The organism is bacterium, assembly GCA_022763185.1.
Classification (GTDB): domain Bacteria; phylum Bdellovibrionota_G; class JALEGL01; order JALEGL01; family JALEGL01; genus JALEGL01.
The window spans coordinates 230,686-346,028 of the sequence record JALEGL010000014.1; the positions used below are offsets into that span (position 1 = coordinate 230,686).

General features: G+C 35.7%; 105 protein-coding genes (2 of these 105 only partly in view). 51 read left to right on the plus strand and 54 right to left on the minus strand.

Going from position 1 to position 115,343, the window contains the following annotated elements; translation table 11 throughout:
• Both polX and nth read left to right on the plus strand, forming a co-directional pair.
• On the plus strand, positions 1–75 hold the 3' portion of the coding sequence (polX, locus tag MRY82_08950; protein ID MCI5073048.1) for a DNA polymerase/3'-5' exonuclease PolX. It extends 1,632 nt beyond the left edge of the window; the window shows 75 of its 1,707 coding nt (coding positions 1,633–1,707); the start codon falls outside the window, past its left edge; its stop codon occupies positions 73–75.
• Positions 65–694, plus strand: coding sequence for an endonuclease III (gene nth / locus MRY82_08955; protein ID MCI5073049.1), 630 nt, complete (start codon positions 65–67; stop codon positions 692–694). The genes polX and nth overlap by 11 nt, the downstream gene beginning before the upstream one ends.
• Positions 695–794: 100 nt before the next feature.
• Here nth and MRY82_08960 read toward each other — a convergent pair whose 3' ends face one another.
• Together MRY82_08960 and MRY82_08965 are read right to left on the minus strand one after the other, a co-directional pair.
• The gene (locus MRY82_08960) at positions 795–1,832 is read right to left on the minus strand and encodes a zinc-binding dehydrogenase (GenBank protein MCI5073050.1); all 1,038 of its coding nucleotides are present in this window, start codon (positions 1,830–1,832) and stop codon (positions 795–797) included.
• 48 nt (positions 1,833–1,880) lie between these two features.
• On the minus strand, positions 1,881–2,645 hold the full coding sequence (locus MRY82_08965; protein MCI5073051.1) for an SDR family oxidoreductase: 765 nt from the start codon (positions 2,643–2,645) through the stop codon (positions 1,881–1,883).
• A 94-nt stretch (positions 2,646–2,739) separates the two neighbouring features.
• Here MRY82_08965 and MRY82_08970 point away from each other — a divergent pair, with 94 nt between their 5' ends.
• Entirely contained in the window at positions 2,740–4,440 is a 1,701-nt protein-coding gene (locus MRY82_08970; protein ID MCI5073052.1) for a hypothetical protein, read from the plus strand.
• Between the two features lie 153 nt (positions 4,441–4,593).
• Here the strand turns inward: MRY82_08970 and MRY82_08975 are convergent, their stop codons facing one another.
• From MRY82_08975 to MRY82_08995, 5 genes are read right to left on the minus strand one after another with little or no spacing between them, the layout of a single operon-like run.
• Positions 4,594–5,658 carry a T9SS type A sorting domain-containing protein gene (locus tag MRY82_08975; GenBank protein ID MCI5073053.1) on the minus strand — a complete coding sequence of 355 codons (1,065 nt, stop codon included), beginning with the start codon at positions 5,656–5,658 and terminating at the stop codon, positions 4,594–4,596.
• 22 nt (positions 5,659–5,680) lie between these two features.
• Entirely contained in the window at positions 5,681–6,052 is a 372-nt protein-coding gene (locus MRY82_08980; protein ID MCI5073054.1) for a hypothetical protein, read from the minus strand.
• A gap of 49 nt (positions 6,053–6,101) precedes the next feature.
• Entirely contained in the window at positions 6,102–7,604 is a 1,503-nt protein-coding gene (locus tag MRY82_08985; protein ID MCI5073055.1) for a DNA photolyase family protein, read from the minus strand.
• Positions 7,604–8,473 carry a zinc metalloprotease HtpX gene (gene htpX, locus MRY82_08990; protein MCI5073056.1) on the minus strand — a complete coding sequence of 290 codons (870 nt, stop codon included), beginning with the start codon at positions 8,471–8,473 and terminating at the stop codon, positions 7,604–7,606. The genes MRY82_08985 and htpX overlap by 1 nt, the downstream gene beginning before the upstream one ends.
• Positions 8,474–8,511: 38 nt before the next feature.
• Entirely contained in the window at positions 8,512–9,546 is a 1,035-nt protein-coding gene (locus MRY82_08995; GenBank protein ID MCI5073057.1) for an MBL fold metallo-hydrolase, read from the minus strand.
• Positions 9,547–9,591: 45 nt separating this feature from the next.
• Between MRY82_08995 and MRY82_09000 the strand changes: the two genes are divergently transcribed.
• Genes MRY82_09000 through MRY82_09030 form a run of 7 tightly spaced genes read left to right on the plus strand, consistent with a single transcriptional unit; the run spans position 9,592 to position 16,246 of the window.
• The gene (locus MRY82_09000; protein ID MCI5073058.1) at positions 9,592–10,065 is read left to right on the plus strand and encodes a superoxide dismutase, Ni; all 474 of its coding nucleotides are present in this window, start codon (positions 9,592–9,594) and stop codon (positions 10,063–10,065) included.
• Entirely contained in the window at positions 10,046–10,900 is an 855-nt protein-coding gene (locus MRY82_09005) for a PIG-L family deacetylase (GenBank protein MCI5073059.1), read from the plus strand. The genes MRY82_09000 and MRY82_09005 overlap by 20 nt, the downstream gene beginning before the upstream one ends.
• On the plus strand, positions 10,897–11,640 hold the full coding sequence (locus MRY82_09010; protein MCI5073060.1) for a glucosamine-6-phosphate deaminase: 744 nt from the start codon (positions 10,897–10,899) through the stop codon (positions 11,638–11,640). The genes MRY82_09005 and MRY82_09010 overlap by 4 nt, the downstream gene beginning before the upstream one ends.
• 58 nt (positions 11,641–11,698) lie before the next feature.
• Positions 11,699–12,646 carry a GDP-mannose 4,6-dehydratase gene (locus tag MRY82_09015; GenBank protein MCI5073061.1) on the plus strand — a complete coding sequence of 316 codons (948 nt, stop codon included), beginning with the start codon at positions 11,699–11,701 and terminating at the stop codon, positions 12,644–12,646.
• A 58-nt stretch (positions 12,647–12,704) separates the two neighbouring features.
• Positions 12,705–14,000, plus strand: coding sequence for a UDP-glucose/GDP-mannose dehydrogenase family protein (locus MRY82_09020; GenBank protein ID MCI5073062.1), 1,296 nt, complete (start codon positions 12,705–12,707; stop codon positions 13,998–14,000).
• Between the two features lie 33 nt (positions 14,001–14,033).
• Positions 14,034–15,266, plus strand: a complete 1,233-nt coding sequence (locus MRY82_09025) for a glycosyltransferase family 4 protein (GenBank protein MCI5073063.1) — start codon at positions 14,034–14,036, stop codon at positions 15,264–15,266.
• Positions 15,263–16,246: an NAD(P)-dependent oxidoreductase gene (locus tag MRY82_09030; GenBank protein ID MCI5073064.1), complete on the plus strand. Its 984-nt coding sequence runs from the start codon at positions 15,263–15,265 to the stop codon at positions 16,244–16,246. Before MRY82_09025 ends, MRY82_09030 begins: the two co-directional genes overlap by 4 nt.
• A 45-nt stretch (positions 16,247–16,291) precedes the next feature.
• Here the strand turns inward: MRY82_09030 and MRY82_09035 are convergent, their stop codons facing one another.
• The 4 genes from MRY82_09035 to MRY82_09050 all read right to left on the minus strand — a co-directional run bounded on the left by MRY82_09035 (position 16,292) and on the right by MRY82_09050 (position 20,676).
• Positions 16,292–17,236 (minus strand): glycosyltransferase family 2 protein, encoded by a 945-nt coding sequence (locus MRY82_09035; protein MCI5073065.1) that lies wholly within the window; start codon positions 17,234–17,236, stop codon positions 16,292–16,294.
• Positions 17,237–17,448: 212 nt separating this feature from the next.
• Positions 17,449–18,186, minus strand: coding sequence for an ABC transporter ATP-binding protein (locus MRY82_09040; protein ID MCI5073066.1), 738 nt, complete (start codon positions 18,184–18,186; stop codon positions 17,449–17,451).
• On the minus strand, positions 18,167–18,925 hold the full coding sequence (locus MRY82_09045; GenBank protein MCI5073067.1) for an ABC transporter permease: 759 nt from the start codon (positions 18,923–18,925) through the stop codon (positions 18,167–18,169). The genes MRY82_09040 and MRY82_09045 overlap by 20 nt, the downstream gene beginning before the upstream one ends.
• Positions 18,926–18,987: 62 nt before the next feature.
• Positions 18,988–20,676, minus strand: coding sequence for a glycosyltransferase (locus MRY82_09050; GenBank protein MCI5073068.1), 1,689 nt, complete (start codon positions 20,674–20,676; stop codon positions 18,988–18,990).
• A gap of 603 nt (positions 20,677–21,279) precedes the next feature.
• Here MRY82_09050 and MRY82_09055 point away from each other — a divergent pair.
• Positions 21,280–22,344 (plus strand): hypothetical protein, encoded by a 1,065-nt coding sequence (locus tag MRY82_09055; GenBank protein MCI5073069.1) that lies wholly within the window; start codon positions 21,280–21,282, stop codon positions 22,342–22,344.
• 31 nt (positions 22,345–22,375) lie between these two features.
• Positions 22,376–23,668 (plus strand): nucleotide sugar dehydrogenase, encoded by a 1,293-nt coding sequence (locus MRY82_09060; GenBank protein MCI5073070.1) that lies wholly within the window; start codon positions 22,376–22,378, stop codon positions 23,666–23,668.
• 4 nt (positions 23,669–23,672) lie between these two features.
• Here the strand turns inward: MRY82_09060 and MRY82_09065 are convergent, their stop codons facing one another.
• The 4 genes from MRY82_09065 to MRY82_09080 are packed head-to-tail and all read right to left on the minus strand — an operon-like array spanning position 23,673 to position 27,376.
• On the minus strand, positions 23,673–24,614 hold the full coding sequence (locus MRY82_09065) for an SDR family oxidoreductase (GenBank protein ID MCI5073071.1): 942 nt from the start codon (positions 24,612–24,614) through the stop codon (positions 23,673–23,675).
• Between the two features lie 44 nt (positions 24,615–24,658).
• Positions 24,659–25,777 carry a DegT/DnrJ/EryC1/StrS family aminotransferase gene (locus MRY82_09070; protein ID MCI5073072.1) on the minus strand — a complete coding sequence of 373 codons (1,119 nt, stop codon included), beginning with the start codon at positions 25,775–25,777 and terminating at the stop codon, positions 24,659–24,661.
• A complete protein-coding gene (locus MRY82_09075; GenBank protein MCI5073073.1) occupies positions 25,767–26,366 on the minus strand; it encodes an acetyltransferase in 600 nt (199 codons plus the stop codon). The genes MRY82_09070 and MRY82_09075 overlap by 11 nt, the downstream gene beginning before the upstream one ends.
• Positions 26,367–26,374: 8 nt before the next feature.
• Entirely contained in the window at positions 26,375–27,376 is a 1,002-nt protein-coding gene (locus MRY82_09080) for a Gfo/Idh/MocA family oxidoreductase (GenBank protein ID MCI5073074.1), read from the minus strand.
• A gap of 71 nt (positions 27,377–27,447) precedes the next feature.
• Here MRY82_09080 and MRY82_09085 point away from each other — a divergent pair, with 71 nt between their 5' ends.
• From MRY82_09085 to galE, 4 genes are all read left to right on the plus strand, one after another.
• Positions 27,448–28,743 (plus strand): TolC family protein, encoded by a 1,296-nt coding sequence (locus MRY82_09085; GenBank protein ID MCI5073075.1) that lies wholly within the window; start codon positions 27,448–27,450, stop codon positions 28,741–28,743.
• The gene (locus MRY82_09090) at positions 28,724–29,650 is read left to right on the plus strand and encodes an HlyD family efflux transporter periplasmic adaptor subunit (GenBank protein MCI5073076.1); all 927 of its coding nucleotides are present in this window, start codon (positions 28,724–28,726) and stop codon (positions 29,648–29,650) included. The genes MRY82_09085 and MRY82_09090 overlap by 20 nt, the downstream gene beginning before the upstream one ends.
• A gap of 5 nt (positions 29,651–29,655) precedes the next feature.
• Positions 29,656–31,632 carry an ABC transporter permease gene (locus tag MRY82_09095; protein ID MCI5073077.1) on the plus strand — a complete coding sequence of 659 codons (1,977 nt, stop codon included), beginning with the start codon at positions 29,656–29,658 and terminating at the stop codon, positions 31,630–31,632.
• 95 nt (positions 31,633–31,727) lie between these two features.
• Entirely contained in the window at positions 31,728–32,696 is a 969-nt protein-coding gene (gene galE, locus MRY82_09100) for a UDP-glucose 4-epimerase GalE (protein ID MCI5073078.1), read from the plus strand.
• On the opposite strand, the gene MRY82_09105 is transcribed toward galE, so the two are convergent.
• Both MRY82_09105 and MRY82_09110 read right to left on the minus strand, forming a co-directional pair.
• Positions 32,682–33,893, minus strand: coding sequence for an undecaprenyl/decaprenyl-phosphate alpha-N-acetylglucosaminyl 1-phosphate transferase (locus MRY82_09105; protein ID MCI5073079.1), 1,212 nt, complete (start codon positions 33,891–33,893; stop codon positions 32,682–32,684). The two genes, galE and MRY82_09105, sit on opposite strands and share 15 nt — an antisense overlap.
• 9 nt (positions 33,894–33,902) lie before the next feature.
• On the minus strand, positions 33,903–34,916 hold the full coding sequence (locus tag MRY82_09110; GenBank protein MCI5073080.1) for an AI-2E family transporter: 1,014 nt from the start codon (positions 34,914–34,916) through the stop codon (positions 33,903–33,905).
• 176 nt (positions 34,917–35,092) lie between these two features.
• Between MRY82_09110 and MRY82_09115 the strand changes: the two genes are divergently transcribed.
• A complete protein-coding gene (locus tag MRY82_09115) occupies positions 35,093–35,989 on the plus strand; it encodes a LysR family transcriptional regulator (GenBank protein ID MCI5073081.1) in 897 nt (298 codons plus the stop codon).
• On the opposite strand, the gene MRY82_09120 is transcribed toward MRY82_09115, so the two are convergent.
• Entirely contained in the window at positions 35,986–36,879 is an 894-nt protein-coding gene (locus MRY82_09120) for a DMT family transporter (protein ID MCI5073082.1), read from the minus strand. The two genes, MRY82_09115 and MRY82_09120, sit on opposite strands and share 4 nt — an antisense overlap.
• Before the next feature lie 58 nt (positions 36,880–36,937).
• Between MRY82_09120 and MRY82_09125 the strand changes: the two genes are divergently transcribed.
• Positions 36,938–38,263, plus strand: coding sequence for an aminopeptidase P N-terminal domain-containing protein (locus tag MRY82_09125; GenBank protein ID MCI5073083.1), 1,326 nt, complete (start codon positions 36,938–36,940; stop codon positions 38,261–38,263).
• 19 nt (positions 38,264–38,282) lie between these two features.
• Positions 38,283–39,077, plus strand: a complete 795-nt coding sequence (locus MRY82_09130) for a class I SAM-dependent methyltransferase (protein MCI5073084.1) — start codon at positions 38,283–38,285, stop codon at positions 39,075–39,077.
• A gap of 65 nt (positions 39,078–39,142) precedes the next feature.
• Here the strand turns inward: MRY82_09130 and MRY82_09135 are convergent, their stop codons facing one another.
• The 9 genes from MRY82_09135 to MRY82_09175 all read right to left on the minus strand — a co-directional run bounded on the left by MRY82_09135 (position 39,143) and on the right by MRY82_09175 (position 47,196).
• Positions 39,143–39,571 (minus strand): hypothetical protein, encoded by a 429-nt coding sequence (locus MRY82_09135; GenBank protein MCI5073085.1) that lies wholly within the window; start codon positions 39,569–39,571, stop codon positions 39,143–39,145.
• A 76-nt stretch (positions 39,572–39,647) separates the two neighbouring features.
• Entirely contained in the window at positions 39,648–40,277 is a 630-nt protein-coding gene (locus MRY82_09140) for an iron-sulfur cluster assembly protein (protein MCI5073086.1), read from the minus strand.
• Positions 40,278–40,279: 2 nt separating this feature from the next.
• The gene (locus MRY82_09145) at positions 40,280–41,518 is read right to left on the minus strand and encodes a SufS family cysteine desulfurase (protein ID MCI5073087.1); all 1,239 of its coding nucleotides are present in this window, start codon (positions 41,516–41,518) and stop codon (positions 40,280–40,282) included.
• Between the two features lie 6 nt (positions 41,519–41,524).
• Positions 41,525–42,766: a Fe-S cluster assembly protein SufD gene (gene sufD, locus MRY82_09150; GenBank protein ID MCI5073088.1), complete on the minus strand. Its 1,242-nt coding sequence runs from the start codon at positions 42,764–42,766 to the stop codon at positions 41,525–41,527.
• 1 nt (position 42,767) lies between these two features.
• Positions 42,768–43,541: a Fe-S cluster assembly ATPase SufC gene (sufC, locus tag MRY82_09155; GenBank protein MCI5073089.1), complete on the minus strand. Its 774-nt coding sequence runs from the start codon at positions 43,539–43,541 to the stop codon at positions 42,768–42,770.
• Positions 43,542–43,564: 23 nt separating this feature from the next.
• Complete coding sequence (gene sufB, locus MRY82_09160; protein ID MCI5073090.1) at positions 43,565–45,028, minus strand: Fe-S cluster assembly protein SufB; 1,464 nt, start codon at positions 45,026–45,028, stop codon at positions 43,565–43,567.
• A 10-nt stretch (positions 45,029–45,038) separates the two neighbouring features.
• Positions 45,039–45,524, minus strand: a complete 486-nt coding sequence (locus MRY82_09165) for an SUF system Fe-S cluster assembly regulator (GenBank protein MCI5073091.1) — start codon at positions 45,522–45,524, stop codon at positions 45,039–45,041.
• Positions 45,525–45,627: 103 nt separating this feature from the next.
• Positions 45,628–46,806, minus strand: a complete 1,179-nt coding sequence (locus MRY82_09170; protein ID MCI5073092.1) for a serine/threonine protein kinase — start codon at positions 46,804–46,806, stop codon at positions 45,628–45,630.
• A gap of 69 nt (positions 46,807–46,875) precedes the next feature.
• On the minus strand, positions 46,876–47,196 hold the full coding sequence (locus MRY82_09175; GenBank protein MCI5073093.1) for a J domain-containing protein: 321 nt from the start codon (positions 47,194–47,196) through the stop codon (positions 46,876–46,878).
• 104 nt (positions 47,197–47,300) lie between these two features.
• On the opposite strand from MRY82_09175, the gene MRY82_09180 reads away from it, so the two are divergent.
• Complete coding sequence (locus MRY82_09180; protein MCI5073094.1) at positions 47,301–47,675, plus strand: DUF423 domain-containing protein; 375 nt, start codon at positions 47,301–47,303, stop codon at positions 47,673–47,675.
• Here the strand turns inward: MRY82_09180 and MRY82_09185 are convergent.
• A complete protein-coding gene (locus MRY82_09185; GenBank protein ID MCI5073095.1) occupies positions 47,672–48,184 on the minus strand; it encodes an acyltransferase in 513 nt (170 codons plus the stop codon). The genes MRY82_09180 and MRY82_09185 overlap by 4 nt on opposite strands.
• A 45-nt stretch (positions 48,185–48,229) precedes the next feature.
• Here MRY82_09185 and MRY82_09190 point away from each other — a divergent pair, with 45 nt between their 5' ends.
• From MRY82_09190 to MRY82_09215, 6 genes are all read left to right on the plus strand, one after another.
• The gene (locus MRY82_09190) at positions 48,230–48,934 is read left to right on the plus strand and encodes a glycosyltransferase family 2 protein (GenBank protein MCI5073096.1); all 705 of its coding nucleotides are present in this window, start codon (positions 48,230–48,232) and stop codon (positions 48,932–48,934) included.
• Positions 48,935–49,180: 246 nt separating this feature from the next.
• Positions 49,181–49,930: a hypothetical protein gene (locus MRY82_09195; protein MCI5073097.1), complete on the plus strand. Its 750-nt coding sequence runs from the start codon at positions 49,181–49,183 to the stop codon at positions 49,928–49,930.
• Positions 49,931–50,027: 97 nt separating this feature from the next.
• A complete protein-coding gene (locus tag MRY82_09200; GenBank protein MCI5073098.1) occupies positions 50,028–51,311 on the plus strand; it encodes a DEAD/DEAH box helicase in 1,284 nt (427 codons plus the stop codon).
• 86 nt (positions 51,312–51,397) lie between these two features.
• A complete protein-coding gene (locus MRY82_09205; GenBank protein ID MCI5073099.1) occupies positions 51,398–52,057 on the plus strand; it encodes a glycosyltransferase in 660 nt (219 codons plus the stop codon).
• A gap of 39 nt (positions 52,058–52,096) precedes the next feature.
• On the plus strand, positions 52,097–53,575 hold the full coding sequence (locus MRY82_09210) for a TolC family protein (protein MCI5073100.1): 1,479 nt from the start codon (positions 52,097–52,099) through the stop codon (positions 53,573–53,575).
• Positions 53,562–56,666 (plus strand): efflux RND transporter permease subunit, encoded by a 3,105-nt coding sequence (locus tag MRY82_09215; protein MCI5073101.1) that lies wholly within the window; start codon positions 53,562–53,564, stop codon positions 56,664–56,666. The genes MRY82_09210 and MRY82_09215 overlap by 14 nt, the downstream gene beginning before the upstream one ends.
• 87 nt (positions 56,667–56,753) lie before the next feature.
• Here the strand turns inward: MRY82_09215 and MRY82_09220 are convergent, their stop codons facing one another.
• Together MRY82_09220 and MRY82_09225 are read right to left on the minus strand one after the other, a co-directional pair.
• The gene (locus tag MRY82_09220; GenBank protein ID MCI5073102.1) at positions 56,754–58,421 is read right to left on the minus strand and encodes an NAD-dependent malic enzyme; all 1,668 of its coding nucleotides are present in this window, start codon (positions 58,419–58,421) and stop codon (positions 56,754–56,756) included.
• Positions 58,422–58,480: 59 nt separating this feature from the next.
• Positions 58,481–60,052, minus strand: coding sequence for an FMN-binding glutamate synthase family protein (locus MRY82_09225; GenBank protein MCI5073103.1), 1,572 nt, complete (start codon positions 60,050–60,052; stop codon positions 58,481–58,483).
• Between the two features lie 135 nt (positions 60,053–60,187).
• Between MRY82_09225 and MRY82_09230 the strand changes: the two genes are divergently transcribed.
• Together MRY82_09230 and MRY82_09235 are read left to right on the plus strand one after the other, a co-directional pair.
• Positions 60,188–62,086, plus strand: a complete 1,899-nt coding sequence (locus tag MRY82_09230) for an oligopeptide transporter, OPT family (GenBank protein MCI5073104.1) — start codon at positions 60,188–60,190, stop codon at positions 62,084–62,086.
• Positions 62,087–62,459: 373 nt separating this feature from the next.
• Positions 62,460–62,747, plus strand: coding sequence for a HipA N-terminal domain-containing protein (locus MRY82_09235; GenBank protein ID MCI5073105.1), 288 nt, complete (start codon positions 62,460–62,462; stop codon positions 62,745–62,747).
• A 101-nt stretch (positions 62,748–62,848) separates the two neighbouring features.
• On the opposite strand, the gene MRY82_09240 is transcribed toward MRY82_09235, so the two are convergent.
• The 3 genes from MRY82_09240 to MRY82_09250 are packed head-to-tail and all read right to left on the minus strand — an operon-like array spanning position 62,849 to position 67,743.
• The gene (locus MRY82_09240) at positions 62,849–65,053 is read right to left on the minus strand and encodes an amino acid permease (GenBank protein MCI5073106.1); all 2,205 of its coding nucleotides are present in this window, start codon (positions 65,051–65,053) and stop codon (positions 62,849–62,851) included.
• A 15-nt stretch (positions 65,054–65,068) separates the two neighbouring features.
• Positions 65,069–66,514 carry a hypothetical protein gene (locus MRY82_09245; GenBank protein MCI5073107.1) on the minus strand — a complete coding sequence of 482 codons (1,446 nt, stop codon included), beginning with the start codon at positions 66,512–66,514 and terminating at the stop codon, positions 65,069–65,071.
• A complete protein-coding gene (locus MRY82_09250) occupies positions 66,511–67,743 on the minus strand; it encodes an MFS transporter (protein ID MCI5073108.1) in 1,233 nt (410 codons plus the stop codon). Before MRY82_09250 ends, MRY82_09245 begins: the two co-directional genes overlap by 4 nt.
• Before the next feature lie 80 nt (positions 67,744–67,823).
• On the opposite strand from MRY82_09250, the gene MRY82_09255 reads away from it, so the two are divergent.
• The 3 genes from MRY82_09255 (at position 67,824) to MRY82_09265 (ending at position 71,354) form a co-directional block, all read left to right on the plus strand.
• Entirely contained in the window at positions 67,824–68,351 is a 528-nt protein-coding gene (locus MRY82_09255) for a hypothetical protein (protein MCI5073109.1), read from the plus strand.
• A gap of 33 nt (positions 68,352–68,384) precedes the next feature.
• Positions 68,385–69,923, plus strand: coding sequence for a sodium-dependent transporter (locus MRY82_09260; protein ID MCI5073110.1), 1,539 nt, complete (start codon positions 68,385–68,387; stop codon positions 69,921–69,923).
• Between the two features lie 141 nt (positions 69,924–70,064).
• Complete coding sequence (locus MRY82_09265) at positions 70,065–71,354, plus strand: NupC/NupG family nucleoside CNT transporter (protein MCI5073111.1); 1,290 nt, start codon at positions 70,065–70,067, stop codon at positions 71,352–71,354.
• Between the two features lie 186 nt (positions 71,355–71,540).
• Here the strand turns inward: MRY82_09265 and MRY82_09270 are convergent, their stop codons facing one another.
• Positions 71,541–72,368 carry a hypothetical protein gene (locus MRY82_09270; protein ID MCI5073112.1) on the minus strand — a complete coding sequence of 276 codons (828 nt, stop codon included), beginning with the start codon at positions 72,366–72,368 and terminating at the stop codon, positions 71,541–71,543.
• 118 nt (positions 72,369–72,486) lie between these two features.
• Between MRY82_09270 and MRY82_09275 the strand changes: the two genes are divergently transcribed.
• Entirely contained in the window at positions 72,487–73,362 is an 876-nt protein-coding gene (locus tag MRY82_09275; GenBank protein MCI5073113.1) for a purine-nucleoside phosphorylase, read from the plus strand.
• Positions 73,349–73,912 (plus strand): hypoxanthine phosphoribosyltransferase, encoded by a 564-nt coding sequence (gene hpt, locus MRY82_09280; GenBank protein MCI5073114.1) that lies wholly within the window; start codon positions 73,349–73,351, stop codon positions 73,910–73,912. The genes MRY82_09275 and hpt overlap by 14 nt, the downstream gene beginning before the upstream one ends.
• Before the next feature lie 92 nt (positions 73,913–74,004).
• Here hpt and rpsD read toward each other — a convergent pair whose 3' ends face one another.
• The 6 genes from rpsD to MRY82_09310 form a co-directional block, all read right to left on the minus strand.
• Entirely contained in the window at positions 74,005–74,625 is a 621-nt protein-coding gene (gene rpsD / locus MRY82_09285; GenBank protein MCI5073115.1) for a 30S ribosomal protein S4, read from the minus strand.
• Positions 74,626–74,754: 129 nt separating this feature from the next.
• Positions 74,755–75,384 carry a VTT domain-containing protein gene (locus MRY82_09290; GenBank protein ID MCI5073116.1) on the minus strand — a complete coding sequence of 210 codons (630 nt, stop codon included), beginning with the start codon at positions 75,382–75,384 and terminating at the stop codon, positions 74,755–74,757.
• Positions 75,381–76,961, minus strand: a complete 1,581-nt coding sequence (locus MRY82_09295) for a Na+/H+ antiporter NhaC family protein (GenBank protein MCI5073117.1) — start codon at positions 76,959–76,961, stop codon at positions 75,381–75,383. The genes MRY82_09290 and MRY82_09295 overlap by 4 nt, the downstream gene beginning before the upstream one ends.
• Positions 76,954–78,135, minus strand: coding sequence for an alanine racemase (gene alr, locus MRY82_09300; GenBank protein MCI5073118.1), 1,182 nt, complete (start codon positions 78,133–78,135; stop codon positions 76,954–76,956). Before alr ends, MRY82_09295 begins: the two co-directional genes overlap by 8 nt.
• Positions 78,136–78,143: 8 nt before the next feature.
• Positions 78,144–79,346 (minus strand): hypothetical protein, encoded by a 1,203-nt coding sequence (locus MRY82_09305; GenBank protein MCI5073119.1) that lies wholly within the window; start codon positions 79,344–79,346, stop codon positions 78,144–78,146.
• 34 nt (positions 79,347–79,380) lie between these two features.
• Entirely contained in the window at positions 79,381–80,373 is a 993-nt protein-coding gene (locus tag MRY82_09310; GenBank protein ID MCI5073120.1) for a hypothetical protein, read from the minus strand.
• Positions 80,374–80,582: 209 nt separating this feature from the next.
• Between MRY82_09310 and MRY82_09315 the strand changes: the two genes are divergently transcribed.
• Positions 80,583–81,680, plus strand: a complete 1,098-nt coding sequence (locus MRY82_09315; GenBank protein ID MCI5073121.1) for a GNAT family N-acetyltransferase — start codon at positions 80,583–80,585, stop codon at positions 81,678–81,680.
• On the opposite strand, the gene rlmD is transcribed toward MRY82_09315, so the two are convergent.
• Complete coding sequence (gene rlmD / locus MRY82_09320) at positions 81,681–82,994, minus strand: 23S rRNA (uracil(1939)-C(5))-methyltransferase RlmD (GenBank protein ID MCI5073122.1); 1,314 nt, start codon at positions 82,992–82,994, stop codon at positions 81,681–81,683. It abuts the gene before it with no gap.
• Between the two features lie 300 nt (positions 82,995–83,294).
• On the opposite strand from rlmD, the gene MRY82_09325 reads away from it, so the two are divergent.
• Both MRY82_09325 and MRY82_09330 read left to right on the plus strand, forming a co-directional pair.
• A complete protein-coding gene (locus MRY82_09325; protein ID MCI5073123.1) occupies positions 83,295–84,347 on the plus strand; it encodes a class I fructose-bisphosphate aldolase in 1,053 nt (350 codons plus the stop codon).
• A 146-nt stretch (positions 84,348–84,493) separates the two neighbouring features.
• A complete protein-coding gene (locus MRY82_09330) occupies positions 84,494–84,652 on the plus strand; it encodes a hypothetical protein (protein MCI5073124.1) in 159 nt (52 codons plus the stop codon).
• Positions 84,653–84,813: 161 nt separating this feature from the next.
• Here the strand turns inward: MRY82_09330 and MRY82_09335 are convergent, their stop codons facing one another.
• The gene (locus tag MRY82_09335) at positions 84,814–86,160 is read right to left on the minus strand and encodes a M20/M25/M40 family metallo-hydrolase (GenBank protein ID MCI5073125.1); all 1,347 of its coding nucleotides are present in this window, start codon (positions 86,158–86,160) and stop codon (positions 84,814–84,816) included.
• 52 nt (positions 86,161–86,212) lie between these two features.
• On the opposite strand from MRY82_09335, the gene MRY82_09340 reads away from it, so the two are divergent.
• On the plus strand, positions 86,213–86,845 hold the full coding sequence (locus MRY82_09340) for an HAD family hydrolase (GenBank protein ID MCI5073126.1): 633 nt from the start codon (positions 86,213–86,215) through the stop codon (positions 86,843–86,845).
• 9 nt (positions 86,846–86,854) lie between these two features.
• Here the strand turns inward: MRY82_09340 and MRY82_09345 are convergent, their stop codons facing one another.
• Positions 86,855–87,997: an acyl-CoA dehydrogenase family protein gene (locus tag MRY82_09345; protein ID MCI5073127.1), complete on the minus strand. Its 1,143-nt coding sequence runs from the start codon at positions 87,995–87,997 to the stop codon at positions 86,855–86,857.
• A gap of 159 nt (positions 87,998–88,156) precedes the next feature.
• Here MRY82_09345 and MRY82_09350 point away from each other — a divergent pair, with 159 nt between their 5' ends.
• The 8 genes from MRY82_09350 to MRY82_09385 all read left to right on the plus strand — a co-directional run bounded on the left by MRY82_09350 (position 88,157) and on the right by MRY82_09385 (position 99,364).
• Positions 88,157–88,879: an FKBP-type peptidyl-prolyl cis-trans isomerase gene (locus tag MRY82_09350; GenBank protein MCI5073128.1), complete on the plus strand. Its 723-nt coding sequence runs from the start codon at positions 88,157–88,159 to the stop codon at positions 88,877–88,879.
• Complete coding sequence (locus MRY82_09355) at positions 88,851–91,154, plus strand: penicillin-binding protein (protein MCI5073129.1); 2,304 nt, start codon at positions 88,851–88,853, stop codon at positions 91,152–91,154. Before MRY82_09350 ends, MRY82_09355 begins: the two co-directional genes overlap by 29 nt.
• A complete protein-coding gene (locus MRY82_09360; GenBank protein ID MCI5073130.1) occupies positions 91,147–91,659 on the plus strand; it encodes a tetratricopeptide repeat protein in 513 nt (170 codons plus the stop codon). The genes MRY82_09355 and MRY82_09360 overlap by 8 nt, the downstream gene beginning before the upstream one ends.
• Positions 91,660–91,707: 48 nt before the next feature.
• Positions 91,708–92,298, plus strand: coding sequence for a DEAD/DEAH box helicase (locus tag MRY82_09365; GenBank protein MCI5073131.1), 591 nt, complete (start codon positions 91,708–91,710; stop codon positions 92,296–92,298).
• Positions 92,299–92,304: 6 nt separating this feature from the next.
• Entirely contained in the window at positions 92,305–96,885 is a 4,581-nt protein-coding gene (locus MRY82_09370; protein MCI5073132.1) for a hypothetical protein, read from the plus strand.
• Positions 96,886–96,891: 6 nt separating this feature from the next.
• The gene (locus MRY82_09375; protein MCI5073133.1) at positions 96,892–97,476 is read left to right on the plus strand and encodes an RlmE family RNA methyltransferase; all 585 of its coding nucleotides are present in this window, start codon (positions 96,892–96,894) and stop codon (positions 97,474–97,476) included.
• 75 nt (positions 97,477–97,551) lie between these two features.
• Positions 97,552–98,922 carry a hypothetical protein gene (locus MRY82_09380; GenBank protein ID MCI5073134.1) on the plus strand — a complete coding sequence of 457 codons (1,371 nt, stop codon included), beginning with the start codon at positions 97,552–97,554 and terminating at the stop codon, positions 98,920–98,922.
• The gene (locus tag MRY82_09385; protein ID MCI5073135.1) at positions 98,906–99,364 is read left to right on the plus strand and encodes a hypothetical protein; all 459 of its coding nucleotides are present in this window, start codon (positions 98,906–98,908) and stop codon (positions 99,362–99,364) included. Before MRY82_09380 ends, MRY82_09385 begins: the two co-directional genes overlap by 17 nt.
• A 1-nt stretch (position 99,365) precedes the next feature.
• On the opposite strand, the gene MRY82_09390 is transcribed toward MRY82_09385, so the two are convergent.
• From MRY82_09390 to MRY82_09400, 3 genes are read right to left on the minus strand one after another with little or no spacing between them, the layout of a single operon-like run.
• Positions 99,366–100,541: an AgmX/PglI C-terminal domain-containing protein gene (locus MRY82_09390; GenBank protein ID MCI5073136.1), complete on the minus strand. Its 1,176-nt coding sequence runs from the start codon at positions 100,539–100,541 to the stop codon at positions 99,366–99,368.
• The gene (locus MRY82_09395; protein MCI5073137.1) at positions 100,538–100,888 is read right to left on the minus strand and encodes a hypothetical protein; all 351 of its coding nucleotides are present in this window, start codon (positions 100,886–100,888) and stop codon (positions 100,538–100,540) included. The genes MRY82_09390 and MRY82_09395 overlap by 4 nt, the downstream gene beginning before the upstream one ends.
• 5 nt (positions 100,889–100,893) lie before the next feature.
• Entirely contained in the window at positions 100,894–101,427 is a 534-nt protein-coding gene (locus MRY82_09400; protein MCI5073138.1) for a hypothetical protein, read from the minus strand.
• Between the two features lie 96 nt (positions 101,428–101,523).
• Between MRY82_09400 and MRY82_09405 the strand changes: the two genes are divergently transcribed.
• A complete protein-coding gene (locus MRY82_09405) occupies positions 101,524–102,573 on the plus strand; it encodes an RluA family pseudouridine synthase (protein MCI5073139.1) in 1,050 nt (349 codons plus the stop codon).
• Here the strand turns inward: MRY82_09405 and MRY82_09410 are convergent.
• The gene (locus tag MRY82_09410) at positions 102,500–104,551 is read right to left on the minus strand and encodes a transglycosylase SLT domain-containing protein (GenBank protein MCI5073140.1); all 2,052 of its coding nucleotides are present in this window, start codon (positions 104,549–104,551) and stop codon (positions 102,500–102,502) included. The genes MRY82_09405 and MRY82_09410 overlap by 74 nt on opposite strands.
• Positions 104,552–104,640: 89 nt before the next feature.
• On the opposite strand from MRY82_09410, the gene MRY82_09415 reads away from it, so the two are divergent.
• Positions 104,641–105,819, plus strand: a complete 1,179-nt coding sequence (locus tag MRY82_09415) for a glycine C-acetyltransferase (protein ID MCI5073141.1) — start codon at positions 104,641–104,643, stop codon at positions 105,817–105,819.
• A gap of 53 nt (positions 105,820–105,872) precedes the next feature.
• On the opposite strand, the gene MRY82_09420 is transcribed toward MRY82_09415, so the two are convergent.
• Positions 105,873–106,880: a hypothetical protein gene (locus MRY82_09420; protein ID MCI5073142.1), complete on the minus strand. Its 1,008-nt coding sequence runs from the start codon at positions 106,878–106,880 to the stop codon at positions 105,873–105,875.
• Between the two features lie 136 nt (positions 106,881–107,016).
• Here MRY82_09420 and MRY82_09425 point away from each other — a divergent pair, with 136 nt between their 5' ends.
• On the plus strand, positions 107,017–108,492 hold the full coding sequence (locus MRY82_09425; GenBank protein MCI5073143.1) for a leucyl aminopeptidase: 1,476 nt from the start codon (positions 107,017–107,019) through the stop codon (positions 108,490–108,492).
• A gap of 78 nt (positions 108,493–108,570) precedes the next feature.
• Here the strand turns inward: MRY82_09425 and MRY82_09430 are convergent, their stop codons facing one another.
• The 4 genes from MRY82_09430 to rsmI form a co-directional block, all read right to left on the minus strand.
• Positions 108,571–109,197 carry a hypothetical protein gene (locus tag MRY82_09430; GenBank protein ID MCI5073144.1) on the minus strand — a complete coding sequence of 209 codons (627 nt, stop codon included), beginning with the start codon at positions 109,195–109,197 and terminating at the stop codon, positions 108,571–108,573.
• A 231-nt stretch (positions 109,198–109,428) separates the two neighbouring features.
• Complete coding sequence (locus MRY82_09435) at positions 109,429–110,115, minus strand: CPBP family intramembrane metalloprotease (GenBank protein ID MCI5073145.1); 687 nt, start codon at positions 110,113–110,115, stop codon at positions 109,429–109,431.
• Positions 110,115–110,315, minus strand: a complete 201-nt coding sequence (locus tag MRY82_09440; protein ID MCI5073146.1) for a hypothetical protein — start codon at positions 110,313–110,315, stop codon at positions 110,115–110,117. The genes MRY82_09435 and MRY82_09440 overlap by 1 nt, the downstream gene beginning before the upstream one ends.
• 59 nt (positions 110,316–110,374) lie before the next feature.
• Complete coding sequence (gene rsmI, locus MRY82_09445) at positions 110,375–111,079, minus strand: 16S rRNA (cytidine(1402)-2'-O)-methyltransferase (GenBank protein ID MCI5073147.1); 705 nt, start codon at positions 111,077–111,079, stop codon at positions 110,375–110,377.
• Positions 111,080–111,111: 32 nt separating this feature from the next.
• Here rsmI and MRY82_09450 point away from each other — a divergent pair, with 32 nt between their 5' ends.
• A complete protein-coding gene (locus MRY82_09450; protein ID MCI5073148.1) occupies positions 111,112–111,588 on the plus strand; it encodes a hypothetical protein in 477 nt (158 codons plus the stop codon).
• Positions 111,589–111,756: 168 nt separating this feature from the next.
• Here the strand turns inward: MRY82_09450 and MRY82_09455 are convergent, their stop codons facing one another.
• Together MRY82_09455 and MRY82_09460 are read right to left on the minus strand one after the other, a co-directional pair.
• Positions 111,757–113,631: an Rne/Rng family ribonuclease gene (locus MRY82_09455; GenBank protein ID MCI5073149.1), complete on the minus strand. Its 1,875-nt coding sequence runs from the start codon at positions 113,629–113,631 to the stop codon at positions 111,757–111,759.
• 80 nt (positions 113,632–113,711) lie between these two features.
• Positions 113,712–113,990, minus strand: coding sequence for an acylphosphatase (locus MRY82_09460; GenBank protein MCI5073150.1), 279 nt, complete (start codon positions 113,988–113,990; stop codon positions 113,712–113,714).
• Between the two features lie 480 nt (positions 113,991–114,470).
• On the opposite strand from MRY82_09460, the gene MRY82_09465 reads away from it, so the two are divergent.
• Both MRY82_09465 and MRY82_09470 read left to right on the plus strand, forming a co-directional pair.
• Positions 114,471–115,025: an alpha/beta fold hydrolase gene (locus MRY82_09465; GenBank protein MCI5073151.1), complete on the plus strand. Its 555-nt coding sequence runs from the start codon at positions 114,471–114,473 to the stop codon at positions 115,023–115,025.
• A gap of 51 nt (positions 115,026–115,076) precedes the next feature.
• Positions 115,077–115,343, plus strand: partial view of a YbjQ family protein gene (locus MRY82_09470; protein ID MCI5073152.1) — the 5' portion only. The gene runs 48 nt beyond the window's last position; 267 of the gene's 315 nt are visible here — the first part of the coding sequence; it begins with the start codon at positions 115,077–115,079; its stop codon lies off the right edge, out of view.

Consider the following 115,343-nt stretch of genomic DNA (forward strand, 5'->3'; position numbering starts at 1 on the left):
GATGTAATCAACACTTTACCTGTTGAACAACTAAAATCCCTGCTTAATATGGGATCACTCAAACATGCGGGCTAAGCATAAAAAAATATTAGAGCAACTGGACAAGCTTTATCCAGATCCTAAGTGTGAACTTGATCATGAGGGGCCTTTTCAATTGTTGATTGCCACCATTCTTTCTGCTCAGTGTACCGATGTTAGAGTAAACAAAGTGACGCCTAAATTGTTTAAAGCCTATCCTGATGCTTTTGCTATGGCACAAGCGCCTATTGAAAGTATAGAAGACCTGATTAGAACAACTGGATTTTTTCGCAATAAAGCCAAGTCTATTTTAGAAACCTCTCAAATTTTAGTTGAACAATATCAAGGCAAGGTTCCTAAAACCATGCAAGAACTTATCAAACTAAAAGGAGTGGGTCGAAAAACAGCCAATGTCATTTTGGGTAATGCTTTTGGTATCAATGAAGGTGTGGTTGTTGACACGCATGTGGGACGACTAAGTCGACGCTTTGGCTTTACTCAAGAAAAAGATCCCGTAAAAGTTGAACAAGACTTAATGAAGTTGGTTCCACAAAAAGATTGGACCATTTTTTCACATTGGCTGATCTTACATGGACGACGCGTGTGCAAATCTCAAAGACCATTATGTAATGACTGTGAGTTAGCGCCGCTGTGTCCCAGCGCCAATATAGCCTAAAATTTTCAAAGGGTATCAAAAGGTACGGCCTACCTTTTGTGTGGCAGAGTATTTGCAAATCAAGGCTAGAAAATCAATTGTATGAATATACTTCAGATACTTATTGAGGGATGGCTAAAACTATCTTTCCAAAGCTTTGACGGTTTTCCATTTTATCTTGGGCTTTAGCAGCTTCCTTGAGAGGAAAAACTGAGTCAATGATAGGTTTGAGATGTCCATCAAGAAACAATTGATACACATCCTGCATTTCTTGCCAGGTGCCCATGGTAGATCCAAGAACTTGAACTTGCCTGTAAAAAATATGTCTCAAATCAGTTTTTGGATCAAAGCCGGCAGTTGCACCACAACTGATGATTTTTCCGCCATTGCGTGCAGACTTTAATAGGGGAACCCATTGCTCACCGCCAACGTGATCAATGATAACATCAACGCCTTGTTTGTTGGTCAAAGATCGAATTTCTTTATCAATGGCGACTTGTGTGTAGTCAATGCATGCATCAACATGAAGCAGGTCTTTGGCTTTTTGCCGTTTTTCTTCCGTACTGGCCGTTGTATACACCGTACATTCATGATGTTTAGCAATTTGAATGGCTGCACAGCTAACCCCTGAGCCGGCGCCCATCACAAGAACTTTTTGTTTGGGTTTGAGTTTGGCTTTACCCATTAACATACTCCAAGCAGTCAGGTAGGTCAGGGCAAATGCAGCGGCTGAGTGAAAGTCTGTATTTTGCGGTATGGGGAGGAGGTTTTGTTCAGGTACACAGGCGTACTGAGCGTAGGTTCCATTATTTTCTCTACCAAAAAGATGATACTGATGGCATAGGTTTTCTTGTTGGTTTTGGCAACGTTGGCAGTGACCACAGGGCATCCCGGGATTGATTAAGACACGATCGCCTTTATTGAATTTTGCTGAGTTTGAACCATTCTCTATGACAATCCCCGCTCCATCTGAACCTGGAATATGGGGGAGAGGGCTTTTCATGCCGGGCAAGCCACGTCTAAAATGCAAATCCAAGTGATTGAGTGAAGCTGCTTTGAGTTGAATTAAAACCTCGCCTTGCTTAGGGGAAGGCTTGTCAACGGATACATAATTTAAAACATCACTTTGACCGAGTTCATTGTATTGTATGGCGTACATGTTCATTTCATAAATGAAATTGTTTTAAAAATCATCTTATTAAAAAAGTTATTTGATTTCTCCACTCCGATCAAGCATATGCGCATTGGCTTGTTGACTGGGCATGATGATCATTTGATCAATGTTGACATGCTTTGGCCTGTTAAGAACAAAAGAAACGGCGTCGGCAATATCAATAGCTTGTAGCGGGCTGAGGTCTTTATAAGTTTCTTGTGCAACCTGTTGATCACCTTTATGTCTGACATAGCTAAACTCAGTATTGGCTAGGCCTGGATCAATGGAACACACTTTGATGTTGTCTTTGAGTAGTTCTTGTCTGAGTGATTGGCTCAGAGCTTTAACAGCAAATTTTGATGCGCAGTATCCGGCGCCTTTTGGGTAAGCTTCGTGTCCAGCAATAGAACCAATATTAATAATTTGTGAGAACTTTTTTTCTTTTAACAAGGGGATGAAGGCTTTACACATTCTAAAGATGCCAAGTACATTGGTATTGAGCATGGTTGTAATATCGTTTTCTTCTGAATCAACTAAATTGTCCTTGCCCAAAGCTAAGCCGGCATTATTTATTAGAGCATCAATCTGAAGATTAAGTTTAGTAACAAAACTTTTAAAGGTATTAACGCTTTGCGTATCTTGAACGTCCAAGGTGTGGATATGACAGCGGTCTTGGTCATCTAAAGTGCTTTGCAATTGCTTTAAATTTTCAATACGGCGAGCACCTAAAATTATAGTATGACCTTCATGGTAAAGTTTTTTTGCAGTTTCAAAGCCAAAGCCACTGGAGCTGCCAGTAATAATTACGTTTTTTTGCATATAAAATAAAAAACAGAAGCCTTGTAAAAAGGCAAGAATTCAAAGCAAGCTATATAAAAAACTGTATAATAATTCTTGAAAAAATAGTGATGCAGTGTATTACATTATAATGATGCGTAAGGGGTTCATTCAAAGTTTAGTTTATATTGGCTTAAGCATGCTTTTAAACGCTTGTGGTTTACAAGTGCAACAAGAGATTTTTAGTCAAAGTGTGGAAAGTAGCCAAAACGCTTTTAAAGTCCATGTTAATGGCCTTGGCTTGGGTGAAGCGGTCTACTTAAGATACAAACTCAATATAGAAGGCTTTGATGACAACCTGGTCTATGACTTTCCCTATGATGGGGAAGACTTTAGTCAAAGTGATTTTTCAATTGTTAGTTCTCCCTGCTTAAAACAATGTGATTTAAGCTACACTCCATCTTCTTTTGCAAATGTTTTACCTGAACTGTATATCGACTGTGAGCAAAAAAACTGGCAATCAATTCATGGTGATACACATGACTTTATCAGTGTTCCAAATAGCATTGCATTTAAACCTTCTTTAGATCTTAATGATAATGGAGAAATGGCGGTTTTATGGAGAGAAGCAACAGGCAGTTCATCAGCAGTATATGCGCACAATAAAAGTATACTTGGATGGCAAGATCTTAATCAACAGCATTTGATTAGCCCCCCAGACCTTCCTTCACAAGCAGTTAAGGTGGCTAATAATAATAATGGTAAGACTTTATCTGTATGGCAAGGTCTAAATAATGGAATTTATAGAATTTATTATAGTTGGTACTTAGCCAATCAAACCTGGCAAAACGTCAACGATACGCATATTCTTAGTCCAGCCAATAATCATGCATTTAATCCAACGCTAGCGATTAACGATCATGATGAAGCTCTGGTAGCCTGGACACAAACAAATTTAAATGGCATCAATCAGGTTTATTTTGCAGAGTATGTTAACGGACAATGGTTGCACCCTGCATCCATTGATGACAGTGATTACACACTGAGTACTCCAGATACCTATGCAACAGATGTTCAAGTTCAACTTAACAATGATGGTCATGCCATGGTTTCATGGCGCCAAATTAACCACTTGGGTGAGTGGCAAGTCTTTATTGCCCAAAGATTAAATGGCCAGTGGCTTAAACCCATCAATTCTGCAGATCATGTTAGTCCTGTTGGGTCACATGTGACTGGACAGCCAGCCATAGCCATGAATACTAATGGTGATGTTATTCTTGCCTGGAGTCAGATTAATTTTAGCAACAATGCAGATAGAATTTTTTATGCGTTTCGCAAAAATAATATTTGGCAATTTCCACTCAATATTAATGAATATATTGCAGGAGGAGAGGGGATTGTATCTGGCAAGCCCAGCGTAAGTATTAACGATATGGGTGAAATTTACATTGCATGGTCACAGATGCATGAAAACAGCTTTAACATTTATCTTGCTTATAAAGATGAGCTTGAAAATTGGACATATCCATTGTCACCTGTTGAATATATTGACCAGGCTACAGATATGGAGTCATCTTATCATGTTCAAGTAAAAGTTAATCAAGAAGGAAGAGCCCTACTGGCATGGAGCAGTTACTTTGGTGCCATTTCAAACGTATATGTGCAAGGTTTTTTTAAGAAACAACAACAGGGTTCATATACCCAATTGAGTTTTATAGAGAATTCATCAGCTGAAAACGTGCTGCTGGATTTTAATGACCAGTGCCAAGCTGTTGTCGCTTGGACGCAGAAAGATACAAACCTTGATCGACAAGTGCATATCAAAGAAATGTTTTAAATTGTTATCAGCTAATAAAAAGACTGTAGGAATATAAATTTAAGGAAATTTTACGCACATGAATAAAGCCTAAAAAAGACGGTTCAATCTTTTTTAGGCCAGGTATCGAGATGCAATGAAGCTTGTCTTACAACTCTGTTAATACAAGATTATCTATTGTTGTAAAACAACTTTAAAGTTTTTTGATTGATTGCCTTTTTGTAAAACTATAAAAAAGACTCCGTTGTTTTGTTGATAAGAACCAAGATTATACTCTTCTTTTATTTCATCAGATCCTTCTGCATGTAATAAACGTTTCCCTTCTTGCGTATAAATAGAAATAGAATCATAGGCTGAAGCATAATTTATTTTGATGAGGTCAGCAGTGGGGTTGGGGTATACAAAAAAACTATCTAAATAAATAGCATCAAATCCAATAGCAACAGTTTTTGAGTGAGAAAAAGTTTCCCCATCCACATCAACTTGTTTTAAACGGTATAAATTTGATCCCTGTGTAGGGAAAGGATCAATAAATGTATAGTTGATAGGCTGAGAACTGTTACCATTAGCAGCTTTAGAATCAATAAAGGCTATATCTTTGTAAGTTCTATCTACTGATGAAAACTTTTGCACGTAAAAACCGGAATTATTGATTTCTGTTATTGTTTCCCAACTGAGTAAAACATGCTGGTCATTGTTTGTCAGTTGTGCAGTAAACTCGCCTAATTCAATAGGGAGAGGGGTATTTGGAGCACCACAGCTGGCATTAAGGTTTTCTACCCATTCATTTGTTCCATTGTTGTTGGTGTATTGCAGGCTTAGCAAAGGATTTGTGCTTTCATTACCGGCATTGTATGACGCTACTTCACTGCTGTCAGTTTCTGAAATTTCACCATTGATAGACACCCAACAATCTTCACTATTAGAACACATTAAAATATCTACAAAAACAGGATCATTCAACCAAAAGCCATAATTTAAGTCGTTGGTTCCTTGAATACTAATAGACAGGGTATCATTGGCCGCAATGTTATAATTTGTTTGATCCGTGGTGCACGTTGGACAGACTTGACCTGTAGAGTTATAGGTAATCACTTTAAAATTCCATGCTTGGCTATCTAAGTTTAGTACCTCTAAGCAAACGCTGTTGCCTTGATGATTAATTTCTACAATTTTTAAATTTTGCGCCCATAGGATACCAGTGAACAATAGTGTAAAGGATAAAAATATTTTTTTCATGTTTGCATCATTATGAGATAAATCAAGCAAAGTCAATAAATGATAAAATCAATACAATAGATTTTAATGTCCATAAAAAAGTTCTGATCCAATTGCCCCTGACCAGTGAATGAATTATGTCACGATCAAAATGCTCAGCCAATCGTCCATGCAAGGGGATTTGAAATATTGCTGTTGATAACCAAATCCCAATGAGCATGACAAGATTCAATAAAAAAAAATGGTATTGAATAAAAAGCCACATTGCAGAAAAAACTTCAATCAGCATGATTGGACCTACAACAAAACTGGTTAACCACTGATGTTTTTTGGCATAGTGTGGAAAGCAGCTTGGTTCAATCAATGCAAAAAGAGGGTAGTGAACAACTTGGACAAACCAAATGAGACCTGTCATAAAAAGCGAACAAAAAAGTTGAATATAAAAAAGTTCTGTTAAGGTGAGGTTAAGCATTGGAAATCTCCTTGTAGAGTTTAAGGGCTTTTTCTCTTTGTGTTTTGTGGTCTACAATGGGTTTTATGTATTGCTCGGCAATTTTGTTTTCATTGTGTAATAGTTTTGCATCCAGCTGTTCAAGTTGTGGAAGATATTGCTTGATGTAGTGGCCATCAGCATCAAATTTTTTAGACTGAGACCAGGGATTAAAAATTCTGAAATAGGGTTGCGCATCACAGCCTGTAGATGCTGACCATTGCCAGCCACCATTGTTGGGGGCTAAGTCTCCATCCAATAATTTTTCCATAAAATATTGTTCTCCCCAGCGCCAATCAATCAACAAGTCTTTGCATAAAAAAGAAGCTACAATCATTCTACACCGGTTGTGCATCCAGCCAGTAGTATTGAGTTGTTTCATGGCAGCGTCAACAATAGGAAATCCGGTTTCTCCATTTTTCCAGGCTTCAAACCATTTTTCATTGTTATCCCAATTGAGTTGATTGTACTCTGGTTTAAATGCTTCTTTTTCTACACGAGGGTGATGGTACAAGATGTGATAATAGAATTCGCGCCAAATGAGCTCATTAAAAAAAGCATCTTTTTGGCTTTTATTTTTAGGGTCAAAAGCTTTGAGTTTTAGATAAGCAATGATTTGCGCAATATTAAGAGAACCGTTTTTTAAGAAAAAAGAAAATTGGGAGGTTCCGTCAATTGAAGGAATATCTCTGTGATCTTTATAGCGGTTAATTTTTTCTGCGAAGGTTTCTAAACAAGCATAAGCAGCTAAAGAACCTGCTTCGGGAATTTCAACGTTGATCTTTTTTTTGTTGGATTCATCATAATCACTCAAACTATCATTGAGTTTGAGTTTATTGTAAGTCAGGTCTTGCCAGCTTAAGCAGAATATTTTTTTGGCTTTATTGTTTTTTAATGCATCTAAATAATCAAAAGTCTTATCTTGATTTTTAATACGCTGTTGTATGCAATCATTATTAAATACATTGAGCCACTGTCTAGAAAACGGTGTAAAGACTTGATAGTACTCATCATCCGTCCCTTTTTTGGTCACTTCATGAGGTTCAATTAAAAGGTGATCATTGCATGAAAACTGTGAAATATCCCAGTCATCTAAAAGTTTTATAATTGATTGATCTCTCTCAATTGCAAAGGGTTCATAGTCTTTGTTCCAGGTAAATAAAGTGGGTAGATGAATGTTTCTATCTTTAAATTGACAAAATAATTTTTCAAAAGATGTGTGCGGGCCTTCATCTAAAAAAAGTAAATCACTGCCAGCCTGTTGTAGTTCGTCTTTTAATGCTTTTAAGCTTTCTATAAAAAACTGAAAGCGATTGACTGAAAAATCATCACGACTTAAAAATTTTTTATCAAAACAAAATAAACCAACAACACGGCCATCATTTTTTTTCCAGTTTTCTTGCAAGGCTGGATTGCCGGCTACTCTAAGGTCTCGTCTAAACCAGTGGATACCATAGTTTTGGGTTGTTTTAGACATTATCCATTCATCAAACTTGGATTTTGGGCCATGGCCTCAAGTCTTTTGATGCGCTCTTGGGTGACAGGGTGAGTTCTAAATAAGTTTTGTAAGCCTTTTAAATGACTTAGAGGATTTATAATAAACATATGAGCCGTTTCTGGGCTGGCATCCATAGGATAGTGTTGGGCACCCATTTCTAATTTTTGTAAAGCTCTGGCAAGATACAGTGGGTTACCACAAATTTTAGCCCCACCTTTATCGGCACCAAACTCTCTTGATCTAGAAATAGCCATTTGAATAAGCATGGCCGCAAGAGGAGCAAAAATCATGGCGGCAATGAAGGCTATTGGATTGGAATTGTCATCATCTCCACCTCTACCACCACCCAATAAAGCCCCCCATCTGGCGATGCTTGCTAAGATAGAAATTGCCCCAGCAAAGGTGGCTGCAACGGTTTGAATTAAGATGTCTCTGTTGGCAATGTGCGCCAATTCATGGCCAATGACACCGGACAGTTCATCATGGTCTAGTAAGTTTAAAATACCCGTTGTAACAGCAACTGCCGCATGGTCTGGGTTTCTTCCAGTTGCAAAAGCATTGGGAGTGGGGTTTTGAATGATATACACTTTAGGCATGGGGATGTTGGCATTCATGGTGAGACCGCGCACCATGCTGTATAATTCTGGCGCAGAGCTTTCATCCACCTCTTTGGCACGATACATTTTTAAAACCATTTTATCTGAAAACCAATAAGAAAAGAAATTGCTGCCAGCAGCAAAAACCAAGCCCAAGATCATTCCTTGCTGTCCACCCAATACTTTACCTAGGTAAGCAAAAACAATGACCAATAAAATCATTAAAAGAGTCGTTTTAAACGTATTTTGCATGCTGGAAATATAGCGCAAATGAGACGATTGTCTAGCTATTATAACTCCAGTTTATAACTCTCTCCAACAGCCAAAGTCATAAATGGAGACAGTGTTTTGTAGGCTAAACTCGCTTCAATTAAATCATCTTTAGGTTGATGTAGGGCCTCATCAGATAAAATGTACGTTCCCCAGTGAATTGCAACTGAGCGTTTTGACTTTAAATCAATATGAGCTTGCAAAGCTTGTTTAGGACTCATGTGATGCTGAGCCATCAGCCATTGCGGTTGATAAGCGCCTATGGGCAATGCGGCCATGTCCACAGACCCTAGTTTTTGCTGTATGGTTTTAAAGTGATTTGAGTAACCACTATCACCGGCAAAATAAAAATTAAAATTTTCTGATTGAATGAACCAAGAGCCCCATAGGCGCTCATTTTTATCTAACAAACCACGTTTGCACCAATGTTGAGCAGGCGTCAAATAAAAACTCAGCTGGTCATTGGCAATGTGTTCCCACCAATCGAGTTCGTAAACAGGGTTGGCAATTTCATGTTTTTTGAACAATGCTCTATAGGCCAAGGGGCTTAAAATTTGTAGATGAGGATTAAGGGCAGCAATTTTTTTGATGCTTTTTATATCCAGATGGTCATAGTGATCATGGGAGATGATAATGTAATCTATGCTGGGTAAACTTTCTATACGGATGGGTAGTGGAACCTGTCGCTTGGGACCTATAAATCTAAAGGGTGATACCCGCTGAGAAAAAACAGGATCAAATAAGATATTAAAGCCTTTGATTTGTAAAAGGATTGAGGAATGTCCCAACCAAGTGAGTTGTACTTCTGAGCTGTTGTTGAGTTTAAGTGTGTTGGTTGAGATGGTGTGAAACTCAGTTTGTTGCTGGCTTTTCGCTTTGTTTCTTGAGAACAGCCAAGTGAAAACTTTTTTTGTTGAAGGTGTTTTGTTTGCAGCGTCATCTATGTTTTTAAAACCATCAACAGTATGATGTTTTTTTTGCGAATCAAAGTAAGGATTGATAGAGTGGCAAGCATTAAGTAAAACGATGCATATTATAAAAAAATAACGAATCATGAGCGGGTATAGAAGCCGTTCATATCATTTCAAAAAGGGAATACAATGAAAAAAATATTAGTCACCATGTTTTTTGTTTTAGGTTTAATGAGTGCTTTTTCTGAACTTGAAGCACATTGCCAGGTGCCGTGTGGCATTTATGATGATCATGCACGCATTCATTTAATGCAAGAACATGTACAAACCATTCAAAAAGCAAGAAAAATGATTTTAGAGTTACAAGCTGAAAAAAATTCCAGCAAACGTAACTACAATCAAATTGTACGTTGGGTTATGACCAAAGAGAAACATGCAACAGACATTCAAAACATAGCCAATGAATATTTTTTGGTTCAAAGAATCAAACTGGATTGGCCAGAAAAAAAGCGTAACACATTTTTAAACCAATTGCATAAGATATTGGTTTATGCCATGAAGTGCAAACAGTCTTTAAACGAAGCCGACTACTCTAAGCTAAACCAGGCAGTTAATGCTTTTGAACAAAGTTATATTGGCAATAATGAAAAGCATAAAAAATAAAAATGTCACGCTTCAAGGTGAAACTTTAAGTTATGACCTCCCTCAAAGGGGAGAGAACATAAGCCATTTGGCAATTGGCGCGCATCCAGATGACGTTGAGATTTTTGCCTATAACGCAATAGAGGCTTGTTACCAAAGCAAGGAAAAAAACTTCGCCGCTATTATTTGCACCAATGGTTCTGGAGCGCCAAAGTATGGTGAATATAAAAATAAAAGTAAAGATGAAATCATTCAAATCAGGAAAATGGAGCAGCAAAAAGCAGCACAACTGGGTCAGTACAGTGGCTTGATTCATTTTAATCATGAAAGTGAGGTTGTAAAAAACAAAAGTGATATCCTGCTTAATGATTTAAAATTACTTTTAGATTATTTTAAGCCCAATTATATTTTTACCCATAATCCATTTGATGCGCATGCAACCCATCGCTATACACTTCTAGCATGTTTAAAAGCATTAAAAGCCATAGATCATCAAGCATGGTTAAAAGGGTTTTTTGCATGCGAAGTTTGGGGAAGTCTTGATTGGTTACCTTCGCAGTTCAAATATGTTCTGGGAGAAAACAATTCGGAAGAATTGCAAAAACAACTTTTGAACTGTTTTTACTCACAGAATGTGGGTAGTCAAAAGCGTTATGATCTGGGAACAGTGGGACGAAAACAAGGCAATGCCACTTTTTTTGAATCAGACCAAGGCAATCGCTATACGCATCAAAGCTATGCAATAGACCTTTTACCAGTATTGAATGATTCTCAACATAGCCTTGTTGAGTATTGTCAACAAATTGTTTTGGCCTTTCAGGCATCGGTAGATAAAAATTTAATTGACCTGCAATGAATATGTTAAAAAACGTAAAAACTTTTTCAACTGAAGACAAAGCAACACTTACGGCGGCGCAGGATATTTTGATGTGGCAAAGTCAGCATAAAAATAAATCAGTGAATATTGTTTTGGCAACGGGAAGAACACCTATTAAACTTTATCAACGGCTTGTACAGATGTATCAAACTCAACTTGAACTTGTGAGTAAAAGTTTTTTTTTAAATCTAGATGAGTATATCGGCTATGCTCCAACAAATACGTATTCATTTGCCAGTTTTTTAAACCATCATATTGTTGACCCCTTAGCTCTGAAAGAAGATCAGTATCATTTTTGGAATGGCATTCATCCTGATATGCAAGCTCAAATTTATGAAAAAGAACAGTTGATTCAGAGCAGAGGAGGGTTGGATTTAGTGATTTTGGGTTTAGGTAAAAATGGTCATATAGCATTCAATGAACCTGGGACAGCATTTGAGAGCTCTTGTCACATCGTAGAGTTAAGTCAGGATACTTTAGAATCAAATAAAGAACTCTTGGACCCAAACCTCCCGCAACCAACACAGGCCATAACAATGGGGATAGCAACTATTTTATCAGCTAAAAAAATTATTGTGCTTGCCTTTGGTTCTGAAAAAGCGCAAGCAGTCAAACAGATATTTTTTAATAAACCATCCAAACTCTGGCCGGCATCAGTTTTACAAACACATCATAACTGTCATTTTTATTTTGATGAAACCATAGCAAGAGAACTATAGGCGTTGTGAAAAAACTATCCTTGATGGATAACTATAAATAGGAAATACTTTTTTAATTATGAATAATAAAACTTGGCAAAAATGTTTGGTTACTGGCGGAGCTGGCTTTATAGGATCTCATTTGGTTGATGCTTTGCTCCAGCAAGAAAAAGATGTTTATGTTTTAGACAATTTGAGCACGGGCAAAAGAGAAAACATAAGTCAGATCAAAGACAATCGTTTTTATCAAGGCTGCATCAGCAATGAAAAATTGCTCAAAGACTTGTTACAAAAAGTAGATGTTGTTTTCCATTTGGCTGCATGTGTTTCAGTTCAAGAATCTGTCAGTAATCCTGTTAAAGTTAATGCTATGAATGCACAAGCAACCTTAAAGCTCTTTGAGCTTTGCAGAGAAGTTAATCCCGAGATTAAAATTGTTCAAGCCTCATCATCTGCAGTCTACGGGGATCATGATGCATCAAACTTGCATGAACAGTTAACATTCAATTGTAAGAGCATGTATGCATTGAGTAAAGCTCAACAAGAACAGTTTGCAGAGTTGTATTTAGACAGTTATGGAGTCAGGAGTGTGTCTTTGCGGTTTTTTAATGTTTTTGGTCCTAGGCAAAGCATAGATTCACAATATGCTGCCGTAATTCCTAATTTTTTTAAAGCTGCTATTGAAGGAAATCAGCCTGTAATTTATGGTGATGGCAGTCAAACTCGAGACTTTGTTTTTGTAAAAGATGTGGTTGCAGCCAATATTGCAGCAGCAAATGCTGAAGCAAATGGCGTTTTTAATGTGGGAGCGGGTCATGCTCTATCTATTTTGCAACTTTGGCAAGATATTGCGAGTTTCATAGAGGGGGCAAAAGAGCCGCTTTTCAAAGATTCACGGCAAGGGGATGTAAAACATTCTGTGGCCAATGTTGAAAAAGCTAAAAAACAGTTGTCATGGCAGGCACAGACTGATTTATACCAAAATTTGCAAGAGACTTTTGCTTGGTACCAGCAACATCTTGCATGATTTTCTTTAGCAAGTGATATTTCTGGATATTTATAGCAAGTCTGTTTATAAAGGCTCTATGAAAATAGCAGTCGTTGGTACAGGGTATGTTGGTTTGGTTACAGGAACATGTTTTGCTGAAACAGGCAATCATGTGACTTGCTTGGATTTGGATGAGTCAAAAATTGAACAGCTTAAACAGGCTAAAGTTCCATTTTTTGAACCTGGTCTGGAGACCTTGGTTGCAAAAAATAGTAAACAAGAAAAATTAATGTTTACAACCAATCCTGACCAAGCCTTTGCGGATGCACAAATAGCTTTGATATGTGTGGGAACGCCTTCAGCTGCAGATGGTTCAGCCAACTTAGAATATGTTTATGCGGCCGCTAGAGATATTGCAAAGCATGCACCACAAGACTTGATTCTAATTACCAAAAGCACTGTCCCTGTTGGAACCGGTGATGAAATAGAAAAAATAGTTAGAGAAGAGGGGCGAGAAGACATAGTAGTGGTGTCCAATCCTGAGTTTTTAAGGGAAGGTTCGGCTGTGCAAGATTGCATGTATCCGGATAGAGTGGTTATTGGAACAGAAGATAGTAAAGCAAAAGAAACTTTGACCAAGTTGTATGAGAGTTTTGTGAGGTCTGGAAACCCTATTCTGACCATGAAACGTCGCTCTGCTGAAATGGCCAAATACGGAGCCAACTCTTTATTGGCCTGTAGAATATCGTTTATCAATGAGATGTCGCGCATTTGTGAAAAAATTGGTGCAGATATTCAAGATGTGCGAGTGGCCATGGGAACGGATAATCGTATTGGAATGCAATATTTGTATCCCAGCATTGGCTTTGGCGGCTCTTGTTTTCCTAAAGATGTAAGAGCCTTGGAGTTTTTGGCCAAAGACAATGGCATGCAACCAGATCTTTTAACGGCAACATTGCAAGCCAATGAAAAACAAAAAGATAATTATGTGAATAAAATTGTTGGACATTTTTCTGGAGAAGAAAATATCAAAGGTAAGAAAATAGCCATATGGGGTGTAGCTTTTAAAGCAAAAACCGACGATATTAGAGAATCTCCATCTTTGCATGTCATGGATAAACTTATTGCTCTTGGAGCGGATGTCCATAGCTATGATCCAGAGGCCAATACCAATACCAAAGAAAACTATGGTTCGCAGGTTTCTGTGCATGAAGATATGTATTCTGCTGTAGAAGGAGCCGACGCGCTTTGTGTATTAACCGAGTGGAATGAGTTTAGGAGCCCGGACTTTTCAAGAATAGCATCAACGATGAAGTCATCCACACTGTTTGACGGTAGAAATTTGTATGATGCAAAGCAACTGAGTGGTTTTAAGTATTATCGTATTGGATAAAACTTAACGCCTTTTTTGCTTAAGGCTGCTAACATGAAAAAAAAAATATTTTTTATCAGTTCCTATTTTTATCCAGAAAGGGGAGCCGGTGCAGTCAGAGCTTTTGAGTTCGTTAAAGTATGGTGTAAAAAGTACAGCCTTGATGTGTTTACCAATGTTCCCAACTACCCCTTTGGAATTCCATACAAAGGTTACAGCTTAAAATTTCCTAAGACTACAGATAAACATAGTTTTGAGTTTACAGTTCATCGAGTTTTTACCATGCTTGCGGAAAACAGCGGTTTTGTTAAGCGTTCACTTAGCTATGTTCTTTTTTGCTTCTCAACTTTTTTTAATATTTTGTTGTTTAAAAAGAAGCCAGATGCAGTTGTGGCTACTTCTCCACAATTGCTCACAGCTCTTTCCGGGTTACTTGTAGCTAAGTTTTACAGACTTCCCTTTATCCTTGATATCAGAGATTTATGGCCGGAAGCCATTATTGAATCAGGTGTATCCATCAACAGAGTGATTTTAAAAGTCCTGCGTTTTTTAAGCCTAAGCGCTTATAACAATGCAGCAATCATTAGCGTCACCACCCACACGCAAAAGCAAAAAATAGTTACGTCTTACCAAATTGATTCTCAAAAAATTGAGGTCATGGCCAACGGATACAATGCGCAAATGTTTAAGCCAATTAATCCAAAAGATGAAAAAATTTTAGAGTTCAAATCAATGTTTGGAAAAAATGATCGAACTCTAGGCTATATTGGCAACTTAGCATTCTATTATGATTTTGATGTTTTTTTTGATCTGGCAAAAGATTTTCAAGATATAGATTTTATTATTATGGGTGAGGGGAAGCAAAAGCAAAGCCTTGAATTGAAAATTAAAAAAGCCAATTTGGTCAATCTCAAACTATTGAACTCAATTGACTATGAAGAGGTTCCTTATGCAATGAATGCTTTGGATATGGGCTTGGTTAAACATAAAAAAAATATGAATATCACGCAAAGTATGCGTCCAGTTAAGCTGTTTGAATACACAGCTTGTCAAACACCTTGCTTGTATTATGGCAGCGGTGAGGGAGAGAAATTAATGCAAGAGCTGGGTTTATCCGCATTGGCCTTGAGTTTAGATCAGCCCTATGAGCAATTAAAAACAAAGATAAAAGACCATGATTTTGAGAAAATATTCACTTGCAATGCTGAAGTTTTGATGTCTTATTCCAGAGAAGCCATTGCGCTAAGTTTTCAAAAAAATATAATTGATAAGGTGCTAGAGAAATGAAAAAAAATGTTTTGATGATTGGTGGCAGTGGTTTTATTGGCAAACATTTTTCTATGGAGTTAAAGGATTGTCATATTCATATTGCCGACCTTGAAAAACCTGACTCTGATCAAAAGCATAGTATATACAGCTTTTTGGATATCAGAGATAAAAATCAGGTTGAGAGTTTTTTTAAAAAGTATCAACGGTTTGATGATGTGATTCTTTTAGCTGCAGAACATAAAGACTTTGGCGTGGAGCCAGAAGCATATTATAAAACCAATGTTGAAGGCACTCAAAACGTTTTAAATGCTTTAAAGGATGAATCGATTAAAACGTTCACGTTTTTTTCTTCGGTTGCTGTATACGGCAATGCAGAACAAGCTAAGTCTGAAGATGATGAAAAACATCCTACCAATGATTATGGAAAGTCCAAGTGGCAGGCAGAGCAAGCCATTATAGATTGGAAAAAACAAAGTAAAATAAAGACGGTTATTGTCAGACCGGCAGTTGTCTATGGTGAAAAAAATGTTGCCAACATGTACAAGCTGATTCATCAAATCAAAAAAAATAAATTTTTTTATGTTGGAGAAATGAGTAATATCAAGTCGATTTGCTATGTGAAAAACTTGGTGTCGGCATGCATTTATGCATTAAGAGATCTAAACAATGATATGTTTATTTTTAATTATGCCGATGATAAACAATTGAGCTCTAGGGAAATATCTCGTACCATCGCTTTGAAGCTTAATAAAAATCCCATAACCTTGCCATATCCTTTAGTTTACCTCCTTGCCATTCCTTTTGATGTGTTAACATATTTTACGGGCAAAGATTTTGGTGTTTCAACACAAAGAGTAAAAAAACTATGTACTCAGACATATTTTAAAGCCCAAAAAATAAAAGAACAGGGTTTTAAAGCCTCTATTGATAATGAAAAAGCTATTGGTTTAATGGTGTCTTGGATTAACAAAACTTCTAACTCAAGCAATGGACATTAAAGTTTTAGTAAGAGTTCTTGCGTGAAATTCAAGCGTTTATTTATTTTAGAGAAGTTCTTTAGGAGCATCAAAGGCTCTTTTTTTAGGAAAGGCCTCAAGGTATAAGTTTTTTTCTGAAAATCTATGATATGTTTTATAGCTAATGTAATAACACTCTCTTAAAGTGTTTCTTGTGTAGCTTCCTTTTAAGTTGGTGTTCTTGAATATTCCTTTTTTACTTAATGAGTCAGAGGCAGAACGGGCATAGTATAAAACTTCATCAATCTTTTTTATACAAAGCCCTATGCATTGAGCTCTTTCAAAAAACTCGCTGTCCGCGCAAGATCGAACCAAGTCAAAATATCCTAAACGATCTTTTAATACAGTTGCATTTATAAAAAATGTGATCAAGCCTTTACGATAAGGGCTTCCTAGCCATGTAGCTTCAATTTCTCCTTGGTTATTAAACCTGATATAGTCAGAAAAAACAGCATCAATATCCATATTGCTCTTTATTGCATCTAAGGATGTTGCAATTCGATCGGGTCTTGATATATCGTCCGAATCATGGAATGTGATGTACTGTCCTGTACTCTGGGTTATCCCGTAATTTCTGCAGTAATAGCTTCCACGATTTTGTTCAAGTCTATAATAATGTATCCTACTGTCTGTTTCTGATATGTTTTGAACAATGGATTTCGTATTATCTGTTGAGCAATCATCAACAACAATGACTTCAATATTTTTATGGTTCTGTGTTTGAATTGAGGCAATGGCCTGGGCAATTGTTTTTTCTGCATTGTATACGGGTAGAATAACAGACACGGTTTCCAAGTGTGAGCTGGTATGATTAGTTTTTAAATTATAAAGTGAACCATTGGAATGGAACTCGATGCATGTGTTTTCATTTTTATATGCATTGGTAAATGAAAGCAATTGAATAGGGTTTTTGGTGAACAACTCTTTAAATGGATTTTGAGTAGAATAAGTTTTGCCTAATATGGCGAGCATGTTTTTATCAAAACCAGAATCATTGAAGTATTTATTCTTTGGCGATATGTAATGGCAAGAATCTTTTGGCTTGCAATAAAGTCTACATGCATAGAGCAACTGAAAAACTATTTTTAAGGGTCTTATAGCTTGCAAGCTTTTAATATAATAAAATGTTTGTAGTTGCCATTGATAGAAGATTTTTTTTATCGTTGACATAAATGAGCGTATTCTTAGCTGGATTGTTCATACTGTTCAATAACGTCTTTAGGGTCGCCAAAAGCCTTACTGACGCCTTTTTCAATCCATAAAACTTTGTTGCATAAATTTAAAATTGTATCACGGTTATGAGATGTGATGATAGCTGTTGAGTCTGTGTGTTGAATTTTTTCTTTTAAAGCAGCAGTTGATTTTTTCTTAAAGTCACGGTCACCTACACCCAAAACTTCATCAACAAGTAGAATATCAGGTGTAAGCATGAGAGCTGTTGAAAAACCCAACCTTGATTGCATTCCTGATGAGTAGGTTTCAACTGGATCATCAATAAAGTTTTCTAGTTCGGAAAATTCTATGATTTTATCCATCGAAGCAATGATTTTCTTTCGTTCTATTCCAAGAGCTAAACCTAAAAGCATAATGTTTTTTCTGCCACTTAGGTTTTTCATGATCCCTGTATTAATGGTTAAAAGCATTGCTTTATTATTATAAGTATTAACTGTTCCTTTATCCGATGAAATAACGTCTCCAATAAGAAGCAGTGTTGTGCTTTTGCCTGCACCATTGTTGCCAACAATGCCAAGAACATCACCTTTGTTAATTTCAAAGCTTACATCTTTAATAGCCCAGTGACCTTTAGGACTATTAAAAATATTTTTTATAAAGTTTTTGCGATGTTTTTTATAAAAAACACCAACATGGTCAAAAGTCACTGCTGGAGTCGTTGTTTTTTTATTAGAGGGCAATTTTTGCATATTTTTTATCCAGTTTTTTTATGATACTATAACCTGCTACATAAAATATAAGTCCGCTCGACAGTAAAAGTGTTATGGTATAGAGCGTAGGAGGTGTACCCTTCATGATAAGATCACGAAATGCTTGAATGCTTAAAGCCAAAGGATTTAGGTTAACAATAAAGTCATATTTTTCTGGTACTCTAGATAAGTCAAAAATCACACCGGAAGGGTAAAAGCCAAGTCTAATAAACAGGCCTACAATTATTTTTAAATCAACAAAATAGGGCAAGACAGATGACAAAAGCGTTGATAAACCCAGTGAAAAAATAAATTGAGAAAAGATTAAGATTGGCAAGTATAAAATATTTTTAAACACAGGATAGCCAGATAAGCCATAAACTATAACAATTAATGAAAGGATAATTAGAAATTTTACAGCATAAAAAACACATTCAATCCACGGAAAAATAATTTTGGGTAAGTTGATTTTTTTATATAAACTTTTAGCCGCATACAAGCTGCTGGTACCAGAAGAAACAGAAGATCCAAACCATTTCCAGGTTACTATGCCAATAAATAAAAAGTAGATGTAGTCGTCTTCGCCACGATTTAATATAAGCTTAAAAACCAAGTAATATATCGTCACCAACATTGCAGGCTCAAGAACCCACCATAAATAACCAATATAGTGGTGAATAACCTCATCTTCTAATTTAGCTCTAACGTTGAACAGTATCAAGTCTTTTAGCTTTGACATAAATCACCATCTATACTAGTTTTTTCAATTGATCAACTCAAGTAGCTGAACTCAATAGAAACCTAATTTTTAACATATACATTCTTAATATCTGTATAATAGCTTAGCTTATTAAAAGCTAGATTTTTGCTAACCAATGCAGTCTGATTTGAGTGAAATAGCTGTTTTTCACTGACGTTCCATGTATGTATAGATTTTTTATGGCGTACGGCGCAGCAGTTGAAAATACTGGTCGAAAAAGGTTGAATGCCAAGTTTTAAGAACTTTTTAATAAAGTCAGAGTCTGTTCCTTTGGTTAGACCTTCTGAAAACTGACCAACTTCAAGCCATTTTTTGTAGCTGAATGCTAAAGTACAACCTGACACGTGAAAGGTAAAATTGTATGGCTTTTTTTTAATAGAGCGCAAAAAAAGTGTGTTGGAGTTATGTGAATAATAAAAAATACAAGCTTTACCTACAAGTGTATCAAGTTGGTTAATGTAAGGTATTTGTTCGTGAACATATAAAGGAGAATAGTAATCGTCATCGTCAAATTTAAAAATAATATCATCACTTTGTGAAAATTTTTTGATTGCTTGGTTTAAACACAAACCCAAGTTATTTTTTGTATCCACCCGTATAATTGAATAATTATCAATCTTTGCTTTTTTGAGTTCAGAGTTAAAATAGTCTTGTGTATCTTCCTTACAGTTATCAACAATACTTAGGTGTTTGTTTTTGTATTTTTGTCGATTGAAATTGTTGAGGCAGTTTTGAAAAAATTCTTTTCTATACACAGAGGTTACAATATGAGCTCTTTTTTTTTCATCATTATGTTGTAAGAGCTCAACAGGGGGAGGTAGTAAGACTTTTGAATTTAAAATTGAATCAGAGATTAGGTTTACAGTACAGTTTTGAATAATTGAATTTAAATTTTTTTCTTTGAGTGGCTTATAAACTTGTTTCAAATAATCACTTTGCAAAGAAGAAATATTTAAGTATGGTGCTGGAAAAGATCGTAGAATAGGATTAAAAGCCATTTTTAGCTGAGTGTGTTTACCATGAAAACGTTTATAGTTATTAATATAGCGAGTTCGAAGAATATTTTTTTTCTTACTATTAGGGGCGTTGACACCCAAGGTTTTACTTTTTGTTAATGATTTGTTGTGTAGACGAGCGTAGTAAAAAACATCATTAATTACTTTAACATCAGTTTTGCTTTCTTTGATTCTTGATAGGTATTCAGAATCTCCACCGACTTTTACAGTATCAAAAAAACCTACTTTATCTATTATGTCATGCTTAATAAAAAGCGTGATAAGACTAAACCGCTGAAGCGCAAGGGGACTTGCAGGTAAAAAAACTGGCGACCCTTCTAAGTTTACTCTTATATGATGACCGACCAAAGCAGATGCATTACCTATTTTCTTTAAAGAAAGTTCTATTCTATCAAATTTAGAAATATCATCAGAATCATGAAAAGTAATGTAATCACCTTTGGCATGATTCAAACCTGTATTTCGACAATAATAGGTTCCTCTGTTCTTATCTAAATGAAAAGTTTTTATGTTTCTATGTTTTGTAGCAATCTGATCAATTATGTTCTTGGTGTTATCTGTTGAGCAGTCATTGACAATAATTAACTCTATGTTTTTGTGGCTTTGTTTAAGGATAGAATGAATTGCATTGGCAATATAATCTTCGTCATTAAATACGCTTAATATAACTGTTACCAAAGGTGCTCGTGTATGTTCTGAAAATTGATACTGCACTGTTTTATTGTTAAGTCTAATTTTTTGGTTATCATCGAGGTTTATTTCTGGTGATAACGATTTAACTAATGATTTAACTGCTTTGGGGTGTATAAAAGTTTTATTAGAAACACTTTTTTGATTGCTGTCATAAAGATACAACCAGGAATATTTAATATTTTGGATGAGGCTAGTGAGTATAATAAACTCACTAGGAGTTAATGGTTGGTCTGATGATAGTCTTAGAGTATCAAAACTCTTTTTAGAAAAGTTTATTGAATAATTAATAAGCTTTTGATCATAGTTATTTTGAGTAGACCTAACAGTTATAATAGAGTGTTTATATAAAGCTTGCTTACTTTTGATAACATAGATCTTTAAGTTATAGAAAAATGAAATATTAAATAAAGCTGAAAGAGTTTTGTTTTTTATAGCTCTATAGCGTTTTTTGGGTATGTGGATAAGAAACTTCCAAAGTTTTCTCGGCTCTTTGATTGCTTGGAAAAAAATAATTTTTAAGATGTAGATTTGCTTCATTACATTTAGTTAGTTTCCCAGATGAGAATTCACTAATAATTGAAATTACTTGTTTTTACAACAACTTTTCATTATTTAGGAAGATCTATGATTGAAAGTGCTTTAAAAGCTAAACTTGAACAGCTTACACATTCTAATGCGCTTAGGGATCCAGTACTTTTTACTGAGTTTTTACATGCGCGTAGAACAAGGTCAGAAAATAACAAGTATTTTATAGAGCTGGATAAAATCAACTTTGATGACATTGCTAAAAAAAGTGGTGTAAAATATCCAGAAGTTTATAAAATATACAGTAATGCAAGTCAGATTGTCTTATCCGAGTTGCCAGAACATGTGGTGATTAAGCCAATCAACTTGGCTTCAGCTCACGGTGTTTACCTTTTAAGCAAACAGGGCGATAAGTGGTTTGACACTTTTACTCAGAAAAAATACACTGAAAAACAAATTGTTAATAGTCTCATTCACTGGACAAAACATAAACCTAAAGAAGACAGACAGGTTATTGCTCAGCAATATATATGGAATGATGGTGATGGAAATATTAGTATTCCTTGCGACTATAAAATATACACTTTTGGAGACAATATTCCGTTTATTTCCAAAGTTGATAGAGATCATGGTTCAGTCTTAAGTTTTTACGGCGACGACTTTAGTGACTTTGATTTTAAAAGAAATTTTGCTACGCATTTGCCAAAGTTTACTAAAAAGCATGTTGTATCAGAAAAGCCTGCTAGATATAAAGAGTTGCTTGAACTTGCTAGAAAAGTATCTCATTATATGAAAGATCCTTTTATGCGAATTGACTGTTACTCTGACGGTGAAGAGGTTTATTTGGGAGAAGTGACACCCTGTCCGGGAGGACCTTACTATGGCAGACAATTCGCCTTTTCGTATGAATTTGATAAAAAACTTGGTGATTTATGGAGCAATGAGTTGAAAAAATTAAACTTGCCAAAGCCTAAAGTTTTGGGCTATCCGCCGGTTGTATTAGATATGCGAGATGTTATTGCCGTTCAAAAAGAAAATGAGCGTTTAAGAAAAATATACAATAATGTTGGATTCATTATCGATAATCCGCTATTAAGGGCATTGCCGTTTTTAAAGAAAAAGCTGTACTTTTTAAAACCCTTGTACAAACGTATATTTAAGTGAAAATATATTAACAATGAGCAGATGATAGACAATGTTAAGCGAAAAAATTAAACAAAAAAAAGTGACTGTTGGCGTTATTGGCCTAGGTTATGTTGGATTACCCTTAGCGGTTGACTTTTCTAAAGCAGGGATCAATGTTTTGGGTTTTGATGTTTCAGAAGCAAAATGTGATTCTATCAACAATGGCAGTTCATATGTCGAAGACATATCTGATAACGATTTAAATACAGCTATTTCAACGGGTTTTTTAAAAGCAACAACAGATTTCACTGAATTAGCCAATGTTGACTGTATTAGTATTTGTGTGCCAACACCTTTGGTTAAAACACAAGATCCTGACATGTCATACATCATGGCTGCGTGTAACAATATTTCTCAGCACTTAAGAAAAGGTCAGTTGATTGTCTTAGAATCAACAACTTATCCTGGTACGACTGAAGAAGTCTTGAAAACCATGGTTGAAGAGGCAGGTTTTGAAGTCGGTAAGGATGTTTTTGTCGCCTTTAGTCCGGAAAGAATTGACCCAGGTAATAAGGTTTATCAATTGCATAATACACCAAAAGTCATCGGAGGGATTACTGCCAACTGTTTAGAGGTTGCATGTCAATTGTATCAAATAATAGTTGAGCAAGTTGTTCCGGTGTCTTCAGCTAAAGCAGCTGAAATGGTCAAGTTATTAGAAAATACATTTAGATCAGTCAATATTGGTTTGGCCAATGAAGTAGCCCAAATGTGCCATGTTTTAGAATTGGACAGCAATGAAATTATCAATGCAGCAGCGACCAAGCCTTTTGGCTTTACACCGTTTTACCCAGGGCCTGGATTGGGTGGCCACTGTATTCCTATTGATCCACACTATTTATCTTGGAAACTTAAAACTTTAAATTATGAAACACGTTTTATTGATTTGGCTTCAAAAATTAATACGGAAATGCCGGAGTTTGTGGTTAATTTGGCGGTTGATAAGCTAAACAGCATGCAAAAAAGTGTTAAAGGGTCAAATATATTGGTGGTTGGAGCAGCTTATAAAAAAAACATTTCAGACTTAAGAGAGTCTCCAAGTTTAGATATCATTAAACTTCTTTTGACTAAAGGAGCCAACATAATTTACCACGATCCTTATGTTAAAACTTTAAAAGTTGACGGTCATGAGTTTGTTTCGTGTGAGTTTGACAGCGAACTTATTGCAAACCAAGATTTATGTATTGTTTCTACATGGCATGATCAATTGGATATTCGTTTACTTATAGATCATGCAAACTCAATTATTGATGCCAGAAATGCAACAGCAGGTTTCAACGATCCAAAGATTTGTAGAATATAATTGATTATATATCATTTTTGAAAAAATCAATGGTTTGATCTAAGCCGTGATTTAAGTTGGTTTTTGGCATCCAACCAATGTCCTGCTTAACTTTTTTCAAAGAGGGTTTACGTTTACTTGGATCATCTTTAGGCATTGCCAGAGATTTGAGTTGAAGCTTGGGATTTATTTTTTCAATAACAATGTCTGCCAATTGTTTAATGCTGTACTCAGTGTCGTTTCCTAAATTGTATGGCCCTGTTAGCTCAGGTTTGCTGTGCATAACCTTGATCATGCCGTCAATTAAGTCGTCAACGAAACAAAAGCTTCGGGTTTGTTGTCCATTCCCATAAACGGTTAAATCATTCCCTTTTAAAGCTTGTACAATAAAGTTAGAGACAACGCGACCATCTTTAGGGTTCATGTGTGGCCCATAGGTATTAAAAATACGCACAACTTTAATTTTTGTTCCATGCATACGATAATGATCAAAAAACAAGGACTCTGCACAGCGCTTGCCTTCATCATAACAAGCTCTTATACCAATAGGGTTAACATTACCCCTATAAAGCTCTTCTTGTGGGTGCACTGTGGGGTCCCCATAAACTTCGCTTGTGGATGCTTGTAAAATGGTAGCGTCGTGAGCGTTTGCCAAATTGAGCATGTTGATTGCACCTAAAACGGATGTTTCTGTGGTAAAGATGGGGTCAGATTGATAAATGGGTGGGCTTGCTGGACAGGCTAAATTATAGATTTGATCGATAGCTTTTTCACTTTTAAAGGGCTGTCTAATGTCATGTTCAATGAGTGTAATGTTTTTTTGTGATTGCAGCCATTCAATATTTTTTGGATAGGCTGAAAAATAATTGTCCAAGCAGGTGATGTGATAATCTGCTTGCTCAAGGAGTGTTTTAACTAAATTGATACCCAAAAAACCGGCAGCACCGGTAACAAGTACATGCTTCATACTTTTCATTTAACAGCTTGTGAAAAAAAGGTACATTTGTTGAATCAATCAAAGAAATTTTTTATGGCCTGTACAATATAGTTTAAGTTATCCTGTCCCAACTCTGGGTAAATGGGAATAGCAAAACTGCTTAAAGCACAATGCTCAGCTACCGGGAAGTCGCCTTTTGTATAGCCTAAATCAGTAAAACACTTCTGAAGGTGCAAGGGCAAGGGATAATAAAGTGCTGTAGCAATGCCTTTATCTTTTAAATGTTGGCATAAAGAGTCTCTTTGTTCTGGGGCTACTTGCAGCATATACTGATTAAAAACATGCGTATTATTGTCTTTTACTTTTGGAAGTTTGAGCTTGGGTATGGTGTTTAAACTTTCTTGATAAAAAGCAGCATTCTCTTGGCGTTTTTTTGTCCATGCATCTAAAAATTGTAATTTTTCACGTAATACAGCTGCTTGCAGGGCATCTAAACGGAAGTTACCGCCAATATATTGGTGGTAGTATTTTGGTTTGGACCCATGGGCTCTAAGCACACGCATTTTTTCAGCCAAATCTTCATCTTGGCAGCTGATGAAACCTGCATCACCAAAGGCGCCCAGGTTTTTTGCTGGAAAACAGCTGAAACAGCCAATGTCTCCCATGGAGCCTGCAGCTTTGTTGCTTTGAGAAGCGCCAATCGCTTGAGCAGCATCCTCAATAACTTTAAGCTTGTATTTATGCGCTATGGCTAAGATTGGAGCCATGTCTGAGCATTGACCAAAAAGGTGGACTGGAATAATAGCTTTGGTTTTATCTGAGATGTAAGGTTCAACCTTATCTGTATCAATATTAAAGGTATCAGGGTCGATATCTACAAAAACAGGTTTTGCACCCAGGCGTGAAATAGCGCCTACGGTAGCAAAAAATGTGTAGGGGGTAGTGATGACTTCATCTCCAGGTCCAACACCTAAAGCCATCAAAGCCAAAATCAAAGCATCACTACCGGAAGAAACGCCAATAGCATACTTTGAGTGCGTGTAAAGAGCGACTTCTAGTTCAAAGGTATTGACTTCTGGACCTAAGATAAAGTGCTGGGAACTCAAAACGCGTTCAAAAGCTTTATCAATGTGCGGTTTGATCTGTTGATACTGCGCTTTTAAATCCAGTAAGGGTATGTTTTTATGATTCATGATGATTGATTTCTAAGCCATGTTTTCCCAAGTCATAACTTAAGTGACAACTTGAGCAGGTCAGTTTATCTTTGCCAGGGTTAATTCTATGGCCACAAACACACATCCAACCTTTATGCTTTGCAGGGTTACCTACAACCAAGGCATGGTTGGGAATGTCATGCAAGACAACACTTCCAGCACCAACAAATGCATATTGTCCAATGGTGATGCCACATCTTATGGTGGCATTGGCGCCGATTGTGGCGCCTTTCTTTACTCGGGTTTGTATAAATTCTTCTCTACGGTTAACCTCGCTTCTTGGATGTAAAACATTGGTAAATACCATGGAAGGACCACAGAAAACAGCATCTTCCAAAATCACACCATCGTATATGGACACATTGTTTTGAACTTTGACGCCATCTCCAATTTTTACCTGGCTGTGGACTACAACATTTTGACCAAAATTGCAGTTTGCACCAATATCCGCTCCAGACATGATATGACAGAAATGCCATATTTTAGTGTTTGATCCTATATTTGCGCCATCATCAATATAGCTTGAGGGATGGGCAAAAAACGTTTGTTGTGTATGTTGATCAGACATAATAATCATTAAACCTTAACTTGCACAGCTTGTCCATTCATCTCTAAAGAGTTCTGACAACTGTGCAAAACTTTTAAAACATTAAGGCCTTCATGGCCATCGGTTAAAGGTTTGGTTTTATGTTCAATGCACTTTAAAAAATGCAAGCATTCTTCTTTTAAGGGTTCTACAGACTGGTCATAAGCAAGGGCTTCGCCTTTGGGCTTTTGCGTAACATACTCTCCTTGAATGAAATCCACGCTTTTATCATACAAGACCAGCTTTTGTTCGGCTTGAGCGGCATCATCAAAGACTACCATCTTTTTTTGACCAACAAGAACCAATCGTTGTTCTTTGAAAGGGTGGAGCCAACTTACATAAATATGGCCTCTAATACCACCGGGAAAAACAAAGGAAGATATGGTGGTGTCTGCAATATTGGGCTGTAAATAACTTCCGCCCATAACATTCACCTGCAGTGGCATGCTTTGGGTAAACCAAAGCATAAGAGAAATATCGTGAGGTGCAAAAGACCATAAAATATTTTCCTTGGTTCGTATTTTACCTAAATTGAGACGATTGGAGTAAACATATTCAAGTTTGCCCAATACACCTTCATCTAGCAGTTTTTTGAGAGTTTTGATGCATGGGTGATACTTTAAGAGATGTCCAACCATTAAGGTTACTTTGGATTGTTTTGCAAGTTCAATCAATTCCTGGGCATGGGAAACTTCTAATGAAAGTGGTTTTTCAACCAAAACATGTTTTTTGGCTAATATAGCCTGTTTAGCTAATTCATAATGGCTCTCAGCGGGGGAGGCAATGACAACATTGCTTACTTGCGGGTGGTTTAGAGCGTCTTGGTAGCTTTTAAATATCTGGCAAGGATAGGTTTGAGCTAATTTTTCTGCTCTTTTTTCATCATGGTCATAGATGCCAAACAGGGCATTGAGCTCATAAAAGTTTCTGACATGGTTTTTACCCCAATAACCCGTTCCGCAGACCAAGGTTTCTGCTGTATGTGTATTCATGAAAAATACTATAGCGTAAGTACGTTTGTAATTTAAGTTTTCAAGCACTTTCTGGTATAAATAGCCGGCAAATGTTTGAGCGCAAAAACATTCAAAAAAAGTTTCTTCAACATAAAAAGCAGAGTTTTGTTTTTTTTGGAGTGTTGTTTATTGGACAAATTTCTTTTGCTTTAACTTGGGAACAAGCTAAAGAAAGTCTTAATGACAATAACTATAAGTTAAAAACAAGTTTTGAAAATATTAATATTGCAAGAAATGATCTATCAAAACCGCTTTCGCAACTTTATCCAATTGTATCTTTAAGAGGAGCTGCTGAGCGTTTTTTACAAGAAGATGCATCTTTAGGTTTTAGGTCTTTTTTGGGTCCCAGGCTCACTTGGTCTTTGTATCAAGGAGGTAAAATAAAAAATACAATCAAGCAATCACGTATTAATATCAATAAGCAAAGAACTTTGTATGGCCTAAACCAGGCAGAGCAAGAGTCTCAGTTGAGGCAAGTTTTTGCTAATGCTGTTTATGCTAAAAAAAATATTGAGTTAGCTAAAAGGTCTTTACAAAGGGCTAAGAATAATAGTCGTTACATACGTTTGCGATATAAAGGTGGACAAGAGTATGTATGGGTATTTCAAAGCTCACAAAAAAACATTTTAGAAAGTGAAGCAAACTTAATACAATCTCAACAAGAAGCAAAAAAAGCACTTTTCAGTCTGAGACAAATGATTGGTCAGGAGGAAGTTCAATCCATTGATGCCATCAGTGAAGAACATTTTTCAGTTCCAAAAAATATAGAAACCATTGATATCAAAAAATATTTAGGAAAACATCCTGAATTAAGAATGGCACAGCAAGATTCAGATATTGCAAAATTAAATCATAAAGTTGCAAAGGCGGATCGTTTACCATCCTTGTTATTTAGAACGGATTTTATTATTGCCGATACAGATGATTCTCAAGTTTTTCCTTTTTGGTACGCGGGTATCAATTTTTCTGTCCCAATTTTTGAGTCGGGTCGTTACAAAAAAGCTGCACAAAATGCAAAAGTTAAATTTAGACAATCTCAAAGATTGCTTGAACAAAAACAGCAACAACAAGAGCAAAATATAGAGCAGAAAATATCTAACTACCAATGGGCTTTAAAAAATCTAGATGTTGCAAAAATAAATTTAGAGTCGATGAACAATAAATATAAACTATTTAAGAAGCAATATAGAGAAGGTTTGGTGCCTTATGTGCAATGGGATAGCGCCCAAAAGGAGCTAAGAGCTGCAGAAAGTCAGTGGATTCAGGCTTTACAGTTTTTACAAGTAGAGTATGCAAAATTATTATTAGCTTTGGGAGTAACAGAAGATGAATTTAAAAATAATTAGTTTCTTGTGTACCATAACTTTATTTTTGCTCTGTTCATGTCAGCGAACTGAGCAGCAAAATCAAGTTGAAAAGTTTGTTTATTATGAATCTAGTCAAGAAACGTTGGTTAACTATATTGAAACCAATGGAACGGTTGAGCCAAGAAATAGTGTTAGTGTTACAGCACCTTCTAAAGGAAGATTAGAAAAACTTTTTATTGAAGAAGGGGATCGTGTGCGTAAAGGGCAAGTTATTGCTATCATGAGCTCAGATAAACGAGTTCAAATTTTAGATATGGCAGCCAATGAAAGTTTGGAGGAAAAAAAATATTGGAGGGAACAAATACTTCCAACGAAAATATTTTCACCAATAACAGGAGATGTGCTTGAAGTTGTTACAAGGCCTGGAGATACCGTAGTTAATGAGATTGCAAGAATATCAGATCGTCAAATTGTAAGAGCAAATATTGATGAAATAGATATCTCAAAAGTAAAGATTAATAGTGATGTTGAAATTTATTTTGATGCTGATGATGAGCAAAGCTTTTTTGGTGAATTAAAAAGAATAGCTCAAACAGCAACTAAAATCAGAAATGTTAGCGTTTATCCCATAGAAGTGTTCTTTGATGAAGATGATATTAAAAATAAAAACTTTACCATTAGATCTGGAATGTCTGTGACCATTAAAATACCCATTAACAAGGTTGAAGAGGCCACTTCTATTGATGCAGCTGCAGTGAATAGTATGTCAAATAGGACTGTGTCTGTAAAAATGAAAGACAACAGTTTACGTCAGATAAAGTTAGGAAACATATATGGAGATAAAGTGCATGTTGTTGACGGTTTAAAAAAAGGTGAAGAGGTTAAAGTTAGAGCGTTTAAAACAGAGGCAAAGAAGAAAAAGAGTATTCTTAATTTTTTTAAGTAAATAGTATGGCACTGATACGTCTCAAAAAAATATCCAAGATATATCAACAAAGTAAAGAAGTTGAACCGTTTAAGGCTTTAGATGAAATTGATCTTGAAATAGAAAAAGGCGAGTATGTAGCCATTGTTGGACCATCAGGTTCTGGAAAGTCAACCTTATTACAAATTTTAGGTTTGTTAGATAGTCCAAGTTCAGGAGATTATTATTTTGATGAACAAGACGTTTCGGTCTTAGGAGATGATGAACTAACCTTTTTAAGATCAAAAACTATTGGTTTTATTTTTCAAATGTTCAATTTGCTTCCAAGAATTTCATCAGTTGAAAATGCAGCGCTGCCTATGATCTATAGTGGGCAAAAAGATCAGACGTGGGTTAAAGAAATATTAACTCAGTTGGGATTGGAAAATCACTTTGCTAATACTCCTGCTCAGCTTTCAGGAGGACAGCAGCAACGTGTTGCTATTGCAAGATCTTTGGTTAACAAACCGCAAGTGGTTTTTGCTGATGAACCAACAGGAAATTTACCGCAAAAACAAGCTATAGAGATTATTAAAGAGTTAGAAAGAATGCATCAGTCAGGTATTACATTGGTGATTATTACGCACTCAGGTGATTTAGCAAAACGTGCTGATAGAATTATAAAAATTGTTGATGGAAAAATTGTTGAAGATACAAAAAGTAAATCACAAGAAAAAAAATATTCAAATAAAAAGCAAAATGATTTTGAAGCAAACTCTTCAAAAAAAATTAATCCAAGTTTATGGTTGCAAGTCACAAAAATGTCCTTGCAGTCACTGTTAAGAAATAAAGTGAGAACCTTTTTAACGATGTTGGGCATTATCATAGGCGTTTTTTCAGTAACTTCAATGCTTGCCATAGGCGATGGTGCAAAAAAATCCGTTGAAGAAGAGTTGAAACAAATGGGCTCAAATATGTTTAGAGTATCAACCTCATGGCCCAAGGTCAAAGGTAGTCAATCACACCAAAGAACAATTACAAAAATAAATCCAACAGACTTAGAAAGCATAGAAAAGGCTATACAAAGTTCAGATAGTATAAAGTATGCAGCTGGTACAAGAGATACTGAAGGAGTGATCACTTACCAAGGCTACAGTTACACAACAAAATTGATGGGCGTAAGCTCATCATTTGAAAAGATGAGGAATCTTCAGGTTAGGTATGGTCGATTTTTTACTGATTATGAAAATAGCAAGCAGGCCAAAGTCTGTGTTTTAGGTGATACAGTTTATAGCAACATTTTTAAAGAAGATATTAACCCTGTTGGAAGGTCAATCGATATTAATGGGAGTAAATATAAGGTGATTGGTTTATTGCCAAAAAAAGGCAGTAGTTTTACCGGTGACATTGATGATGTTGTCTATATGCCAGAACAAACACTAATCAATAGGATATATGGAAGAAAACAGTATCGCCACCTTTTTGTGGAGGCATCCAGTACAGACAAGATTGATGCTGCAATGGCGGAAGTGACAAGAATTTTACGTCAGAACCATAGATTACCAGACGAAGTTGAAAATGATTTTAAAATTAAGAACTTTGGTGAAATAAGAAAAACCATTGATAGCATATCAAAAAACTTTTTGATCTTAATTATTGTTATTGCTTTAATATCGTTGATTGTGGGTGGTATTGGAATTATGAATATTATGCTGGTTTCAGTGACAGAAAGAACAAGAGAAATAGGTTTAAGGAAAGCGGTAGGTGCAAGAAAAAGTGATATCTTAAAACAGTTTTTAATAGAATCCATATTGATTAGTATGATGGGAGGTTTTATTGGTGTTAGCGGTGCCTATATAGTTGGTATGGTTGTAGAGTATTTATTTAATTGGGAAATCGTTTTTAAAGCATACATGATCATTTTAGCGTTTGGCTTTTCAATGTGTGTTGGCGTGTTTTTTGGCTGGTACCCCGCAAAAAAGGCTGCTAACTTATCTCCAATACAAGCATTAAGGTATGAATAGCAAAACTCTAAAATTAAAGGCTGATTGTATGTTATGTAATGTTCAAAGTACGGCTTAAATTTTAACACTAAAGATAAAACCTGGGTAAAATAAAGATGAAAAAAGTGCTGATTACAGGTGGAGCAGGCTATGTGGGGGCTTATGTTGCACAATATTTAAGAGAAAAAGGCTATGAGCCGGTTATTTATGATGATTTATCAACCGGTCATAAAGAACATATACGTAGCTTTAAACTATATCATGCTAGCTTGTCTAATGAAGAAAAATTAGATGAATGCTTTGTTAACGAAAAACCAGCTTTGGTTATTCATTTGGCGGCCAGTGCCCTTGTTCATGAAAGTGAAAGTAATCCAGTTTTGTATTACAAAAACAATATTGAAAACAGTATTAAGTTAACCGATGCAATGCTCAGACACAACTGTCGTAGTATTATTTTTAGTTCCAGTGGTGCCAGTTACGGTGAATCAAAGCAAGTTCCTATGTTAGAAAGTCATTCTCAAAACCCTATCAACAGTTATGGTATGAGCAAATTGGTTTTTGAGATGATTTTAAAAGATTTGGCAAAGAAAAATAAACTATCTTATGTTATTTTTCGTTTTTTTAATGCTGCGGGTGAAATTGAACGTTTTAATGGTGGGGAAGTTCATGACCCAGAAACACATTTTATACCCAACCTATGTAAAGTTGCTTTAAATCAAGATTCTTTGTCTGTTTTTGGTTCAGACTATAAAACAAAAGATGGAACTTGTGTTAGAGACTATGTTCATGTTGAAGATTTATGTGAAGCACACTTTTTAGCAATGAACCATTTAAACAATAATAAAGAATCTTTGATTTGTAATTTAGGGTCGGGTAAGGGGTACTCCTTATTAGAAATCATCAACAGTTTTGAAAAAATAATACAGAAAAAAATTAATGTTAATTTTTTACCGCCAAGACTTGGTGATCCAGCAGAATTATTTGCTGATATAAATCGAGCAAAAAATAAACTTAATTGGCAGCCTAATAAAAATTTAAATGATATTTTGAAATCTGCTTGGAATTTTCATTCAAGAAGAGTTTGAAGAATCAAATGATTGTAAGGCTTTTTGCCATTGACTTTCTTGCAAGTCTTGGCGATGTTTTTTTGCTTGAAATGCATCGTATTCTAAAGAAATCAAAAATTGAAAAATAAAAAAGCAATAAGATATAGTAATTAGCCAAGCAATAAAAGTTGGAGCTTGAGTGCATAAACAGGCGCACAAACTCCCAAAAAATGCCAACTTGTAGCAAGTGAGGGCTACTTTTTTATGTGATAAGTACCGACGCAATAGTCTATGGTGGATATGGTCACCATCAGGCTTCATGATTTTCTTAAAAAGTTGCTTCATAAAAGACCAAGACTGTTTTAAAGAGTAAGGTCTAAAGTAAAAGTTATCAATGTGTTTTATTGCTCGCCTAGTCAAAGCGATGCCAGTATCTAAAATAGGGAGGCTCAAAAATAAAAAAACTACATAGATAGGGTAGGGTACACTTTGTGAGCTTCCGGGAAATTGAGAAAAACTTGCTAGAATGAAGCCTAAGCTAAGACTTCCACTGTCTCCCATAAATATTTTTGCTGGTGACCAATTAAAAACTAAAAAAGCGCTTAGACTTGCAATAAGAATTAAACTCAACCAACCTAAAATGGGTAAAGAGATGAAAAAAGATAAAACTGCAATGGATGCTAAAGTAATCCAAGCAACACCCGCAGCCAGGCCATCTATACCATCAATGAAATTAAAAGCATTTTGTAAACCAACCAAGAATATAACAGTAATAGGCAATGAAAAATGATTGAGATCAATGGTGTAGCTTGCGCTTAAGGCAATATACCTTATTTTAAATCCAAGTAAAAATACCAAACCAGCAATGGCAATTTGAAAAAAAAGTTTGTGTTTAGCTTTTAAGTTTTTAAGATCATCAACAAGGCCCAATGTGAACGTTAAACTAATACCTACATAAATTGAAAGAAATAATGGAGAGCTTGTAAAGACTTGGTAAACTTTGGGTTTTAAATATAATAATAGGACAGTTCCAATGAAAAAGGTACATATAAAAGCCACTCCACCAAGTCTTGGTGTGGGTTGGGTATGGACTCTTCTTTCTTCAGGAAGATCAAGGAACTGAAACCTATGAGAAATATAAAGAATTATTTTAGTTAGAGTGTAACAAGCAACAAAGCTTACTGTTGTAATAAAAAGTAAAAATAATAATCGATCTTTTATGAAATACTCTGTCATGATTGGCTTTTAAAGGGGTTCATCTTGATAACTGAGTTGACCTTCAAGAAGCTTTGCAATTTTTTTTGTGGCATCAATTTGTTCAAGAATGATTTTTAATATAGAGGTCATGGGCACCGCTAAAAACATGCCTGGGATTCCCCATACCAAACCCCAAAAAAGTAAGCACAAAAGTATAGTTACTGGATGAAAACCTAAAGTTTGACCCAGTAATTTTGGTTCAAGAATATTTCCCCAAAGCATTTGTATGGCAATGCTAATGATCAGTAAAATGTAGAAGGGAAAAGTAAAGCCAAACTGTAAAATGGCCAAAGGTAGAGGCAATAATACGGCTATGATTGAACCAATGTTTGGAATAAAATTGAGTAAAAACGTTAATACGGAAAACATTAATACCATTTCAACATTCAATACGCTCAGTAAAATTCCCTGAGAAACAGCTGTTCCAAGAGATATAAAAAATTTTGCAATACTGTATTGCGATACTTGCTTTTGCATAAGGTCAATTGTTTTTGATCTGAATGTGTTTTTTTGTGTTCCAAAAAATAAAAACAAAACGAAAATAACAATAAGTGCAGCGTTACCAAGAATATTTAACAGTTCACCACTTACATTAGCGATTAAATCAAAAACAGGTATGTTTTGCAGCATAGACTCTATAGAGTCTATATTGAGATTGATGCTCCATTTTTTTGCAATGCTCTGTAAGAAACTTAAAGATTCAATCACTTTGTTTTGATATTGCCATGCATTTTGAGCAAAAGCTTGTAAAGATTGAACAATAAATACAACCAACATAGATGCAAAGACCAAGAAACCCAGCATGGTAATTAAAATTGAAAAATCTCTAGATAATTTGGCTTTTTTTTGCAAAAAGATTGTTATCGGCAAAAAGACAGCGTACATGAATACCGAGATGACAAAAGGAACTGCAATATTTTTTACATAAGCAAGCGAAAAAGTTAAGGCAATAGCAGTTAAAATGAGAAGGCAAGACTGAGATAGCTTATCTACTTTATTCATGTCTTTCAATTATCTTTAAATATATCAAGATGCAACTATTGCGGACTTTTGAAACAGGCACCTATGCTTTCCCCTACAAAAATGGGCCTAAAATCTAGAAATCTTATATAAAAATAAATAATTGAAATCAAATTAATATTCTTGAACATTGAATAAATTTTATTTATATTAAGAGTATGGAGTTTCACGATTTAGAAGTATTTGTGGTTGTAACACAAGAAAAAAGTTTTTCCCGAGCAGCAAAAAAAATCTTTAGAACACAGCCCGCTGTAAGTTTAGCAATTAGAAGATTAGAAGAAGAAATGGGAGGAGCTGTTTTTGACCGAGCCAGCAAAGAACCGATCTTAACAGACATAGGGCGTATTTTATATGAATATGCTAGAGAGTTACTAAACTTAAGAAATCAAGTTATACCTGCGGTTGAAGAGCTGAAAAGTTTAAAGCGAGGTATCATACGCATAGGTTCTAACGAAACAGGAGCCATATTTTTACTCCCACACATTATAGAATACAGAAAACAGTTCCCAGATATAAAAGTTGAGGTGTTGCGGTTTAAATCTCGGATGATACCGGATGAAATCATGAAGAGAAACATAGACTTGGGTATTATAGGCTATGACCCTAAAGATCCTCATCTATCAGCTCCTATTGTTTATGAAGATCATTTGTCATTGGTTGTTTACCCGTCACATAAGTTTGCAAAAAAGAAAAAAGTTAACATTAAAGATTTAGCGGGTGAAACATTTGCAGCCCATTTTGTAAGAGCAAGTTTTAGAGATCAGATTATCAGTTTATTTGAAAAAAAAGGAGTTCCGCTCAATATAGATGTTGAGTTACCTACGGTAGAAGCAATCAAGCAGTTTGTAGAAATGAAACAGGCTGTTGCGATGGTACCCAGTATGTGTATAGAAAGTGAAGTTCGTTCAAAACGTTTAGTAGACGTAGAAGTTAGTGAGATTAAGGCGATCCAAAAAAAATTACGAGCAGTTCATATTAAAGGAAAAACCCATACCTCATTTGCTGCAAGAGCATTTATTTCAATTTTACAAAAAAATAAGGATATAAAGTTTTAAGCTTTTTGGTTTATATTGCTTGATTTGGATTTTCTAGCATTGACTTTTGCAGTAAATACACCGCAAGCAATAATAATCGATGCTCCAAGCAAAGCCCATACATCGGGTCTGTCCTTGAAAATAGTTATTCCAAAGAAATAGCCAAATACAGGGCTAGTGTAGCTGAATAATGCTAATGTACTGGCTTTTTCAAGTCTTAAAGCGTAAGTCATGGAGATTTGTGCAAATAATGCAGATATACCTGATAGGCATAAGTATATCCAAACCCTTGTTGATAAGGGGTTCCAGTAGTATAGAGCTGTTGGTAATGTGAAAAGCGTAGAGAAAAAAACAAAATAAAAAACGATGGTGAGCGGGTTGTCGCTTTGTCTGAGCTTTCTAATGACAAGAGATATGATTGCAACACCAATTGCTGTACTTAAAGCAGAAAGAGAAGGAATTAAATTAAAGCTAAGGCTTGGTTTTATAATTAAACTTAAACCTAGTAAGAAAAAAGGAATCATCCAAAAAACAAAAGAATGCGATTTTTCTTGAGCAATCCAAGGGGATAAAAATGCCACAAACAAAGGAGATGTCGAGACCAGAACCATAACGTCACCCAATGGCAAGTTCATGACAGCAAAAATGAAAAACTGCAATTGAATAGCGCCATATAAACCGCGTAAAAAAAGTAATTTGCGCTTGGTTCCCCATAAAGACAGGCCTTGATGCTTGGCAATAGCATAAAGAATAGGAATTGGAATGATGGAGCGAAAAAAAACCGCCTGAAAATGATTGGCTTCATCACTTGCTAACTTGATGCAAGTTGAGGTTATCACAAAAAGAAACACGGATATAATTTTCCAAAATATACCTGAGTGAATAAAGTACACGCCTCTTTGTACGCGCATTTGATCAAAATGACGAGATAAGTTTGTCGTTTTTAGTTTTATGCAGTATGAAAAGTACATGTTAAATACGAATATTCCAAAGTATTTTAAGCAGCGCCGTCAGCAACTGGTTGATTCTATTGATGAAGGTGTTTTTGTATTTCCATCGGTTCAAGAGGGTAAGGGGGCCGTGATTAATTATCTTTACCGTCAGGACAGTAGTTTTTATTATTTATCAGGGTTTGATGAAGCAGATGCGTGCATTGTTATTGTCAAAACTAAAAATCAGCATAAATTTATTGTTTTTGCCCAAGATAGAGATCCTAAAAAAGAGTTGTGGGATGGTGAGCGTTATGGCTTAAAAAGAATTAAAGAGATATTTTCTGCTGATGAAGTTTATCATTTGTCTGACTTAGAGCATGAGTTGCCAAAGGTATTATCCGGACATCAGCATGTATATTATAGTTACGGCAAAGATGAATATTTTGATAAAAGAGTTTTTACTGCTTTAGAAAATCTACGCAAAGTGCAAGGCAGAAGTGGAAAGGGTTTGTTAACTTTAAAAGATCCAGTTGAAGTCTTGGGTGAGCTTAGAGTGATTAAAAAAGCCGAAGAAATTGAAAAAATAAAACATGCTTGCAAAGCTTCTGTTGCTGGACATAATGCAATTTTAAGTCAAGCTAAGCCTGGAATAACTGAAAGACAAGTGGAAGCTATTTTTGAATACACAATAAAGATGAATGGTTGTAGCAGAACAGGATATTCAAGTATTGTTGCTAGCGGTGCCAATGCAACCTGTTTACATTATGTCAGAAACAGTAATGAGCTTAAAGCGGGTGATTTATGTTTGGTTGATGCTGGTGGTGAACATGACTATTACTCTGCTGATATTACCAGAACATTTCCAGTCTCAGGAAAATTTAGCCAAGAACAAAAAGAAATTTATGAGGTGGTGTTAAAAGCACAAAAAGCGACGATTTCTGCTTTAAAGCCAGGCGTGCCGTATGAAAATAATTACAAAATTTCATGTGAAGTCATGACTCAAGGTTTAATAGACTTGGGGATTTTGCAAGGAAGTTTAGAAGAAAATTTAGAAAAAATGACTATAAAAAAATTTTTTCCACATAATATAGGACATTGGTTAGGCGTAGATATTCACGATGTTGGTATGTATTCAGATGAAAAGGGAAATTCTAGATCTCTACAAGATGGTATGTTTTTAACAGTTGAGCCGGGTTTATATTTTAACCCTGAAGATGATTCTTATCCTGAACAATATAAAGGAATAGGTGTGAGAATTGAGGATGATATATTGATTACTGCTGATGGGCATGAAAATTTAACTGCAGGTGTTCCTAAAGAAGTTGAAGAAATTGAAGCCATTCGTCAAGAGGCAATAAAGTAATTAGTGTTGATGAATAACAATGTATAGCAAATATGAATTGTATGAAGCTTCAGTACAGGACCCTCAGGCTGAAGTTGATTTTTGGCAACAAGCAAGTCAAGAGTTGATTGGAAAACCAGCGCGCAGTATGCGCGAAGATTTTTGTGCAACTTTTTGGAATGCCGCTACATGGGTTAAACAGCATAAAGATAATACAGCCATAGCTGTTGATATCTCTAAAGATGTTCTCGACTATGGCAAAAAAAAACATTTTGATACACTTTCTTCTACTGAGCAAAGCCGTTTGCGTATTGTTCAAAATGATGTGATGAAAGTGAATGACCCAAAAGTTGACATGGTCACGGTGTCTAATTTTTCAATTTTCTTTTTTAAAGAGCGTTTGAAACTATTGGCTTACTTGAAACAGGCTTTAGGTGTTCTCAATGATAAAGGGTTTATTTGTGTTGATGTTTTGGGGGGAACGCAGTCAGAAGATGATGATTATGAAGAACGAACATTTAAAGTTCCCAGAAGCAAAGAAGAAATAACCTATATATGGGAGCAAGAAGAGTATAATCCTATAAGTCGAGAAACACGGTACTCGATTCATTATAAATTTAAAAATAAGAAAAAGCTTAAAAGAGCATTTACCTATGATTGGCGTATGTGGAGTATCCCAGAATTAAAAGACTTAATGTTAGAGGCAGGCTTTAAGGATGTTGTTGTTTATTGGGAAGAGGACGATGAGGACGGTGAGGGCAGCGGTGTTTACTCGCAGCATGAAGATGCTGAAAATTGTGCTTCATGGATTGCTTACGTCATAGGCATTAAATAAGATAATTACAGACTAAAAGACATACCGTACTATGGAAGTATGTCTTTTTTTGAATGAGTTTAAATTTATTGGCATTTAAATTCCATAGTAACCAAGTAATTTTCACCTAATATAGTGTCGGTTGCAACACCACTCATACCAACAACTTTCCCAGTGTTTTCACCGGATGAACTATCACTTGTAGTAAAAATACCTACACCAACAATTTCAGCAGCCTTACTTACTTTTTTGGCAGTATTATAGCTTGTTTCGTCCATTTCACCAGTATACTCTTGTTTTTCAGAGACAACCGCGTAGCCTTTTTTCTCTTTCTTTTTGCAATAACGCTTAGCTTGCTTAAGGGCATTTTGTGCTCCTTGCTGTTTTGATTCAGCTTTGACTGAAACTTTATGCAAGTTATTGAGACCCGGTCGAACATCTTTATAACCAGCACATGAGCTTAAATTTGCCACGACCAGTAAAAAACCTAAAGTTAAATATATTTTATTCATCATTTCTCCTTGTATCTAAATTTATCAATTAATTTAGTAAAACAAAGTGAACTGAACATGAACATATTGTTTGCTAAAACTACATTAAACCAAGCTCTAATTTAGCAGCTTCACTGATCATATCCTTATGCCAGGGAGGTTCCCAAGTTAGATCAATTTTAACATCTTTTACAGTTGGGACGCCTTTTGCTTTTTGTTCTATTTCAGCCGGTAAGGTTTCAGCAGCTGGACAATTAGGCGTGGTGAGTGTCATGGTGATGGTGGCAATATTGTCTTTATCAAGGCTGATATTGTAAATTAGACCTAGGTCATAGACGTTGACTGGAATTTCAGGATCGTAAACAGTTTTTAACTCCTCAACAATCAATTGTTCAAGTTCTTCATTATTAGAAGGGAGTTTTGGTTTGTTGGGGTTTTCAATGGCAAAACCTTCCATATTATCCTGTTGTTTCCAATCAACTTTTGCACCGTGTAAATTTTGAGCACTCTTTGCATCAATATAAGTGCTAAAGTTCTTGAATTGTATAACGACATCATCAGGTTTTTTTTGATGAGCTTCTTCAAGAGAAAAATAATACTTGAACTTGTCAATTAAGGTTTCTGTGATTTGGATACGCAAGACCATGGTCTCTTTATTTGACGCTTCAATAAATGCGCATACTTTTTCTTTGGCAAGGTCGCTAAAACTTATATTAAGTGGGTTATTCATCGTTATCCTAACATTTTAATAGATTTGTTCAATGCATTGATAAAATAATCAACTTCTTCATGCGTATTGTACATGGCAAATGAGGCTCTACAGGTTGAAGAAATTTTAAAATGATCCATGATCGGTTGGGCGCAGTGGTGTCCAGACCTTACTGCAATTCCCATTTGATCCAGGAGCATGGCAATATCATTGGCATGAATGTCTTGATGATAAAAAGATAAAATCGATGCTTTATGTTCTGCTTGTCCTATAACTTTTATCCCTGAGATTTTTTTAATTTGCTCTTGAGCTGAATTCAATAGGCTTTGTTCATGCGCTTCTATAGTCTGGAGATTGTATTGATTAAAATAATCTAAGGAAGCAGAAAAAGCAATGGCTCCCATGATATTGGGCGTACCAGCTTCAAAGCGTGCTGGAGCGTTTTTATAAGTTGATTCTAATGGGGTAACGTGATCAATCATTTCTCCACCTCCATGGAAGGGGGGGAGCGTGTTTAAAAGGTCTTCTTTGCCATACAGTGCTCCAAACCCTGTAGGGCCATAAAGTTTATGCGCTGAAAACATCAAAAAATCACAATTTATCTCTTGAACGTTTATTTTTTTATGAGCAATACTTTGTGCTGCATCTACAACAGTTAGCGCATTGTATTGGTGGGCAAGGTCAATCATCGCATCAATAGGATTAATGGTCCCTAAGGCATTGGATATATGAGAAAAAACAAGCAACTTGGTTTTATCATTAAGCAATGTTTTATATATGTCCATATCCAACTCACCTAAATCATTAATAGGAATTACTCTGATTGTAGCTTTGTTGGCCTGAGCAAGCATTTGCCAAGGAACAATATTAGAGTGATGTTCCATTTCAGTCAGGATGATTTCATCCCCAGGATTGATTTTTGTAGCTAAAACATGGGCCAATAAATTACTGGCTTCCGTTACACCTCTGAGAAAAATAATTTCATTTTCAGATTGAGCATTAATCAAGTTTTGAATTTTTTTACGAGTAGCTTCTAACAATACTGTAGAACGTTGACTTAAGCTATGAATACCCCGGTGGACATTGGCATAATCATGTTTTAAAAAGTGACACAATTGATCAATCATGTGCTGAGGTTTTTGTGTTGAAGCAGCGTTATCTAGATAGACCAAAGGTTTTGAATTGATGCTTTGATTAAGAATGGGAAAGTCTTTTCTAACTTGCTCAACATCAAATGTTTTTTTATCAACTGTTCTTTGCATGGGAAATCAAGCTTTTTTAAAAAGGTTATCCAGTAAGTACGTGTTAATATAGCTTTGAACGAAGTCTACTTTACACTGCTCTGTGACTTCATTTGCATAGGCTTGAATAAGTGCTAGTTTAGCATCATATTCTGAAAAACCCCGTGAACGTAAGTAAAATAACTGTTCCAGGTCAAGTTCACCCACAGTGGAACCATGGGCACATTTTACATCATCGGCAAAAATTTCAAGCTGTGGGACTGAGTATGATGAGGCATCGTCCGATAACATCAGATTACGATTCATTTGTTTAGATTCTATTTTTTGAGCATCTTTTTCTACATAAATTTTTCCAGCAAAAGCAGCTTCCGCCGTATCATTTAAAATACCTTTAAATAATTCAGAGCTAAATGTATTAGCATGACCATGGTAGATATTGGTGTAGTGATCATGAAACTGCTTGTTTTTTGCAAAATATAAGCCTGACAAATTGGTTTGAGCGTTGTCTTGCAGCAGTTGAACAGAAGCATCTAATCTAGAGCGATAAGCGCCAAGAGAAAAATTAATAATGTTGCTTGTACTGTTTTTGTTTTGAAAAACATCAATACTACTCTGATGAATGGCTTGTTGTACATCGTCTTGAATACGAATCAGCGTGAGATGAGCATTGTCATCACAGTGAATGCTTAAGGTTTGGTTTTGAAAGTAATTATCTTGAGCGACTTGACCAGAAAAAAACTCTACAATAGTAACCTTGCTATTTTTACCAACATTGATTTTGTTTCTATTATTGATTGCAATCCTATTGCCATTAACAGAGTGCTGAATGACCAGAGTTTCCTCTACATTCGTGTTAGGCATGACATCAATTTGGTAACCTTGCCTTGAAAAAACACGATTGATGTCATGAAGCGTGTTCCATGTATGGGTTGTTTGTTGTTCATTTTTACATGCAATATCTTGTTCTTGGTCTTGATGAGTTTGCCCAAGTTTTAGTTGATCTTTATTATGAGTATTATTAATTTTAAGTTGACCATTGATCAAGTGCGCATGAACGGGGTAGTCTGGCTTATACAATGGATCAGTCTGTAAAGAATCTTCCTTATCAACCAGATAATTAAAAGCTTGGTAATCATTTTGCGATAGTTTATTGTATTTAAAGGCTTCAATTTTTTTATTAGGAAAGCCCTGTTCCATAAATTTTAACCATGCCTGTTCTTGATGGATGGTTAAAGCCTCTTTTTGTTTATATTGATCAATTATTGTCACGTTATACTCCAGGAAGAGAAACCGTTTTGCTACTGTCTTGGGTTAACCAAGCATAACCTTTTTCTTCTAGCTCTAAGGCCAGAGATTTATCGCCGGTTTTTATGATTTTACCATTGGCTAAAACGTGAACCACGTCAGGGACAATATAGTCCAACAAACGCTGGTAATGTGTGATCACCAGCATACTTCTGTCTTTGGATTTTAAACTATTAACACCTTGAGCGACCACTTTTAAGGCGTCAATATCTAGGCCTGAGTCTGTTTCATCTAAAACAGCAAAGTCTGGTTCGAGCATGGCCATTTGTAAAATCTCATTGCGTTTTTTTTCACCACCAGAGAAACCATCATTGACCGAGCGGTTTAACAAGTCTTTAGGCAAATCAAGTAATTCAGTTTTGCTTTTGAGAACTTTTAAAAAGTCTGCAGCATTGAGTTCTTCTTTGCCTTGTGCTTTCAATTTAGCATTGAGACAGGTTCTTAAAAAAACAGTATTTTTAATACCTGCAATAGCAACGGGGTATTGAAATGCTAAGAAAATACCCAGCCACGCCCGTTCTTCTGGCGCTAGATCATTGATGTTTTGTCCTTTGTATTCAATACTGCCTTGGGTTATCTCGTAGCCATCTTTGCCAGCTAAAACATAAGACAAGGTACTTTTTCCTGAACCATTGGGTCCCATAATAGCATGGACTTCTCCAGGTTTTATCTCTAGGTTAATCCCTTTTAAAATGTGTTTACCTTCAACTTCTACATGTAAATTATTAATTTTAATCATTGCTTTTCCTCAAAAATATAATGTTATCCTACGCTTCCTTCTAAACTAACTTCTAAAAGTTTTTTTGCTTCTACAGCAAACTCCATAGGGAGCTCTTTAAATACGGACTCACAAAACCCATGGACAATCATTTTAACGGCTTGTTCGCCATCTAAACCTCTTTGTTGACAATAAAACAATTGATCTTCCCCAATTTTTGCGGTGGTGGCTTCATGTTCAACTTGTGTACTTGAGTTTTTGGTTTCTAAATAAGGGAAAGTGTGAGCACCACACTCATCACCAAGGAGTAAAGAGTCACATTGAGAGTAGTTTCTTGCATTTTTGGCATTTTTCATAACTTTAACCAAGCCCCTGTAGGAATTGTGACTTTTGCCTGCTGAAATACCTTTAGAAATGATGGTGCTTTTGCTGTTTTCACCAAGGTGAATCATTTTGGTTCCAGTATCGGCTTGTTGGTAATTGTTGGTTACGGCAACTGAGTAAAACTCACCCACGGAGTTTTTGCCTTTTAATATACAGCTTGGGTATTTCCACGTGATGGCAGAGCCTGTTTCTACTTGCGTCCATGAAATTTTTGAAGCTTCACCAGCACAAATCCCTCGTTTGGTTACAAAATTATAAATGCCGCCTTTACCGTTTTTATCCCCAGGGTACCAGTTCTGTACGGTAGAATATTTTATTTCGGACCTTTCTTTGGCAACCAACTCAACAACCGCAGCATGCAACTGATTTTCATCACGCATGGGAGCAGTACAGCCTTCAAGATAACTGACATAAGAGTCATCATCAGCAATAATTAAGGTTCGTTCAAACTGCCCGGTATTCATGGCATTAATTCTAAAGTAAGTAGACAGTTCCATGGGACAGCGAACACCCTTGGGTATATATACAAATGAACCATCAGAGAAAACAGCCGAGTTCAAAGCAGCGTAATAATTATCTGTATAAGGAACAACGGTTCCTAAATATTGTTTTATAAGTTCAGGGTGATCTTGGGCCGCTTCAGAAAAAGAGCAGAAAATAATTCCTTTTTCAGCCAGTTCTTTCTTATACGTTGTTGCAACTGAAACACTGTCAAAAACAGCATCAACAGCAACGTTTGCATTGGCAACCCCGGCCAATGCTGCGCGTTCATGTAGAGGAATTCCGAGTTTTTCATACATTTCTAAAAGCTCTGGATCCACTTCATCCAAGCTTTGTGGTTTTTCATCATTTGACTTAGGGGCAGAGTAATACACAATGTCTTGATAATTAATTTCGGGGATCTTTAAATTTTGCCAAGAGGGAACCGTTAATGTTTTCCAATGTTCAAAAGCCTTGAGACGCCAATCCAATAAAAATTGAGGTTCTTTTTTTATGGCAGATAATTTGGCTATGGTCTCTTCATCAAGGCCTGGATCAAAAGAGTTTGCGGCGATATCAGACGAGAAACCGTACTTGTATTGAGATTGGGTTAGTTCTTTTATTTGGGCATTATCATTAGACATAAAACTTCCTTTAAAACTCCTTATTCATTGGGAGTTCTGATTGTTGGTCATGGTTTTTTTCCTGAAGCTTGTATTCAGGTATAACCAAAGATTTTTTTAACAAGTCATCCAATTTTAATTTTGCAAGTGTTTCTCTTAGACTTTGATTGATCACTTTCCAGTGCGGTTTAATGAAACAGTCAGCATGAATAGTGCAGGTTGATGCATCATCAACTGAACATTCAGTCAAGGTAACCGGATTATCTAAAGCTTCAAGGATTTCTATTAAAGAGATATCTTCGGCATTGCGCAGCAGAAAGTAACCACCTTTATTGCCTTGAGTTGAAGATACAAGGCCTTGATGACTTAAAATTTTAAGAACTTTTGCGGTCATCGGCGTTGATATGTGCGTTTCTGACGCAATTTTTGTTGCTGATAAAGCGCCTTGCACATGGTTTTTTGCAAGGTAGGCCATGATGACCATGCCATAATCAGCTTGTTTACTCAGTTGAATCATAATCGTACCCGACAGGTACTATTAAAGAACTTTTATGTCAAGAAGACATGCGCAAAAATATATCTAAGTCTATGAAAACATTAAGTAATAATGATAATTAGAATCATTTGTATTTTAAGATCAAAGACTGGGCCAACTCTTTTAGTTTTAAAAAGGTGGGTAGGACATGGTTTTCCTTGAAATCTACGAGGGTTTCATATTGAAAGAACCACATATAGGCTATGGCTGAGCCAACACATAAAAACGCAAGAAGAAGTAGGGCAAAAAATGATTTTTTTGAGTTATTGTAATTAATGATCTTGGTTTTATAGAGATGCAAAGATTTTTCTGGTGAAGAAAGCTCTTGAATCAACTCATTGGGAAATAATCGTTTAACCTCTTTAACGTGTCCTTCTTTTAATAGGTAGTTTTGAAGGTGTATTTTAGCGTTAGAGATATTGTTTTTCTTAAAATAGCGTTCACACCAACTTCTTACTTTCTTGGCAGATTCTGGTCGTTGGTTTGGATCTTTTTTCATGCACTGATGAATGAGGTTACGTTGAGACCAAGAAAATCTACGTGATAACTTTTGATGCTTTCCTTGCGCAACTTCTTTAAGAAGCTTCTCTAAAGTACCAGATTTAAAAGGCTTAAGTCCTTCAAGTAATTCAAACCAAACAACCCCTAAGGAATAAATATCAACTCTAGAATCTATATTATCTTTACCCAAAGCTTGCTCTGGGGACATGTAGGCCGGGGTACCCATGATACTCCCTGGAATGGTAAAGGACTCTAGATCAGCACAAAATGAAACGCCAAAGTCCATTAACTTTATGTTGCCATCACTGCGAACAAAAATATTGGCCGGCTTAATATCTCTATGAATGATGTTGTAATTGTGCAGGTATTCCAAAGCACAAGCAATTTGATATATAATACATACACTAATGTCTTGGGGAATTCGAACAGATTTGTCCATTAAATCTCTTAAGTCTAAACCATGGCAGTATTCAAGAACAATATACTGAGCTTTTTTGGTTTTTATGTAGTCGTAAAGATGCACAAGGTTTTCATGGCTCAAGTGCGCCCAAATTGCGGCTTCACGATTAAAACGGGCACTGAGGTCAACGTTTTCTCCATAACTCTCAGGAGAAAAGCGTTTAATGGCCACTTCCCGATTGAGTGAGATTTGATTAGCAAGATAAACGGTTGCGGTTGAGCCACTGCCCAAAATCTTTTTAATTTGATAGTCTGGAAGATCTTTTTGTAAAAGGCTTTCGGGTTTTTGATGTGTGCTTGCCATGTGTTAGTCTTCTATTCTAACAGCACAGTACTAAAATGAAAATAAATCAAATGATTTAGGCATTGATTTTTATGTATTTTTTAGGTGTTTTTTGAGAAGAGCATATGCAGCATTGAGGTTTTGCATTTTTTCAGCATTTTGTTTTTTTTTGACATTGGTATCTGGGTGGTATTGTTTTGATAATGTTCTGTACTGGCTTTTTACCTCTTCTAAAGACGCATTGGGTTGAAGATTAAGATCTCTGTATGCAGCATTGATGTCATTTTGAGAGGCACTGATGCCAGTTTTGTTACTTTCTAGAAAAATTTTTTTAAGGTAATAAAATAAAAAATAGATTGCCAAAATAAATAGAACTTTTCTTAACAATAGCATGGCTGACCATACGATCATAGCCTGAGATAAAGCTCAATATAAAATTAAAAATTTTGAGTATAAAAAACAATAACAGCGAGTGAATAGCTTGATTTTTTTTATGCTTTGAATACTGTTTTAAAATGTTTTGGTTAAGATGGGGTATTATTCAGTGTTTTTTGTCAGTGGCTCTAGGAGCATTTGCTGCGCATGCTTTAAAAGATAATATTACTGAGTATTATTTAAAAGTTTTTGAAACATCTGTAAGGTATCAGTTTTTTCATGGTTTAGCCTTAATCTTGGTGATACTTGTTATGCAAGCCTACAAACTGCAATTAAATATAGTAGCAAAAGGCTTTGCTTTTGGCAGTATTATTTTTTGTGGGTCATTGTATGCACTGGTCTTAACTCAATATAAATTTTTTGGAGCTGTAACTCCTATAGGGGGCAGTCTTTGGCTTTTTGCTTGGGCAGTTATGTTTTTTAAAACCTTTACAGTCAGGGCTAAAAATAATTAACGGTAGCGTATTTTTTTTGCTGGATTACCCGCTACGATGCTATTTTCCTCTACATCTTTGGTTACAACAGAATTTGCTCCTATTTGAGCACCGCGATGTAAGGTTACTCCAGGCAAGATAACGCTTCCTACACCGATATCAACACCATCTTCAATGCTTATTTTTTTAAAATTAAGAGGAGCATTAAGTATGGAGCTGTATTCTAAGGAAAGTTCATGGCTGGATGTGATAAGCTTGCAGTAGGCACCTATGCCAACATTTTCTCCAATATAAATTTGACCTGCAGCATGAATATAGCAGCTTGGACCTATCCAAACATTGTTTCCAATAACAAGTTTTCCATTGTGGTAGGCATGAATATAACAATCATGGCCAAAATAAATGTTTGAGTTTAATTCTATGTTTTCTGGATGAAAAAAACGACAGCCATCCTCAACAATAATATTGTTTTTCTCTAAGTCTACATTAACTAAGCCATCACCAGTACCATAACTTTTAAACTTTCTCATGACAATAACGTGACATGACTTTAATTGGCTGGCAAGCTAAACATCATGAATCAAATTACTTTTCAGCAATCCTTAAGCATTGTTGTAACGGCGTACAATGAACAAGCTGTGTTAGAGATTTTTATTAATCAGCTTATGCATTATTTGCAAGCGCACGTAAAACAGTATGAAGTCATTATTGTTAACGATGGATCAAACGATGCAACGCCAAAAATTATGCAAAGTTTACGCGAGCAGTACCCTCAATGGATTGAGTTAGTGCACCTTGAGAAAAATTCTGGCATGGGAGCGGCATTGGAAAAAGGATTTTCTCGGGCTCAATATGAGTGGCTGACATTTTTTCCTGCTGATGGTCAAATCAAACCGATTGAGCTGAATAAAATGTTCACTGTACTTGAGTCAAGTAAAGTAGACTGTGTGACCACAAAGTATAAAAACAGAAAGTATACGTTAAAAAGAAAGGTCATTAGCTGGGTTTTTCATGGTTTAACAACACTTATCTTAGGTCAAGACCCAAAAAACCAAGGAATTTATTTACTTAAAAAATCCGTTTACCAGCAGTTAAAACTCTATTCAAACACATTTCTTTTTAACTTAGAGTTGCCTGTAAAAGTACAAAAAGCAGGGTATATCTTGCAAGAGGTTAAAATTCTCTTAAGTCCAAGAATCGCGGGTGTGTCAAAAGCAATGCAGAAACCCCGTATACTGTCTACCTTGTGGCAGATGTTACTTATTCGAAGCAAGGGCTGAGTTTCAAAAGTCTTAACTTAATGCTTGCATCATTGACGCTGGTAAAACTATGGTGGGCCGAGTGTTTTCTGTTTAGTTAACTATCTACTTGTTTTTTAAATGATTTTAATCAGTTTTTTGTTTTTATTGTTGACAAAAGCAGTTGCACTACATTACATTATACCGCACTAGAATAGTTCGCATGTAAAGTTGTTTTTTGAGTATGTCGAAAGATCAATTTGCACAGCCTTTCAAGGAGATATTATTTTGAAAAATAAAACATCATCTACCCAAACCCAGATTGTACCCCCTATTACGGATGAAGATCTCAGTACAGACGCTTTTTTTAATGAGTTGGATGTTGCCTTTGAAGAAATTCAAATGGATCCAACGCCAGTTAAAAGAAAAGTTGGGAAAACCAAAAAAAGAAAATCCGCCTTTGCTAGAAAAACAGCCAAGTCAGGTGCTCTTGAAGTTGGACCCATGCAGCAGACTTATATCTCACTGGCTAAAGACCATTTAAAACCTATTTCCAGATATTTAAAGGCTATTCGGCAAGGGATTAGCTCTAAGGAATTGCTTGAAGTGATTACCTTAATTGTAGAACCTTTAAGTGTAAAAACTAAAAAAGTGGGTCTACCTCAACATGCAAAATCCTTGCGTGACTTTAACAAAGTGGTCAAAAGTATTTTGGCGGTTAAACAAAAGAAAATCAAAGCGTCTGAAAGTAAGAGTTTAATTTTTGCCTTTGCTTTGGTTAAAAAAGATTTTGGTTTAAATTATCGAGGACACTCAACGGCAGTTTTAAATGTATTGGCTTTCTACAGAACACTTAAGAAAAGTAAAAAAGTAAAAGACCAAGATATCAAGCGTTTGTTCTCTATTGGTGTGCCTTCAATCACTATGTTGAGACAAACTTCCTTAGAAGAGTTATCAAGCTTGACGGGTATTGATATGGAAAAAGTCAAAGACTTACGTGATTTAGCACGCAACTTTACTTTATTTGAGCTTGTTTAAAAATATTAATCTGGAAAACTTACTTTCCACCTTGTCCTAGTAAAAGGGAGCTTCATAGCTCCCTTTTTTATTTTAGTTTGTGATATAGAGAATGTGAATGCAGCAAGAACAAACATTTCAGCTAAGTGAAGCGCAACAAATAGCCATGGATAGCATTGTAGAGAAAGGTAATTTTTTTATTACTGGTCCAGCAGGTGCAGGAAAAAGTTTTTTTGTTAAGCACTACATCAGACAACTGTTAAAACAGCACTCAAAAAAAGAAGTTGCAGTTTTGGGGAGTACGGGTGCTGCAGCTATTTTGATTGGTGGTAGAACCTTTCACAGCTATTTTGGTTTGGGTATAGGTCAAGGCACACACGATCAAATAGTAGGTAGAGCAATAGATAATAAACGGGTGGCCTGGCGCTTACGTAAAGCAAAAGTTATTATTATTGATGAAGTTTCAATGATCCCTGGGCAGCTTTTGGCTGCAGCAGAACATATTACTAGAATTGTAAGAGAGAGCGATGAAGCCTGGGGAGGCGTAAAAATTATATGTGTAGGTGATTTTGCCCAGCTGCCCCCAGTATCTCAAGCTTATCAAAAGCCATGGGCATTTATGCACCCAGTATGGCAGTTTAGTGGTTTTGAGCCAATTGTTTTTGATAAAAGTATTCGAAGTGAAGATGCGTATTTTTTAGAGCACTTACATCAAATTAGAAAAGGAACATTTTCACAAACAACAGCCGGATTTTTAGATAGTTTGATGGAGCATGAGCCAAAAGAGTTTTCGACACACTTATATGCCAGAAAAAATCAAGTGGCATCGTACAATGCTGCAAGATTGGATGAAATAGATGCGAGCAGCAGTTTTTTTACAACAGTTTATCAAGGTAATGAGCGCTACTTAGAAAGCTTTAAACGCAGTTTACCCATTGAAGATATCATAGAGCTTAAAATAGGGGCACTGGTTATGATCCGAATCAACGATCCAAAAATGCGTTATGTCAATGGTACGCTTGCCAGAGTTGTTAAGACTGAACCTGAGTTGCTTCATTTGTTGACTGAAAAAGGACAAACAATTGAACTGGAAAAGGTAAAGTTTTCTTTGTTAAATGCCGATGCCGAAATTGCTTTAACTGCAGAAAACTTTCCAGTGAGTTTAGCTTGGGCCTCAACCATTCATAAGATTCAAGGAGCCACTATAGATAGGATAAGGGTGGGGATAGAAAATCTCTGGGAGCCAGGACAAGCTTATGTTGCTCTGTCTAGGGTCAGAAAAGCGGAAGATATAGAGTTAATAGCTTGGGATGAGAACAGCTTAATGGCGGATCCTATGGTTATGCAATTTTATGAAGAAGGCTGCCCGGTTGATTTTAGTGATCGATTTGAAGCGTTCTAATTTTGTCGCACCGGCTTACTAAAAAAACACCATCTATTTAAAATAATTGAATTATTTCTGGAACAAAAATTGCTTAGTAATGTACTATGCTTAAGTTAGTGGATAAAGCTTTAAAAAAACAATTGAAAGCTAGCATAGTTTTACCAACCTTCAACAGAAAAGACTTTTTAAAAAGATCAATTAATTCTGTATTGCTGCAGAAATATACACATTGGGAGCTGATTGTTGTTGATGATGGTAGTACGGATGATACCTATTCATTTTTATTGGGAAACTATTATCAGTTTAATAATATAAAAATAATACGCATTGAAAATTCTGGGCCAGCTATAGCAATGAATACAGGTGCCAGATTCGCTACTGGAAACATACTGTTTTTTTTAGGAAGTGATGATGAGCTACTTGATAACCACGTCGCTTTTAGAATGAAGATGCACACAGAAAATCCAATGATAGACATATTTCATGGTGGTATAAAAGTTCTGGGGGATCATTGGGTTGCAGATAAAGCGAACCCTAAAAATAAAGTAAATATATATCAATGTTCTGCTGGGGGAACTTTTTCAATTAAAAAAAATGTTTTTGATACATTAGAAGGTTTTAAAAATTTAAATTTTGCTTCAGATGCAGATTTTATAGAGAGGGCAAGTAAACAGTTTCTGGTTTCAAGAATTGATCTTCCCGCAACTTATATTTATCACAGAAATCACAGTAATAGCATTACAAAAAACATATTGTCCGATTAAAAAACAAGCTTTTTTGTCTGAAAAAGGTATATAAGCGGTATGCACTTAGAAAAACTTTTTCGAGTTTTGGTTCTGGCCAATGTGCTTTTTCTTGGTTCTTCCGGTCAAGCACAAACAGTGGTTGACCTGTCAGTAGACAATATTCTTCAACGTCTTGAACAAGTATCGTTTGATTATCAGTTGGCAGTTCTGGAAACTAAGGTTTTACAAAGTCAGGGTGAAAGCCTTTTGGGAGTATATGATCCAACCTTAAATACGCAATTGGGTTATAGATTGGATGCCAGTGATCCAGTTAATGCTGTTTTTGGTACCCGAAACGATACATTGTCCTATACAGCCAACATTCAAAAAAACTTTAAATACGGTACGTCAGTGGAGTTTGGGTTTTTAGGCTCTAGCCAATCAAGCAACAGTCCTTTTGTTGCTCTCGATCCAGCAATTGATAACCGATGGTATTTAAAGTTACGTCAATCTTTATGGAAAGATGGTTTAGGTAAAAATATTGTCCGTGAAATAAAAGCTCTAGAAAGTAGAACACAAGGTTCAAAAATACTCAGTCAAAGAAGAAAAGAAGTTCTTTTAGCCAGTGTATTATTAAACTTAATTCAACTTCAGTATAGCCAGCAAGAACAACTTATTTTAAGCCAAGCTTATCAAAGAGCATTAGACTTGTATGATAATACAAAAAACAGAAGACGTTTGGGAGTGGCCAATAAATCCGATGTAATGGCTAGTTCAGCCAATACTCTAGCCAGAGAACAAAATGTTCAACAATCAAAAAACCAATATAAAACAGCATGTCGAGAGTTACTTTATTTGTTGGCCTATGATTTAGGCAAACACAGCTGTGAAAAAAATGATCAACAATCCATACTTGTATGGCAATTTTTAGAACAAGCAAGTGAAAAACAAGAACATAAACATCGTGAAGTTGAAAAACTAAAAAAAGATGTTTTAGCCCAACAGTTGATAGTTGAAACATTCAAAAACCGCTTAAAGCCTGATTTAAACTTAATTTTGGAGCTGGCATCAAATGGAGTTGATGATGATTGGAGTCGATCTTTTCAAGAAAGCTTAAGTCTGGATAACCCAAACTTTTTTGCAGGCCTTGAGCTTAGTGTGCCCTTAGGGAATAGACGAGGTAAAAATAATCTAAAACGTGAAAAAATAACAAATGATCAACTCAAGCTACAACTTAAACGTTTGCAGTCAACAATTGAAAAAGACTATTTAAATGCATTAGAAAACTATCAAAGTTATAAGAAGCAGTTGGAGATTTCCTTGCAGCAGGTCAGTGTTGAAGAGAGAAAATTAAAAGAAAAAAACAATGATTTTAAAATTGGTAGGGCAGAAATAGCAGATGTGATTTTGTATCAACAAGATGTTTTAAGTGCCCAGCTGAATGTAAAACGTAATGAAACTCAAATGCGTATTGCAATAGTCAATAAAGCCTTAGCAGATGGCAGCTTGCTCAATACACTTAACTCTAAAAAAGAGGTCAATAATGAAATGGATTGAGTTCTCTGTTAAAAATAGCTTGGTTGTTAATCTTCTTGCTGTTTTTGTTACCGTGGCAGGATTACTTACAGCCTTATCAATGAATCGCGAAGCCTTTCCTTTATTCTCATTTGATATCGTTTCAATTAATACGACTTATCCTGGAGCAACTCCAGAAGAAGTTGAAAAGTTGATTACACAACCTATAGAGGAAGAATTACGCAGTATTTCAGATTTGGATAAGGTTGAATCGATATCTGCAGAAGGTTATAGCCTGATTTACGTGACGATTGATCCAGATGCAAAAAATAAAAGTAGAATTGTCACAGATATTCAACAAGCAGTGGATAGAGTAGAGGGATTGCCCATTGATTTAGAAGATGATCCTATTGCTACTGAAATTAGAACTCAGGACAGTCCTATTATTGAGTTGGTTCTTTTTGGTGATATGAGTAGGGTTGAGTTACAAGCCCAAGCTGAAGAAATTGAAAAGCAACTGCTGGATATTTCCTTGGTAGCAGACATTCAAAAAAAGGGTTGGAAAGAGCAAGAAATCTGGGTTGAACTGAACCCAAAAAAACTTAAACGTTATCAATTGTCTATCAATGAAGTTTCTTCAGCCATTAAAGCGAGAAATATTAATGTACCGGGAGGTATATTTGATGATGGTCGAGAGGAACTTTTAGTTAGGACCAATGCTGAGTTTACTCAACCAGAGGAAATTGATGAGATTGTTATCAGAGCAAATACGTCTGGAAAAGTGATCCAGGTTAAAGATGTGGGGCAAGCGAGGTATGCTTTTGAAGACTCAGATACAACCGTACGTGTAAATGGTGAAAACTCTGTTAGTTTAGTCGTCGTTAAAAAAGCAGTAGGTGATACCATTAACTTGGTTGAGCAAGTACAAAGTGTAACGGATAACTTTATTAAAAACTCCAACTCAAACCTTCAGTACAGCTTTATCAATGACGTTTCTGTTTACGTCAAAAGGCGTCTCAATATTTTATTAAGTAATGGCTGGATTGGCTTATTATTGGTCATTATCTCTTTATTTGTGTTTTTAAGTCCTAGGGTGGCTTTGTGGACAGCTTTAGGTTTACCCATGGCTATGGGTATGGGACTTTGGATGATGGGAATGTTTGATATTACCATCAATTTGATATCCATGTTTGGGCTTATTTTAATTTTGGGCATGCTGGTTGATGATAGTATTGTTGTCGCTGAAAGTATTTACAGATTTTTAGAGCAAGGTAAAAACCCAGTAGAGGCAGCCATTTTAGGAACTAAAGAGGTTGTAAAACCTGTAGTGATGACCATTTTAACCACAGTGGTTTTTTTCCTGCCCTTGGCATTCATGTCAGGAATTTTTGGTAAATTTCTAAAGCCAATACCGATTGTGGTGATTATTACTCTGTTAGCAAGCTTGGTTGAGTGTTTTATTATTTTACCTAGTCATTTAGCGGATTTTGGCGCAAGTAAAAAACAAAAAGAAAGTACCCAGAATAATACCCCTCAAGTGAAACACTATTCTAAGTGGTTTGAGAGCTTAAAGAACTTATATGGACAGTGCATGCAAGTTATATTTAAAGGTCACTTTGTAGTTACAAGCTTATCGTTAACCATATTGATTGCTGGAATACACTATGGTTTCAAAACAACGTCAATTAACCTTTTTCCTGGTAAAGATATAGAAATCTTTTTTATAAGAGCGGAAGGTGAAGTGGGCACATCTTTAGAGTTAACTGAAAAAAAAATTGAAGCACTTGAAGATTTAGTAAAAAAATTACCTCAAGATGAACTTAAAGATTATGCAACGCAAATTGGTTTGGTTCAGCAAGACCCTAATGATCCAGCAACTTTAAGAGGTAGCCATGTTGCCCAAGTGGCAGTTTATTTGACAGCAAAAGAAGAACGACAAAGAGAAACCAAACAGATAACCGATCAGCTGAGGAATGAAATAAAAAATGTAGAAGGCTTTAAAAGAGTATGGATTGATGAGGTTAAGCCAGGTCCACCACAAGGAAAAGCTGTGAGTTTAAGAATAAGGGGCCCTAACTTTGAGACATCAAGAGAAATTGTTAACAAAATCAAGACAGATTTGAAAAAAATTCCAGGAGTTCGTGACATTAGAGACGATTTTGAACCGGGCAAAAAAGAAGTTCAGGTTATTCTTGATGAAAAAAATATTGCCAGGGCTTCACTATCCCCGATAACTGTTGCTCAAACAGTTCGAGCAGCAGTCGATGGCGATTTGACAACTGTGATTAAAGAAGGTGAAGATGAAGTTAATGTCTTTGTAAAACTGGATGAAAATTTAAATCAGTCTTATACCACTTTGAATGATCTTTACGTTCAAAACCCTTTTGGTTTTCAAGTGCCTCTATCGAGATTAGTTTCTTTTCAAGAAGGGCAAAGCGTAAGCCAAATCAAGCATTATGACTTTAAACGAGTGGTTGGTTTAAGCGCTAATATTGATGAGGATGTAACGAGTTCAAAAGAAGTCAATGATATTATTCGTAATAAGTACAGTGACCTAGGACAGCAGTACTTCGGTTATGATTTGTTTTTTGGAGGTGAAGAAAAAGATACACAAGAGTCTTTGGATAGCCTCATGCGAGCTGCTATTTTAGCATTGATGATGGCCTTTTTTATTTTAGCGGCCGCATTCAACTCATTGTCTCAACCTCTGTTGATCTTATTGGCAATTCCTTATGGTTTGTTTGCAGCTATTTATGCTTTGAAGTTTCATGGTGAACCCTTAAGCTTTTTAGCTTTTTTAGGCTTAATTGGTTTGTCAGGTGTAACAGTGAATGACTCTGTTATCTTGATAGATTATATCAATCAAAAAAGAAAAACCTGTGAAGATAGACTTGAAGCTGTTTTGATAGCTTGCAAGACCAGATTAAGACCAGTGATTCTTACAAGTGTGACCACAGTATTAGGCTTAGCTCCAGTAGCATATGGTATAGGCGGTAATGACCCATTTTTAAAACCAATGGCATTAACAATGACTTGGGGTTTAGCTTTTGGAACAATACTAACTTTAGTGTTGATTCCTTGTGCTTATTTGACTTTAGATAGCATAAGCTCTGTTTTTAAAAAGCGTAGTTAGGGGTTTTAGCTTTTAGAATAGTTTTTTTAATACAAAATCATTGTTCAATTATGCTTTGCTGGAGCTATGATAGTTTTTATAATGTACTTAAAGCTTATAAATGTCGTAGTTTGGATTCCACATTTTTGCTTCTATTACGTCACGGCTTTTGCTATTGAATGGGTTACGATTGATTCCCAGTCTATCTGCTTCTTCCCATACTCTGTAAGCAATGTTTTTACTTGTTTCTCTTAATTTTGAAAGAGGGGGGAGTAACTTTCCTTGATCTATATCTTCTTGAGTCATCATTTCACCAATGGCTTTTGCAGCAACCGTGAACATTCCTTCAGTGATGGTTCTGGTACCAGATACAATTGCGCCTAAGCCAATTCCAGGAAAAACATAAACATTATTGCCTTGGCTTATGGTGTAGCTTTTATTTTTATACTCAACTTTTCCAAAAGGACTTCCTGTTGCTACAATCGCTTTACCATCTGACCATTCTATCAAATCTTGTGGTGTAGCTTCAGAGTTTGTGTTGGGATTTGAAAACGGAAAAATAATAGGATGCTCAGTGTAACTAAGCATTGAATGAACAATGGTCTTATTAATTAAACCTTTTTGACCAGAGGTCCCAATAATAATAGTAGGTTTATATTTATTAACCAAACTTTCAAGATTGTTTAAATCTTCAGTTTCAATGGTAAAATGCTCTTGTGTTAACTTTGACCATGCAAGCGGTTGCTTTTCTTCATCATGGTTTGGACCTTCAACCAATAAACCTTTGCTATCAGTCAGTGCAATACGACTATTGATTTCAGATTTGTTTAGTTTTTTAAAGTTATAGTACTGTTTTAACAAGTCTGCTATGCCAAGACCAGCAGCACCAGCACCAACAATGAGAACTCTGTGGTCAATTAATTTGGTTTTTGTTTTTTTACAGGCAGAGCGCATACAAGCCATGGCAACGGCAGCTGTACCTTGAATATCATCATTAAAGTTTGGAATTCTATTTTTATGTCTTTTTAAGAGCATTGAGGCATTTTCTTTTCTAAAATCTTCCCATTGAATCAACGCTTTTGGAAAAACTTGCTTAACAGCAAAAACAAACTCATCCAGCACCTCTTTGTATTCATTGCCCTCAATTCTTTTATTTGGCCAACCAAGATACTTTTTATCGTTAAGGAGCTCTTGGTTGTTGGTTCCCACATCTAAACTTATGGCTAAAGTTTGTGAGGGATGAATGCCGGCTGCAATAACATACAAAGCCAATTTGCCAATAGGGATACCCATCCCACCAGCCCCTAAATCACCCAAGCCTAATATTCTTTCATTATCGGTGACAACAATTAAGCGAATATTTTTGTTAGGATAGTTTTCTAACGTTTCTAAAATATTACCTTTGTGATCAGGTGTAATCCAAAGTCCTTGCATTTGACGATATATATGACTAAATTTTTGACAGGCTTTGCCTACGGTAGGCGTATAAACAATAGGCATCAGTTCATTGAGGTGGTTGCTAAGTACTTTATAATAAAGCGTTTCATTGCGGTTTTGTAAAGCAACCAGAGCAATATGTTTATCTAAATCTGAAGATTTTTTTTGAATTTCATCGTATATTCTTTGGCACTGCTCATCCAAAGTACTCACTCTATGCGGCAGTAGTCCATTAAGCTTAAAATTTTTTCTTTCTTCTTGAGTGAAGGCTGTTCCTTTATTGAGTTTAGGATTACTTAATAAGGCAGTACCAAAACTCGTTATTTTAATGGTTTTCATCAATGACTCCATTTATAATATTCAGCAAATTATTATATCCATATAAAAATGCTGTGTTTTTATTTGATTAATGAATCGTTAGACATAACATGTTTGTATATTGAAGGAAATGGCTTTTTGAGTAAGGCTCCTTTTTCTATTTGTGGGTAAAGTTCTTCATAGTTTTTAACATGACTCAAATCTATTCGCCTAAATATATGTTTTGGACTGAGTTGATCAGGGCTTTCTAATCCCATTGAGCTTAAGAGCTCACCAAAAGACTTTAAGGTTTCTCTGTGGTACTCGGCAACACGTTTTGACTTAAGTTCTACATCTAAGCCTTTAACCAAATTAGGTTTTTGGGTGGCAACACCTGTTGGACAAGTGTTATTATTACATTTAAGGGCTTGGATACAGCCAATCGCAAGCATCATAGCTCGGGCGCTATAACAAGCATCAGCACCCAAGGCAATTAATTTAACCATATGAAAACTAGTGAGTACCTTGCCAGAAGCTAAAACCTTAATTTTATCTCTTAAATCAAAACCCAATAAGGTTTGGTGCGCAAAAACCAAACCATCTATCAAAGGCATCCCTACAGAGTTTGTGTATTCAATAGGAGCAGCACCTGTTCCTCCTTCTCCACCATCAATAGCAAAGTAATCTGGATAAATTCCAGTTTTTAAAATACTTTTACAAATATCAATAAACTCACTTGGCTTACCAATACAAAGTTTTATGCCAACGGGTTTTCCTGAGCTATACTCTCTAAGTTGTTGAACGAAATGAAGCATTTCATCGGTATTTGAAAATGCTGAATGTGAAGGTGGTGACAAAACATCTTGCCCCATAGGAACATTACGTATTTTGGCTAATTCTGGAGTAAGTTTTTTTGCAGGCAGTATCCCTCCATGCCCAGGCTTAGCACCTTGTGATAATTTGATTTCTATGGCTTTTATGTTGGGGTGATTGGCTTGCTCTTTAAAACTTTCTGCGCAAAACAAGCCACCTTCTTTACGAGCACCAAAGTAACCTGTCCCAATTTGCCAAATTAAATCGCCACCATGCTTTAAATGATAAGGAGAAACCCCACCTTCACCGGTATTATGAGCAAAATTTCCAATTTGTGCACCTTTATTTAAAGCCATGATTGCATGACTGCTCAAGGAGCCATAGCTCATGGCAGAAATATTAAGTAAACTCATTGGGTAAGGTTGTTTGCATTGGTGGTTACCCAGTTCAAATTTAAAGTTATGTTTATGAAAAGGTTTAGTGAAAATAGAATGACTGACCCATTCATAGCCTTCTTCGTATACATCTCTTTTTGTTCCAAAAGGAACAGTATCCAGTTGATCTTTAGAGCGTTGATAGACAACAGACCTGTATTCTCTATTGATAGGGCTTCCATTGGTTTCAGACTCAATAAAGTATTGACTGATTTCAGGACGGATACTTTCAAATAAATACCTGAAATGACCAAGGATTGGAAAATTTCTAAGTATGGTATGTTTTTTTTGCATAACATCGTAGAGTGCAATCAGTGTTAAAGGAACCAAAAGATAAAGTAGTCCAAAGTACCCTTCAGATAGTTTACTTAATAAAAATATCAAAAGATACAAGAGGGCAATAACGGTAAATATCCAAAGTCTCATAGAAGCTATTGATGTATGACTTAAGTGTTCTTGTCAAAAATTTATGATCAGGACTAATAAAATTATAAGTTTAAAAAATAAATATAATTTATTTAAATTGTTGACGTATAAAAAAAATTACGATTAGCAAGTTGAATGCAAAAAAATCAAATTAAAGAGTTTTCATTATTTTCAGTTTTTTTAGGTATCATTTTATCTATTGTGATGGGAGCGGCCAACGTTTACCTTGGTTTAAAGGTGGGGATGACGGTTAGCGCATCGATTCCAGCAGCAGTTATTGCTTTAGGAATATTGCGAGGCATATTTAGAAGAAAGTCAATTTTAGAAGCCAATTTGGTTCAGACATCTGCTTCGGCTGGAGAGTCTTTGGCTGCGGGTGTTATTTTTACAATGCCAGCCTTAATACTGATTGGTATATGGACAGAGTTTGATTTTTGGACCACAACTTTAGTCAGTATGACCGGAGGTTTATTAGGAATTTTATTCATGATTCCTATGCGTAAAGTTTTTGTGGTTGAGTCTAATGAATTAAAGTATCCCGAGGGTGTCGCTTGTGCTGAAATACTTACTGCTAGTGAAGACGATGATGAAGATAGCGCATCTAATTTAAAGATGCTTTTTGCTGCTGTTGGTATTGGTGGACTTTTTGAGTTTGGTAAAAAGTTTTTCCATATTATATCTTCCACAGTAGAAGGCGCGGCCATTTTTGGTAAAAAACTGTTTTGTTTTGGTTTTGATGTTTCACCTGCCTTGATCGGTGTTGGTTATATTGTGGGTTTATCGGTTGCAACGCAGGTTTTTTTGGGTGGCTGTATAGGTTGGTTGATAGCAATACCCGTCATTTCAAATGTTGACCCCTCACAGTTGGATGGTTCTGCAATAGATATGGCGTATGGTCTTTGGAGTACAAAAATACGATACATCGGTGTTGGAGCAATGATTGTTGGAGGTGTTGCATCAATTTTTAAAGTGCGGCACAGTATGGTAGATGCTGTTAAGGAACTTTTTGCCCAGATGTCGAATTTATCAAATTCAGAAAATGTTCCTGAAACAGAAAAAAATATTCCTGGTAAAGCGATTATCGCATTAACTGTTGCAACCTTGCTTACTGTGGCAGGTACATATTATCAACTGCTGAACCATGATATTAAAATAACCCTGCTCACAACGATGATTATATTTGTTGCATCTTTCTTTTTTACTGCTGTGGCTAGTTATATTGTAGGCTTGGTAGGTAACTCCAACAGTCCTGTTTCCGGTATGACAATAACTGCAGTATTGATGACAGGGCTTCTTCTATATGTTTTTGGTTTTACCGGAACTCAAGGTATTGTTGCGGTGTTAGTTGTAGCGGGTGTTGTTTGTTGTGTGTGTTGTACTGCTGGAGATGTTTGTAATGATCTGAAAACAGGACAACTGGTGGGAGCGAGCCCAAGAAAACAACAATGGATGCAGATTATCGGTGTTGTTGTTGCGTCTTTTGTGATGGCGCCAGTTTTAACAGCCATCCATGAAGGCTCTATTAATGCCGGTACTGGCGGAATTGGTGGAAAAGATTTACCTGCGCCTCAAGCGGGTCTTTTTGCTTCTTTAGCAGAAGGTTTTTTTGGTGATGTTGCATTACCATGGGACTATATCGCTGCAGGTGCCATCATAGCGGTCTTAATTTTGGTTGCTAATAAACTTTTTGAGGCCAGTAAAAGCTCTATTCAGTTGTACGTTATGCCTGTCGCTGTAGGAATTTACTTGCCTGTTGGTATCTCTGTTCCCATTATGTTGGGTGGAGTTATGCATTACTTGGTTTCTAAAGCAGGAAATAATAATAAACAAGGTCTTAAAAAGGGAACCTTGATATCATCAGGGTTGATTGCTGGGGAATCACTCATGGGGGTTATTTTAGCCATCTTCGCCTATAAGAATATAACAGGGCCAGCATGGGATGTTTCTCAAACGCTTACAGCAATATTGGGGACTGTGGTGACATTTGGTGTAGCTTATTGGATTTATAAAGCATCTAAAACAGATAAAGCCTAAAAAAACTAAATCTACTTAAACCGATTTATAAAGATTTTAGGAGAGCGTTTTGAAGCCTATAGAAGGACTCAATTAATGCAAGATCAAGATGTGTTTGATAAAGGCGAGGTTAAAAAAAATGCCTTGGCTAATTTTAAAAAAGGAATAAATACATCTTTATCTACTTAACTTTATAAAATCCTTAGAGGTGGAGGCTTGTTAGGCTTTTTAGAGCCCCTCGTTCCTGGAGTTGAAACCTTTAGCCCAATTCATGAAATAAAAACCAACAAAAAGAACTCTTGCAAGAATACATAAGAAAAGTCAAACACAGGACAAAAAGTTTCAGTCGGGAGATGAAGAGTGACACCACCTCGCAGTATTCATCTTTGGAACCATTGGAGCTGTTTCACATAAAAAGAATGACAAACGTACAGCTCTATTTGAATATCATCCTGATATTTTAAACTCCAATATTCAACTTTCGCCAGTAAGTATGCCGCTTAGGAAAAATATACGCTCTTTTCCTGATACAAGTCAAAGAACATTCAAAGGCTTACCTGGCATTTCAATAGACAGTTTATTTGATAAATTTTTTAATCAGTTGATAGATCAGCATATGGCCAGTAAAGGTTATACTCTCAATGAGATAGTGCAATTGATCGACTATTGTATGTTGGGGTAGAGAGGCATGGGAGTGCTTGAATATCAACCGGCTCTCAATATAGATAGTGATCAATACTATACAGGAACAGATGGATTGTAATTCTAACTAAAAACAACAAATCAGTTAAAAATTTCTTTAAAGTTGATGTCTTCACTGGCCAAGGTGATGCAAGTTAGAGGCAATTTTTCTGTCTTCTTTCTAAGAGATGTATAGTAGTCTATGTATGAATCCACAGTTTCTTCCTCTTGTGGAGCACGCATACCTAAAAAAACTAAATCTGCGCCTGTTGAGTTTGATTGAATCACTTCAAAAGGGTTTTGATTTTTTTCACAGATGAATACTTCTGGGGTTATGTTTAGACGTCCTGATTTTATAAATTGTTTTAATACATCTAATGCTTGCTCTTGATCTTCACCTTCATGAATCGTTGTTTTTAAAAAAATGTTGGTTTTACCTTGAGGGGAGTATTGTTGCATAAGGTGAGCTAAAGCTAACATGAGGTTAGCATTTTGCTGTTCACGACCCCACCAAATATCAATTCTTTTTAAAGGAAGATCTTGTCCCAGTTCAGCTTCTTCTTTTTCTTCATCCATTCTGTTTTTTAAAATCAGAACATTTTTTTCTTTTCTGTAACATGACTGCAGCAAGGAAATATAATCGGGTAAGTTTTCATCTTTGTCACAATCACCAAAAAGAATCGTATTGGGTCGGATAGGACCCATGCCATAGCTAAAAATACTGTTTTTTATGCTTTTCCAAGTGTTTTCACCAATGGTAACGGAAACCAAGGCGGCAATATGTTTTTTATTGAGAAATTCTTTAATAGATTTTTCCAGCTTAACACTTCTGTCATCAGAAACCTTATCACCTGTTATGCTTGCGCCTAAACTTAAAAAGCCTTTATCTTTGGTCAGCATATTGGCAAATTGAACCAAAGACCAGCGACTTTTAGGAGAGCCAGTAAGAGCATAAATATTAGGTCGCCATGAACGAGCATCTGGGTCCATGCTATCAAGTTTATAAATAGCATTTCTAACCAAGCTCATCCACAAACCTCTTCTGATATCAGACCAATGACTGCCTAAGTTTCTTTTTTTGGTGATGATGTAAATTACTGTAACACAAGCAGTTGCAAGAAAAGTAGCACCAGGGTTGATCATTAGCATGGCTGCTAAGCAGCCGACTGCCCCAAACAAGCTGGTTAAAAAATGGGTTCTAAATTCTGGTCGCCAAGATGGGTTGCCCATAAGTTGTTCAAAAGCAGCTGATAGATTAAGAAAGCCATAAGATGTTAAGAAAAACATAGATAAAATAGAGGCGATGGCATTGAGGTCTCCAAGGAAAAATACACAGGCAGCAACAAGCAAAGAGAAAATTGTTGCACGCTGAGGAATATCTTTTTCATCAGAACCTTTGGCAAAAAATGAAAAAACAACTCTATCTTTTGCTAATGCTTGCAATGTTCTTGGTGCACCTAACATCGCACCAAGAGCACTAGATAAAGTAGAGCCCCATAAACCTAAAACAACAAATAAAGGGATAAATGCAACGCTTTTTACAATCAAGGTATCACTCAATAGTACATCTTGATTTAAGCCCAGGTTATCAAGTTTTATGCTAAAAAGAGCGTAAACAATAAAGCCGGTGATTACGGCCAATAAGGTACCAATAGGTAAGGCTTTAGAAGCATTTTTTAAGTCTCCAGACATGGACAAACCAGCTTCTATACCAGTGACAGCAGGAAAGAAAACAGCAAACACTGCCCAAAAAGAGACTTTGGGTTGCATCATATGATCAATTGGTGAAAGATGGTTGACATCTTGGCCTAAAAAAAATGAAACAATAGATATAAGAATTAAAACCAAAATTATGCCTTGCGTTTTTAAGGCAAAGTCAGTTGATTTATAGGCTGTTGCACCAATGATACTAAGAAATAAAAGCTTGATGGGGAGCTCAGGAATAAATGGAAATAACATGATCACTGACTCAGCAAAACCAGTGATATAAAATGCAATACCTAAGCTTTGAGCAAAAAACAAAGGTATACCAATGGCTGCACCCGCTTCAAGACCAAATGACCTTGAAATCATATAGTAAGCGCCACCACCTTCAACTTTCATATTTGTTGCTGTAGAAGCAATAGAGAGGGCAGTTAAAAAAGTAATCAAAGAAGATAGGGTGACAATAAGCAAAGAAGCCACTAAGCCCACTTGTCCCAGCATCCAGCCCATTCTTAAAAACATCACGGCGCCAAAGATTGTTAAAATACTTGGGATATAAACGCCTTTAACCCAGCCAAATTTAATTTTATTATCTGTTGTCATGTTGGTTTTGTCGTCTTATAAAAGTTTTATTTTAAGATCAAACTGTTCTTCAAATGATTTTTTTATTTGATCGAATTGTTTTTGTTTTAAAAAGCTTCTTTTAGTTAGTTCTATATAAAAATATTTCTTTGAAACCTTGTAAGTATAGATCCATCTTGGATTATTGTTGAATAACCATAATATAACTTTAAGGGCAACTGCTATTTTTTTAAGCAGTTGTTTTTTTTCATGTTCAAAAAAGGTGCGGTCATCTGATTCTAACAAGAGTTGAAAAATACTTAGAATATCGGAGTATTCTTCTTGAGACTGATAATATGGATAGTTTTGCGCAATTAGCATGTAATCGGAAAAACGATAGTTAAGTTTTTTAGCGTTACAGAGCCGTCCTAATACCGTAGCAGTCATGCCAAGCTTGATTGAACTTTTATCTTTAATTAGGATTCTTGAAAAGAGCTTTTTGAGATGTGGTAGCCATTGTTTGTGGCTTGAAGGTAAAGTATTTTTTTTGAAAAATATTGAAGAGAAGTCAATGTTTTGTATTTGAGTGTATTTAGGTTTTTGCGCCTTTAACGCTGAGTTAAGTAACCCTTCTTTTAATGCAGTATCAGTATAACTTAAGCTGGAGCATTCAAAGAATTTTAATATTTCATTTAAAAGAATATTGCCGCCAGTAAACATATCAATACGTTTTTCTTCTAAGTAAGGAACTGCCTTAAGTTGTTCGGTGTTAAGTAGTGCAGTTTGCTCAAGAAGTTTTGATAAGTTTGTAGAAGAGCAATTTTGATTAATGTAGCGCCCCTTGTTTAAAACTTTAATGATACCTTTGACAGTGCCACTTGAACCATAAGCAATTAACGATTTTACTTTTGGCCATGTTTTTAAATGTTTTTTTAAATGTTTTTGGACATACTCTTGCAAATTTTTTTGCTCTTGAATGTTGGGTGTTGTTTTCTTTAAAAACTGTGCTCTAATTAAAGAGGATCCCAGTGGAATGCTGTGATGATACACTTTGCTTTTATGACTCAAGCTAAGCTCTGTGCTTCCTCCGCCAATATCGATGCATAGAAAGCTTTTCTCTTGTGGGTGGACTAAATTTTTTTTAATGCCTTGATAAATCAGTTTTGCTTCTTGTTTTCCTGAAATCTCAGTCAACTTAATATTTGAGCGTTGATGAATGGTGTTGATGAACTCATCTTTATTGTTTGCATAGCGTACTGCTGCAGTCGCGTAAGCATGGATCTGATCAACATACAGTTGTTCAGAGATCTGACTGAAATGTTTAAAGACTTGTGAAGTATTGTTAATGCTGTTTTTAGAAAAAAAACCCTTGGCAAAAACATCTTTGCCCAATTGAATCATTAGTTTTTCACCGTAGAGCTTTTTATAAGTTTGATCGCCAAAAAGTTGATAAATATCAAACCTAACAGAGTTGCTCCCAAGATCTATAATACTAATCCTCATTGTATATCCTCTTTATGAAGTTCATCTAGGTTCCATAAGCTTGGAAAAAGTTTTCTCCATGATAAGGCTATCAAAACGGTGCCAAGCCCTCCTAAGGCAGCTGCCCAGACTGTACCAAACCATTTAGCCGTTACCCCAGACTCAAACTCTCCCAGTTCATTAGAGGCCCCAATAAACATAAGGTTGATTGCACTAATTCTACCCCGCATGTTGGAAGGGGTTAAAACTTGCACTAAAGTTCCTCGTGTAACGACACTAATAATATCACTAGCACCCATGCAAAATAAGAAAAACAAACTTAAAATGAAAGACCTTGATAAAGCAAAACCTAAGGTAAATAAACCAAAACACAGTACAGCAAGAAGCATGCGTTTACCTATATTACGCTTAATTGGCTTGTAACTTAAAAATATAGCCATTAAAGTAGCACCCAAGGCAGGAGCACTTCTTAAAATGCCTAGGCCTTGGGGTCCAACGTGTAAGATGTCTTTAGCATAAATAGGGAGGAGTGCCGTTGCTCCTCCTAGAAGAACAGCAAACAAATCAAGAGAAATGGCACCTAAGAGTCTTGTTTCTTGCTTTAAAAAATTAAAACCTTCTTTAATTTGATTAAAAAATGAATGAGTCAGGGTTTGGCTGATTGAGGAGCTTTGAATTGTGATGAAGCAAAGTAGAGACAAAAATACACAGAGACCAGCAATTAAATAAGTCATATAAACAGCTTGGATAAAGTAAGCGTATAAAAAGCCACCTAAAGATGGACCGATGATAATGGCAATTTGCCAGGCAGAACTATTTTTTGCTACATATTGTGAGAAATCGTTTTTAGTTACAATATTGGGTAAAAAAGATTGGGTGGCGGCGCCGACAAAAGCTCTGACAATGCCTAGACCAATCATTAAAAGATAAATTGTATTTTGATTCAAACTTTTTTGGTAGCTTAGACCAGCCAAACTAAGTGAGATACAAGTTCCAAAAAAAAAGCATGCTCTAATAATATTTTTTTTATTGTATTTATCTGCACAAATACCGGCGTATGGTGAGAACAAAGCCATTGGCAAAAACTGACTTAAACCAACGTATCCAAGGCTTAAAGGATTAGAAGTTAAGTCATAAATAAACCAAGCTATGGCAAGTGATTGTATTTGAAAAGAAATAACTGAAAAAAATCTTGCAGTTATAAATTTTCTAAAATCAGCCTTGTGTGTTTTATCTGCAAATGCTTTCATTATTTTATCTTACAAACAATCAATAAATTAAATAAAAAAGTTGAATAATTTCCCAGTCTTTGCTTTTGTAAAAAACATTAATGAAAGCTTATATTCAATTTATATTGCTTATACCAATTTTTTTCTGCATTGAGATACTTTATGCATCTACAACAGAAAAAATAAACAATGATAACTACTACAACGTTGGTGTTGGAGATGTTGAGTTAGATTTGAAACTCAATAGCAGTTTTTATGGTGATAGTTCTGGACCGAGTGTTTTTACCTTTCAAGTGGGTGGAAATTACTTTATTTCAAAAAATTTGGCTCCTGGGGTGGAGCTGTTTATTCAGGACGTCGAGGGTGAATCACAATTTAGGGTATTACCCAATGTTAAATTATACCTTCCAGGGCATGATCGGATACTGCCATATGTTCAAGCTGGTTTGGGTTTGGCAAACGTTCCTCAGGCAAGTGGTTTAAATTTACGTTTGGGTGGAGGGGTAAATTATTTGCTGACTCGCTCAGTCGCAATAGGTGTGGCTTTGCAGTATGATTTTTTAATGGCTGAAGATGGTCTGCACCGTATCGAGATACCCGTAGGGTTTCATTTCTACTTTAAATATTGAGCAAAAATTATAGAAAGTTAAGGGTTTAGAAGTATGGGTAAGAACAGTAAGAAAGAATCATGGGGATCTAAATTAGGGGTTATTATGGCTGTAGCCGGTTCAGCCGTAGGTTTAGGTAACTTCTTGAGATTCCCTGGCCAAGCCGCTCAAAATGGTGGCGGAGCATTCATGATTCCTTATTTTGTTTCATTGCTGTTAATTGGTATTCCTTTGGCTTGGGCAGAGTGGACTATGGCGAGATATGGTGGTCAAAAAGGTTTTCATAGTGCGCCGGGCGTATTTCAGAGCTTATGGAAAAATAAGATTTCTAAATACTTGGGGTCATTGGCCATTCTTATTCCCTTGATTATTTTTATGTATTATGTGGTGATTGAAGCCTGGTGTTTAAGTTACGCAATAGATTATTTAAATGGTAGCTTAATGAAGGGTAATGATGCCAAAGCTTACAGTGATTTTTTTGCTCAACAGGTAGGTATTTCTGCAGATGGATCTTTGTTTCAAAAAGGTAGCATGAAAGTTATTCTAGTATTGATTTTTACCTTTGCTTTTAATTTTTTCCTCATTGCTAAAGGCCTCATGGGTGGAATTGAGCGCTTTGTGAAAGTGGCCATCCCCATCATGACTGTTTGTGCGATATGTGTATTGATTAGAGTGCTTACTTTAAAAACACCCGATCCAAGCTTACCAGAGCAATCGGTTATTGGAGGTTTGGGTTTTATGTGGAATCCAAACTTTGAAAAATTAACGGATCCACAAACGTGGTTGGCCGCTGCCAGTCAAATCTTTTTTAGTTTGTCTGTTGGTTTTGGTGTAATTATCAACTATGCAAGTTACCTAAAAGAAAAAGATGATGTTGTTTTAAGTGGTTTAACAGCTTGTAGTATGAACGAGTTTTTTGAAGTTTGCCTTGGGGGGTTAATTACCTTACCAGCGGCTTTTATATTTATGGGAGCAGGCTTGGCTAGCGTTTCGGGATCTACCTTTGGTTTAGGTTTTAATGCTTTACCTAATGTTTTCGCCCAGATGCCTGCGGGACAATTTTTTGGCTTCTTATGGTTTTTTATGCTGTTTCTGGCAGCGGTGACCAGTAGCTTATCCATGATTCAGCCAGTTTTTGCTTTTGTTAAAGAAATAGGCATAGAGCACAAAAAGGCAATCAAGGGGGTTGCCTTAATCAGTGCTGTTGGTGCGGGCTTTGTTGTTTATTTTTCCAAAGATCTTAAAGCTTTGGATACCATGGATTTTTGGGTTGGAACCTTTTTGATTTTTATTCTAGCCATGATGCAATCAATTATTTTTGCTTGGATTTTTGGTGTCGATAGAGGCTTTGAGGAGGCTCACAAAGGGGCAAGTATTAATATTCCAGGCTTTGTTAAACCCATCTTAAAATATGTGACTCCAGTATATTTATTAGTTATATTTATTGGCTTTGCAGTCAATAATGCCCCAGCTTATTTTAAGAGCCTCTTAAGTGATAGCGTTGCAGGAGTAAGTGTTGCGTTTATCATGTTTATTTTAGCAGGTATCTTATATTTGATACACAAACACAGAAAACTATGGGAACACGTTTAATTAAACAGAGTAGAAACGGACAGTATAAGGAGCAATGGTATGACTTTGGGTGGCTGGATAATGATGAGTTTGTCAATATCAACAGTTTTGATATTGATCAGCTTTTGTATGTATAAAGTATTTAGATAAGAGGCAAAACATATGTTATATAATTTAGTATCTTTACTGGGTATAGCCGGTATTATTGGTCTAGCCTGGTTGATGTCAAACAATAAAAAAGCCTTTCCATGGCGCATCGTTTTATGGGGATTGGGCTTACAGTTTATAATTGCCATTTTTGTTTTTGTTCTTCCAATAGGAAAGAGCTTTTTCTTATGGGTCAATGATTTGGCTGTAACTCTAATTAGTTTTGCTACTGAAGGAGGCAAGTTTGTTTTTGGAGGATTAGCAACCCGTAGCATGGAAGTAAAAGAGGGCGCTGCTCCAGGTTCAGACTTTGTCTTTGCTTTTGAAGTGTTAACCACGGTTATTTTTATCTCGTCTTTGATTGGGGTTTTGTATTATTTGAAAATCATGCAAGTGATAGTAAAAGCGTTTGCTTGGGTCATGCGAAAAACTTTAAAAGTTTCAGGGGCTGAGGCCCTGGTTGCATCGGCCAATATATTCTTTGGACAATCAGAAGCTCCTATTACAGTAAGACCCTATATCGCAAAAATGACACAGTCAGAAATCATGTCTATGATGACAGGAGGCTTTGCTACAGTAGCTGGTGGAGTTATGGCAGCATACATTGGTATGTTACATGAAGTTTTTCCAAATATAGCGGGCCACATGATCTCTGCATCTTTACTGTCTGCTCCTTCTGCTTTGATGTTGGCTAAAGTTGTACTGCCTGAAACCGAAAAGCCACTCACTCAGGGAAATGTGGACATGAACGTAGAGACTGAGGATGTGAATGTTCTTGATGCTGCTGCAAGCGGTGCTGCATCTGGTCTTCATCTTGCGCTCAATATTGGTGCCATGTTAATAGCCTTTATCGCTTTGTTGGCAATGATCAATGCCATGATTGGCTATGCTGGAGCATTGATAGGGGTAGAAAGCTTAAGTTTACAAAAGATTCTTGGCTGGACACATTACCCTATTGCCTTAATGATGGGAGTATATCCTCAAGATGCCATGACTGTAGCTACATTGTTAGGTGAAAAACTGGTGCTTACAGAATTTGTAAGTTATCTACATTTAACTCAGATTTTAAAAGAAGGTGTTATACAACTTCATCCTAGATCAGTGGTTATTGCAACTTATGGCCTGTGTGGTTTTGCAAACTTTGCTTCTATTGCCATTCAAATCGGAGGTATTCGGGCAATAGCTCCATCACGATCTGGAGATTTAGCGCGTCTAGGTTTAAAGGCTATGTTTGCTGGAGCTCTTGCGGCTTACCTAACAGGCAGTATTGCAGGTATTTTCTTTAACGGGAATGCAATTTTATAGTTTTATAGTTTTGAGTTAGGAATCAACGCTTCTATCTTTTTTCACCCAAAACAAAACTTTTGCTTTGGATATTGAGTATAGAGTGCGGTCGACTATTCAGACCAAAACTAACAATATACCTCTTCTAGTTATAAGCGTGTTTAATCAAAACCGAGTTTTTTGTGATCTATTGCACTATTGATAAAGCTAATCATTTTTTTCTGCTAACTTGTTGTCAATATCTTCACGAGTAAAAGAAAAGATTTGTTCACTTAATTTGATCAAATCTTTATCTTCGGTTGCGAGTTGTTCAAACTTTAAGTTTTGAGCACCAGCAATCCATTGCCATACAAAGGGATTGTATTTAAACTTTTCACCAATCGCCATGGCTCCAGCATTGGATGTTTTTTGAGGAGAGTCTTTCCCCAAAAACTCATTTTGTACCAAATCACCATCAATCGCTGAAGAAATAGACCTTTCAGCTTTGGCATTGATGATCATCACCATGCACATAGGACAAGGCTCTAAGGTTCCGTAGACATAATAGCCATTTTTATTGAATTTTTGAGTTTCTTCATTTGTACTTACAGAATATTGTGTCAAAGGATCAACTATAGCTGATCTTGATAAGTTGTGATCATCCATTTTAACACCATATTTATTTTTTCCTTCATTGATGATGTGATTTCTGTAAGCCACGGCGTCTTCTAAAGCTCTGGCTTCAGCATGATCTGTCACACCAGCGCCGGTCACCATAGCATTTCTACCTGGAAATTCATAAATGATACCGTCATGAACCAACAAAACTAAGGCGCCAATCCCATAGTTATTTTCATTAAAAGCTTTTAAAGCAGAAGCTAATGCTTTTCTTGCATAATAGGCATGTTGCCCAACTTGATAAGTGTTTTTTGTTCTTTCTAAATAGTTTTTAACCTGAGTAGCTATGTGTACATCGTTAGTATTGGTTTGAGCAATGCTAGATTGATGACTAAAAATTAGAAAACAAACACCGAATAAAAAAAATAGTTTTTTCATGGTAATCCCCAATAGAATTATATTTTAGTAAAATACGATATAGCAGTTTACATATTGTGATTCAAATGAAAAATAATTAAAAATACGCACTATGTTGTTTTTTAAAGGCTTACAATATATGTCAGCCATCATGATTGATATAGATGTATTAAGAAAAAAAATAAAGAGTGCGGTTGATTATTTATCAAATGCTAATGTAGCGAATATAAAAGCAAAATATCTTATTGTCTTAGGTTCTGGACTCAGTGAAGCGATTGATGATTGGGAAATGATTCACGCATTTGCGTATAAACAAATTCCCGGATTCCCTAAGCACATTATAGAAGGGCATAAAGGCGAAGTTAGACTTTATAAAATCAATAATACAGAGGGTGACTATGCATGGGTATTAACGGGAAGATTTCATAGTTACCAAGGTTATGACCCTGCGGAGTGCGCTATTCCAATTCGAGTGGCTGCTTGTTTGGGTGTTAGTCATGTAATTTTGACCTGCGCTGCTGGTGGAATCAATCAGGCCTATAATCCTGGAGATATCATGTTTTTAAATGATCATATCAATAGCACAGGGATGAGCCCTTTTAGAGGAGCTAATTTAGAGGAGTATGGGCCTCAATTTTTAGATTTAACGCAAGTTTATGATGACGAATTATTGCAACACTTTAAACATGCTGCAAAACAAGCCGATATCAATACCCATGAAGGGGTTTATGTCTGGCATTGGGGACCAGAATACGAAACCCCAGCAGAGATAAAACGCTGGTCTATTCTCGGTGGAGATGCTATTGGTATGTCCATGGTGCCAGAAGCCATGGTTGCGCGGCACCATCAGTTGAAAGTTGCAGGTATTGCTTGCATTAGCAATAAAGCGGCAGGCATGTCAGATCAAGGCAGAAAAGGCAAGTTGGACCATAAAGAAGTCTTAGAAGTGGGCCAACACAGTAGCCAAAAGCTAAAACAGATATTAAATAACTATTTTAATAATGAGAGAAAGTAAGATGTTGGATTTTCCCAAAGACTATTGTTTACCTCCCCTTATCAAACAGGAACAGTTGAAAGCCAAAATTCATGAATTGGGTCAGCAAATAAGCCAAGACTATCAGGGCAAAGAGATCTTATGCATTGGTGTTCTCAATGGAGCAGTTCAATTTTTGGTACATTTAATTGAGGAAATAAAACTTCCTCTTAATATAGATTTTATTTCTGTATCAAGTTACGGTAATTCAACTCAATCTAGTGGTCAAATATCTTGGCGTTTAAAATTATTACAAGACATCAGCAATAAGCATGTAATCATCGTTGAAGACATTGTTGATACAGGCATTACCTTAAGTGAAGTTAAAAAAGAGTTTTTAAAACACAAGCCAAAATCATTAAAGATTGCATCCCTTTTTTCTAAACCTTCAAGGCGTGAAGTTAAAGTTGATATAGATTACTTAGGGTTTGAAATAGAAAACCACTATGTTGTAGGCTTTGGTTTTGATTATCAAGGTTACTATAGAAACTTACCACATGTAGCCATTCTGCCTGAAGACCGATACAAATAATATAAGCAGCAAGCAATTTTAAGGTTTACATGCAAAAAAAAGCCTATGCAAAATGCATAGGCTTTTTTTGTAAGATTATTTTAAAGAATAAACTATTTAACCAATCTAGAATAGTACTCAATGACCATTGGAATTTCCACTACAAATGGAAAGTCTTCTCTGCCTGGTGTAGAAGTTAATGTTGCAGTCATGCTGGCATCATCATAACGTGACCACTCTGGGTGGTTGCCTGTAGCTTTACGCTCTTCAACTTCAGACTGAACGAGGATCATTTTTTTACCTTTTTCAGTTAAAGAAATCTCTTCACCTTGTTTGGTTTGATAAGAGGCAACATCAACGCGTTTGCCATTGACTAAAATTTTACCATGCGCTACCAATTGACGGGCAGCAGCAATAGAAGGAGCAAAACCAATGCAATAAACTACATTGTCTAAACGTCTTTCTAAAATATCTAATAAGTTTTTACCAGGGTCACCTTTTTTACGGAAAGATTGTGAAACGGCTCTTCTTAACTGCCTTTCACCTAAACCGTAGTTGTAACGTACTTTTTGTTTTTCAATCAACTGTGTACCGTATACACTTTTCTTTTTGCGTTTATCACCGTGTTGTCCGGGAGGGTATGGGCGACGTTCTGGTCTTTTTCTGGATAGACCGGGTAAATCTGCACCCAGTGCACGCATAACTTTCAATCTTGGTCCTGTGTATCTTGCCATTTAAGCTTCCTTATTTTTGAGTATTTTACTCATAAAATCAATAATTTCTATTTAATATAAACATTCCAAAAACCCATTTGGAAGTAGTCGTTGATATCACGTTGAGAGCCTTTGTCAAGCCTGATAAGATTATTTTTTACTCAGCCTAGAGCTTACAAGCCCACTAAAAACGGGAATGAGCGAGATAAAAATAATCAATAAAACAGCTTTCTCAAAGTTTTCCTGAATAATGGGTATATTCCCTAAAAAATAGCCTGCAAGTGTCATTGAGCTGATCCAGGCAATACCACCAACAATATTGAAACTGACAAATTTTTTATAATCCATGTTGGCCATACCTGCTACAAAGGGAGCAAAAGTTCTTACAATAGGAACAAATCGTGCCAAAATAATGGTTTTACCGCCATGCTTCTTGTAAAAAGCTTGGGTTTTTTCAAGGTGTGATTTTTTAAAGAACATAGAATTGTCTTTAAATTGAATACGATTTCCAGATGTCTTACCTAAAAAATATCCCACTGTATCTCCAACAATAGCTGCAATAATGAGCAAGATATTGAGCCATACAATATTAAGTACGCCTGTGCTTGCTGCAAAACCAGTAACAAATAAAAGTGAGTCACCAGGAAAGAAAAATCCAATCAATAAACCCGTTTCTGCAAAGATAATAGCAAATAGAATAGGGTAGGATATCCATCCCCAGGTTTCCATAAAAACGGGTAGTTGTTGCAAATCAAAAAGTGTTTTTATCTGTTCAATCATACCGGATCACTTGTGTTGGGTTTTCCAAAAATATTCACAGTGATTACTAATATTACAGCACCGAGCAATAAGCTAATAAAAGGTGAAAAACCTAAAATTAATGCAGACTCTCCCACCAATAAGCCAACAAAGGCAACCAGTAAGGCATAGGGAAGCTGGGTTTGGACATGGGTCATTAAATTACATTCTGAGGACGATGAAGACATTACGGTAGTGTCTGATATTGGAGAACAGTGATCCCCAAAAATAGATCCTGCTAATACAGAACCAACACTGGCCGTAACCAGCATTTGAATATCTGCGGCACTGATACCCGCTTCAGTAGCTATAGAGTATGCCAATGGAGCTGAAATAGGCATAATGATGGCCATGGTTCCATAACTTGTTCCTGTAGCAAAGGAGACAATTGCAGCTGTCATAAATGTCATGGCTGGTATAAAGTAAGGAGATATTTTGCCTTGCAGGAGTTGCAAAATATATTCTGCACTTTTTAAGTCCTTGGTCACCTGTGCCAATGCCCAGGCCAGCACCAAAATAACACAAGCAGGCAACATGGATTCAAATCCATTCATGATGGCTTGCATGGATCTTTCTGTATTCAATGTTTTACCAGCAAGGCTAAAGAGAATAGTAAATACCAAACTTAAACTTGCTCCCCAGATTAAACTTTTGTAGGCATTTGCATTTCCTAGCGCTTCTTGAATAAACGCAATACCACTGAGGCCATGGTTTTGGTCAAGTGATTGATATCCAGTAATGAATAAGCTGATCAGACATGAAAAAATTAAAAACAACAGGGGTACAATGGCAAATACACTGGATGTAGCTTTGTTTAAAGCATCTTCTGAGCCTGTATTAATTTGTGTTCTTGAGTCAATAGGAGAATCGCTGAGTTTGGTGTATTTGGCCATAGCCCATAAATCTTTGCCTTTGTAAATGGTATAAAATACAAAAAAAATCATGAGCAGTGGGTAGAACCTGTAGGGTAAAGAGTTGATAAACATTTGATAAGCGCTGATGGGGGATTCAAAGTTCATATCTTTGAGGGCATCACCAATAAGGCCCACTTCTGTGCTGACCCAGGTCGACACTAAAGCAATGCTTGCAATGGGAGCGCTGGTAGCATCAACAATAAAAGCTAACTTTTCTCGGGATATCTTATATTTGTCATATAAGGGGCGCATGGTTTTGCCTAAAATTAAACTGTTGGCATAATCATCAAAGAAAATGCACAAGCCCAAAAACCAAGTGCTCAACTGGATGCTTTTTGAACCTTTAGCTTTTGAGCTAATCCAATTGACCATGGCTTTGGTTCCCCCATTGTATTGAATGAGACTGCTAATAGCTCCAATAAAGAGTAAACTGATCAATATAGCGGCATGGTCACCATCGCCTAAAGCATTGAGTAAATATGTGTCAAAGCTTTTAAAAAAAGCAGAAAAGATACTTCCATCGTGCAATAAAAAAACACCTAACCAAATTCCGGCCAACAAAGACACATACACTTGTTTGGTAAGAAAGCCTAAAACAATGGCCAAAATGGGGGGCAATAAACTGTTAAAGCTTGGATTATCCATAACTTATCTCCTTAATGGTTTTATGGTGATTTGTCATATTTTTACAATGCTTATCATTGATAAAACTTTTCTCAATAGGACCATGACCCAAGCGAGTCATGATGTTATACGAAACCGTATTTTCCCAAGTAGCTAGATCGTCAAAGCTAATTATTTCATTTCCTTGCTGCCCAACCAAGATCACCTCGTCATCTAATTGGAGGTTTGGAATATGAGTTACATCAATCATGCTGGCATCCATGCTGTTACCGCCAACAATTCCCGCTTTTTGACCATGAACCAAAACATGACCTACATTGCGTATTCTGGGGTAGCCTTGGCCATAGCCTAAAGGAATGGCCGCAATGGTTTTCTTTTCTTTCACTTTGTAATGCATGCCGTAACCAATACAATCACCGGGAAGAAATTTTTTTATTGAGCATATTTTAGATTTTAAAGAGAGAATGGGGTGCAGTTCATTAATCTGTCGACAGCTTTTTGATGGATGTAAACCATAAAGTAAGACTCCCAACCTTACCATATTAAAGTGGGCATCAGGTAAATCTAGGTATCCACCTGAATTACAGGCATGAATGGTTGGCTTATGTTGAGCTATAAAAGAGGGTATCTTACTGAGACAATGCTTAAAACGATTTAGTTGTTCATAAGCATACATTTTACTATTTGCATCAGATTGAGCAAAGTGTGTCATTAAACCAGATACAGAAATATTTAGAAGTGCAAGCACTTGATTAAAAAAATCTATAAATTGATCGTACTGAATACCAAAACGTCCAAGCCCAGTATCAATATTGATATGACATTTAGCAACCTTACCAAGTTTGATCGATAGTTGATTAGCATATTGTGCTTGCCATAATGAAGAAAGAATAAATATATAACCTTTATCAATGCAATGACTGATGCTTTCTTTGGTAGGCTCACCCAAGATGATTATGGGAATATTTTGAACGTAAGGTTGAATGTTAAAGGCTTCTTCTACACGCGCAACTGCAAACATATTTGGCTTTAAGTACAATGTTAAAAAATTAACCATATGACATGCATCATGACCATAGGCATTATCTTTGACCACACAGCAAAGTTTTAAGTTTTTAGGTATATCTTTTTTTAAAATTTTAATATTGTTTTTAAGAATAGAAAAATCTATTTCTATTTTATTAGGTGAGATCATAGTCTATCTCATAAAGGCCAAAGGGTTTTACCAATATCAGTTCTATAAAAGCTTCCATAAGACTGAATATCTTGTGCACAAGTATAGAGCTTTTCTATACATAAGTTAAAATGATCATGAGATGAGATGATGTTTACAATGCCATGACCTTTTTGAGCATAATAAGTACGATTTTTTTCTATAATATTGTCCCAAAAATACACGCCATCTGTATAGATTTTCATTTCAATAGGATAGTATTGAGGTGAATTTTTATAAGGGTACTGGTGAGAAACAATATGAAGTAGACTAGAGTATTTTTTGTTAGGCTTTATTTCTATATCAAATGCTTTACCAAGGTAGATGTTTTTAAATGTATTGAAAAAATTATTCATGCTTAACATGATCATGGGACCAGAGCTTACACCTAGACGAGCGTTGTATTCTAAAACATGCCAAGTATGATTCTTTTTTATTGCTGTAACTTGCAAAGGACCACAATAAGCTACTTTTTTAAACCAAGGTATTAAGGGTTGAATAAGGTGTTCCACCAATCCATAATGATCCTTTTGGTCAATTTCAACAATACCTCCCATGGGAGTGGATAAAGTTTCACCTAAATTGCCTGTATACAGCTTTTTATACTCTTGGTTGGTGCAAAAAGGATAGACCTTACCGTTAGTGATAAAAACAGTATGACCTGCTTCATCTTCGCCTGCATATTTTTGCAAAAAAATACCATCACTACAGTCTGTTTGCTTAATGATGGCAAGAGTTTGTTCATAGCTAGTACAAACGGTTGTTTTTATTTTACTGTTTGGAGAAGAATATCTATTTTTAATAACATACGCTGCAGGATTATTTTGAATAAAGCTTACTGCTTCGCTTTGCCTATCAAAAGTATAAGATTCAATAAAAGGTATTTTGTATTCATTACAAAGGGTCTTAGCAAAAAATCTGTCCTTTTCAATAGCCAGAGCTTGTTTGTTAACGGCTAAAACTTTTATTTTTTGTTGTTTTATAAAAGCTTCATCAACGAATTGGCGCCAATTAATTGATGTTGGATACACATAATTTATTTGATGTTTAAGCATATAGTTATTCAAAGCCTGCTTTGAAAAAGAACTGTTGGTTTCTAAGTGAAATATGTTTAAGCTCTCATTGCATGGTTCACTTTTTTTAAGCGCATCAAATAAAATTTTATTACCTAAAATCAGTAAGTTCTGTTTCATGATTTTATTCCTATAAAGTAAATGGTGTTTATAGCTATTGACAAAGATGAAGGTATAAAGAACTTATATATTCATGCAGTTGAGATTTTGCTATGTTGTGGGTTTCTACAGAATGGTTTCCAAGCATGAATTTTAGTTGAGAAAAGTCTTTATTGTTTTCTATCAAAGCAAAGATATTTTTAACTTCAGTGTTTGGATTGCATAAGATTATAATTTTATAAAGGCTGTTGTCTTGTTGTTGATACAGTATGCCCATAATAGCTTGTTGATAACTTTGCGTGCTATGAATTTCTGTCGCTTGGTCATTAAGAGCAGAAGAAGTCAGCATAAGTTTTATGTCATGTTTTTTAGCGTAGTTGATGGCTTTTTCATGAATTATTGTGCTTGTATTTTCGGAAAATAAACTTAACTGCGTATAGTCTAAATTGGAGATCGTTTTTGCTTTCTTAACAATCATAGGGTTGCATATATGCAATGCTCCAGGATTTTTTAAAAATATGCATTGTTGAGCGTTGTAAAGCTTTGTTAAGTGCAGTGCTGTTACATCAGAGCAGTCAAAATTCATAGCCTGATAATTATTTTGTTTTGATTGACCTATGAAACCGGGGACAATAGGAATAATATTTTGTTTAATACAGTTAGATATATCTTCTTGATTGATTTTTTCTATTTCCCATTCCCGAGCATTGTCTTTACTCAATAGCTGAGTAGGTGTTTTTTCAAAAATTAAAGCTTTGCTGTTGAGTTGATGCTGGTTGAAATATGTTTCAATCAGATTGCATGAAAAAAATTCAGCATGACAAAATAAAGTGTTGTAGCTGTCCAAATTTACAGCTGCAATGTTCTCTATGATTTTTTTGATTTTTCTACTGTGACCCGATAAAGCTGAGACAACTAAAATAATTTTTTTATTTTGCTTTTGTAAGTGATGTAAAAAAGCAATAATTTTTGGGAGTGAGCGTTTTAAGTCTTTGCTTTTACCTAAGCTAGATTCGCCTAACTTAACAACAAAAAGGTTTTGATGCATTTATATGTCCTTAGATTTACAAGTAATGATAAAAGTCTATTGGGACTGAGCGATCTGCTTAATTATTTAACTATCAAATAAAAATAGAGTGTCAATATTTTTGTCTTGCATAAAATTAAAAAAACATGGATTGTTGCATGAAGCAGATTGCTTTGTGCTGAGCACCAATTTAAATTTCAAATGCACACCTTTAAGGAGCTCACAGCACAATGAAACAGGCAGCTTTAAGTTCTCCATATTTTAATACATGGACCTATTTAAAAATACTCAATAATTCAGGATGCATCAATCAACATGAAGACTGGTTGCTGTATGGGCTTGTAGTTAAGAACAATCAATACACTATAATAAAATTGAGAAACCCAGTTAAAAACCAGGTTAAGTTGGAGCAGTATGAGGCTGTATTACCTTTTTTTATAAGGTATTATTCTAATGACGATTTTTCTCACGATAATTTTTGTATAAAGTATGTTCAAGAACATATAAAAACAAGCTACTATCCAAAAGTTCAAGTTTGTTTACCCTATGTGCCGATAGCCGAGGATAAGTTTATTCAACGCAATAAAACCTTAAGTGTTAATAAAGTATATGAATCTTTATTGCTTTGGGCAGAGCAAAAAAAATACAGTTCAGTGCATGTCACATTACCTTCAAAAAAGGATTATGAAACTTTAAAAAGTTTAGGGTTCTTTAGTTCAAAAAAACAACTGTGTTACTGGTATAATAAAAATTATCAAGCCTTTGAAGGTTTTTTAGCGGCATTAAAGTCTAAGTATCGTTGTCAGATTAAAAAAGAACGCAGTCATATTCATCAAAAAGGCTATCAAAAACAAACTCTGACTGGGGACACTATTAAAAAATTGCACATTGATTGTTTTTGGCACTTGTTTAAATTGACCCATCACAGAAAACAATGGATCATGTCAAAATTAAACAAAAACTTTTTTTACGAGGCCTGGCAAAGATGTCCTGAAAATATTGTTTTACATTTTTTAACGAAAGATCAAGAGACCGTTGCGGTATCATGGGCATTTTTGCATAAAAACATACTCTGCGGAAGATTTTGGGGCAGTCTTTACGATAAAGACTATATTCACTTTGAAGTAATGTATTATATGTTAATAGACTATGCCATAAAACACAAAGTAAACAGTATAGAGATGGGCTTTGCAAATTTACATAAAGTGATCAGAGGCTTTGAGCCAGAGCTAAAGTATAACTTTCATTATTTTTTTAATCACCAGTTAAACAATAGCTCGCACTATAGTTTGCCTGATCAAAAAAACTATAAGCGTATTTATTTATGATTATTTTTCAAAATAGGCAATAAGCTCTATATGATAGGTTTGTGGAAACATGTCTAAAGGATCAACTTGCTTTAAGTGGTAGCCCAGATCAATGAAATGTTTTGCATCTCTTGCAAAGGTTGTGGGGTTGCATGAGACATAGGCAATATGTTTAACATCAAGTTTTTCAATTTGACTAAAAATAGTTTTATCTAAACCCTTGCGAGGAGGATCTAAGGTTATAGCATCAAAGCGTTCTTCGTTATCGATGACAGTATCTAAAGCCTTATTAACGTTATTGTGAATAAAAAATGAATGCTTACTTAGGCCTGTTTGTAAAGCATGCTCTTTTGCACAATCAACAGCATCTTCGTTAACTTCAACCCCCAGGCTGTAAATTCTATGTTGTGCTAGAGCAAAGCTGAAAAAACCTGCACCACAGTATAAATCTAGGTTCTTTTTTATTTTATTGTTTTGCGCCCAAGTGACCATTTTATGGGCCATAGCTTGGGCAATATCAGGGTTGTTTTGCCAAAAAACAAAAGGCCAAACAGCAATATTTTTATTGAATATTTTTTCACTGATTTTTTCTGGTCCATCCAAATGAACCATGTCCTTACTAAAAGGAGAGAAATGTTTTTCTTTGTTGATTAAACATAGATAAATACTGGTTTTGGGGTTGATCTTGCACGTGCTTTGTATCCACTGGGCGGCTTCTTCAATGCTTAAGTCATCAGAAAAACTAAAAATAACAGCTTCACCACGATCAGCAGACCTAAGGGTGATGTAAAGTAGTTCAGGACAAGCTTGACTGGCCAAGGCATGTTTAAGCGGTGTAATAAGATGATTGATGCTTTGTGATGCTATGGGACATTGGTCAATAGCAATAAGCTTAGAGTTAATATCCATATAGCCTAAGTTTTTTCCATGCTGAACATGTAAAGTGATTTTATTTCTATAATGGAAAGGTTTGTCGGTCATCAAAGAGCTTATATTGAGCTCATTTAAATTAGAAAGTTTTTCTAAGCTTTCTCTCACTTGTTTTTGTTTAGCCTCATCTTGAAAGTGTTTGTCTAAATGTTGGTAGTGACAGCCGCCACATTGAGAAAAATAAGCACAGTTTGGGTTTTTTCTAAGCTTTGAGGGTGTGTGAATATCATCTATGGTTGCATGCACATGATTTTTTTGCACTTGATTTATGGTAACATTAAGACGGTCCCCAGGCGCAGAAAAGGGTACAAAGATATGAGCTCTCCCATCTTCTTTGGAAATACCATTTCCACCATAGGATAATGTATCAATTGAAATACCTTTAATTTGATCACCATTTTGCATGCAGGCAGCTATATCAGACTTGATGCCTAAGATCATCTATATTCAATAGATGAAATGATAAGAAAAGTGGATTTATGCCATTTTTCTTGGGTGGGAGGGCCACAAGCTGCATAAGTTATACTAGCACATCACAAGTATAACTTTAAATCGATCAAAAACGACGCTTTTTGATCGAGAAGGGAGGCTTTGTATAAGTAACTGTAAGACCTTCGCTCAACAGTTACTAAAGATTCCCACTTATACAACTAAGAACAGTAAAAAAATCTTTTGCTGTGAATAACAGTTTGATATGAGACATGAATGAGTTCAATTACAAGCATCCAAGATATTTTACAAAATGAAAGCCACTTACTAGAGCACCAATGCAAAACCATAAGCAAAGAACTTTTGCATGTACCCAACCCAAATTTTATTGACCAAGTTTGGAGCGGATCAGATAGACCCATCAATGTTTTGCGAAATTTACAAAGCATGTATGATCATGGTCGATTAAGCAAAACAGGCTATGTTTCTATCTTGCCTGTTGATCAAGGCATAGAGCATTCTGCTGGAGCGTCCTTTGCCCCTAATCCTATTTATTTTGATCCAGAGAATATTGTTAAGTTGGCCATTGAAGGTGGATGTAATGCGGTAGCAACCACCAGTGGTGTACTGGGGTCTGTTGCACGCAAGTATGCCCATAAAATTCCATTTATATTGAAAATCAATCACAACGAGCTACTATCTTACCCAAACTCCTATGAGCAAATTATGTTTGCAGATATTGAACAGGCATACAATATGGGCTGTGCAGGTATTGGGGCCACCATATATTTTGGTTCAGAAGACTCTAACAGGCAAATTGTAGAAGTCAGTGAAGCTTTTGCCATGGCGCATGAGCTTGGTATGTTTACAGTGCTGTGGTGTTATTTGCGAAACAGCGCGTTTAAAAAAGATAAAGACTATCATGTTGCTGCAGACTTAACGGCACAAGCCAATCATTTAGGGGTTACCATTCAAGCGGATATCATTAAGCAAAAGATGCCGGAAAATAACGGGGGTTACAATGCCATTGAATTTGGCAAAACATCACCTATTGTTTACGATCAGCTCAGTTCAGACCATCCGATTGATTTAACCCGCTATCAAGTAGCCAATTGTTATATGGGAAGAGCCGGTTTGATCAATTCAGGAGGCGCCTCTGGGAATAATGACTTGCATGATGCTGTGAAAACAGCCGTCATCAATAAAAGAGCCGGCGGTATGGGCTTGATCAGTGGTAGAAAAGCATTCCAAAAACCTATGGATGAGGGTGTGAAACTGCTCAATGCTATTCAAGATGTTTATCTGTGTAAAGAAGTTAGCCTAGCCTAAGTTATAAAGAAAGTGAACATGAAAAAAATAGTTTAAAAATCTTTATGCTTGTCTTAGTCACGACAGCAATGAGCTCTTGCGAGGGTTTTAATTTCTTTAAAAAGAAGCAAGCCAACACTAAAGAACAGCATTAGGGTTACTCTCTTATGAATTTTAAAGGACGTTTGGTTTTTGGGCATGAAGCCCGCATTTTTCAATCTTGTGGTGAAGACGCCAAAATTTATTGGTTGATTGCTTTTGATGGAAGCGAAGCGATAATGAATGAGCTCGAAAAAAAGTATAGTGCGCTAAAAAAGCACAGATGATCCTTATGAAGCGCTTTACGTTGAGTTAAACGCAGCAGTTGCTCCAAAGGCAGAAAGTGGCTTTGCTGCAAATTATTACGGCCTGATGCCTGGTCAAGTCGTACCAAACTATAGAAAAATTAGCCGATCAATGTGATTGATCAGTAATTTTTTGTCCTTTTTTATCTACACAGTAAATGTGTAAAGGCATACACACCACCTTGCATTTGCTGCCAGGCAAAGGATTCATCTGGACCATGGTAATTATCCTCAGGTAAGCTAATGCCTAAAAAGCCAATTGGTTTTTGAATGATATTTTGCATGCTGACAATGGCACCAATGGAACCACCTTCTCTTATTTTAACCGGGCGTTTTCCAAAGCCAAACTCAATGGCATCTTCAATTTTAGGAATTAAAGCAGTTTCTAAGTTACAGCTAAAAGGTTGAGCTGCACGCTCTTTTTCCAAAGTGCAATCTGGGATGATTTGTTTGGCGTAGGCTGCAAACAAGTCATAAACTTTATCTGGATCTTGACCTGGAACCACTCTAAAACTAATTTTAGCTTCAGCACGTGGCGGAACAACAGTTTTTACACCTTCACCTTGATAGCCTCCCACAATACCATGCACTTCAAACGTAGGTTTTGCCCAAACGGATTCCATAATATCTAAAGCGTTGTCAGATCGTAGACTGGTCAAGCCATGCGCACGCTTAAAGTAATCAATTGAAAATCCAGATTGAGTATAGCCAGCTTTTTCTTGTTCAGAAATAGGGGTCCATGTGTCTTCAAAACCTGGAATGGTGATATTACCTTGTTTGTCTACACATTTTGCAATCAAATCTGATAATTCAGATAAAGGGTTTCTAGCTGGGCCACCCGCCATGCCAGAGTGAACATCTTTTGTGCCTACTTCCAATCTAACAATAGCCGCTACATTGCCTCTTAAGGACATACTCATGGCAGGCTGAGTATCAGAAGCCCAAATCGTGTCAGAAATAACAATATTATCAGCAGTGACTATATTTTTATTCAAGAAATCTTCAAAATTAGGGCTACCAATTTCTTCTTCCAATTCCCAAATAAACTCAACATTGGTTTTACTGCCCAAAGATTTTGCAATGCTTGCCGCCCACAAAGCTGTCATGGCAGGACCTTTGTCATCAGTGGCGCCTCTTGAATAAAAGCGACCATTATCAAAAGTAAAGTTAAAAGGATCACGCGTCCAACCATCTTTCCCTTTTTCAGCTGGTTGAACATCCAAGTGATTGTATATGGCAATGGTCTGTGCTTGTGGGTCATTTTCTATTTTGCCGTAGACTACAGGGTTTCCAGAAGTAGGAATGATTTGCGCTTGGCCACCATGTTTTTCAATCAGTTTAACGGCAATTTCCGCTGTTTCTTGTATATAAGGTTTATGTGATTGTAGGGCAGAGATAGAGGGTGACTCCACGATTGTTTTATAATCATTGAGTAAATCATCTTTGGTGCTCTCAATATGTTGTGCGATATCTTGTTTGTTTAAATCCATGGTTCAAGGTATAAAGTGTATAGTATAAATTTGCAAGATTTAAGGAGTCGCTGTGAGCAAGATTGATGGTATTGATAGTCTTATTTTTGATTTGGATGGAACGCTTTGGGATAGTACAGGTGCTTGTGCAAATACAATCAATCAACAGTTGGAACATAAAAAAATAAATGTTGCACCTGTAAGTCAGCAAGATGTTGCGGGTGCAATGGGTTTGCCGCACAATGAATATATTGAGAAAGTGTTTGAGAAAGCAACACTTGAAGAAAAAAAAGCCTTAGCCCAACAAGCATTTGATCATACCCACATTGGTATGGAAGGCAGTTTGCTTTATGAGGGGGTAGCGCAAGGAATCCATGACCTAAGTGAAAATTATCCTTTGTATATTGTCAGCAATTGTGAGTCAGGCTATATAGAAAATTTTTTAAATATATCGGGTTTAAAGAGTTATTTTAAAGATTTTGAATGTTGGGGAAACACAGGACAAGAAAAATATAAAAATATTGAAGCGGTTATTCAAAGAAATAAGCTGCAAAACCCAATCTATATTGGCGATACACAAGGAGACAAAGCAGCTGCGCAAAAAGCAGGCGTTCCATTTATCGCTGTCAATTATGGTTTTGGCCAAGTTGAAGGTTTGTATACAGCAGATAGTTTTCAACAGATTTTGACCCTGCTGTGCATATAGAGATTATATCTATTTACGGTCAAAGATCTCTCTAGCTATGATTAAGCGTTGAATTTGGCTGGTGCCTTCATAAATTTGAAAAATCTTTGCATCACGCATGAGTTTTTCTACCGGATACTCTGTGTTAAAGCCATAACCACCAAAAACCTGAACAGCATCAGTTGCTACACGCATTGCAGTGTCCGCGGCAAATGCTTTTGCATAAGCTGCCTCAAGGGTGTTTCTTTGCTTGTTATCAATTCTGCTTGCGGCCAACCAAGTTAATAAACGAGCGGCTTCAATGTCTTTGGCCATATCGGCAATCATAAAGGCAATGGCCTGATGTTTTGCTATAGGTTTTTTAAAGCTGGTTCTTTGTTTGGCGTACTCAACAGCATACTCCATAGCGGCTCTTGCTAAGCCAACAGCGCCCGCAGCAACCAAAGGCCTGCTGTGGTCAAAGGCAGCCATAGCAATCATAAAGCCTTGGCCTTCTTGTCCAATTCTATATTTTTCAGGTACTTTAACATCATTAAAAGTAATGCCACGTGTATCGGAGCAACGTTGACCCATATTAATTTCTTTTTTACCCACCTCAATGCCGGGTGTATCAGCAGGTACAATGAATGCACTCATACCTTTGTGTCCTTGGCTAGCATCAGTGTAAGCCAGAACAAAGTACCAACTGGCTACGGAACCAGAGGTGATCCACATTTTTTGTCCGTTGATGACATAGTCTGAACCAGTTTTAACAGCTGTGGTTTGTATGCCTTGTACGTCTGAGCCCGCAGCAGGTTCCGTTACACAGTACGCTGCAAACATAAATTCTTGAGTTAAAGGAGAAAGAAACTCTTTCTTTTGTTCTTCTGTACCACCGACTAAAATAGGAGCACTCGATAGCATGTTGGCTTCCATAGCAGTTGTGATGCCTGTGCAGCCGGCACCCGTTTCTTCAGCTATGATACATCCATCTACAACACTTAGGCCTGGGCCTCCAAGATTTTCTGGAATTTGATTGTTCATGAGACCTGTTTCCCAGGCTTTTTTTAGGATTTCTTTTGGAAATTCTCCTGTTTGATCATGGTGTGCAGCTTTGGGAATAACTTCATTTTGAGTAAATTCTTTTGCAAGTTGTTTAAGTTGTTCTTGTTCAGGGGTAAGTTGAAAATTGATCATGGTTAAATGATGACGCTAATTAAAAACAAAAGCAAGTTTTTAGAAAAACTAACTTTCCAAGCTTGTAAACACTTTAAAAATCTAGCCTCTGCTTAATGATCCTATGAGTTAAGAAAACTTTGCTGGAGAGTGTTTTTTTGTTATGTTGAGCTAATTATGAAAAAAATACATACATTATCAATTGTTTTATTATTGGGGGTAAGCTTGGTTTCTTGTGATCAGATCAAGAATAAGGCTTCTAAAAATGTTAACCTTACAACAGATAAGGCTAAAAGAAGTTATGCCATTGGCATGCAAGTAGGGAGAACGTTAAAGTCACAAAAAGTGGATTTGGACGTAGACATTATTGCTGCCGCAATTTCTGATATGCTCGCAGGAAAAGAAGCCAAGATGACTGAAGCGCAGATAAGAGAAACCATGATGGCCATGCGTGAAGATCAACGCAAAAAAATGGAAGAAGAAAAAGTTAAAAATGCAAAAGCCGGCTCAGAATTTCTTGAGAAAAATAAGGCCAAAGAGGGGGTTGTAACAACAAAGTCTGGATTACAATACAAACATATTACAGAAGGCACAGGAGCCTCACCTAAGGAAACCGATAAAGTTAAAGTTCACTATAAAGGTACTTTGATTGATGGTACTGAGTTTGATAGCTCCTACAAAAGAAAGCAACCTGCAGAGTTTAATGTTAATCGTGTGATCAAAGGTTGGACGGAAGGTCTCCAACTAATGAAAGTTGGCGGTAAATCTATGTTTTATATTCCAGCTGAGTTAGCATACGGAGCAGTGCCAAGACCACAGATTCCTGCAAATTCAGTTTTGGTTTTTGAAGTTGAATTGTTAGATATTTTAGATGAGCAAAAAAAGCCGAAAACAAAATAAACGTTTTCAAATAAAAAAAAAGAGCACTAACAAAAGAAGCAAGGTTCACAAGTTAAAGTGGACTTTGCTTTTTGTTTTTTTAGCGCTAGCTTTAGGTCTTTTTATTCAGACCTATCTTTCTTTGCGTACAGTTGTTAATCAATTCTCTAAACCTTTACAGTGGGATATAAGTTCTCAAGTTTATTCTGATGAGAGTGTTATTTATTCTGGTCAGTACTTTAAAAAACAATATATTCTTCAGTATTTACAGTTTTTATCATACAAAAAAGTGGGGCGTGAAAGTCAATTGTCACATGCCAGTTTTTATGAAAATAAAACTGACAATACAGTAACTGCTTATTTCCATAGTCCTAAAAAGAAGATTGTATTTCAGTTTGATCAACAGAACTTTTTAAATAATATTATTGATAGCAATCAAAACAATAATAAAGTTTTGAATCATTTTACCCTGCCAAGAGTTCTTTTAAGTGAGTTTTATGGTGACAAAAGAGAAAAAAGGACCGTTTTAGAGTTTAAAGATTTTCCACAAACATTAAAGCAGGCCATTGTTGCCATGGAAGATAAAGATTTTTACCGTCATCATGGTGTAAGCATCAAAGGTATTGCTAGAGCTTTAATCACCAATATAACCAAAAAATCCTATGCCCAAGGAGGAAGTACTTTAACTCAGCAGTTGATGAAAAACTTTTTTTTAAGCCATAAAAAAACTCTATGGAGAAAGTGGAAAGAACTGGTTCTGGCTTTGGTCGTGGATAAAATGTACAGTAAAGAAAAGATTTTTCATATGTACCTTAATGAAATCTATTTAGGTCAAGTGGGGTCCGTATCAATTCATGGTTTTGAAGAAGCGGCAAAACTTTATTTTCATGATAGTGTAAACAATCTTTCAATTTCACAGCAAGCACTGTTGGTAGGGTTAATTAGTTCTCCTGGAAGATACTCTCCATTTAATAACCTAGAGCGGTCTTTGTATCGCAGAAACTTGGTTTTAAAAAAAATGTTTGAAGAAAAAATTATCAGTCAAAAAGAGTATATAAAAGCTAAAGATGAAAAGATTGATCTAGCAAAAAGACGGCAAGTATTTGAACAAAGTTTATCATTAAAAAATAGCATTACCCATGAGTTGAACCAGCATTTTTCTGAGCTTGATTTAAAAGAAAAAGGTTATCAAGTTTTTACATCAATAGATCCAATTTTTCAGAAAAGCCTTAGAGAACAAGGTCAAAAAATATACAAACAAATCTTAAGTCAACAAAAACTTAGCAGTGAAAATTTGCAAATGGGCGCTGTAAGTATTCACCCTACATCTGGAGCCATCAAAGCAATTTTAACCGGCGGCGGAAATAAAAATCAATACAATCATGTTTATCAAATGAAAAGGCCAATGGGGTCGCTTGTAAAACCGCTAATTCTAGCTTACTTGGTAGAAAAATATAAAAACAACTCTAATAATTATATCAGTAATACGCGCTTAGTGAATGATAAAAAATTGACTATCAACTATGATGAAAAGCAATGGCAACCAAAAAATTATGCCAATCAATATTTTGGACAAGTGAGCGTAAGGACAGTTATTGAAAAATCTTTAAACTCAGGATTTTTGGACTTGGTGCAGCAATATTCATTTGATGATGTCTATGCAATGGCAAAAAAATATGGCTTTAGTGATTATGAAAAAGTTCCGGCTCTGGCTTTAGGGGCATTAGAATCAAACCCATTTCAACTTGCAGGGCTTTATAGCATGTTTATTAACTCAGGGCTTGCGGTGACGCCGAGCTTGGTTCAAAAAGTTAATCATGAGGCACAATCTATTCAATCAAGGCAACTCATAAGCAAAAAATATATCTCTGAACAAGTGGCCTTTCAAATTTTAAATCTTTTGCAGGGAGTATTAAAAGATGGCACAGGAAAAAGCTCAAAGGCTTATCACTTGAAGTACACTTATGCTGGAAAAACAGGAACCAGTAATGATCATAGGGATGCTTGGTTCGTGGGCTTATCAGAAAACCTGGTGACTGTGATTTGGTTTGGTTTAGAAGGTCAGCATGAAAGCACATTAACGGGGTCAAATTCTGCGTTGAGGGTATGGTTAAATTACGTGAAAAACAATGAGAAATACATAAGAAATGAGCCTTTTAAAACAGTCAATGGAATTAAGGTTAAAAAAATAGACAAAGAAAAAGCCTGTAAATGGGGGTTCTTTAAAAGTAAACGCAATGATTTTGAAGAGGTGTTTTTACCCAATTATACAGTTAGGAGATGTGTCAATGACTAAGATAAAGGTTCAATATGCTGTGTTTTTTATAATTTTATTTTTCATTACAGCTTGTCAGGTACCAAAACATGCCTATCAAGCTCAAGAGGAAGCCATCTTAAATGATTTGTACAATAATGAAAATGATGCAAGAGGAAAGATTGCCTTAGAGTATTTATTAAAAGCTGAACAAAGGTTAAAGGTAGAACAGTTTAAACAGGCAGAATTGGTATTATTAAAAGCAGTAGAAGTGAACATGTATGAGAATTTAACCAGCTACTATCTGGCACAGACGTTTTTTTATCTTCGCCGGTACAATGAAGCTTTATCTTACCTTAAAACAATCAATACAGCATTTAAGCAATACCCTAGATACCACTATTTGCTGCAAAAACTAAAAGGTGATGTTTACTTTTCATTAGACCAAAAAAAAGAAGCCTTAATTGCTTACAAGAAGTGTTTAAACATGCACTCTGAAGATGAATATGTTAAAGAAAGGGTTGAAGCGTTAAAAAGCTTAGAGTGATCATATTTTTTATGGGCTTAGTTATAAAAGGATTTTAGGAAGGAAACGATGAGTCAACTGTCATTGCTTAGTGGTTTGGATTCAAATCAGTATAAAATCTTGTATTTTGATTTAGAGACAAAAAAGTCGGCTCAAGAAGTTGGTGGCTGGTCAAATATAAAAGATATGGGCATGGCTTGTGGTGTTTTGTATGATTCAGAGGATGACCGGTATCATGTATATCTTGAAGATCAAGTTCATGATATGATCAAGCACATCCAGTCTGCAGATTTAATCGTGGGATTTAACCACATTTATTTTGATTACAAAGTTTTAACGGGCTACGATAATTTTAATTTTAATCGGCTAAATAATTTTGATTTATTATTAGACATCGAAGCACATTTAGGAAGAAGATTGAAGTTAGATGCGCTTGCAAAAACAACTTTAAAAAAACAAAAGACGGCAGATGGTTTACAAAGTTTACAGTGGGTCAAAGAAGGAAAAATAGACCTGGTCGTAGATTACTGTAAGGCTGATGTTGAAGTAACAAAGGATTTATTTTTGTTTGGTGTAGAGAATAATTTTATTCTTTATCCAGATCGAGGTCAAAAAAATCAACTTAATGTCAGTTGGAATATTGATAAACTGGTCAAGTAGTTTTTGATGAAACGTTTTTTTGATAGTTTTCTTTTTATACTTTTCTTGTCAATAGCAGCTTTGGCAAAGCCAAGCGCACAACTTAGCTTTCAGGAACGCAGACAGTTGTTTATGGATGAGTTGCTGTTCAATTCGTCTCATGAAGTGTTAAGGTATGCAAGCAGCCACTTGCACCAACATAATTATTATTATGGTAGCAGCGGCGATCTTTTTGAGCAATTTGTTCAATTCTTATTTCCATTGACAGTTAGAGAAAACAGAATCATGTTTATGTCTTTATCAGCTTGGGGACCAAAAAAACCGCAGTATAGAAAATTTGATTGGCAAAAATATGAGTCTAAACATTTTGTGTTTTACTATGACAAAGATGCATATGAATCATTTAAAAAAGCCCATGCTTTTTTAGAAGACGATTATGATCGTAATAATGAAATTTTTTCAGTCAGAAATAAGTTTTTAAAAAAAATACCCATAATCATCTACCAATCTAGAAAAGACTTTGAGCAAACCAATATCGTCAGCGGTCCTGTTCCAGAAGGTTTAGGTGGGGTGACGGAAATTTTTTCATGGAAGAGGGCCGTTTTTCCATTTGAGGCTGAAATGGCAACCTTTGAACATGTGACCAAACATGAAGGCACGCATATTTATCAAATAGCTAAAGGAGCAAAGAATTTACCCTTATGGTTTATTGAAGGTTCAGCGGAAACCAATTCAATATATTGGGATGCTGATGCTGAGCAGTATATAAGAGATGCATATCTAAATGATTTGTTTTTTGACATCAATGACTTGTGGCAAATACGTGGTACATGGTTGATGTATAAAATTGGAAACTATATTTGTAATTTTATACGCGAAAAATATGGAGAAAGAGCCTTACAAAAAATTTACCAAAACTCTGTTTCACTGAATTTTAGTGAAAATATAAAACAATCTTTGGGTATATCCTTACAAGAATTAAACAGAATGGTGCAAGCATCGTTGTCTATGAAATATGGTTTTTTGTATAAAAAAAGTAACCCTTATGAAAAAGCATTAAAAATACAAAAAAGATCTGTTGTTTTGCATGCCTACAAAAACTTCTTTGTTAGTGGTAAAGGCAATGGTTCAAGTAATGCATTGTATATCAACTATATCGATGAACTGAGTAAAGTCTACAAACGTAAAATAGTATCTGATAAAAAACTCAATAGTGAGTCATTAAATTATTTCAGAAAGGGTGCCTGGTTAAATGAATCTCAACTTGTTTACTCTATTAAAAATGGTTCACATGATGAAATAAGATTGGTTGGCTATTCATTTGATAAAAAAGATAAATATTTTAAGCTTGATAAAAAACATCGTTCTTTTCGTTTTCCAGATATACGGTCTATATTTTCACCTGTCATCACAAATAATAATTCAGTTATTTTTATTGGAGTAAAAAATGGTTTTAGTAATATTTATCAGTATCATTTAAAAAGTAAAAAACTTGAGCAAATAACAGAAGATTCTGCACATTACTCTAATTTAGATTATTCATTGGCTAAAAATACATTGGTTTACTCCAAAGAGTTGGAGCGTGCTCAGGATAGAATTTATTACAATAGAGATATTTTTGAATACAATGTTAAAACCAAAAAAACAATACCTATCAGCCAAACAGCAACAATTAGGGAAAATAATCCAAAGTATTCTATATCTGGAACCAATATTCTTTTTTCTTCAGATGAAGACGGAACCCATAATTTATATCTTTATAATACATTAACCAAAGCTAAACAAAAGTTAAGCAATCATCCTTCTGGTATTAAAACAGCTGCTTGGTCACACAATGACTCGTTATTGTTAAATGTAAATAATAGATTTGTATCTAACATTGTTCACATGCCACTGCCCAAGCCCTTTGATATGTTAAACAATGAAATTAACATGGATTCAACAAAGGTGATTCCTGTTTTTTCACAGAATAAGTCTTTTGTTTATTCACCCCAAGATACCAGTAGTATTAGTGAAAAGATTGAAGTTAAGTTTGATCAAAATAATAAGATTACAAACAATAAAGACGGCAGTTATCTTTATTATAAAAATCAAAAATATAAAATAAAAAAAATTGCTCCTTTAGAGAAAGAATTGTTTATTCAAGTGACCAATGCTAACAACGATAAACAAAGAATAAAATCATTAGAAGAAAAAACACTTTACTTTAAAGTGACTGAAGATGGAATTGAATCTATATATAATCCAATTATTCAAAAGGATTCTTCTTCAAAAGAAATTACACAAAAAATAAACACAATATTAAAAGATAAAGTTATAATCTCCATTTGGAATTTTAAAAATGATGATAGTGCACTTGTTCAGATTAATGAAAAGTTGAGTGTGCAAAAGAAATCAGAACAAAAAAGAAATAAAGTCACATCAAGTCTGTACTCGTGTGATTTAAAAAAAGCTGCGTGTGAGCAATTAAAGGGATCAACATTAAGTAATTTTAAAAAAGAAATTTTTTGGGTTGCTAAGTTACAAGATGGATCATATTTGTGGACATTGTCTGAGAATAAGAGTGGGCCCTATGAGATTTTCTTGTATGATAATCAATCAAAAAAAACATTAAAAATTGGTCATGATATTTTAAGATTCAAAGTTTCAGAAAATAAGAGTTCTTTTTCTATGTTGTCTGGATCTGATTTTATTGTTTATGAGATGTCAAATGAAAATAAGTGGCAGGCAAAGCAATATACACCTAATGGTAGTATTGTGGGCTATGATTTTTTGAAAAAATCGAATGATTTTATGATTATTACCAGTCATAAAAAGTACTTGAATATACACTTGCTTGAAAAAAATAAAACGCATCTTAAAAAAATAAACCACTCCATAAAAAATATAGCGCTGGCAACCATAAATAAAAATACAGGAGACTTTGTTGTCTATGCAAAACCTCAAGCAAATACAGAGCAGTTTGATAAACTCTATTATTGGAAGAAAGAAGGTAATGATTTTTATGATATTTCTGTAAGAGGTAAGCTAAAGACCTTTAGCCAAGTTATATTTGTAGATGATTATTTAGTTTTTACAGGAAAAAACTTTTCTTTTGAAAAGTCTGAAACCTGGGTTTGGAAAAATAAAGAAAGAAAGCAGTTAAAAAATATTATTGATGCTAAAAGTGTTGATGATGGTGTTTCATGGGTTACAAACCTAGAAAATGATTTGTACTTTTTTCAGTTTAAGAAAAGTCAGTACAAAAAAATTGTAAGTGATAGTTATGGCTATGATGTTTTTGGTGAAAAGATCTTTTACGCATCAACCAACAATGAGAAATACAATATATATGTTTATGATGTTAATTTAGAAAAAAATAACTTGTTAATTGCTTCAAAAAACCATGCATTTAACCCAAAAATTTACAATGATGAACTTTACTATCAGTCTTACGATAATAAGGTGATTAATGTTAAAAAACATACTCCTGATACAGGTTCTGGTGTCTTGGCATATACGTTGAAAAAACATCATGTTTTGATGCAAAAAAATAGTGAAACTAATATGCAAATGAAATTTAATTTATTACCTTATCAAGAAAAAACATACTCTGGACCACAGTTAACAACGCCAAAAAACTTTCCTGTTGAAGATTCTTCTGAGCCAGCCAAAGATATATATAAGCTTCAATCTTTAGTAGCAGCAGCAGCTTATGATGGGAGTAATTTTAGAATTTTTTTAAATGGATACGTTGATAATATATTCAGTGATAAAGGTGCCTTTGTAAATATAATTTTGTTGGGTGAGAACAGATTTGCAGTTTTTGGGATTTCTAACTTAAGAAACGCAACTTCTTACTCAGTTTTTTATAATGATAGAGAAAATATTAAAAACTTTGGAGTTAACTTTAACAAACGTTTTAACCTTGATCGTTATCGGGCAATTAATTTGTTATCAGAGTTTGAAAGGCAAGTTTATGGTGAAGCTACTCCTGACACATTAAGTTACGTGGATAGTGATATTGAAAATAGAAGATTTAATATTTTAAAACTTTCAACTACATATGACCATGATGTGACCTTGTGGGACAGACATGGTCCTATTAGCGGAAGTAGAGTGTATTTTAGACTCAGTAGTGGAGTTGATTTAACTGAGCAGAGGTTAGCATACTACAGTGCTAATACGGACATTAGGTATTATAATGCCATTTTGAATAAATTTAGTCTAGCACACAGGTTGGCTGCAGGCACAAGCCAAGGACCTTTGCCGGAAATATTTTTAGCTGGGGGGAATGTATCATTTAGGGGGTTCAATTTTGACCAACTGCAAGGACAAAACTATGCTATTTTCAGCGAAGACATAAGACTTCCTTTATTTGACTTTATAGGCGCTAAATTTTTTGACCCATTGGATAGGTTTGTAGGCTTTTTAACAAAATTTTTTGATGTTAGAACAGGCGCTTTTATTGATGTTGGTGATGTTTGGTATAATGACGAGGATTTTGAGCTCATGTATGCCAGTGGATTTTTTGCCAATGTTCCTAGTTTATTGGGCGTTAATTTAAGGTTTCATTACTCTGTCTGGGGTGAGCAGGGCTTTGGATTTTGGATAGGAAGCAATTGGTAAGTCGCTATGGATCCTAAAAAACTGGATTATTATTATAAAAAAGCCAAGCAAGATGGTCATGTTGCCCGTTCAGTTTACAAATTAGAAGCCATAGATCAAAAATTTAAATTAATAAAAAGAGGCCAGACGGTCATGGATCTTGGTGCAGCACCTGGTTCTTGGACACAGTATGTTGCTAAAAAAGTTGGTCCTAAAGGAAGACTCTTTGCTATAGACTTGAACCCATTGAATGTTGCTGTTCCTAATAATGTAGATTTTTTTGAGGAAGATATTAACGATCTTGATTGTCAGCGTTTATTAGAACAATACAGTGAATTTGATTTGGTTGTCAGCGATATGGCACCACAGACAACAGGAATTAAGGATAGAGATCATTTTTTGTCGATAGAGCTCTGTATGATGGCCTTAAATGTTGCTAAAGAAGTTCTAAAAGAATCCGGCAGTTTTGTCTGTAAGTACTTTCAAGGCAGCGATGAGCAAAGCTTAATCAAAGCCAGCAAAAAAACTTTCAAAACTGTAAAAATATACAAACCTGAAGCCAGCCAAAAAAAGAGTAAAGAACTTTATTTAATTGCTATGAATAAAGCTTAGGTACATTAAGAAAACATATGAAAGTCAAAATATTAGAGCATTCAAAGCATCTATGATATTTATAAATTAGTTACTGTGAGTTGGAAAGAGTTTCAAAAAAATAATCATAAGCCACGCTGGCAAAAAGATAATAAAAAGCACAATAGCAAAAAAAATAAAGTTTTGTTTTTCTTGCTATTGATTGGATTTGTTGTGTTCATTGTTGATCTTTTAAGACCAAGTCATGCCGACGATGATGATAAAATACAGGCTAACAGTGAACAGATGAGCTCAATGACATCACGTCAAGACCAGAAAGAGCAGAGCTGGTTGGATTTATTCCAAAACCATCTTGATTGGCGTGTTTTAGAGCACGGCTTGAATAGGGTGGTGATGAAAAACAAAGATCAGTCATGGCAAGTCAATTTAACTGTTGAAGAAGATTTACAAAAATATATCCAAAAAAAGTTGGCTTATTATAATGTCGATTTTGGGGCAATAGCAGCAATTAATCCCAAAACAGGTGCCGTTGTAGGGTTGACCTCATATTCAAATAAAGACCACAAGCATGACTATTCTTTAAGAGCAGCCTTTCCAGCAGCATCAGTGTTTAAAGTTGTTACAGCATCCGCAGCCTTAGAGTACAAAAAGTGGCGTTATAATACGAATATTCGATATCAGGGCAATACCAAGTATGTTACAGATAAAAATTCTAGTACTCCTGGAGGAAATCTGAAAATACCTTTTTATCAGGCCTTTGCAAAGTCCACCAATTTAATTTTTGGTAAAATAGGAAGAATGATACTGAATAAACAACTCTTATTAAGAAAAGCCAATGATTATGGTTTTGCACAAGCCATCCCTTTTGATATGCCACTGGATTTAAGTCATATAAAGTTTGAAAAAGAAGAGGTGTCGGTTGCTGAAGTCGCTGCAGGTTTAGGTGATGTGAGTTTAAGTCCTGTTCATGCAGCTATGATTGCCGCATGTGCCAGCAATGACGGCATAATGATGCAGCCTTATGTTGTAGATAATGTAGTCAATGAGAACAATGAAGTTTTGTATAATGTTGAAGGTAAAATATGGAAACAGTGTCTAAAACCAGAGGTTATTCCAGATTTAAAAAGGATGATGAAAGCGACAATTGAAGTAGGAACGGCCAGAAAGCCTTTTAGAGGCTATAAACAGAATTCTGTGCTTAAAAATTTAAATATAGGCGGTAAAACTGGATCAAAAACAAATTTAAAGCTTAAAGGCTGGAATGAGTGGTTTGTTGGCTATGCAGAAAATGGAGATGAAAAATTAGCGGTAGGAATCGTAATTGTTAGTCAAAAGTACTGGAAAGTAAAACCATCTCAATTAAGCAAAGATATTTTTCAATATTACTTTTCAAAGAAGAGACAAAAAGATAAAAAGCAACCTAAAGTCATTGAAATAAGGAGTAACTTGAATGAAAAAAAACAATAGAAGACCACTTTTAAAAAGGTTTTGGTCTAACAAAGGCTTTCAAGCCAAATATTCTTTTTTGGTTGTAACCATTACCACTTTGATTACTCTTATTTTTAGTTATTTGTATTATAAAAATGAAATGATTAAAACTGAGATTTTGGGTATTCAAAACAGTGAATTGCTACAAATGATTCAAGGCAATGATCATCGCTTGGTTCTTTACCTTGTTGGCTTTTTTATTTTTCAATTTTTAATGGTTTTTGTTTTGGGTATTCTTTTAACGCATAAAGTTGCTGGACCTTTACATAGAATGGAAAACTACCTTAAAGAGCTCAATCAAGGTAAAGAGCCTTATGTCCTTAGTGGTTCTAGAAAAGGAGATGAGTTTAAATCTTTGTTTAATGCATTTGTTGAGTATAACAATAAACTGATTGAAAAAAACAAAAAAAATAACAGCTAACTTATTGAAAAGAAAAAGTATACTGAACTTTAATTGATTTTAGGTTGATTTGTTTAAAGTGTATTTTTTTCATGTTTGTTGCAAAACATTTTTGTAACTGCTTATTGCGTATAGAATGTTTTAAGTACCTTAAGTTATCCAGCTTACCAGAAGAAAATACTTCAAACTCCATATTTAGCTTACCTTTGATTTGTTGATCCTGCTGGGAAAGAGTTTCATAACAGGTATCAAATAAATGCATGTTTTTTTTAATGGTGTTTCTAATCAATTCTAACTCTCCACCATAGTTTTCAAGCTTTTCAAGCGATGTGTTATCAAAATTCTCAGTGTAAATTTGTTTTTCTTTAAAATCAATGTCTGTCAACTTACTGTTTTTCTTGGCTAATCCAGCACTCTTATCTAGACTGGCAAGAACAGTTGATTGAAGTAAGTTGGACGACTTCTTTGATGGGTTATGACTTTCAAAGTATTGAGGCGTGAAAGCATAGGTCTGTGTTTGTAAAATTTCTTGATTGATCTGTTTTTTAAATACGATGGGTTGCTTAATGGATTCCATACACATTTTTGCTTTTAAACTAATTCTTGAATTTTTTTGTTTGGTGTAAGGTATGCAAAGCTTTTTATGTGTAGGAGATGAAAAGTAAGTTAAAACCTCTAATATTCCTGCTGTGTAGCTTGGCCGCTCTGATTTTTTAAGAATTTGATGGATATTATCTTTAACAAAGCCATTTTCTACAGCAGATAAAACCCATAAAGCATCCAGTTTTTTTTGTTGGCTGGAGTTGATTTGAAAATGATCGACCCAACTTTGTGCATCAATCGTGTTTCTGAAGCTCCACAATGTTTGAGCCAGAATTATTTTTTCATTTTTGTTGAGAAAGGATGAGTTTTTTAAATAAATGAGCTGTGCTAAAGCTTGGCTATCAGGAATTTGTGAAATAGCTTGTATTATTGAAAGTCTTACGGCTCTATTTTTTTGCTTTTTATAGGCGCTGGCTAAATGTGGAGCAACAGAGCCATTGGATATTTTCCCAAGCCTAAGTGCAGAAGCAATTTTAATTTTATAATTGGCATCTGAATTAAGCTTTTCTAATAAAATATCAATTTGATTTTTTGAATAGGCTGTCGTGAATATAAATAGTACAGCATATACAATGCAAAAAAAGGCACGCTTCATGATTGAATATCTTGCTTTATGATACAATCAAGTGCTGACATCAATTCCTGATGCATCTGAGAGCCTTTGATTTGCTCAATATTTTGTGCATCTTGATTCATTGCTTTAACCTCAAAACCATTGTTTTCTCTACTGTAATTCAGCTGATAAACGTAAGGCGTATGCTGTTTATCTTCACAGTAATGCAGCGTCACTACATACTTTGAGTTTATCATATTTAGAGGTCTTGTGTATCTAAAAAAATTTTGTTCATTGGCTTTTAAGTAGCCAATTTGTATTTCTAACTCTGAACTGTCCCTAAAAGGAATGATTTTTACATTAGTTTTTTCAATATCAAATTTTTTCATTTTTATTACATGTGTGCATCTGAGTAATTTCTAAAATGAAGCGCCAGACCATAACTATGCACTTTATAGTCTTCTCCAGATAAAAAGGTCTGGTGAAAATTATAAAAAGGACCTATTGAAAATGATTTTTTTCGATCTAGTTTAAGACCCATGCTTCCCCCAAAATTTAAGCCGAACTCATTACTTCCGACAAATCTAGTGTACTGAAAAGCACTGTTTAGGTCAAAGTGAAAACGATTTTTAAAAAAATTAAATGAAAGTTGAGGCCCAAGTCCGGCTCTATGGATGGTAATGCTGTCATGCTTAGAATAGCTATAGGGTGTGGTAATTGCTAAAAAAGGTAAAAAGAAATAGCTGATTGATGCGCCTAATTGATAATAGCTATTGTCATTACTATAGGCATTGCTGATACTTTTTGCTGTTGCAGGAAGAAGACTTAATCGAATTTCTCTAAACTGCTTGTAGTCTTTAGCTTCTAAAGAAAATACAAAGGCAACAGTTAAAACCAAGATCAATAGACGTTTAACAACATAAACCATTGTCCAAGTATATCAGATTTGTTACTTGGGGCAATATGTTCTATACATAAGCATATGGCTAGAGTATAACAGTGTATTAACAAGATTGAGTTAACTGTGACTGAAAGTAATCAAAATAAATTTATTGTTTTAGAAGATGAAAAAGGTAAGCGCTTAGACCACTTTTTAAGTTCAAAGTATTTGGATATCTCAAAATCCTACTTGCAAAAAGAATTGATTCAATCAGGAAAGGTCCTGGTTAACGCTAAACCCGTTCATAAAAAAGGTCTTGTATTATTTACAAATGATAAAATTGAAGTTTTACCCTTTACGCATCCAACAAGTAGAAAAATTAAGGCTAATACTGATATTAAAGTAGAAGCATTGTATGAAAATGACAGTTTTGTTGTTTATAATAAACCAAAAAAACTAGCAACGCATCCAAACCGTTTTGATGATTCGCATACTTTAGCCAATTACTTTGTGGGACAATATCCAGAGGCTTTAAACGTTGGTGAGGATGCTCTGAGACCAGGCGTGGTTCACCGATTGGATGCAGATACATCTGGGTGTATTTTTTTTGCTAAGACTCAAGAAGCTTATGTGCATTTTAGAGAAATGTTTAATCAAAGAAGCATATATAAGCTTTATTTAGCTGTAGTTTTAGGAAAAACACCGCAAAAAGGCTTGATTGATTATGATTTAGCACATCATCAAAAAAATACGCGTAAAATGATCAATGTTGTCAATGAAAATATTGCTTATAGAGGTAAAAAAAAACAGGCGCTTACTGCATATCATGCACTGGCACAAAATGATGATTACTCCTTACTTTTGGTAAAAACTTTTACTGGAAGAATGCATCAAGTGAGAGTTCATTTAAGTGGTCTAGGACATCCTTTAGTTGGGGATAAAGTCTATCAAAAAAGACAGGATCAGCATAAAGACTTAGAGGGTGAAAAACAACATTGCTTGCATGCATACAGCTTAGGTTTTAATAAAAGTGATTTATTTGGTGTTTGTGCTTATCAAGCCAATATACCAAAGTATTTTTCAATGGTTTTGGATAAAGTGCAATTAAAGTTTAAAACAGTTAATCCTGAGCTTCTTTTTCTTTCAATAGAGGAATTTTTAAACTCTCACCCCGTTGTAGACCAAGATGTTTAATTTCTGGATTAAATCGCCTAATGAGCCAAGTGGGTATTTTAAACTTTTGACTGATTAAGCTTAAACTATCTCCGCTTTGAACAGTGTAATGCTGCAGTTTTGATATTGAATAATGTTCATGAAATCGATCATGTAAACTTTGATGAAAGTCAATGCGCATATTTTCAAATGTTTTGATGAGTGTTGAAGCATTTTGTTCATTTATGGGAAGATAAATTTTTTCATCAATAATAATATTGCTATTCCTCATTTTATTGAGCTGACGAATTTTTGCAGTGTTATCGAGATTTAACCATTCAGCATAGTGACCCAAGGTTTCTTCTGATTCAACATGAATTGAGTAACGCACAGTGTTATTTTGTTTTTCTTGTTTTATAAATAGACTTTCACCAATACCTTCAGCGTGAAGGGTTTCTTCAATAGACGCATCTGAAGGGCCTTGCTCTTTTTTTAATGCTAATTTTGGCGGTAGGGGGGGGCCAATAAAATCTGTTTTTGCAATCACAGTTTCTTTTTTAATAAGATCTTTGATCTTCTTTTGAGAAGGCTCAATTTTTGGTGCTGAACTTTCTATTTTTGTTTCTTGAACAATAGCGGTTGCTGCAGGAGCAGAAGGTTTTAGTCGACTTGGAATGGTTAAGATCTGTCCAACTCTTATTAAACCACGACGTCCCAGAGCGTTCTCATCAATAAGTTCTTTACAATTGATATTGAATTCTCTAGCTATGCCACAAGCGGTATCGCCGGCAACTACTTTATACTTTTGCTCTAAGAGGAGTTTATTGACAAAGGGTTGTCGCCAGTAATCTTCCAATAAGGCCGGTGTGATATTGATACTTGACGGTAAATAAATCGATGTGTCCTTTGGAATATTCCTTCTACCTTTAATCACTCTATGGGTTAAGACAGGGTTAAGTTGTTTAAATTCATCTAGAGTAATATTAAAAAACTGTGTGATATGTTCAGCTGAACGGACTTCCTTCAATTGAAATTTATTCTTTATCAATGGCATACCATCATAATTGGTTTTGATATGGGGAAAGTACTTTTCACGATTAATGGCAACATAACGGGCAGCAAGAAAAGAGCTGTAAAAATTTTGAACAGCCACACCTGATCGTCTACTTTTGTAAGCTTCTAAGACTTTGCCATAATCCAATCCAACATTACGCAACATTTTTTTTGCGCCACCCACACCATAATTGTAAGAGGTAATAATGTAAGGTCCAAGCTGGTTGTTGGATGTTAGTCCCAAGTTGTTTAAATAGTTATCTAAAATATATTGCGAATTTTTTAAATATTTTGCAGCTCCTATGGTGGCTAGAATTGGGTCAAATCGTTCATCAATCGATGCATTGACTTTTAAGCCAAGACGTCTTGCTGTAGCTGGCATAATTTGCCACAGTCCAGCCGCACCAACACGAGAGTAGGCTTTAGGGTTGTAAGCGGATTCCACAAATGGCAAGTATTGAATATCTTGAGAAACATTATGTTCTTGTAAAATTTTTTCAATATTATTTTTATATTGATTATAAACTCTCAGACCTTTCTCAAAACGGGTTTTATTACCATTTTGGCAACGGACTCTTTTGGCAGATTCCAATATGTCAGAATAAGGGCTGTCTTTAAAATTATCATAAAGGATTGTTTGCTCTGGGCTTAAGGCTTGCTTTTTAATGAGTGCTTGATAAAGCGACTTTAAAGCGTTTTCAACCCTTGAGCGTTCTTGTTCAATCACTTGATAATCTCGATTGTTTTTTCTGATACAACCAACAGTGGTGTTGAGCGTTGAAAAAACCCTATGCGGTACTTTGGCATCATGGAAAATAACTTGATCAGCACCGTATCTTGAAAATACAGCAACCCAAAATGTAACCCTATCTTTAATACTTTCAGGGCAAGGAAAATCTTGGCTGCACTGTAAGTTTAAGTTGGTTTCATAGTATGGGTTTGCGTAAACACTTCCAAGACTCAACACGATTAAAAAAAATATTTTTTTACAAAATGGCATAAAATATAGTAGGTCATCCCATTGTAACATGTAAAAAGCTAACCTTTGGAGAAATAATGACATTTAATCAAAAAATTTCTAATCATATTGCATCACTAAAAGAAAAAGGTGAATATAAACGTATGCAAACCTTACTGTCTGCTCAAGATGCTCAAGTTGAAATGCAAGGGCAAGGTGAGGTCATGGTTTTTTCTTCAAATAACTATTTGGGTTTAGCCAATGAAGATTCTGTTAAGCAAGCCATGAAAGATAGTATTGACGTATATGGTGCCGGAACAGCATCTGTTCGGTTTATTTGCGGTACTTTGGCAATTCATGAAGAACTTGAGCAAGTTACGGCTGAATTGGTTGGAACAGAAGCCGCAACCACTTATGCGTCTTGTTGGAATGCCAATGAAGCCGTCTTTCAAACTTTGTTTGGTGAAGGAGATATTTTAATTTCAGACGCTTTGAATCATGCTTCTATTATTGATGGTATGCGTTTGGCTAAAAAAGTCGATAAAAAAGTTTATCAACACAGTGATATGGATCATCTAGAAAGTATACTAAAAGAATCTTCTTCTTATGAAAACAGAGTTATTATCACTGATGGTGTGTTTTCTATGGAAGGTGATATTGCAAAGCTACCTGAGTTGGTTGCTTTAGCTAAAAAATACAATGCAATGATTATTATGGATGATTCGCACTCAACCGGGGTTTTAGGTAAAACGGGTAGGGGAACAGCCGAGCATTTTGACTTAATAGGAGAGATTGACATTATTACTGGCACCTATGGTAAAGCTTTAGGTGGAGCTGCTGGAGGGTTTATCGCGGGTAAAAAAGATATTGTTGATTATTGTGTGCAACAGTCACGACCGCAATTGTTCTCTAATGCTTTGCCGCCGGCAGTGGCGGCCGGTGCCTTGGAGTCCATTCAAATTCTTCTCAGAGAACCTGATCGGGTTGAAAGACTGCGCAGCAATGCTGAATACTTTAGACTAAATATTAAAGAAAAAGGTTTAAAGCCTTTGGATGGGGATACACCCATTGTTCCCATTATTGTAGGTGAAACATCTTTGGCAATTAAAATGAGTGAGCGTTTATTGGAAGAAGGTTTGTTTGTCACGGGCTTTGGTTTTCCAGTTGTGCCCAAAGGTGAAGCGCGCTTAAGAATTCAAATTTCTGCTGCGCATAACAAAGAGCTCATGGATAATGCAATCAATAAAATTGCTAAAGTTTATGCCGAGTTGAATTAAGCGTTTAGTTTAAAGTGTCTAAATTTTAGAGAAGAGTGCGGAAAAAAGTATTATTATTGAGCTAGAGCAATATACCAGACATCATTGGAAATAAAATAGATGATGGCTTGATCATCTTTTCCTTTAGAAAAATAGGTCTTAAAACTCGCACTCTTTTCTTCTTCAGTGGCGAGGGTAATGGATTTTTCTTGTTGAGCTTCTAAACCTATATTTTGTAAAAGTTGGTCTCTGTTATCATTTTGTGGATTTGATAAAGTATCAAAACTAGCCCTTTGATTGCTACAAAAGCGTTTAAATTGTGGAGATAAGGCATAAATTGCGTAGTTTTTATTCTCGTATAGAGGTGCATTTACCGGGTGACTTTTAAGTTTTTTAAATAATTCAGAATGGTAACGCAGGAGATACAAGTCTGATTGGTAGGTTTCTTCGCTGTCCGTACAAAATTCATTGACTGAACAGTTTTGTGTACCAAACTCTGGTGATGAAACAGAAATATAGAATTCGGTTTCAGCATCATTTTCTGATGTATATCTGAAGTTTTGTTTATCTTGTGTTAACTGATCTTGTGGAACAGAAAAGTCTTGTACAATAAAAGAATCATTATCAAAAGCAGGAGAAAGACTGTATATCCCTTCCTCATTTCTATTTAAATACATGGCTCCATAGTCAATTGAAATCATCGAAGCAACTTCTCCCGGTTCAATTCCGGCTCTTCTGCCCGTGTTCCGTTGTCTTGCCTCATCTAACTCTGAGACGCTTTGGTTTGTATTTTTTTGATTGTCTTCAGTTTGCGTATTTCGAGAAGAATTAGAGGGGTCTTCAGCAAGATCGCAGTTGTTTACTAACGTGATGTTAGCATTTATAATTTCATTAAAGTCTTGTTTATCAGTATCAAGAGTATCAAGGCCATCGACCGTTCTATTTTTATCAGCAGAGTTATTTGGAGCAGTGAGTTGCTCAGGGATTGGCGCGTTTAGATCTACTTGTATTCTTTCTGGCGTGCAATAGACAAGACTTAAAAGACAGGTCAAAAGCAGAGTATTTGAACAGATTTTATTCACTTCAAATGTATTATATGCATTTCAGGATGCAATGCAACACTTTTCTTGATCTTTAAACCGCTGTAAACACTCTATTTTTAAAGAATAAAGTAAATATTGGTAGACAATCCTGTAGTTTTGTTAGAATGTTCAATCTATGAAAAATTTGATGGATACATATAAGATTAAGTTTACAAATAGTAGTGGGTATAAAAATATTATTGTAGGTATAGATAATAACTTTACCTTAAAAGATGGTTCTGTAGCTTTAGAAGCAGCAGTAAAATCTAGAATTGACACTTTTTTAAGTGCCAACAGTCAGGATAAAGAGAAAAAGGTATTAAACTTTTCTCTTTATGAAAACGGTATTGAACAGGTTTATTTGGTTAATGTTGATGAAAAAGATAACGCAACATTGATTGAACGTTTTGCGGCGATAGGCCAAAAAATTAGATCTGCCAAAACTGCAGATATTGCCTTGTATGCATGGAAAGATTCGGCATCAAACGGTACATTATTGCCAGCAATTGAAGGCTTTCTATTGGGGACTTATGTTTTCAAAGGCTATAAAAAAGAAAAAGGCTACCAAGTTGATTTTTCTGGTTTAGATATTGTTCTTGCTGATGCAGAGCAGACCTCAGAGTTAACAACTGAGCTTGATGAGATCAAAGCATTGGTATCGGGAACATTTTTAACCAGAGATCTTGTCAATGAGCCGGCAAATATCATTAATCCTTCTGGTATGGAAAGAGTAGCCCATGATTTGGCGCAATCCGGTGAATGGAAAATTGATGTTTTAGATCAGCAAGCCATTATTAAAAAAGGTATGAACTTATTGAATTCAGTGGGTATGGGAAGTGTTGAAAAACCAAGGTTGGTTCATTTGTCTTATAGGCCACAAGGAGCAAAAAAAACCATTGCAATTGTCGGCAAGGGCGTAACTTATGATACTGGTGGCTATTCGCTTAAGCCACAAAATGCCATGTACGGCATGAAGTCCGATATGGGTGGTGCTGGTACATGCTATGGTGTGGTGAGCGCTATAGCAAAAGCCGGTATAAAAGTTAATATTGATGTCTATACACCTTTAGTTGAAAATATGGTGAGTGACAGAGCAACAAAACCTGGTGATGTTTTTGTTGGCTACAATGGAAGAAGTGTAGAAATTGAAAATACAGATGCTGAAGGTCGCCTCATTCTAGCGGATGCCTTATCATATGCTGCAGAGCAAAAACCAGACTGTATTTTAGATATGGCCACGTTAACAGGTGCCATTGTTATTGCTTTAGGCGATGAAATTTTTGCTGCGTTTACAAAAGAAGAAGAAATTTTTAAAGGGCTTGATGCTGCAGCAAAATTATCAGCAGAAAAAGTATGGAGAATGCCTTTAGAAGAGTCTTATAAAAAAGGACTTAAGAGTGATGTGGCGGACTGTAAAAATGTAGGCGGTAGAGCTGGAGGAGCCATAACAGCGGCTTTGTTTTTATCAGAATTTGTTGGTGATGTTCCATGGTGTCATTTAGATATTGCTCCAACAGCATTCAGTGACTCAAATTCAGCTTTATTACCTAAAGGTGGAACAGGCAACCCAGTTAGAAGTATTTATAGATGGCTTAAAAGTCAACAGTCATAAATCATAAAAAATGAAACAACACCTCAAGATTAAATGCATAATGAGGTGTTGTTTGTCTATAGAAAATCAATAAAAGACTTAAAGCTGAAAGGTGCCATTGGGATATACGGCAGCACCAAACAGCGATGCTCTAATTTCTTCTTTACAATCTTCAGGAAAATCTATGGGTAACTGAGAATAAAACTGTTGTGTTGTCATCCCAATTGGGTGCTCACCAATGACATCAGGATAGTCTTGAGTTGATTCTGTTCTGAAGGTTTGAATGCTATTGTTTGAATAACTGCTAAGGACTACAGCCATGCCATCAACGTAACCATTGTCTTCAACACCATGTATGGTTATTTTTCCTGTTGGAGAACATTCTGAGCTATCGATGTAGGCCATGGTTACAACACCAGAATCATTATGAGATGAGTAACCCTCCACAATCACATCAAAAGAATCTATTTGGCCATTGAGATCAAGACATTCTAGAGTGACATAAGGCGGTTGGTTTGAATTGTAAGTTCCATCGTACCAGATGCTCATTCGTGAGGCTTGGTTGTTCATTAATTGGTCAGCGTTACATACACTGGGAACATTGCTTGAAGTTAATGGGTCAGTGCTTTCTGAAAGCTCTTGTTGCACCTGTAAACCCAGCATGGATCCACATGCAGTTAATCCAAACATTGCCAGTAACAGTGTGCTCATTGTAAAATGTCTCATAGCATTCCCCTTTTGATAGTAATCATTATTTAAATTCAAGCAACAATAAAGCAAAAGCCGTACCAAGACTATATTGATCTGTAAAGCCGTTCAAAGCTATTGAAGGGCTATTATTAGTGCTCGGTATTGGCTCGGTGCGACACAATAAGGGGTCGATTTTAGAAAATTAAATTGTATAATCTACTGTTGTAAAATCTGAACGCTCCAAAACATCTTAAATGATTATAGTAGCTAATTGTGAAAGAATAGTGAGGTGAATTGATTGAAGTAGTTTAATGCATTGGGGAAAAACCAACATAAGAATGGAACATAGGCATTGGCAATACTATGATAAACAATAGCTGGCCAAAGGCTTTTATGAAAATGTGTGGCATAGGCCATAGCAATGCCTAAGACCAGAGAACCCAAGTGATAAGAACCATGGGTGCTCATGAATAATAAAGCACTAAAAAAAACAGCCCAATGCAGGGAATATTTTTCTTTTAACGCCGGAAACAATAAACCTCTAAAAAATATTTCTTCACTTAAAGGAGCAAGTAACCATAAAAATACCAAATCAATTGTGGTGTAAGGGCATAGGCTTTGTCCTTGCCATGGAATAAACCATTGACCGGTTTTTTTGTAGCTAATTAGGCTGTACACGCTTAAACCAATAAAGCTAAGTATAGGAGTAATTAAGGCATAGACTAGACCTAAGGACATGTTTTTTAAAATAGATTCCGTAAAGTAGCGTTTGATTTTATTTTTTAAAGGCTTGATGTAATAGATAATCAACACTGAGGCCAAAAACAAGTATACTTGTGGTGATAGTACGATACTGAGCAAAGAACTTCTGCCCATGCTTTCTGTTGGCAGTACCCAAGCGTTGAACAGACCCGCATAAACAAGTAAAGCAATTAAAATAGAATTGAGATACATTAAATTTGGCCGCTATTGGTTAGATAAAATAGCAAAATAAAAGGCAGCAAGATAATAGGGATGCCAAATATAACTCTTAAAATCCCAAAGAGCGTGCTTTTTCTTTTTCTGCGGATACTTTGTACACCTCGTCCAATATTGAATGCGCCAATACCAAACAAAAAAACCAAAGCCAGCAGTACACCATACGTTTTATTCACACTCGCAGTATAGTGAAGACATGATTAAATGTCACAAAATTTTATGTTACAACTTTATATTATATTGCCAATGCGCCAAGAATTAACGTTAGTTCGCCTTTTAGATTACCCGGTCGACTTTGAATTTTTTTAAGTAGGTCATGGGCTGTACCCATTTGGTATTCTTCATAAGTTTTACTCATTTCTCTGGCCATAAAAACGTGTTTCTGTGGACAAAGATCAGCAATAACAGCCAGTGTTTTTTCAATTCTTTTGGCACTTTCAAAAAAAACAATGGGATCGGGGAAGTGAGCAAAGTAATCTAAGGCCTGACTGCGGTGTTTCCCTTTTTTTGCTAAAAAACCTAAAAATAAAAAAGTCTCACCTTTAAGACCACAAACAGATAAAGCTGTACTGACAGCACTTGGGCCAGGTAAAGGAATAATTTTAAGGTTATGGTGTCTACAGACGGCAACCAGTCTATTGCCGGGGTCACTGATACCGGGTGTTCCAGCATCGGTTACAAAGGCAACGTCTTCCCCAGCATTCAAACAGTCCAAAATGATTTTAGAGGCCTCAATGATTTTAAATTCATCTGCCCGGATTTGTTTTTTTTTAATAGCCAGCTTACTCAGTAATATCCCAGTTTTACGCGTGTCTTCACTTGCAATAAGGCTTACCTCGTTTAAAGTTTTAATACTTCTTGGACTCATATCATTGAGGTTGCCAATGGGAGTAGGGACAATAAAAAGTGTCCCGGCATTATTTAAAGATTTTTCATTCATGCAAGAGTAGGCTATAATAGATAAAGAACATTATGAAAATGAAAATATTAAAACAACAGACATTCTTTCTTTTATTGGCTTTTTTATTGGTCGCTTGTGGTGATAAAGCCGGTTCACTGATGGCAGATTTAGTCACCGATTCAATGACAAACCCAGAAAATATAGATCAATATATTGCAACTGTCAGTAGTCCAGGTGCAGACAATTTGTTTTATCCCAGTGACTGTTTACAGTGCGATGATGGTTCAAATAATTGTGATGCAGGAGATAAATGTGTTGCTCCAAACTGTGGCTTTGACCCGTCAGCACCGTTTTCATTGGATATTGCCTTTGGTAGTTTTCCAGCTGGGGCCACAGTGCAAGTGACAGTTTGTGCATTGGATGAAGATCCGTCATTTATTGGTTTTGCTCAAAACAGTGCTCCCAATTCAGATGGGGAGCTAATTTTACTAAATATGCTTGATGACGACAACGACTGCACCCAGTGGATGCCGCCACTGTGTTCATGATATCAGCTTGATGCATAGAATAAGTAGATACTTTAAAAAATAGCGTGCCTACTAAGAAAAGTGTTCAGGGGAAACAAAGAAATTGCCTGCAAATTGTTGCTGTTTTTTATACTTATGCCGTTTACTTTAAGTGTTCAAAGCGTTCAATATACTTGCAGGCAGCGCTTTTTAATTTAGATCATTGCGTGTGACCAATTTTGGTTTTTTATCACTTTTTTTTGTTTGAGGCTTTGCTTCTTTTTCTGTATTTGTCTCTGAGTCCTGTTTTTTGCTTTGATCAGAGCTTTCAGGGCTAATTTTCTCCGCACGTGTCTTCTCAGAAGAACTTTTTTTAGGTTTACTTTTTTCTTTTGAAGTTTTGGCTGAATCAGTAGAAGCTTTTTGCGCTAACTTTGCTTTTTTAGCCGGTTTTTTTATTTCTTCTTTTGTTTGACTAGAGTTTTCTTGTTTTTCATTAACAATGATTGTTGTTTTTGGGCTTGATGCATCAGATTGAGCCTCAGAAGTTTTATCTCTTTTTGAAGAAGTTGAAGATTTTATACCATGGCCAGTAAAGTTGATTGTATAGGTTTCAATATGCACATTGTTTTGCTCTTTAATAACAATTTTTCTACCGGTTTTATTTTCAATATGTTGAATAAATGAATATTGCTCATGTTTTAAAATATTGCCAATGCTAGGGTGCACACAAAGTTCAACGTTTTCATAGCTATTGCGCTCAACAATAACATGTTCAAGTTTTCTTAAAAGTTCATAGGCAATGGTTGTTGGCGATTTATGATAGCCGTTGCCATTACAGTTACTGCATGGCTCACACAAGCTGCGAACCAAGCTTTCACGTGTTCTTTTACGTGTCATCTCAACCAAACCTAATTCTGAAATCTGTAAAACATTGGTTTTGGCTTTATCGTCAGCTAAGTTATCCTCCAGCCTTTTATAAACCTTTTCTCGGTTGGATCGTCGATCCATATCAATAATATCTAGGATAATTAAGCCACCCAAGTTACGCAAACGCAATTGAGAAACAATTTCATCAACGGCTTCTAAATTGGTTTGAAGTACGGTTTCTTCTAAACTTTTAGAGCCAACAAATCTTCCTGTGTTGACGTCAACAGAAATTAAAGCTTCAGTTTGTTCAATAATTAAATAACCTCCTGATTTAAGCCACACTTTTTTACCCAAGGCCTTATTGAGGGGTTCTTCTAATTTATAATGTTCAAATAAGGGTTTTGAGTCTTTGTACAAGTGAACAACATCTTGTCCACGATCTTTAAGACTTGGCCCCATGAAATCAATAATTTTTTTATAATCTGTTTTATTATCAACAATAATTTCTTCTACATCTTGAGTAAAAAAGTCTCTGACCAAGCGTTCAACAAGGTCAAGGTCTTCATGGATGAGGGCAGGGGACTTCGCTTGCTTATTTTTTCTTAAAATAGTTTTCCATTGTTTTTCTAGATACTCAACATCGCTAGCAATGCTTTCATCAGATTGACCGGAAGCGGCAGTTCTAATAATAAAGCCACCTTCAAGGGTTTGGGTTTCTTCAATCACAGAGCGCAAACGTTTACGTTCTTTTTCATGGTCAATTTTACGTGATACACCAACATGATTAACCGTTGGCATGTAAACCAAATTTCTTCCAGGTAAGGACACGTGAGAGGTCAAGCGTGCTCCTTTAGTACTGATGGGATCTTTGGCCACTTGTACCATAACGTCTTGTCCTTGAGTTAAGACATGTTCAATCTTTTTATCATTTTTATGTTTACGACGGGCTTCCTGAATCTCTCTGGCATCAAAAGCATCTCCCAGTTCATTAAGAATATCACTAACATATAAAAAAGCTGCACGTTCAAGACCAATATCAACAAAAGCAGCCTGCATTCCAGGGAGCACGCGTGTTACTTTACCTTTGTATATATTGCCAACAACACCTTGCTGATTCATCCGTTCAATATAAACTTCAGCCAGTTTATTGTTTTCAACAACTCCAACTCTAACTTCTTGTGGTGTAGAGTTAACCAATAGTTTTGATTTAATCACATTAATCCCTTTCTACAGGGAGATAAAAATCTAAACGAATGAACAATAAAACGATATTAACTATTCAATATCAACACAATTTATTGGATGATATTAAAACCTGAGTCTGAATAGTGTGTTGTTTGTTCCCATGTCACAAAAATTTTATCTACCCTAGCTTGAGGCGGGCCATGCTGCGACCATTGCAGTAATTTATTTAAATTTTGCAATGAGCCTTGCGCATCAATTTTGACATCACCATTGGGAAGGTTGGTTACGAATCCTTGAATTTGAAGTTGAGAAGCCTGTTTTTTGGTGTTTACCCTGAAAAAAACTGCTTGAACCTTTCCCTGTACAATGGCACAAAATCGCCTAGCCAAACGCACCTCGTGTTAAAAATACTTTATATTCCAGAATTAAAAGAGTTTAGTAATTTATTGAAACTCTATTAGCTCTAAAGTTATCTTTGGAAGCCTATGACAGTTTTATTTTACTGTGTATTCTTCCTAGTAAAAACAATACTTTAATAGTATGAATTTGATAATAATGCAATTAAATTTATGTATTGTTTAGCTAAGTTAAACAGTGTTTTTAACAGTTTTTTGTTGATTTATAGGGCAAAATAAGGTTTATAGCTCTTTCTATCAACTTTGGAGAAAAATTATGGGCAAAAAAGACAATAGAAGAACACCAAAAATGAAAAGAAAATTAAGCCAAAAAAAGCTTAAAGAAAGAATTGCTAAAAGAAAGCAAGAATCATCGAAAAAATAAAGCATAAAATTAATGTTTTAACCAATGATTCTATCAGCATTCAGGCTGAATATTGGTTAAATTCAGCAGCAAGCTCCAAGGAAGTTTTGGTGCTTGCCCATCCTCACCCCTTGCATGGGGGTAGTTTAAATAATAAAGTTATTGATCAACTGTTTAAAAAGTATTCAGGAAAAGCTGCCATACGTTTTAACTTTAGAGGTGTTGGTAAAAGTACAGGGGAATACGATCAAGGTTATGGTGAAATGGATGATTTACAAGCCATCATTAAGTTTTCTCAAGAGAAATTTGATTGTCAGCATGAAAACATTCTTCTTTGCGGCTACTCTTTTGGTTCATGGGTTGCTTGGCAGTTGGCCAGCCAAGAACACTGGCCTTTAAAAGCTTTACACTTAATTGCACCACCGGCATTAAAGTACCCCTTTAATTCAGTTATTCCAAAAGCTAAAAATATTTATATATGGAGCGCCGAACAGGATGAACTCATTGATCATCAAAATACATTGGACTGGGTAGAACAGTTGCAAAATACCGCTGAAAAAACAGTACACCATTCGATTATTAAAGCTGCAGACCATTACTTTATTGGAAAAACAGTTGATCTTATAAACAAAGTTTTGGCCGTACTGAATACTCAAGACCAGTGATAAAAGTATATATTTGTTGCCATTTCTTAGCTTTAAAAATACTATCTTATTATGATTTTAAGTAATTTAGAAAGTATTCCTAATAAACAAGTAACAGAACATCTTGGAGTGGTCTCAGGCAGTACAGTTAGAGCAAAGCATGCGGGTAGAGATCTGTTGGCAGGCTTAAAAAATGTATTTGGAGGCGAACTAACGGCCTATACAGAGCTTTTAACGGAGTCCAGAGAAGAAGCAATTCAGCGAATGATTGCGCAAGCACAAAGCCTGGGTGCCGATGCTGTTGTGAATATCAGGTTTTCTACCTCTTCTGTAACAGCC

Coding starts and splice junctions, on each gene's coding strand:
- MRY82_09035 (MCI5073065.1), bottom strand. CDS start 17,236: ATGCTCGCCATATTAGGCAAAACTTATTCTACTCAAAATCCATTTAAA.
- MRY82_08985 (MCI5073055.1), bottom strand. CDS start 7,604: ATGTCTAAAACAACCCAAAACTATGGTATCCACTGGTTTAGACGAGAC.
- sufC (MCI5073089.1), bottom strand. CDS start 43,541: ATGATTAAAATTAATAATTTACATGTAGAAGTTGAAGGTAAACACATT.
- rsmI (MCI5073147.1), bottom strand. CDS start 111,079: ATGAATGAAAAATCTTTAAATAATGCCGGGACACTTTTTATTGTCCCT.
- MRY82_09030 (MCI5073064.1), top strand. CDS start 15,263: ATGAAAAAAAATGTTTTGATGATTGGTGGCAGTGGTTTTATTGGCAAA.
- hpt (MCI5073114.1), top strand. CDS start 73,349: ATGAGAGAAAGTAAGATGTTGGATTTTCCCAAAGACTATTGTTTACCT.
- MRY82_09385 (MCI5073135.1), top strand. CDS start 98,906: ATGAAAAAAAACAATAGAAGACCACTTTTAAAAAGGTTTTGGTCTAAC.
- htpX (MCI5073056.1), bottom strand. CDS start 8,473: ATGCAAAATACGTTTAAAACGACTCTTTTAATGATTTTATTGGTCATT.
- MRY82_09295 (MCI5073117.1), bottom strand. CDS start 76,961: ATGGATAATCCAAGCTTTAACAGTTTATTGCCCCCCATTTTGGCCATT.
- MRY82_09370 (MCI5073132.1), top strand. CDS start 92,305: ATGAAACGTTTTTTTGATAGTTTTCTTTTTATACTTTTCTTGTCAATA.
- MRY82_09045 (MCI5073067.1), bottom strand. CDS start 18,925: ATGTCAAAGCTAAAAGACTTGATACTGTTCAACGTTAGAGCTAAATTA.
- MRY82_09390 (MCI5073136.1), bottom strand. CDS start 100,541: ATGAAGCGTGCCTTTTTTTGCATTGTATATGCTGTACTATTTATATTC.
- MRY82_09095 (MCI5073077.1), top strand. CDS start 29,656: ATGGCACTGATACGTCTCAAAAAAATATCCAAGATATATCAACAAAGT.
- MRY82_09165 (MCI5073091.1), bottom strand. CDS start 45,524: ATGATTCAACTGAGTAAACAAGCTGATTATGGCATGGTCATCATGGCC.
- MRY82_09110 (MCI5073080.1), bottom strand. CDS start 34,916: ATGAATAAAGTAGATAAGCTATCTCAGTCTTGCCTTCTCATTTTAACT.
- sufB (MCI5073090.1), bottom strand. CDS start 45,028: ATGTCTAATGATAATGCCCAAATAAAAGAACTAACCCAATCTCAATAC.
- MRY82_09205 (MCI5073099.1), top strand. CDS start 51,398: ATGCTTAAGTTAGTGGATAAAGCTTTAAAAAAACAATTGAAAGCTAGC.
- MRY82_09220 (MCI5073102.1), bottom strand. CDS start 58,421: ATGAAAACCATTAAAATAACGAGTTTTGGTACTGCCTTATTAAGTAAT.
- MRY82_09350 (MCI5073128.1), top strand. CDS start 88,157: ATGAAAAAAATACATACATTATCAATTGTTTTATTATTGGGGGTAAGC.
- MRY82_09105 (MCI5073079.1), bottom strand. CDS start 33,893: ATGACAGAGTATTTCATAAAAGATCGATTATTATTTTTACTTTTTATT.
- MRY82_09115 (MCI5073081.1), top strand. CDS start 35,093: ATGGAGTTTCACGATTTAGAAGTATTTGTGGTTGTAACACAAGAAAAA.
- rpsD (MCI5073115.1), bottom strand. CDS start 74,625: ATGGCAAGATACACAGGACCAAGATTGAAAGTTATGCGTGCACTGGGT.
- MRY82_09335 (MCI5073125.1), bottom strand. CDS start 86,160: ATGGATTTAAACAAACAAGATATCGCACAACATATTGAGAGCACCAAA.
- rlmD (MCI5073122.1), bottom strand. CDS start 82,994: ATGCAAAATGGTGATCAAATTAAAGGTATTTCAATTGATACATTATCC.
- MRY82_09400 (MCI5073138.1), bottom strand. CDS start 101,427: ATGGTTTATGTTGTTAAACGTCTATTGATCTTGGTTTTAACTGTTGCC.
- alr (MCI5073118.1), bottom strand. CDS start 78,135: ATGATCTCACCTAATAAAATAGAAATAGATTTTTCTATTCTTAAAAAC.
- MRY82_09010 (MCI5073060.1), top strand. CDS start 10,897: ATGAATATGTTAAAAAACGTAAAAACTTTTTCAACTGAAGACAAAGCA.
- MRY82_09305 (MCI5073119.1), bottom strand. CDS start 79,346: ATGAAACAGAACTTACTGATTTTAGGTAATAAAATTTTATTTGATGCG.
- MRY82_09070 (MCI5073072.1), bottom strand. CDS start 25,777: ATGAATCATAAAAACATACCCTTACTGGATTTAAAAGCGCAGTATCAA.
- MRY82_09255 (MCI5073109.1), top strand. CDS start 67,824: ATGAAAGCTTATATTCAATTTATATTGCTTATACCAATTTTTTTCTGC.
- MRY82_09230 (MCI5073104.1), top strand. CDS start 60,188: ATGCAAAAAAATCAAATTAAAGAGTTTTCATTATTTTCAGTTTTTTTA.
- MRY82_09000 (MCI5073058.1), top strand. CDS start 9,592: ATGAAAAAAATATTAGTCACCATGTTTTTTGTTTTAGGTTTAATGAGT.
- galE (MCI5073078.1), top strand. CDS start 31,728: ATGAAAAAAGTGCTGATTACAGGTGGAGCAGGCTATGTGGGGGCTTAT.
- MRY82_09330 (MCI5073124.1), top strand. CDS start 84,494: ATGAATTTTAAAGGACGTTTGGTTTTTGGGCATGAAGCCCGCATTTTT.
- MRY82_09355 (MCI5073129.1), top strand. CDS start 88,851: ATGAGCAAAAAAAGCCGAAAACAAAATAAACGTTTTCAAATAAAAAAA.
- MRY82_09270 (MCI5073112.1), bottom strand. CDS start 72,368: ATGAAAAAACTATTTTTTTTATTCGGTGTTTGTTTTCTAATTTTTAGT.
- MRY82_09240 (MCI5073106.1), bottom strand. CDS start 65,053: ATGACAACAGATAATAAAATTAAATTTGGCTGGGTTAAAGGCGTTTAT.
- MRY82_08975 (MCI5073053.1), bottom strand. CDS start 5,658: ATGAAAAAAATATTTTTATCCTTTACACTATTGTTCACTGGTATCCTA.
- MRY82_09125 (MCI5073083.1), top strand. CDS start 36,938: ATGTTAAATACGAATATTCCAAAGTATTTTAAGCAGCGCCGTCAGCAA.
- MRY82_09020 (MCI5073062.1), top strand. CDS start 12,705: ATGAAAATAGCAGTCGTTGGTACAGGGTATGTTGGTTTGGTTACAGGA.
- MRY82_09090 (MCI5073076.1), top strand. CDS start 28,724: ATGAATTTAAAAATAATTAGTTTCTTGTGTACCATAACTTTATTTTTG.
- MRY82_09120 (MCI5073082.1), bottom strand. CDS start 36,879: ATGCGCGTACAAAGAGGCGTGTACTTTATTCACTCAGGTATATTTTGG.
- MRY82_09375 (MCI5073133.1), top strand. CDS start 96,892: ATGGATCCTAAAAAACTGGATTATTATTATAAAAAAGCCAAGCAAGAT.
- MRY82_09145 (MCI5073087.1), bottom strand. CDS start 41,518: ATGCAAAGAACAGTTGATAAAAAAACATTTGATGTTGAGCAAGTTAGA.
- MRY82_09315 (MCI5073121.1), top strand. CDS start 80,583: ATGAAACAGGCAGCTTTAAGTTCTCCATATTTTAATACATGGACCTAT.
- MRY82_09130 (MCI5073084.1), top strand. CDS start 38,283: ATGTATAGCAAATATGAATTGTATGAAGCTTCAGTACAGGACCCTCAG.
- MRY82_09245 (MCI5073107.1), bottom strand. CDS start 66,514: ATGAGGATTAGTATTATAGATCTTGGGAGCAACTCTGTTAGGTTTGAT.
- MRY82_09200 (MCI5073098.1), top strand. CDS start 50,028: ATGCAGCAAGAACAAACATTTCAGCTAAGTGAAGCGCAACAAATAGCC.
- MRY82_09075 (MCI5073073.1), bottom strand. CDS start 26,366: ATGTCTGATCAACATACACAACAAACGTTTTTTGCCCATCCCTCAAGC.
- MRY82_08965 (MCI5073051.1), bottom strand. CDS start 2,645: ATGCAAAAAAACGTAATTATTACTGGCAGCTCCAGTGGCTTTGGCTTT.
- MRY82_09265 (MCI5073111.1), top strand. CDS start 70,065: ATGTTATATAATTTAGTATCTTTACTGGGTATAGCCGGTATTATTGGT.
- MRY82_09005 (MCI5073059.1), top strand. CDS start 10,046: ATGAAAAGCATAAAAAATAAAAATGTCACGCTTCAAGGTGAAACTTTA.
- MRY82_09290 (MCI5073116.1), bottom strand. CDS start 75,384: ATGATTGAACAGATAAAAACACTTTTTGATTTGCAACAACTACCCGTT.
- MRY82_09365 (MCI5073131.1), top strand. CDS start 91,708: ATGAGTCAACTGTCATTGCTTAGTGGTTTGGATTCAAATCAGTATAAA.
- MRY82_09140 (MCI5073086.1), bottom strand. CDS start 40,277: ATGAATAACCCACTTAATATAAGTTTTAGCGACCTTGCCAAAGAAAAA.
- MRY82_09395 (MCI5073137.1), bottom strand. CDS start 100,888: ATGAAAAAATTTGATATTGAAAAAACTAATGTAAAAATCATTCCTTTT.
- MRY82_09080 (MCI5073074.1), bottom strand. CDS start 27,376: ATGAATACACATACAGCAGAAACCTTGGTCTGCGGAACGGGTTATTGG.
- MRY82_09170 (MCI5073092.1), bottom strand. CDS start 46,806: ATGGCAAGCACACATCAAAAACCCGAAAGCCTTTTACAAAAAGATCTT.
- MRY82_09085 (MCI5073075.1), top strand. CDS start 27,448: ATGTTTGAGCGCAAAAACATTCAAAAAAAGTTTCTTCAACATAAAAAG.
- MRY82_09060 (MCI5073070.1), top strand. CDS start 22,376: ATGTTAAGCGAAAAAATTAAACAAAAAAAAGTGACTGTTGGCGTTATT.
- MRY82_09135 (MCI5073085.1), bottom strand. CDS start 39,571: ATGATGAATAAAATATATTTAACTTTAGGTTTTTTACTGGTCGTGGCA.
- MRY82_09275 (MCI5073113.1), top strand. CDS start 72,487: ATGTCAGCCATCATGATTGATATAGATGTATTAAGAAAAAAAATAAAG.
- MRY82_09215 (MCI5073101.1), top strand. CDS start 53,562: ATGAAATGGATTGAGTTCTCTGTTAAAAATAGCTTGGTTGTTAATCTT.
- MRY82_09210 (MCI5073100.1), top strand. CDS start 52,097: ATGCACTTAGAAAAACTTTTTCGAGTTTTGGTTCTGGCCAATGTGCTT.
- MRY82_09190 (MCI5073096.1), top strand. CDS start 48,230: ATGAATCAAATTACTTTTCAGCAATCCTTAAGCATTGTTGTAACGGCG.
- MRY82_08980 (MCI5073054.1), bottom strand. CDS start 6,052: ATGACAGGTCTCATTTGGTTTGTCCAAGTTGTTCACTACCCTCTTTTT.
- MRY82_09225 (MCI5073103.1), bottom strand. CDS start 60,052: ATGAGACTTTGGATATTTACCGTTATTGCCCTCTTGTATCTTTTGATA.
- MRY82_09310 (MCI5073120.1), bottom strand. CDS start 80,373: ATGCATCAAAACCTTTTTGTTGTTAAGTTAGGCGAATCTAGCTTAGGT.
- MRY82_09040 (MCI5073066.1), bottom strand. CDS start 18,186: ATGCAAAAATTGCCCTCTAATAAAAAAACAACGACTCCAGCAGTGACT.
- MRY82_09015 (MCI5073061.1), top strand. CDS start 11,699: ATGAATAATAAAACTTGGCAAAAATGTTTGGTTACTGGCGGAGCTGGC.
- MRY82_09185 (MCI5073095.1), bottom strand. CDS start 48,184: ATGAGAAAGTTTAAAAGTTATGGTACTGGTGATGGCTTAGTTAATGTA.
- MRY82_09430 (MCI5073144.1), bottom strand. CDS start 109,197: ATGAGACATTTTACAATGAGCACACTGTTACTGGCAATGTTTGGATTA.
- MRY82_09425 (MCI5073143.1), top strand. CDS start 107,017: ATGAAAAATTTGATGGATACATATAAGATTAAGTTTACAAATAGTAGT.
- MRY82_09065 (MCI5073071.1), bottom strand. CDS start 24,614: ATGAAGCATGTACTTGTTACCGGTGCTGCCGGTTTTTTGGGTATCAAT.
- MRY82_08995 (MCI5073057.1), bottom strand. CDS start 9,546: ATGATTCGTTATTTTTTTATAATATGCATCGTTTTACTTAATGCTTGC.
- MRY82_09250 (MCI5073108.1), bottom strand. CDS start 67,743: ATGAAAGCATTTGCAGATAAAACACACAAGGCTGATTTTAGAAAATTT.
- MRY82_09450 (MCI5073148.1), top strand. CDS start 111,112: ATGAAAATGAAAATATTAAAACAACAGACATTCTTTCTTTTATTGGCT.
- nth (MCI5073049.1), top strand. CDS start 65: ATGCGGGCTAAGCATAAAAAAATATTAGAGCAACTGGACAAGCTTTAT.
- MRY82_09180 (MCI5073094.1), top strand. CDS start 47,301: ATGTTTTGGTTAAGATGGGGTATTATTCAGTGTTTTTTGTCAGTGGCT.
- MRY82_09435 (MCI5073145.1), bottom strand. CDS start 110,115: ATGTATCTCAATTCTATTTTAATTGCTTTACTTGTTTATGCGGGTCTG.
- MRY82_09325 (MCI5073123.1), top strand. CDS start 83,295: ATGAGTTCAATTACAAGCATCCAAGATATTTTACAAAATGAAAGCCAC.
- MRY82_09025 (MCI5073063.1), top strand. CDS start 14,034: ATGAAAAAAAAAATATTTTTTATCAGTTCCTATTTTTATCCAGAAAGG.
- MRY82_09175 (MCI5073093.1), bottom strand. CDS start 47,196: ATGATCGTATGGTCAGCCATGCTATTGTTAAGAAAAGTTCTATTTATT.
- MRY82_08960 (MCI5073050.1), bottom strand. CDS start 1,832: ATGTACGCCATACAATACAATGAACTCGGTCAAAGTGATGTTTTAAAT.
- MRY82_09360 (MCI5073130.1), top strand. CDS start 91,147: ATGACTAAGATAAAGGTTCAATATGCTGTGTTTTTTATAATTTTATTT.
- MRY82_09415 (MCI5073141.1), top strand. CDS start 104,641: ATGACATTTAATCAAAAAATTTCTAATCATATTGCATCACTAAAAGAA.
- MRY82_09260 (MCI5073110.1), top strand. CDS start 68,385: ATGGGTAAGAACAGTAAGAAAGAATCATGGGGATCTAAATTAGGGGTT.
- MRY82_09055 (MCI5073069.1), top strand. CDS start 21,280: ATGATTGAAAGTGCTTTAAAAGCTAAACTTGAACAGCTTACACATTCT.